Origin of the sequence: Actinoplanes sp. NPDC051861 (assembly GCF_040681145.1) — a bacterium.
GTDB lineage: Bacteria > Actinomycetota > Actinomycetes > Mycobacteriales > Micromonosporaceae > Actinoplanes.
In genome coordinates this window covers 56,577-171,919 of record NZ_JBFAYE010000005.1, presented here as the reverse complement: position 1 = coordinate 171,919, position 115,343 = coordinate 56,577, and the positions used below count along the sequence as shown (strand labels likewise).

Here is a 115,343-nt window from a genome sequence, read left to right as displayed (position 1 = left end):
ATGCCGAGTCCGGCCGATTCCGGAAGGAGCTGTGGGACGACATCGGGCGTCAGCCAGTCGCGCAGCCATGCGTACGCCTCGGCCCGGCGAGGATGTCCGGCCGGGACCCAGACCCCCACGTTGGCCGTTCCGCCCTTGTCGCCGGACCTGGCAAAGACCAGACGGCCCAAAGGCACATCAAATTCAAAACCTTCAGGGGTACGCGAGGAGCACGCGACTCGCGACACGTGTTCGGGCACCTCGGCGGTCACCGGTGGCGGCGCGATGTCCGCCGAGGTGCCGTCAGGGTGGACCACGGTGTGCGGCACCCGGTCCTGCGGCAGGTACTCGGCACGGTAGATCCCGAACGCGGCACCCGGTCCGGGCGGCGCGGTCACGTGGAAGCCCGGGTAGGACGCGAGAGCCAGTTCGACGGCGGCACCGGTGAACGCGCGGCCGACGACCGCCGGATCAGGGTCCTTGACGTGACAGCGGAGCACCGCCGAAGCCGCTGCCTCGGTGGCGGGGTCGGCACGGTCGGTCCGCGCCAGGTCCCACTCGATCCGCGCCGGTGGGTGCGGGCTGAGCGCCTGTGTCATCTGGTCGCGTACCCAAGATGCTTTTTCCTCGATGTCCAGGCCGGTCAGGACGAACTCGACGGCATTGCGCCACCCGCCGACGCTGTTGAGGGCGATCTTCGTCGTCGGGGGTGGGGCGACACCTCGCACGGAGGTGACCCGAACCCGATCGGGGCCGGCCTGCTCCAGCTCGACCGTGTCCAGGCGCGCCGTGACGTCCGGGTTGGCGTAGTGCGGGCCTGCCACCTCGTACACCAGCTGCGCGGTGACCGTGTCGACGGTGACCGCACCCCCGGTGCCGGGATGTTTGGTCACCACGGCGGTCCCGTCCGCGCTGAGCTCGACGAGCGGAAACCCCAGCGGCCGGGTGATGTCGACCGCCGCGAAGCCGGAGAAGTTGCCACCCGTGGCCTGCGTGCCGCACTCGAGAATGTGACCGGCGACGACGCCGGCGGCCAGGCGGTCGAAGTCCGTGCGCCCCCAGCCGAACTCCGCGATCGCCGGTCCCAGCGTCAGCGACGCGTCGGTGACGCGGCCGGTGACGACGATGTCGGCGCCGGCGTCGAGCGCTGCGGCGATCCCGAATGCTCCGAGGTAGGCGTTCGCGGTCAGCGCGTCCGGCCAGCCGTGCGCCGCAGCCGCACCGAGCAGGTCGTCGCCGTGCACGTGGGCGACGGCGACCTCGACGCCCTGCTCCTCCGCCAGGGCCCGGACGGCCCGCGCGAGCCCGGCCGGGTTGAGCCCACCCGCGTTGGTCACGATCCGTAGCCCGCGCTGCCGGGCCTGGGTGAGGCAGCCGGCGAGCTGCCGCAGGAACGTCTTCGCGTAGCCGAGCGACGGGTCCTTCTGACGGTCCCGGCCCAGGATGAGCATGGTCAGCTCGGCCAGGTAGTCCCCGGTCAGATAGTCCAGCTGCCCGCCCTCGATCATCTCGGCCATCGCCGAGAAACGGTCACCGTAGAAGCCCGAGCAGTTCCCGATGCGGATGGTGCGCATTGCCGTCACACTAGACTTTCTGACAAAGTAGTCAAGTAACGAAGGGGGTGTCCGGTGGGCCGAGCTCGAACGAACCCCGCGCCCACGGCACCGACCACCGCCAGGGGGCGCCGAACCCACGACGCGCTGATCGCCGCCGGCCGCGAGATCATCGAGGAGCACGGGTGGGCGGGGTTCACCCCCGAGGCCGTCACCCAGGCGGCCGGCGTGTCGTACGGGACCTTCTACACCTACTTCGAATCCAAGGACGACCTCCTCCGCAGGATCGTCCAGGCGGCCGCCGACGAGATGATCGCCGCGAGCCTGGTGCCGGACACCCTCGACGACCCGTATGCGCGCATCGTCGAGGCGAACCGCCGCTACCTGGCCGCCACCGGCCGGGCCGCGAAGGTGCTCCGCATGGTCGAGCACGGCGCCTACCTGGACGACAACCTCCGCCGCCTCCTCCTGGAGATCCGCGAGTTCTACGTCGGCCGCAGCGCCGAGGGCATCCGCCGACTCCAGACAGCCGGACTCGCCAACCCCGACCTCGACCCCCGCCTGACCGCCATCGCCCTGGGCGGCATGGTCGAACAGGTCGCCGTGGTCATCAACGAACTCCAAGAACCCCTCGACGTGGAAAAGATGATCGACCATCTCTCCCGCCTCTGGGCCTCAGCCATCGGCCTCCGGGTGCGCTGACCTCGGGAAGTATCAACAATGTACGTCCGTGAATATGTCGTCTCTCTAGCTTCCCTTCGTCTTGTCTCGACAGACGAAGGACGAGGGCATGGGGAGAAAACGGGGCGTGCTGGGCGCGGCCCTGGCGCTGGGCGTTCTGGTGGGTTCGGGCGTCTGGGTCGTGGAGTCGGCGCGGGATGTCGCCGCACCTGAGGTGCCGGGGGCGCCGGCGGCGGCGCCGGGCCTGCTGGATCGGGTGCGTGGGGCCGCCGAGGACCTGGTGGGTGCCGGGGGGACCGCGGTACGCGCGGAGGCGGTGGGTGCCGGGCTCTCGCTGAGTCAGCCGACGCCGGCCGGGAAGGTGTGGCCGAAGGCGAAGCGGGTGCGTGAGGTCGCGTCGAAGCGGTCGGCGAACGGCCGGGTGTTCCAGCTGTCGGACGGCCGGTTGCAGGCGGAGATCTCGGCCGCGCCGGTGAACTACCGGGACGGCCGGGGCCGGTGGCAGCCGATCGACACCCGGGTGCGCCCGAGCGAGCGGGCCGGTTATCCGCAGGGCAACGCCACCAACACCTTCACCAGTCTGTTCGGGGCGCGTGGTGTGCGGTTCGAGAAGGACGGCCGTGCGGTGGGGCTGGGGCTGCCCGGTGCCGGTGCCGCCCCGCGGGTGGACGGTTCGACGGTCACCTACCCGGGGGCGGCCGACGGCGCCGACGTGGTCTACGAGGTCACGCCCACCGAGCTGAAAGAGAAGATCGTACTGAAGCGGGCGCCGGCCGGTCCGGTGTCGTACACGTTCCCGCTGGACACGCGTGGGCTGACCGCGGTGGCGCAGCCGGACGGGTCGATCGCCTTCCGGAGCGCGGGCGGCGCGACCGTGCTGACCATGCCGGCGCCGTTCATGTACGACGGTGCGAACGCGACGAGCACGAAGGTGACGCAGAAGGTCGCCGGGAACTCGGTGACCGTCACCGCGGACGCGGCGTGGCTGGCGGACCCGGGCCGGAGGTATCCGGTCGTGGTGGACCCGACGATCCGGGTGCAGCCGGTCCCGGTCGACGCGCAGGACGTGATGATCTCCTCGGGCGCCGCGACGACCAACTTCGGCAACTCGTACGAGTTGCGGGTCGGCACGGACGCGACGGCGGCGTGGCGGTCGCTGCTGAAGTTCGACACGAGCATGGTGCCGGCGGGTACCGCGATCGACGACGCGCAGCTGCAGCTGTACTACGACTCGTCGTATCACGCGTACGGTTTCGACGTACCGATGGAGGCCCGCCGGATCACGACGGCCTGGTCGGAGTCGACGGCGACGTGGGCGAGCGCGAATGCCAACGTGACCGCCGAGCCGGTGGGCAACATCGTCACGGTCGACGACGGTGACAGCAACACGGCAGTCGTCGGCACGTGGACGAACTCCACCAACACGACCCTGACGCCGAAGGCGATCGGCGGGGATTACCGGGTCAACAACGACGCGACGACCGGGCACACCCACACCTGGGTGCCGACGATCACCGAGGCCGGGAACTACCTGGTCGAGGTGCACTACGTCGGGGAGGCCGACCGGGCCACGAACGCGCCGTACACGGTGTACTACAACGGCGGCTCGAAGGCGTACGCCATCGATCAGACCACCCCGGTGGCCGCCGGCGGCTGGAAGACGCTCGGCGTGCACCCGTTCGCGGCCGGGACCACCGGCCGGGTCGTGCTCGGCGACGTGGCGAGCAAGGCGGTGATCGCCGACGCGGTGCGGTTCACCAAGGCGAACACGGTGAAGGCGAACAGCAGGTCGAACGTGTGGTCGTCGTTCCCGGTCCGCAACGTCGTGCAGGAGTGGGTCAACGGCACCGCCAACCACGGTCTGATGATCAAGGCGGTCAACGAGGCCGACAAGGGCCGTGGTGGCGCGATCTTCCAGGCCGCGGAATACGCCTACAACAACGACCGCCGCGACGCGAACCTGCCGAAGCTGACCATCACGTACGGCAAGCCCGGCGTGACGGTGAACCCGCCGACCACGATCACGTCGACCGGCGCGCTGCTGGACTGGCCGGCCTACAGCGGGACGGACATCGCCGAGTACCAGGTGCACCGCAGCGCCTACCAGACGTGGACGCCGTCGGCGGCCACCCTGGTCGCGCCGGTCGCCAAGAGCGCGACGAGCTTCCAGGACACCACGGCCGCGCCGACCGCGGCGGCCGAGACCGACCCGATGAAGCGCAAGTTCTTCTACTACATGGTCGCGGTCAAGACCACCGACGGGAAGATCATCGCGGGTCCGACGGTGCCGGCGATGCTGCCCAAGGCCGGGCAGATCACCAAGATCTTCCGGACCGGCGGCACCGACACGACGCTCTCGCTGGCGCAGCGCACGGTCAACGTCAACAGCTACGCCGGTGACCCGTTCGTCTCGCCGGGCAACAACTCGAGCGTCTTCGGCGACACCCGCGGCCTGGTCCGGGTCCCGCTCTCCGGTATCCCGGCGAACGCCCAGGTCGTCGACGCTCAGCTGCGGATGTGGAACGTCGGCCTCTATCCGGGCACGGACACCGACGAGTACGTCGACGCGTACCGGCTGACCCGGGCGTTCGACCAGACGAAGGCGACCTGGGACACCAGCGACGGTGTCACCGCGTGGAGCGGCGGCGCCTACGACGCCACCGCGCTGTCGGCGAACAACACGTTCACCAACGACCCGAAGTGGATGGCCTGGAACGTCACGCCGGCCGCGAAGGCGTGGGTGGCCGACCCGGCCGTCAACCACGGCGTGCTGCTCAAGCAGCGCGACGAAGTCGGCCAGACGGCTCGGGCCATGCTGCTCGCCGCCGAGGCGTCCGAGCCGATGCTGCGGCCCACCGTCGAGGTCACCTACCTGGAGCAGACGCCGGAGTCGACCTACTACGTCCCGGACCTGCCCGAGGGTGCCCCGCCGGCGAGCACCTTCACCACGCCGGTGTCGCTGTCCAACCCGACCCCGGCCGCGTGGAAGGCAACCGACTGGCAGCTGTCGTACAAGTGGGCCCGCGCTGACGGCGCGCCGGTCTCCGGGGCGCAGGCGATCACCGCGCTGCCGGCCGACGTGCCCTCCGGCGGCACCGTCGACCTGACCGCCACGGTCACCACCCCGCCGTCGGCCACCGACGGCAACAAGAAGACCGACTACACGATCAGCTGGGAGCTGCGTAACAGGATCACCGGCCAGGCCCTGGCGCCGCTGGAGCAGAAGCTGGCTGTCGTCGAACCGACCTCCGACCAGCTCGGCCTGGAGAAGTTCTACTCGTACGCGGGCAAGAACACCGGCGCCGGCAGCACCCTGATGAACAACCTGTTCGCCGGTAACTCGGTCTGGTCGTACAACGCGTTCAGCAACCCGTCGCGGGGCATCGGCTCGTTCGTCCGGCTGTCGTACAACTCGCTGGACACCACCGACACGGTCGCCGGGTTCGGCTGGTCGCTGCAGGCGTCGTCGATGATGCGCCTCGGCTCGCCGCTGGACTTCCACCCGAACCCGAACCCGACCCGGGTCACCTTCACCGACGGTGACGGCACGAGCCACTGGTACACGCGGGACCCGGCCACCGGCACCTGGGTGTCGCCCAAGGGCGTGCATCTCTACCTGGAGAAGGTCACCACTCTCGACTGCAAGCCCAACACGCAGGAGCAGCGGGCCTGGCGGCTGACCCGTCCGGACCGTACGCAGTTCTACTACGACTGCGAGGGCTACCTGTCGAGCGTCGTCGACAACAACGGCAACGAGATGCTCTTCACGTACGAGGAGCGCAGGTCCAACAACAAGCCGACCAAGTTCCTGCGGTACGCGACCGACGCGGCCGGCCGGACGGCGCTGACCATCGACTACTACGCCAAGGGCGACGCGTACGACTACGTCGACGACGTCACCTGGACGCGCAAGTCGGCCACCGGCCTGACCAACCCGAAGATCATCGACCACGTCCGGCAGATCACCGACATCTCCGGCCGGAAGCTGACCTTCGCGTACACCGACAAGGGCCTGCTCGGTGAGCTGATCGACGGCGCCGGTTCGGCCAACGGCGCGCCGAAGACGTTCAAGTTCCGCTACGACATGACCCAGGGCAACAAGAACGTCAAGCTGGTCAAGGTCACCGACCCGCGCGGCAACGCCACCGACGTGCTCTACCACTACCCGTCGGCCGGTGACGACCCGCAGTGGCACTGGCGCACGAAGTCGTACACCGACCGGCTCAGTCACGCGACGCAGTTCGCCTACGCCGACCCGGACGCCGGCACCGACATCCGCACCACGGTCACCGACGCGGAGAACCGCGCCGCGGTCTACCTCATGGACGGCTACGGCCGGGCCCGGCAGACCACCAACGCCAAGAACCAGTCCATGACACTGACCTGGGACGACGACCACAACGTCACCCAGATGCGGGAGAACGACGGCGCGGTCTCGACCTGGGCCTACGACGCCAGGACCGGGTACCCGACCGAGATCAAGGATGCCGAGGCGGTCGCCCGCAACACGGCCGGGACGGTGCTGACCTACCAGTACCAGCTCAACGGCTACGTCGCCGACCTGACCTCGAAGACCAGTCCCGAGGGCCGCAGGTGGACCTTCGGCTACGAGACCGACGGCGACCTGTCCTGGGTGGTCGATCCGCTGGGCAACACCACCGCGGACCCGGAGGACTACAAGACCTCCTACACGTACGACGTGTGGGGCCAGCCGCTGACCACGACGGACGCCAACGGCAACATCACGACGAACAGCCGGTTCGACGCGAACGGCTACCCGCAGACCATGACGGACGCGGAGAACCGGTCCTCGACGTTCGTCTACGACGTACGCGGCCACGTTCTCAAGGTCACCGACGCGCTCAGCCACGACACCACCCAGACGTACGACACCTTCGGGCGCCCGCTGGAGCGGCGGACCGCCAAGGACCAGGCCGCCGGCACCTGGATCGTCACGCCCGCCCCGAAGTACGACGAGAACGACAACGTCTACGAGTCGTACAGCCCGACCGGCGCGGCGCTGACCGCGGTGTACGACAAGGCGGACCAGCTGCAGTACACGCTGGCCCCGCTCGACGCCGCCGGTGACCCGGAACGCCGGTCGTCCTACACCTACGACAAGGCCGGTCACCTGCTGACCGCCACCGAACCCAAGGGCAACCTGACCGCGACGGTGGGGGACTACACCACCACCAACACCTACAACGAGATCTACCAGCTCGTCAGCGTCACCAACGCTCAGGGCCAGAAGATCTCCTACGAGTACGACAGCGTCGGCAACGTCACCAAGGTGGTCGACCCGCGCAAGAACGCGACCGCCGACACCGCCGACTACACGACCGTGATGGAGTACGACAAGGCGCACCGGCTCACCCGCAGCATCGACGCCGCGGGAAAGTCGACCAGCCAGACGTACGACCGGGACGGTCTGGTCGTGGCGACGACCGACAAGCTCGGCGTCACCACCGAGGCGACCCTGGACGCGCGGGGCAAGCCGAGCCAGGTCAAGGTCCCGCACACGGGCGAGGCCGGCTCGGTCACCTACCGCGTCACGAAGTACGAGTACGACGAGGTCGGCAACCAGACCCGGGTGATCAGCCCGCGGGGTGTGGCCACGACCGACGACCCGGACGACTTCGCCACGGTCAAGGTCTACGACAAGCTCAACCGGGTCAGGGAGACCCGTACCGCGTACGACAGGGACGACGCCCGCTACAACAAGGCCGACGTCACCACGTACGAGTACGACGAGGTGGGGCGGCTCAAGACGCTGTCAGCGCCGCCGTCGGCCGGCGAGACGGTCCGCAACAACACCACGTACACGTACTTCGACAACGGCTGGACGAAGAGCAGCACCGACCCCTGGAACATCGTTGCCTCCTACGAGTACAACGATCTCGGCGCGCAGACCAGGCGGACGCTGACACCGGCCGGTGAGGACGCCGGCTCGTCGGCCAACCGGACGATGACCTGGTCGTACTACCCCGACGGCAAGCTCAAGGGCCGCTCGGACGACGGTGTGCCGGTCGGCAAGCAGGTGGTGCTGGTCGACAACTCGGACTTCAACAACACCGTCACCACCGGTTCCTGGACGACCGCGAACACGGCCGCCGGCAAGTACGGCATCGACTACGCGACCCGTCCCGCCGGAACCGGGACCAACGCCTTCACCTGGCAGCTCAACGTTCCGCAGGCCGGCACGTACGAGGTGCTGACCCGCTATCCCACGGTCAGCGGCGCGGCCACCGACGCGAAGTACTCGGTGAGCCACGGCGGGGGCAGCACGACACGCACGGTCAACCAGACCGCGGGCGGCGGCTCCTGGATCAGCCTCGGCTCCTACACCTTCACCGAGGGCAACAGCCACACGGTGTCGCTGTCGGACCAGGCCGCCGGCACGGTCGTCGCGGACGCCGTCAAGCTGGTCCGGAACAACACCGGCGAGGCGGACGACCAGAGGAAGGACTACACCTACCGGTACGACGCCAACGGCAACACGGCGACCGTCACCGACTCGTCGCCCGGTGCTCGGGTGGACAGCTACGCGGTGACCTACAACGGCCTCAACCAGGTCGAGAAGGTCACCGAGAGCAGGGCGGGCGCGACCCGCAACGTCACGTCGTTCACCTACAACGAGAACGGCGCCCCGCTGACCACGGCGCACGACAAGCAGCAGTCGGCCTACGAGTACGACCAGCGGGACCTGCTGTCGAAGGTCACCACCGGCGACAAGGTGTCCAGTTACACGTACACCGACCGTGGTGAGACGTTGCGCGAGACCAAGGGCAACGGCAACACCGTCGACTACTCGTACTACCTCGACGGTCTCGCCCGGTCCCAGGTCGAGAAGAAGGCGAACGGGACGCTCGTCTCCGAGCACACCCTGACGTACGACCTGAACGGCAACCGGGTCAGGGACGTCGCCAGGAAGATGCGGGGGGACGACAGGTCCGCCTACCTCTCCAGCACCACCGACAACGCGTACGACCCGCGGGACCGGCTGGTCACGGCCACCACCACCGGTGACGCGCCGGGCACCGAGTCCTACGTCCACGACGCGAACAACAACGTCATCAGCCAGACCGTCAAGAACGTCACGACGACCTTCAACTACGACCGGAACCGGCTGCTGACGGCGGAGACCGGCGGGGCGCGTTCGGCGTACAACTACGACCCGTTCGGCCGCCTGGACACCGTCACCGCCGGTGGCTCGGTGATCGAGCGCAACGTCTACGACGGTTTCGACCACGTGGTCGAGAAGCGCACGAAGAACGGTGCCGCCACGTCGGTCACGAAGTACACCTTCGACCCGCTGGACCGGACCACCACGAAGACGGCGGACGCCGGTGGCGCGAAGGAGAAGACCACCACGTTCAACTACCTGGGACTCTCCGCTCAGGTGCTCGACGAGGAGGTCGCCGGCAAGGTCGCCAAGTCCTACCAGTACTCACCGTGGGGGCAGCGGCTCTCTCAGGTGACCCACATGGACGACGGCAGCGAGGAGGACGCCTACTTCGGATACAACCCGCACACCGACGTCGAGCAGGTCACCGACGAGACCGGTGACGCCAAGGCCACGTACGGCTACACGGCGTACGGAAAGGACAACGAGGCCGAGTTCACCGGGATCGACAAGCCGGACGCGACGGACCCGACCAAGGAGCCGTACAACGCCTACCGCTTCAACGGGCAGCGCTGGGACCCGGCATCCGGCGACTACGACATGGGCTTCCGCGACTACAGCCCGGACCTGAACCGGTTCCTGTCCCGGGACAGCTACAACGGCGCCCTGTCGGACATGAACCTGGGCCTCGACCCGTGGAACGCCAACCGGTACGCCTTCGGCGGCGGCAACCCGGTCTCCAGCGTCGAGCTCGACGGGCACATCAGCTGGGGCGGCATCTGGGACGACCTCAAGGGCGCGGTCAAGGGGGTCACCAAGAGCGCGGTGAAGGGCCGGGGCAACCCCGCCATGACCATCTTCCGCCTCTTCTCCGACATCCTGCTGGACGCCGATCCCGCGGGTTCGCCCGCATCCGCCCACGAGCGGACGATCGGCGACAAGCCGAACTACGAGCTGGGCCTGTTCGTCACCCCGCAACGGGCGGTCGAGTGGAAGCCGGGTGACCTGAGCAAGCCCAAGACGCGCAGTGACTGCAAGGCGGGCGGGCAGAGCTTCGTCTACTACGAGCCGCTCGACGGCCAGGGCCGCGCGCGCGGAGCACAGGCCTGCCTCACCGCCGGCCAGTTCAACTACGTGGACCAGGAAGGCAACCTGCAGCTGGAGAACGGCCCCAGCTCCGGGATCATCGGCACGCCGGCTCCGTGGCCGCCGACCACGCCCGGTTTCGGAGACACGTTCCCCAAGGGCATGCAGCGGGGCATGCACCGTGGTCATCTGCTCGGCCGGCAACTCGGCGGCAGCGGCACCGACCTGCGGAACCTGGTGCCCATGTATCCGGTGCCGAACAGTCAGGTGATGGCCGGCGTCGAGAACAACATCGCCAACTACCTCAGGACCAATCCCGGGGACACCGTGTATTACACGTCGACACCGCATTACGTAGGGAACAATCCGATTCCGGATCGGATCGATATCATGGCCGTCACGGCCTCGGGGACGGTGCTTCACAACGCCCCGATCTGGAACACGCCATGACGGGGGCACCGATGAACTGGGTGGAACGAATCATGGAGGCGGTCGGCAGCCGCCGCGCCCCGGACGGCCCCGGGTGGGAGCAGGTGGAGGCGCAGCTGGGTGTCACGCTGCCGGCTGACTTCAAGGAGCTGAGCGCGCGCTTCGGGGACGGTGCGTTCTCGGACTACCTGAGTCTGCTGCAACCGGATGCCGGCAGCGTGACGCCGTTGTTGTCGATGTGGTCCGCGGCCCTCAGCCAGACGAGATCGGATGAGCTCTGGGCCCAGCGGTACACCCCCTACGCGGTCTACGACCCGGACACCGGGCGGGGGCTCATTCCGTGGGGATCCGACATCATCGAGGGCGGCTACTACTGGTTGGCGGACCGTTCGGTGCCCGCCGAGCAGTGGCCGGTGGTCGCGCAGAAGGAGGGCGAGGCGTGTCTGCGGTTCGACATGCCGGCGGCTGAGTTCGTCCACCGGATGCTCACCGATCCGGAGTTCAAGCCGTTCACCGTGGCCGATCCGCCGCGGCTGCCCTTCTGGGTCCCGCCGGACGCGCCGTACCCGCTCAGCGCCGCCGAGCGGGAGGCGCTGAGCAGCCCGAACCGGGCGGGCTGAGCCGTGACGACGGGTGGCTCAGAAATGAGCCACCCGTCAGTTCTCGACCACACCGATCACTGTGGTCAGCGACAGCGGGCCGTTGTGTGCGGAGTCGTTGGCCTGGGCCCGGTTGTCGCCGAGCAGGAAAACGTGTCCGGCCGGCACTGTGAGCAGGTCGAAGGCGGGCGGCGGCTCGCCCTTGTCGGCGAGGTACGGCTCGCTCAGAGCGGTGCCGTTGTGCAGCACCCGGCCCGTCGTGTCGCAGCAGCTGACGGTGTCGCCGGGCACCGCGATCACGCGGTAGATCCGGGGCGGATCGCCCGCCGAGCCGCCCCAGCTGTCCGGCGCCTCGAAGACCACCAGGTCGCCGGTATGCGGCTGGTACTCGCCAGGTTCGACCATCTTGGCCGTCACCACGTCGCCCACGGCGAGGGTGGGCTCCATCGCCACCGAGCTGATCCGGTAGTCGTTCCGATCGTCCGAGCCGCACGAGGCGGTGGCCAGCAGTGCCAGGGCGAGCACAGCCGTCAGAGAAGTCGTTCGCACGGGCCGATCGTCGCATTCCCGGCCGCCGATCGGAGGACCGTGACAGCGCAGCGTTCTGCCGCCATTTTCTGTTACTCGAAACGGCCGCCGAAACGGTTGATAATGCTCACTGCGCGATTACCGCCATTCGCGTTGATCTCTCCCGCCCGGCTCCCTAGCGTAAGGGCCGAACAAGGGGGAGATAGATGTCCATCGAGGTCCGTCTACTCGGGCCGGTGGAGTTACGGGGAGAGGACGGTCCGGGAGATCCGGGACCGGCCAGACGGCGCGCCGTGCTCGCGGCGCTGGCCCTGGAAGCCAACCGGCCGGTGACGCTGCACCGGCTCACCGAGCTGCTCTGGGCGGGGTCGCCGCCGGCGTCCGCGGTGGCGAACATTCGCAGTCACGTTGCGAAGCTGCGCCGTACGCTCGGTGGCCGGATCGTCTCCCGGCACGGCGCCTACCAGGTGAACCTGGCGCCGCACGAGCTGGACGTCACGGAATTCCGCCGCCTCGCCGGCCGGGGGCGCGACGCACTGGCTCGCGGCGAGTCCGGCCCGGCCGAATCGGACCTGGCGGACGCTCTGCGGCTGTGGCGCGGCCCCGCCGGGCACGGGATGCCGCGCGGTGCCGCCCTCGACGTGCTGCTTGCCGGGTTGGAGGTCGACCGCCTGCGCACCCTGGAGGACCTCGTCGACGCGCGGCTGCAGCGCGGGCACACCGGGGAACTGGTGACCGTGCTGCGCGAACATCTGGCCGCCCACCCCTTGCGGGAACGAGCCTGGGCGCAGCTGATGCTGGCCCTGTACCGGGCCGGCGACCTCGGTGCGGCGCTCGCCGCCTACCGGCAGGCGCAGGCCGTACTGCATGCCCAGCTCGGCATCGACCCGAGCAGCGAACTCGCCGCATTGCACGTGGCGATGCTGGAGCGGGCGCCCCGCCTCGACCTGCGCGCACGGCCACCGCGGCCGGTCGGCGGGCCGGCCGGCGCGGAGGTGCCCCGGGAACTGCCACCGGATCCGGTACTGCGCGGACGGTCGGCCGAACTCGCGGCGGTACTGGCGGCCGCGCAACCCAAGGCGGTCGGCCGGGTGGCCGCGGTGGTGGTGCACGGTCCGCCGGGCAGCGGCAAGACGGCCCTGGTCACGCGGGCCGGGCATCGGCTGGCGGACGCGTTCCCGGACGGGCAGATCTTCGCCGAAGCGGGGCCGGAGGTCTCCGCCACCGACCTGATCGCCCGCGTGCTCCGGGCGCTCGGGGTGCCGGCCGGTGAGGTGCCCGAGCGGGCCGACGAGCGGGTCGGCCGGTACCGGTCGCTGCTCGCCGCGCGCCGGGTGCTGATCGTCCTGGACGGCGCGGCCGGCAGCGAACAGGTGCGGCTCCTCATCCCGGCCGCGGCCGGCTCGGCGCTGCTGGTGACGAGCCGCGACCCGTTGCACATGCCCGAACGCGTGCGGCACGTCGCCCTGGGCGAGCGGCGGTCCGGGCCGTCACTCGAGGCCGGCATGTCGGCGTAGTACCCGGTGCGGCCCCGTCCAGCATCAGCTCAGCGATCCGGGTGGCCTACAGAACTCTCTCCTGCAGCATTGCATACGATATTCAGAAGCCAGTATGGTGAGGGCCTGAGTCGATCGCTGTGGAGTGGAGGCGGGATCGTCGTGGTCAGTCCTGGCACTTCGGTAACGGATCGGGTGCGAGCGCTGGTCGCGGCGCATCGCGGCGACCGCGGCGCGTTGATGCCGATCCTGCATCGCATTCAGGCCGAGTTCGGCTACGTCGGCCCCGACGTCGTGCCGGTGCTGGCGGCCGAGCTGAACATCTCCCGCGCCGACGTGCACGGCGTGATCACCTTCTACACCGACTTCCGGTCCGAGCCGGCCGGCGCGACCGTGCTGAAACTCTGCCGGGCCGAGGCGTGCCAGTCGGTCGGCGCGGAGGAACTGGTCGCCCACGCCGAGCAGGTCCTGGGGATCAAGATCGGTCAGACCACCCCGGACGGCTCGGTGACCCTGGATCAGGTGTTCTGCCTGGGCAACTGCGCGCTCGGCCCGGCCGGTCAGGTCGACGAGAGGGTGCGGGGCCGGCTCACCCCGGCCCGGCTGGACGCCCTCCTGGCGGACGGGGCGAGCCGATGACCGTCACGGTCTATGTGCCCCGGGACTCGGCCGCGTTGTCCCTCGGTGCCGACGAGGTCGCCGACGAGCTCCTGGAGGCAGCCGACCGCCCGATCCGGATCGTCCGCAACGGTTCGCACGGCATGCTCTGGCTGGAACCGCTGGTCGAGGTGGTCACCGAGCGCGGCAGGATCGGATACGGCCCGGTCGAGCCCGGGGCGGTCGGGGATCTCGTCGCGGCGGGGATGCTCGACGGCGCAGACCACGAGCTGTGCCAGGGTGTGGTGGCGGATCTGCCGTGGATGCGGGACCAGACCCGGCTCTGTTTCGCGCGGGTCGGGGTGACCGATCCGCTCTCACCCGAGGACTACGTCGCCCATGGCGGGCTGACCGGGCTGCGCCGGGCGTTGGACCTGCCCCGGGCCGACGTCGTCGCCGAGGTCACCGAGTCGGGACTGCGCGGCCGCGGTGGCGCGGGCTTCCCGGCCGGCATCAAGTGGAAGACCGTCGGGGACACCCCGGGCGCGCTGAAGTTCGTCTGCTGCAACGCCGACGAGGGTGACAGCGGCACGTTCGCGGACCGGATGCTCATGGAGGGCGACCCGTTCACGCTCATCGAGGGGATGACGATCGCGGCATGGGCGGTCGGCGCGACCGAGGGCTACATCTACATCCGCTCGGAGTACCCGGATGCCGTACGCACCGTGCGCGAGGCCATCGACGTGGCCCGCGGGCAGGGCTGGCTGGGCGACGACATCCTCGGCTCCGGGATGCGGTTCGACCTGTTCGTCCGGGTCGGCGCGGGCGCGTACATATGCGGTGAAGAGACCGCGATGCTGGAGAGCCTGGAAGGCAAGCGCGGCATGGTCCGCGCGAAACCCCCGATCCCGGCCATCACCGGCCTGTTCGGCAAGCCGACCGTGGTCAACAACGTGCTGACGCTGGCGTCGGTCCCGGCGATCCTGGCCGGCGGCGCGGCGGCGTATCAGGCGCTGGGCGTCGAGCGGTCGCGCGGCACCCAGGTGTTCCAGCTGGCCGGCAACGTCGCCCGCGGCGGCATCTTCGAGACCGCGTTCGGAATGACGCTGCACGAACTGGTCAACACCTACGGCGGGGGCACGCGCAGCGGCCGCCCGGTCCGCGCGGTGCAGGTCGGCGGGCCGCTCGGGGCCTACCTGCCGGCGACCGGCCTGGACGTGCCGATGGAGTACGAGGCGTTTGCCGCCGCCGGAGCGATGCTGGGCCACGGCGGCGTCGTGGTCTTCGACGACACCGTGGACATGGCCGCGATGGCGCGATTCGCGATGGAGTTCTGCGCCGAGGAGTCCTGCGGCAAGTGCACGCCCTGCCGCGTCGGCGCGGTGCGCGGCGTGGAAGTGATCGACAAGATCCGCGCGGGACAGGACCCGGACGGGAACCTCGCCCTGCTCGGTGATCTCTGCGAGCTGATGACCGAGGGGTCGCTGTGCGCGATGGGCGGACTGACTCCGATGCCCGTACGCAGCGCCCTGCTGCACTTCGCCGATGACTTCGGCCCGAACGGAGGAGGCCACCGATGAGCCTGCTGAAGGAACCCGACCTCGGCACTCCGGCCCGGCCCGGCCCGGCGACGGTGTCGCTCGAGGTCGACGGCCTGCCGGTGACCGTGCCCGAGGGCACCTCGGTGATGCGTGCGGCGGCATCGTGCGGGATCGACGTGCCGAAACTCTGCGCCACCGACAGCTTGGAAGCGTTCGGCTCGTGCCGGCTCTGTCTCGTGGAGATCGACGGCCGGCGGGGGACCCCGGCCTCCTGCACGACACCGGTCACCGACGGCATGCGGGTGAGCACCCAGTCGCCGAAGCTGGAGAAGCTGCGGCAGGGCGTGATGGAGCTGTACATCTCCGATCACCCGCTGGACTGCCTCACCTGTTCTGCCAACGGCGACTGCGAGCTGCAGGACATGTCCGGCACAGTCGGTCTGCGGCAGGTCCGTTACGGGTACGACGGCGCGAACCACCTCGACGAGAAGACCGACACCAGTAATCCGTATTTCGACTTCGACGCCTCCAAGTGCATCTCCTGCTCCCGGTGTGTACGGGCGTGCGGCGAGGTGCAGGGCACCTTCGCGCTGACCATCGAGGGGCGCGGGTTCGGCTCGAAGGTCTCGGCCGGCGGCACCGACTTCATGAGCTCGGAGTGCGTCTCCTGCGGCGCCTGCGTGCAGGCCTGCCCGACGGCGACGCTGCAGGAGAAGTCGGTGATCCAGCTCGGGATGCCGAGCCGCAGTGTGATCACCACCTGCGCGTACTGCGGGGTCGGCTGCTCGTTCAAGGCCGAGCTGCGCGGCGCCGAGCTCGTCCGGATGGTGCCCTACAAGGACGGCGGCGCCAACGAGGGCCACTCCTGCGTCAAGGGCCGGTTCGCCTTCGGTTACGCCACCCACCCGGACCGGGTGCTCACGCCGATGATCCGCCCGACCATCACCGACGAGTGGCAGCCGGTCGACTGGGACACGGCCATCGCCTACACGGCGGCCAGGCTGCGCGACATCCAGTCCCGGCACGGCGTCGCGTCGATCGGCGGCATCACCTCCTCGCGTACCACCAACGAGGAGGTCTACGTGGTGCAGAAGATGATCCGGGCCGCGTTCGGCAACAACAACGTCGACACCTGTGCCCGGGTCTGTCACTCGCCGACCGGGTACGGCCTGAAGCAGACCTTCGGCACCTCGGCCGGCACCCAGGACTTCCGCTCGGTCGCCAAGTCCGACGTGATCATGGTGATCGGCGCCAACCCGACCGACGGGCACCCGGTGTTCGCGTCCCGGATGAAGCGCCGGCTCCGCGAGGGCGCCAAACTGATCGTGGTCGACCCCCGCCGGATCGACCTGGTCCGGTCGCCGCACATCGAGGCGCAGCACCACCTGCAGCTCGCGCCCGGCACCAATGTGGCGGTGGTCAACGCGCTGGCCCACGTCGTGCTGACCGAGGGGCTGGTTGACCGGTCCTTCGTCGACGAGCGCTGCGAGGACTTCGACGACTGGGCCGCGTTCATCGCCCGGCCGGAGAACAGCCCGGAGGCGGTCGAGGAACTGACCGGTGTGCCGGCCGAGGAGGTGCGGCAGGCCGCGCGCCTCTTCGCCACCGGCGGCAACGCCGCGATCTACTACGGTCTCGGCGTCACCGAGCACAGCCAGGGCTCGACCATGGTGATGGGCATGGCGAACCTGGCCATGGCGACCGGCAACATCGGCCGCGAGGGCGTCGGGGTCAACCCGCTGCGCGGGCAGAACAACGTGCAGGGCTCCTGCGACATGGGTTCCTTCCCGCACGAACTGCCCGGTTACCGGCACGTCTCCGACGACGTGGTCCGCGGGGTGTTCGAGAACATGTGGGGGAGCACCCTGCAGGCCGAGCCCGGCCTGCGGATCCCCAACATGTTCGACGCCGCCGTCGAGGGCAGTTTCCGGGCGCTCTACGTGCAGGGCGAGGACATCGCGCAGTCCGACCCGAACATCAAGCACGTGCACGCCGCGCTGGCCGCGCTGGAGCTGGTCGTGGTCCAGGACCTGTTCCTCAACGAGACGGCCAAGTTCGCCCACGTGTTCCTGCCCGGCACGTCGTTCCTGGAGAAGGACGGCACGTTCACCAACGCCGAGCGGCGGATCAACCGGGTACGCCCGGTGATGGCGCCGAAGACCGGCAAGCACGAGTGGCAGATCGTCGCCGAGATCGCCGAGGCGATGGGCTACCCGATGCGGTACGACGACCCGAGCCAGATCATGGACGAGATCGCCGCGCTCACGCCGACGTTCGCCGGTGTCTCCTTCGACAAGCTCGACAAGCTCGGCAGCGTGCAGTGGCCCTGCAACGACGCCGCTCCGGAGGGCACGCCGATCATGCACATGGACGGTTTCGTCCGGGGCCGGGGCCGGTTCGTGCAGACGCCGTTCGTGCCGACCCGTGAGCGCAGCACCCGCAAGTACCCGCTCATCCTGACCACCGGCCGCATCCTCAGCCAGTACAACGTCGGCGCCCAGACCCGGCGGACCGCGAACGTGGCCTGGCACCCGGAGGACGTCCTGGAGATCCATCCGCACGACGCCGAGGACCGTGGCATCAGCAACGGCGACGAGGTCGTCCTGACCAGCCGGGTCGGCGCCACCACCCTGCGCGCGGTTCTCGCCGACCGGATGCCGGTCGGCGTCGTCTACACCACCTTCCACCACCCGGTGACCGGTGCCAACGTGGTCACCACGGAGAACTCCGACTGGGCGACCAACTGCCCGGAGTACAAGGTGACAGCCGTCCAGGTCGGTCTCAAGAGCCCGGCGATGGCGGGCTGAGCGATGTCGCCGCAGGTCCGGATGATCAACGACATCGCCGCCCAGTTCCGGCACCAGGCGCCGGACGCGGCGGCGGCGGCCATCGCGGAGCACATCCGGGCGTTCTGGGATCCACGGATGCGCGCCGAACTGGCACGGCGGGTCGAGGCCGAGCCGGAGGCCCTGGACCCGCTCGCCCTGGCCGCCGGCCGGCTCCTGACAACCATGTGAGAAGGAGGGCCCGTGCCCACACACCACCTCCGCTACGACGTGAACTGCTCGATCCTGTTCACCGAGCTACCCCTGCTGGAGCGGCCGGCGGCGGCGCGGGCGGCCGGTTTCGAGGCGGTCGAGTTCTGGTGGCCGTTCGACGAGGCGGTGCCGCCGGCGTCCGACGTGGACGCGTTCGTCGGGGCCGTCCGCGACGCCGGCGTGCAGCTCGTCGGCCTGAACTTCTTCGCCGGCGACATGCCCGGCGGCGACCGGGGAGTGGTGTCCTGGCCGGCGCGCTCGGCCGAGTTCCGCGACAACGTCGACCTGGTCGCGACGATCGGCGCCGCCACCGGATGCCGGTCCTTCAACGCCCTGTACGGCAACCGGATCGCCCACCTGTCCCGGGATGTGCAGGACGAGACGGCGGTGGCGAACCTGGCCTTCGCGGCGACGGCGATGGCGCGGATCGGTGGCGCGGTGCTGGTCGAGGCGGTGAGCGGGCCGCATCCGTACCAGTTGCGCACCGCGGCCGACGTCGTCTCCGTGCTGGACCGGGTGCGGGCCGAGCGCGGGGTGCGGAACCTGGCCTTCCTCGCCGACCTGTACCACCTGACCGTCAACGGCGACGACGTCGCCAAGGTCCTCGCGGACCACACCGACCGGATCGGGCACGTGCAGATCGCCGACGCGCCGGGCCGGCACGAACCGGGTTCCGGCGACATCGACCTCGACGGCTACCTCAGCCAGCTCGAACAGGCCGGCTACGGCGGCTGGGTCGGCCTGGAGTACGTCCCGAGCGGTCCGAGCGGGCTGAGCTTCGACTGGCTGCCCCGGGACCGCCGCGCCTGAGCCCGATCCGCACAACGAAGGGAACCGCTGACAATGACGACCGTGGGTTTCATCGGTCTGGGCATCATGGGCGGCCCGATGGCCGTCAACCTGGTCAAGGCCGGGTTCGACGTCATCGGATACGACGTCACCCCGGCTCGCGTGGCCCTGCTGGCCGAGACCGGTGGCCGGGCCGCCGGCGGCATCGCGGAGGCGGTGCGGAAGGCGGACATCGTCGTCACGATGGTCCGCGACTCGGCCGACGTCGAGGCGGTCGCGCTCGGCGAGCAGGGCATCCTGGCCAACGCCCGGCCGGGCCTGCTCTACGTCGACACCAGCAGCATCTCACCCAAGACGTCCCGGGACGTCGCCGAGGCGGCCGTGGCGCACGGGGTACGAGTACTGGACGCCCCGGTCAGCGGTGGAGAGGCCGGCGCGGTCGAGGGCAGTCTCTCGATCATGGTCGGCGGCGGCGCCGAGGACTTCGAGGCGGCGCGCCCGGTGCTGGAGGTGGTCGGCGCGACAGTGGTCCACGTCGGCCCGCACGGTGCCGGCCAGACGGTCAAGGCGGCCAATCAGCTCATCGTGGCCGGCACCATCGAGCTCGTCGCCGAGGCGATCGTCTTCCTCGAGGCCTACGGGGTGGACACCGAGGCGGCGGTCCGGGTGCTGGCCGGTGGCCTGGCCGGCAGTCGCATCCTGGACCGCAAGGCGGCCGGGATGCTGGCCCGGCGCTTCGAACCGGGTTTCCGGATCGACCTGCACCACAAGGACATGGGCATCGTCACCTCGGCGGCCCGGGAAGCCGGTGTGGTCATCCCGCTGGGGTCGGCGGTCGCGCAGTTGATCGCCGCGCTGAAGGCGCGGGGCGACGGCGGCCTCGACCACAGCGCCCTGCTGAAGCTGGTCGAGCAGCTCTCCGGCCGCTCAGCCACCCACGCCGGGTAGCGGCAGCAACTCGGTCGTGCCGCCGGTCCAGCCCGGCGGCACGACGGCGAGCGCGTCCGCCCCGGCGGCGCCCCACAGCGAGCCGGGCCGGTCGTGACCCACGGGCACGGCCGTCGACCCGGTCCGGGTCACCGGAACCAGCCGGGTGTCCCGCTCGTGCGGCGTCACCGGAAGCAGCCGGGTATCGCGCTCGTGCCGGGTCACCGGCCCGCTCACCGGCCCGCTCACCGGCCCGCTCACCGGCCCGCTCACCGGCCCGCTCACCGGCCCGCTCACCGGCCCGCTCACCGGCCCGCTCAGCGTGGCGGTCAGCACCGGCGGTTCGGCACGGCCGGCCAGACGGCCGGCCAGCGGGTACAGCAGGGTCAGCGCGGCGACCAGCGCCGCGAACGGATTACCGGGCAGGCCGACGACGAACCGGCCGTCCGGCAGCACCGCGAACAGCTGCGGATGGCCGGGCCGGCACGCGACGCCGCGGACCGGAACGCGCGCGGACAGGGTGCCGAGGGCCCCGCGCAGGTGGTCGGCGGCGCCGGCCGAAGTGGCACCGCAGACCACCAGCACGTCGGCGTCCGCGCGCCGCAGGGCGTCGACCAGGACGGCGGGCTCGTCGGTGACCCGGGTCTCCCAGACCGGCTCGGCCCCGGCCGCCCGGATCAGGCCGGGCAGCATCGGCCCGATGGCGTCGCGGACCTGCCCCGGCGCCGGGATCCCGCTGCGGCGCAGCTCGGCACCGGTGACCACGATCCCGGCGCGCGGACGGCGGTGCACTGTCAGCGTGTCGTGCCCGAGGCTGGCGGCCAGCCCGAGCACGACTGAGTTGACCACCGTGCCGGCCGCCAGCACCTCCTGGCCGGCCGGGCAGTCCTCGCCCTGCCGCCGGATGTGCCGGCCGGGAGCGATCTCACCGGTCACCGTGCCGCCCGTCCGGGTGGACCGCTCGTACGGCAGCACGGCATCGGCACCGGCCGGCACCACCGCGCCGGTGCCGATCTCCACCGCGTGCCCGGGGGCCAGCGGCGCGGGCGGCTCCGGGTCGCCGGCCATGATCCGCCCGGCGATCTCCCACGGGCCGTGGCCGGCCACGGCGAACCCGTCCATGGCGGCGGCGTCATAGGCCGGTAGCGGGGAGAGGGCGATCAGCGGTTTGGACAGCGCGGAGCCGGCCGCCTCGCTGAGCGGCACCTCGACCGCGGGAAGCGGGCGGCCGGCCTCGCGGGCGCATCGCCGGGCCTCGTGCCAGCCGGTGGCGCTCACCGGCCGGAGTCCCGCCCGGGCCACTCCTGGGCGAGTCTGGTCAGTTGCTCGGCGGCCTCGGCGGGGGTGGCGCCCCGGCCGACGACCACGCCCAGCAGGAAGGTGCCGAGCGGTGCGGCCGGCCGGGTGACCCCGTGCGCGACGTCGCGGGCGACGTCCAGGATCAGCCGCTGGTCGAGCACCGCCGGGTCGAGGCCGAGCTCGTCGATCGCCCGGCCGGTCCAGTCGTCCAGCACGCTCATACCCACTCCTCGTCATCGCCCGAACCTGGACAGTAACCCGTCGCATCGTGGAGAATATGCATCCTACATACTGTATACGATGGTCGGTCGGAGGTGCCAGATGACGGATTCCAGCAACGACACGACAGTACGCGAGGTCGGGGACTTCTACGGCCGTCGCTATCGGGTCGGTGAGAGCGACCGGGTCCTGCTGGGACGGTCGCGCGGGTGGATGGCCGGGCTGCCCTGTGCGGCGATGCTGGCGATCAGCCTCTTCCAGTACGGGTACGGCGCGGCCCTGCCGACCCTCGTCGAGGCGAACGGCTGGAGTGTGTGGCAGGCGTTCGGTGTGCTCGGGCTGTGGGTCGTCGCGCAGGCCGCCGGGTCGCCACTGGGAGGATGGCTCTACCAGCGGCAGCGAACGCGGCTGGCCGTACCCATGCTGATCGGTGCGGCCTGCTGCCTGATCGCCCTGGTCTCGCTGGCGCACAGCGACCAGATCCGCACCGTGCTGCTGGGGTATTCGGTGCTCGGCGGCCTCGGCGCCGGCCTGGTGTACATGACCTGCGTGGCCACCGTCACCGAGTGGTTTCCCGAGCGGATCGCCGGGCGGGTGGCGATGGTCGGTGCGGCGTTCGGCTACGGTGCGATCCCGTTCGTCGTGGTCGCCGGCTACGTCCTCAGCCCGGCGAACCGGACGGCGGTGCTGGACGCCGCCGCCGTGGTCGTCTTCGCCGTGGTGGCGACCTGCGGGCTGCTGATGCGCAAGCCGCCGAGGAACTGGTGGCCGGCCGAGATCGACCCGCAGCACTGGGCCATCTACCGGCGGCTCAACCGGAGCATCCCGCACAACCGTCCCGCCGTCCGGCCCTATCCGCCGCAGGCGGCGATGCGCAGCGGCATGCTGCCGATGATGTTCGTGGTCGTGGTGCTCGCCGCGGCGATGGCACTGTTCGACATCGCCTACCTCGCCGGCACGGCACACACCCGGGAGCTGGCGGCCTCGGTCCTGGTCGCGGCGATGAGCGCGCTGGCCGCCGGCAACGGGATCGGGCGAGCGGTGACCAGTTCGCTGTCCGACCGGATCGGCCGGCGCGGCACCCTGGGCCTGTCCCTGCTGGTCGGCGGGGCGGCCCAGTTCGGCCTGCTCGCGGCGGCGGCGAACGGCAATCATCCGGGCGCGCTGGTGTGCTTCGCCGCACTGGCCGGCGCCGGCGCCGGGGCGGGCTACTCGCTGCTGGTCAGCCTGGTCCGGGACTGGTTCGGCAACGACGCGACGGTGGCCAACTACGGGATCGTCTACAGCGGCAAGGCGGTCGGGGGAGTGGCCGGCATCGTGCTCGCCGGGCAGGTCGTGACCACCCCGGACTCCGTCGTGCCGTTCGTGGTCGCCGGCTGTCTCGGCCTGCTCGGCGCGGTGCTGACCCGCTGGATGCGCCAGCCCGGCCTGGCCCTGCGGCCGCTGTCGACGCTGCCGGTGGGCCGGATCTGATCAGGAGGGTGGTGGCGAGATGGGACGCGTGACGAGCCGGCGCCGCGTGGTGCGGATGGTCGACGGGGTGGCCGCGGAGCCGGTCGACACGCTCGCCGCGGAGGAACCGCTGGAGATCCGGGTCAACGGGAGATCCCTGGTGGTGACGATGCGCACGCCCGGCGACGACTTCGACCTGGTCGCCGGGTTCCTGGTCAGCGAGGGTGTGGTGCGCCGGGCGCCGGAGATCGCCGGCATCCGCTACTGCGCGGGCGCCACCGCGGACGGGGTCAACACCTACAACGTGGTCGACGTGGTCCTGGCCGCCGGGGTGGCGCCACCGGACCCGTCGCTGGAACGCAACTTCTACACCACCTCGTCCTGCGGGCTCTGCGGCAAGGCGAGCCTGGACGCGGTGCGTACGGTAGCGGCCTGGTCGGTGCGCGACGATCCGATCCGGCTGGACCCCGCGGTGGTCAGCTCCATGCCCGGGACGCTGCGCACCGCGCAGCGGGTCTTCGAGCGCACGGGCGGCCTGCACGCCGCGGGATTGTTCTCCGCCGACGGCCGCCTGCACTGTCTGCGCGAGGACGTCGGCCGGCACAACGCGGTCGACAAGGTCGTCGGCTGGGCGCTGCGGGACGGCCGGCTGCCGCTGCGCGACACCATCCTGATGGTCAGCGGGCGGGCCTCGTTCGAGCTGGTGCAGAAGGCGGTGATGGCCGGCATCCCGGCGCTCGCCGCGGTCTCCGCCCCGTCCTCGCTCGCCGCCGATCTGGCCGCCGACGCGGGTCTCACCCTCATCGGGTTCCTGCGCGGCGCGTCGATGAACGTGTACGCCGGCGCCCACCGCCTCGTGCGGCGGGACAGCGCCGGCCTCGCGGTCTGACGACAGCGCTCGCCGCGGTCCGGCGGTGCTTGCCGTGCGGTCCGGCGGTGCTTGCCGTGCGGTCCGGCGGTGTTTGCCGTGCGGTCTGGCAGCGGCGTTCGCGAGGTCCGGGCGGAGGCGGGCGGTCTCCGCCCGGACCGACGCTGACATCGGCGCGGCGCCCGCGCCGGCCCACCGGAGGGATGGTGGGCCGGCGCGGCGCCGGGCGCCGCCGGTCAGCGTGCCGGTAACGTCTCGCGCATCAGTGCGGCGGCCTCGGACGGCGTCCGGCCGACCCGGACCCCGGCCGCTTCCAGTGCCTCCTGCTTGGCCGCCGCGGTTCCGGACGATCCGGAGACGATCGCTCCGGCGTGCCCCATCGTCTTGCCCTCGGGCGCGGTGAAGCCGGCCACGTAACCGACCACCGGCTTGCTGATGTGCTGCCGGATGTAGTCCGCGGCGCGCTCCTCCGCGTCACCGCCGATCTCGCCGATCATCACGATCGCGTCGGTCTCGGGGTCGTCCTCGAACGCCTGCAGGCAGTCGATGTGGGTGGTGCCGATGATCGGGTCGCCGCCGATGCCGACACAGGTGGAGAAGCCGAGGTCGCGCAGCTCGTACATCATCTGGTAGGTCAGGGTTCCGCTCTTGCTGACCAGGCCGATCCGCCCGCGCTCGGTGATGTCGGCGGGGATGATGCCGGCGTTGGACTGACCGGGGCTGATCAGACCGGGGCAGTTCGGCCCGATGATCCGGGTGGCGTTGCCGGCGGCCTGGGCGTACGCCCAGAACGCCGCCGTGTCGTGTACCGGGATCCCCTCGGTCAGCACGACCGACAGGCTCAGCTCTGCGTCGATCGCCTCGATCACCGCGTTCTTGGCGAAGCGGGGCGGCACGAAGACGACCGAGGTGTCGGCGCCGGTTGCCTTGACCGCCTCGGCGGCGCTGTTGAAAACCGGGATGCCGTCGACCTCCTGCCCGCCCTTGCCGGGGGTGACCCCGGCGACGATGTTCGTCCCGGCGGCGACCATCCGCCGGGTGTGCCGGGTGCCCTCGGCTCCGGTGATGCCCTGGACCAGCACCCTGCTCTTGTCGGTGAGGAAGATTGCCATCGTCACGCCCCCTTGCCGGCGAGTTCGGCGGCGCGCCGCGCCGCACCGTCCATCGTGTCCGCGCTGATCACGCCGGGCAGCGCCGCCTCGGCGAGGATCTCGCGTCCCCGCGTGGCGTTGTTGCCGTCCAGCCGGACGACCACCGGTTTGTCGATCGTCTCGCCCGGACCGGTCAGCAGCCCGATCGCCTGGACGATGCCGTCGGCGACCGCGTCGCACGCGGTGATCCCGCCGAAGACGTTGACGAGGACGCTGCGCACCCCGGGGTCGCTCAGGATGATCTCCAGGCCGTCGGCCATCACCTGGGCCGAGGCGCCACCGCCGATGTCGAGGAAGTTCGCCGGTTTCACCCCGCCGAACTCCTCGCCCGCGTAGGCCACCACGTCCAGGGTGCTCATCACCAGACCGGCGCCGTTGCCGATGACACCGACCGAGCCGTCGAGTTTGACGTAGTTCAGGCCCTTCTCGGCCGCCCGCACCTCCAGCGGGTCGGTGGCGCTGATGTCGACGTACTGCGGGTGGCCGGGCTGGCGGTAACGGGCGTTGTCGTCCAGGGTCACCTTGCCGTCCAGCGCCCGCACGGTGCCGTCGGCCAGCTTGGCCAGTGGGTTGATCTCGACCAGGGTGGCGTCCTCGGCGCGGAACACGTTCCACACCCGGACCAGGACGGTGGCGACCAGGTCGCGTACGTCGTCCGGCAGGCCGGTGTCGGCAGCCAGCCGCAGCGCCTGCTCCCAGCCGAGCCCGGTGCCCGGATCCACCGGGAGCCGGGCCAGCGCACCCGGATTCTCGGCCGCCACCTGCTCGATGTCGACGCCTCCCTCCCGTGACGCGAGCGCGAGGAACGACCGGTGGGACCGGTCGAGCAGCAGCGACACGTAGTACTCCTCGACGATGTCGCTGGCCTCGGTGACCAGCACCCGGTGCACGGTGTGGCCCTTGATGTCCATGCCCAGGATCGCGGCTGCCACCTCGCGCGCGGTGTCCGGGCCGTCGGCCAGTCTGACCCCGCCGGCCTTGCCCCGGCCACCGGTCTTCACCTGGGCCTTGACCACGACGCGCCCGCCGATCTCGGCGGCGGCCGCGTAGGCCTCGTCGGGGGTGGTGGCGACGCGGCTGCGGCTGACCGGTACGCCGTGCTTGGCGAAGAGTTCCTGTGCCTGGTGCTCAAACAGATCCACCGGGCCTCCCTTCTGTTCGACCTTCGGTGGGTTGCTCCGGTCGCGGACGCCGCGACGGGAGTGGAATGAGGGATTTACGGAAGATCAGCCGATCCGCCGGGGCCCGGCGGAAAACGTTCCGCGACCCCCTAGACACCTGGCTGTTACATGCGCCACGATATTGCCTACCCCATACGGTATGCAATCCCGAAGCTAGCGGAGGGTCAGACCCCCCAGCCACTGGAGGTTCGCTCATGGGTAAGGCACTGGAGGGCGTTCGGGTCCTCGACATGACGCATGTTCAGTCCGGCCCCTCGTCCACGCAGCTGCTGGCGTGGCTGGGCGCGGACGTTATCAAGCTCGAGGCTCCGGGGCAGGGCGACATCACTCGTTCCCAGCTGCGGGACATCCCCGATGTGGACAGCCTCTACTTCACGATGCTGAACTCCAACAAGCGCAGCATCACCCTCAACATGAAGCACCCGCAGGGCAAGGAGGTCTTCACCAGGCTGGTGTCCGGTGTGGACATCCTGGTGGAGAACTTCGGTCCGGGTGTGGTCGAGCGCTTCGGCTTCCCGTGGGAGACGTTGCAGGAGATCAACCCCGGCCTGGTCTATGCGTCCATCAAGGGCTTCGGCCCCGGTCGCTACGCCGACTTCAAAGCGTACGAGGTCATCGCTCAGGCGATGGGCGGAGCGATGAGCACCACCGGCTTCGAGAACGGTCCCCCGACCGCGACCGGTGCCCAGATCGGCGACTCCGGAACCGGCATCCACCTGGTCGCCGGCATCCTGGCCGCGCTGTATCAGCGCACCCACACCGGCCGTGGCCAGCGGGTACAGGTCGCCATGCAGGACGCGGTGCTCAACCTGTGCCGGGTCAAGCTCCGCGACCAGCAGCGGCTGACCCACGGGCCGCTGAAGGAGTACCCCAACGAGAACTTCGGCGACGAGGTGCCGCGCTCCGGCAACGCCTCCGGTGGCGGCCAGCCCGGCTGGGCCGTGCGCTGCGCCCCGGGCGGGCCGAACGACTACATCTACGTGATCATCCAGCCGGTCGGGTGGAAGCCGATCTGCGAGCTGATCGGCAAGCCCGAGCTGGCCGACGACCCGGCCTGGAACACTCCGCAGGCCCGCCTGCACAAGCTCGACAAGGCGTTCGCGCTGATCGAGGAGTGGACCGAGCGGCACACCAAGCAGGAGGTCATGGAACAGCTCAACGCCCGCAACGTCCCGTGCGGGCCGGTGCTGTCCACCCGCGAGCTGATCGAGGACGAGACGCTGGCCGCGCTGGGTTCGGTGGTCGAGGTCGACCACCCCGAGCGAGGCCCGTTCAAGACGGTCGGCAACCCGATCAAGCTGTCCGACTCGCAGGTCGAGATCGAGCGTTCGCCGCTGCTCGGCGAGCACACCGAGCAGGTGCTCGGCGAACTCGGCTACACCGAGCAGGGAATCGGCGAGCTACGTGCCGCCGGCGCCGTCTGACGACTCCCATTCCAGCTTAGGAGATCAGGAAATGCCGAAGGACGACCGCGGCTACGACCGCGAAGCCGTGCGCCGGGTGCTCGAACGGGCCGGTGCCGAGGGACGGAGTTCGCTGACCGCTCCGGAGGGGCGGCTGGTGGTCGAGGCGTACGGGATCGGCACCCCCGGGGAGGGCCTGGCCGCCGGCGCCGACGAGGCGGTGGCGCTGGCCGAGAAGATCGGGCTGCCGGTGGTCCTGAAGATCGTCTCGCCGGACATCCTGCACAAGACCGAAGCCGGTGGCGTGCTGGTCGGGCTGGGATCGGCAGCGGAGGTCGCCGCCGGGTACGACACGATCATCGCGAACGCGAAGGCGTACCAGGCCGACGCGAAGATCGTCGGAGTGCAGGTGCAGCAGCAGCTCACCTCCGGGCACGAGGTCATCGTCGGCACGGTGACCGACCAGACGTTCGGCAAGGTCGTCGCGTTCGGCCTCGGCGGCGTCCTGGTCGAGGTGCTCAAGGACGTCACCTTCCGGCTCGCCCCGGCCGACACTCCGACCGCGCTGTCGATGATCGACGGCATCGCCTCGGCCGAGATCCTGCGGGGTGTACGCGGCGCCGAACCGGCCGACCGCGAGATCCTGGCCGACCTCATCGTCCGGCTCTCGGACCTGGTCACGGACTTCCCCGAGCTGGCCGAGGTCGACCTCAACCCGGTGCTGGCCACGTCGGCCTCGGCGACAGCCGTGGACGTCCGGATCCTGGTCGACCCGCGGGCGGCCGAGCGTCCGGAGCAGTTCACCGACGAGGAGATCCTGGCGAGCATGAACCGGATCATGCGGCCCGCCTCGATCGCCGTGATCGGAGCGTCGGCCGAGGCCGGCAAGATCGGCAACTCGGTGATGAAGAACCTGGTGAACGGCGGCTACCAGGGCGAGATCTACCCGATCAACCCGAAGGCTACCGAAATCCTGGACCGTAAGGCGTTCCGCAGCATCAGCGACGTGCCCGGCCCGGTCGACGTCGCGGTCTTCGCCATCCCGGCCAAGTTCGTCCCGCAGGCGCTGGAGGAGGTCGGCGCGAAGGGTGTGGCCGGTGCCATCATGATCCCGTCCGGCTTCGGCGAGACCGGCAACCACGAGCTGCAGGCCGAGGTGCTCGCGATCGCCCGCCGGCACGGCGTACGCATCCTCGGGCCCAACATCTACGGCTACTACTACACCCCGGAGAGCCTGTCCGCGACGTTCTGCACCCCGTACGACGTCAAGGGCGGAGTGGCGCTCTCCTCCCAAAGCGGCGGCATCGGGATGGCCATCCTCGGGTTCAGCCGGTCCGCCCGGATGGGCGTGTCCGCGATCGTCGGGGTGGGCAACAAGGCCGACATCGACGAGGACGACCTGCTGACGTTCTTCGAGAGCGACCCGAACACCCAGCTCATCGCCATGCACCTGGAGGACCTGAAGGACGGCCGGTCGTTCGCGCGGGCCGCCAAGCGGGTCTCGGCCACCAAACCGGTGCTGGTGCTCAAGGCCGGGCGCACCGACCAGGGCGCCAAGGCGGCCAGCTCGCACACCGGCGCGCTGGCCGGCAACGACAAGGTTTACGACGACATCCTGCGGCAGAGCGGCGTGATCCGTGCCCCCGGCCTCAACGACCTGCTGGAGTACGCCCGCGGCATCCCGCTGCTGCCCACCCCGCAGGGCGAGAACGTCGTCATCATCACCGGCGCCGGCGGCTCCGGGGTGCTGCTCTCCGACGCCTGCGTGGACAACCAGCTCACCCTGATGGAGATCCCGGACGACCTCGACGAGGCGTTCCGCAAGTTCATCCCGCCGTTCGGGGCCGCCGGCAACCCGATCGACATCACCGGCGGCGAACCGCCGTCGACCTACCGCAACACGATCGCGCTCGGCCTGTCCGACCCGCGCATCCACTCGCTGATCCTCGGCTACTGGCACACCATCGTCACCCCGCCGATGGTCTTCGCCGAACTCGTGGTGGACGTGGTCGAGGAGTTCCGGGCGAAGGGCGTCAACAAGCCCGTGGTCGCCTCGCTCGCCGGAGACGTCGAGGTCGAGGAGGCCAGCGAACACCTGTACCGGCACGGCATCGTCGCCTATCCGTACACCACTGAGAAGCCCGTCGCCGTGCTCGGCGCCAAGTATCGGTGGGCACGTTCCGCCGGCTTGCTCGGCGACCGGCCGGACGGCCGCTGAGTCGTGCGCAGTTCCATCACACCGGGCAGTTGGAGGGGCCAGTAACGGCACAGCGACCACTCCGCGGCCAGGGTCAAAGGACAGGAATCCCCAGGAGGTCCAGCGTGGACGCTTCGAGTTCCCCCTCGCCCATCGAACCGACGACAAGCACATCACCGACCACCGCAACCGCTACCGCCGCCATCGCCGACGATCGAGTATGGCGCGCCGGGCGGCTCGAACCGATGCCGATCAGGGAGCTGCCGAAGGCGCCGCCCTCGGTCCACCTGCTCGGCCCGACCGTGTTCCTCGTCGCACTCGGCGTGGGCATGGGCGAGTCGTACATGTGGCCCCGGCTCGTCCTGATCTTCGGCCCGGAGATCAGGTGGCTCTTCCTGATCGGCGTCACCCTCCAGGCGTTCGTCATGCTGGAGATGGCCCGTTACGCGATGGCGACCGGAGAGAGCATCTTCTTCGGCACCGCCCGGGTCTTCAAACCACTGATGTGGTTCTTCTTCAGCGTGGCGATCCTGGTCTACATCTGGCCCGGCCACCTCTCCACCGGAGCCGCCGCCTTCGAGGAGGTGACCGGCATACCCTGGAAGGTCACGGCCTGTGTCGGGCTGATCCTGGTCGGTGTGCTCTTCAGCCTGGCCAAGGTGATCTACCCCCTGCTGGAGAGCCTGCTCGGCGTGCTGATCGGCCTCCTCGTGGTCAGCACGTCGGTGGTCGCCTCGCTGGTCGGCCGGTGGGCCGACGTCACCTCGACCCTCGGCGGCATGTTCCACTTCGGCTATCTGCCGGACGAGGCGATGTCGGCGACCTGGTTCCCGGTCATCGTCGGGGCGATCGCCTTCGCCGGTCCGTCCGGCATGCAGCAGATGTGGTACACGCTGCACCTCCGTGACTCCGGTGCCGGCATGGGCGCGCATATCCCGAAGATCCGCGGTCTGCGGCACGCGGACGAGCAGGAGGCCATGCCGTCGCGGGGCTTCATGTTCGACACCGAGAACCCCGAGGAGATGAAGAAGTGGAAGGGCTGGCGACGGTGGGTCACCTTCGACGCCCTCCTGCTCTTCTGGGGCATCACCATGCTGGTCACCGTCTCCTTCACGGTGCTGGCGCAGACCGCGGTCCGGGTGAACCCGAACGTCGGCGACCTGATCCGGGACGGTGACCGGGAGGTCGCGCTGACCGCCATGGCGGACGCCTTCGCCTCGGCCGGCGCCCCGGTGCTGCACGGCGTGTTCCTCGGGTTCATCGCACTGATCGGGCTCAACGCCACGCTCGGGCTGTTCGACTCGTTCTCCCGTGGGCAGTCCGACATGACCTACCACTTCGTCCCCGGCGCGAAGCGGTTCAGCATGTCCAAGCTGTACGCCGGCTTCCTCTGGGGCGTCATCACGTTCGGCATCCTGATCCTGAACTTCGGCCCCGCCGACGGTCCGGGCGCGATCCTCGACGTGCTGGCTTTCCTGTCCACCTTCGCGATGGGCGCGTACTGCGTCGTGCTGCTGCTGGTGAACAACCGGATGCTGCCGAAACCGATCCGCCCCGGCATCGTGCAGAACGTGGTGATCGGCTTCGGCGCGGTGTTCTACCTGGGCATGCTGATCTACAGCCTGGCCAGGTTCGGCGTGGTCATCTAGTGCGAGGAGAAGCCGTGACCTACCAGCAGCTGCGTCACCTCGGCCAGCTCGCTCTGCCCGGCGCCGGCATCGGCGTGATCGGCGGGGCGGCGGCCCTCGGACTGGCTCTGATCGCGGGCCAGCCCGTGGACTGGGCGCTGGCCACCGGATTGGCGCTCGGACTCCCGCTGGCACTGCTCGGCGGCGGGTTCGGGCTGCTGCAGGCCGTCGGCGTCATCTCACCGGGGGTGTTCGCCCCGGCGGCGCTCTTCTGGCTCGTCGGGTTCCCCCTCGCCCGGTTGGCCCACGAGGTGCTGGCCGGCCTGCTCCTCACCGGCCGGCCCGCCCCGCCTCCGGACGTGCTCGGTTTCCTGGCCTACCAGGCGATCGTCAGCCTCGGCTTCGCGATCGGGTTCAGCTGGTTGTACGAGCGGGTGGCGCCGGGCTGGCTGCGCCGTATCCGGCCCGGCAACCCGCGGGCCGAGCGGTTGTACCAGTTCTACCTGCGGCATGCCGAGGCCCAGTGGGAGGCGAGAGAGAGCCGCCGGCGGGCCCGGGCCGCCGCCCGAGCAGCGGGCCGGCCGAACCTGTTCCGATCCAAGGGAGCGTCATGAATCTACCGCTCTGGGTATGGGCCGTGACGATCATCGGCTTCCTCGTGATGATCGCCTTCGACTTCTACCTGGTCGCCCGGAACCCCCGCGAACCGTCCTTCCGGGAGTGCGTCGGCTGGGTCAGTTTCTACGTGCTGGCGGCGATCGCCTTCGGGTTCCTGCTGATGGCGACGTACGGCGCCGGTTACGGTGGCCAGTTCTTCGCCGGTTGGCTCACCGAGTACTCGCTCAGCGTCGACAACCTGTTCGTCTTCATCATCATCATGAGCAGGTTCTCGGTGCCCGTGCGGTACCGGCAGAAGGTGCTGCTGATCGGCATCGTGCTGGCGCTGCTGATGCGGGGGATCTTCATCGCGGCGGGCGCCTCGGCGGTCGCGCGGTTCGACTGGCTGTTCTACATCTTCGGAGCGTTCCTGATCTACACCGCGGTCAAGCTGGTCGGCCCGCAACAGGAGGACGAGTTCTCGGAGAACTTCGCCCTCCGTGCGGCGAAGCGGATCCTGCCGACCACCGACTCGTACCAGGGTGCTTCGGTGCTGGTGCGGGTGGACGGCCGGCGGATGGTCACGCCGATGCTGATCGTCATGGTCGCCATCGGCACGACCGACCTGCTCTTCGCGCTCGACTCGATTCCGGCGATCTTCGGACTGACCCAGGAGCCGTACCTGGTCTTCGTCGCGAACACCTTCGCGCTGATGGGCCTGCGGCAGCTCTACTTCCTCCTGGGTGGACTGCTGGACCGGCTGATCTATCTCAGCAAGGGCCTGGCTTTCATCCTGGCCTTCATCGGCGTCAAGCTCGTGCTGGAGGCTTTGCACCACGACGGCGTCTCCTGGGCCCCGGCCGTGCCGATCACCGTCTCGCTCGGGGTCATCATCGGCACGTTGGTGATCACCACCGTGGCCAGCCTGATGAAGTCCCGGCGAGCCGAGCCCGCCGCCACGGACGTGGAGTCCGGAACCTCCGGCGCCCACGAGACCGTGACGGCGAACCGGGACTCGGTCTGACCAGGTTGTCAGGCCTTGATCAGGCCCTCGTCCGGGGCGGAGCCGCGAAGGAAGCGCGCGATCTCCTCGTCGCTCGGCCGGGCGGCCCGGCGCTGGTTCTCCAGCGCGGCCGCCAGGCCGAGCCCGAGGGAGCGGCCGTCGGCGGAGAAGCCGGACGGCAGGGCCAGCCGGTCGGTGAGTCGGGTCAGGGAACGTGAGAACTTCCGCCAGGTGGTCATGACAACATCACTCCTGCTTGTCGTTCTTCCCGGAAAACGACGCTTTCCGGGACCGTGCGCACCGGACCGGACACCGAGAGGTCCGGGACGGTGGTCCGGCAGGACACCCGGATGGGCCTGGTAGGGCCGGGCGCATCCGGGTCGCCGGATCTCTCGCCGTCACGCTTCATCGCATGGCGGCCGGAGGGGGTCGCCCGCGGCGGCTGTGCGGGGGTTTCCACGGTACGCCGCCGCACTCGTGGTCGGTGACGGGTGCCTGTTCGACACTTCGAGGATACAGGCTTCGGTATACAAAAAACGATCTAGTGATGAAAGCCACCGCCGCCCTCTAGACACCTCGCCGCGGCATGGGTCACGATTATTGCCTACCCCATACGGTATGCAATCTTGCGGGCGCAAGCATATCGTATACAGAAGCCGCGACCTTGATGGAGGGCTCGATCATGACCATCGCTTCACTCCGGGAGTCAGAAGCCGGCGACGCCGTCAACGCCACGCAGCTCACCGACGGCATCCATCTGGTCGTCGACGCGCTCAAGCTCAACGAGGTCGAGGCCGTCTACGGCGTTGTCGGCATCCCCATCACCGACCTGGCCCGCCTGGCGCAGGCGTCCGGCATCCGCTTCGTCGGCTTCCGGCACGAGAGCGCGGCCGGGCACGCGGCGGCGGCGGCCGGGTTCCTGACCGGCAAGCCGGGGATCTGCCTGACCGTCTCCGCCCCGGGATTCCTCAACGGCCTCGTGGCCCTGGCCAACGCCACCGTCAACTGCTTCCCGATGGTGCAGATCTCCGGGTCCAGCGAGCGGCACCTGGTCGACCTGCAGCGGGGCGACTACGAGGAGATGGACCAACTGGCGGCGGCGCGGCAGTTCGCCAAGGCGGCCTACCGTGTGCACCGGGCCGAGGACATCGGCCGTGGCATCGCCCGCGCGATCCGCACGGCCGTGTCGGGCCGGCCGGGCGGGGTCTACCTCGACATCCCGGCCGCTGTCCTGGGCGAGGTCATCGACGCCGACCTGGGTGCGGCGTCCCTGTGGCGGGTCGTCGACCCGGCGCCGCGACAGGTGCCCGATGCGGCGGCGCTCGACCGAGCCATCGAGCTGCTCGCCGGCGCCCAGCGGCCGCTCGTCGTGCTCGGCAAGGGCGCGGCCTACGCCCGTGCCGACGACGAGATCCGTCAGTTCGTCGAGCTCACCGGCGTGCCCTACCTGCCCATGTCGATGGCCAAGGGCCTGCTGCCCGACGACCACCCGCAGTCGGTGGCCAGCACCAGGTCGCTGGCCCTGCGCCGGGCCGACGTGGTGATGCTCGTCGGCGCCCGGCTGAACTGGCTGCTCGGGCACGGCGACGCGCCGCAGTGGAACTCCGGCGCCAAGTTCATCCAGGTGGACATCGCCAGCACCGAGCTGGACAGCAACCAGCCCATCGCCGCGCCGCTCGTCGGTGACGTCGGCTCGGTGATGCGGGCACTGCTCGAGCGGACCAAGCCCGGCCAGATCGCGGTGCCGGCCTCGTGGCGCGACGAACTCTCGGCCCGCTCCGCCGACAACGTCGCCAAGATGGCCAAGCGCCTCAAGGCCGCCGAGACCGCACACCCGATGAAGTTCCTCGGCGCACTGCAGGCCATCCGCGACGTCCTGCGGGAGAACCCGCGGGCATATGTGGTCAACGAGGGCGCCAACGCGCTCGACCTGGCCCGCAACACGATCGGGATGCAGGTGCCGCGGCACCGGCTGGACAGCGGGACCTGGGGCGTGATGGGCATCGGCCTGGGGTTCGCGATCGCCGCCGCGGTCGAGAGCGGTGACCCGGTCGTCGCCATCGAGGGCGACAGCGCGTTCGGGTTCAGCGGCATGGAGCTCGAGACGATCTGCCGTTACGGCCTGCCCATCGTCACGGTCGTGCTGAACAACAGCGGCGTCTACCGGGGCGACGCCGCGGCGTCGGCCGCCGGCGACCCGGCCCCGACCGCCCTGCGGGCCCAGCACGATCTGATGATCACCGCGTTCGGCGGCAAGGGCTATCGGGCAACGACGCCCGATGAGGTGACCACGGCCCTCCGCGAGGCACTGGCCCTGGGCAAGCCCGCGCTCATCGATTGCATCATCGACCCCGCCGACGGCACCGAGAGCGGCAACATCGCCCACCTCAACCCGAAGGGCATCACGGTCAAGTCCTGAGTGACGCGGCCACCGCGGCGGCAGACCCTGGGCGGCTCGTCCCGGTATCGGGACGAGCCGCCCTCGACCAGTGTTGGCAGAGGACGGAGGCCCGAACTCCATGTACACAGTGACCGATCCCGCGACGGGTGAACTGATCGAGAAGATCGAGAACGCCACCGAGGGCGAGATCCGGGACGCGATCGATCGCGTCCACAGCGGATACCTGTCGTGGCGCCGCCGCCCGCCGGCCGAGCGGGCCGAGATCGTGGCCCGCGCCGCAGGCCTGTTCGCCGAGCGCGCCGACGAACTGGCGGCGACGATGACCCAGGAGATGGGCAAGCGGATCAACGAGGGCCGCGGGGAGATCGGCGTGGTCGTCGACATCTTCCGGTACTACGCCGACAACGCGGCCGTGCTGCTGGCCGACGAGCCGATGAGCATCAGGGGCGGCGAGGCCGTCATCACCAAGAACCCGATCGGTCCACTCCTCGGGATCATGCCGTGGAACTTCCCCTGCTACCAGGTCGCCCGGTTCGTGGCGCCGAACCTGGTGCTCGGCAACGCGATCCTGCTCAAGCACGCCTCGATCTGTCCCCGCTCGGCGATCGCCATCGAGCGGATCCTGCACGACGCCGGGGTGCCCGAGGACGTCTACGTGAACATCTTCGCCTCCAGCGCGCAGATCCCGCAGATGCTCGCCGACCCCCGGATCCAGGGAGTCTCCCTGACCGGCAGCGAGCGAGCGGGCATCTCGGTGGCCGCCGAGGCCGGAAAGAACCTGAAGAAGGCGGTCCTGGAGCTCGGCGGTTCCGACCCGCTGATCGTGCTCGACACCGATGACATGGACCAGACGGTGCGGGCCACCGCCACCGCCCGGATGCGCAACTGCGGTCAGTCGTGCAACGCGCCGAAGCGGATGATCGTGCTCGGCGGCATCTACGACGAGTTCGTGGAACGGCTGACCAAGCACGTGGCCGAGACATACGTCCCGGGTGACCCCGGCGACCCGGCGACGAAGCTGCCGCCGCTGGCGTCGGTCGCGGCGGCCGACGAGGTGGCCGGTCAGGTCGAGAAGGCGGTCCGGCAGGGCGCGACACTGCGTACCGGTGGGCGCCGTGTCGACGGGCCCGGCGCCTATCTCGAGGCCGCCGTGCTCACCGACGTGACCCCGGACATGGACCTCTATTACGAGGAGGTCTTCGGGCCCGTCGTGCTGGTCTTCCGGGCCGAGACCGAGGAGGAGGCGATCGCCATCGCCAACGACTCGCCGTTCGGGCTCGGTGCCAGCGTCTGGGGCACGGATCCGGACCGGCTGCGCCGCGTCGCCGGGCAGATCGAGTCCGGCATGGTCTACCTCAACGGCGCCGGCGGGTCGCAGGCCGACCTGCCGTTCGGCGGCATCAAACGATCCGGGATCGGCCGGGAACTCGGCCCGGCCGGCATCGAGGAGTTCATGAACAAGAAGTCGATCCGTCTGTAGGCGGATCGCTGCGGCCGGGCCCCGAGGGCCCGGCCGGTCGTCAGCCGAGGGCGTCCTGCTCGCCGGCTTCCTTGCGGCGCTGATGGTACGACTCCCGCGTCCGCTCGGTGTGCCGGCGCATGATCTCACCGGCCCGCCGGGTGTTGCCATCGGCGATCACGTCGATCAGCGCCGCGTGCTCGTCCCACGCCTCCCGGCCGCGGGATCGGGCGATCGGCGAGTAATACCACCTCACCCGGCGGTCCACCATGGCGATCAGCTGGGCCAGGACCTTGTTGCCGGACATCTCGACCACGTGGGCGTGCAGGGTCGCGTTGGCCTCGACCAGGGCCACCTGGCTGTCCTCGCGGAGCGCCTGCTCGCCTGCTCGCTGCAGCTCCCGGAGCCGCTCGACCTGCTCCGGGGTGGCGTTCTTGGCGGCCAGCCGCGCGGACTCGGTCTCGAGCAGGGTCCGCGTGGCCAGGAGTTGGTCGGCCTCCTCCTCGGTGGGCACGTGCACGAAGGCGCCGAGGGCGGGTCGCAGGTCCACCCACCCCTCGTTGTGCAGCCGCTGCAGGGCCTCCCGGACGGGCTGCCGGCTCACGCCGAGGTGCGCGGCGAGCTCGTTCTCGACGAGGTGCTCGCCGGGCTGCAGCTCCCGATTGATGATCATCTCGCCGATGACGTCGTAGACCGCCTGGCGCAGAGGTGCGGGTCGCTCCAGCGGCTGACGCGCTGCCCTGGCCTCGCCGCGGGCGGCCCCGAGCGACCGTGTCCCGCCTCTCCGATCGGTCATGAACTACCTCCGCCTGCGAGAACCCGTTTGGGCTATAGCATACAGTCGGCGAGATGCAATGAGTGACGCGGCGCGGCAAGGGTGGACGGCTGACCCGCCCACCCCGCGCGATTTCGATGTCGATCAGCCGGAGATCGTGTCCCGATGTCCGATCTCCGGGGCCGGCTCGAACTCGTTGACCTTCGCGATCGAGAGGCCGTGCGCCGTGTTCGCCTCGCGCTCGATCATCACCTCGACAAGCACCGGCCGACTGGTGCGCCGCGCCTCCTTGGTCGCCCAGGCCAGCGCGTCGGCGATCTCGCCGGGTTCGAACACCCGGCGCCCGGAACAGCCGTACGCCTCCATGATCTTCACATTGTCGGAGCCGTACTGGTCATAGTGGATGTCGACCTCGTAGTTCATCTCATAGCCGATCTCGGCCTGCCGGATCAGTCCGAGATATTCGTTGTTCAACATGATCAGCACGAACGGGATGTCGTACTGCGCGGCAACGGCGAGTTCCTCGACCAGGAACTGGAACGAATAGTCGCCGACCACACCGACCACCTCGGCGTCGGGCCTGGCTGACTTGACCCCGATGGCCGCCGGTATCTCCCAGCCCAGCGGGCCGGCCTGACCGCAGACCTGGTAGTGCCGGGGCTTGAACACGTTCTGGAACTGCCCGGACCAGATCTGGTAGAGGCCGATGGCGGTGACGAAGTAGGTGTCCGGGCCGTAGAACTCGTTGATCTCCTTGAACACCCGGGGTGCCTTGATCGGGACGGTGTCGAAGTCGTCCCGGCGGCGCAGCGTCTCGCGCAGGTGGCGGACCCGCGCGATCCACTGGTCGCGAGCGCGCCACGCGTTGCGCCGCCGATAGGCGCGGAGCAGCGCCGCGAGGAACGGCCCGGCGTCCGACACCACGCCGAGGTCCGGGCCGAACACCTTGCCGAGCTGGGTCGGCTCGATGTCGACGTGGATGAACTTCCGGCCGTCACGGTAGGTCTCGAGGTCGCCGGTGTGCCGGTCGCCGAAGCGGGCGCCGACCGCGAGGACCAGGTCGGACTCCAGGAACGAGGCGTTGCCCCACCGCTGGGTGGTCTGGATGCCGGTCATCCCGGCGAACAGGTCGTGGTCCTCCGGCAGTGCGCCCTTACCCATCAGGGTCACCTGGACCGGTGTCTCCAGGGCCTCGGCGACCTCTCGCAGCAGGTCGGTGGCCCCGCCCATGATGACCCCGCCGCCGGCCAGGATCAGCGGGCGCTCGGCGGCCAGCAGCATGTCGAGGGCCCGCTCCACCCGCGGCGGGTGCGGCTCGACGCGGTGCACCGGCAGCGGCGCGTCGATCGAGGCGTCCCACTCGATCTCCTGGCGCGCGACGTCGATCGGCAGGTCGATCAGCACCGGACCGGGCCGGCCCGAGCGCGCGATCCGGAACGCCTCCCGGAAGATCCAGGGCGCCTGGGCGGCCTCCTTGACCTGCACCGCCCACTTCGTCACCGGCTTGGCGATCTCGACGATGTCCACCGCCTGGAACGCCTCCTGGTGCAGCTTGGCGGTGGGCGCCTGGCCGGTGATACAGATCATCGGGATCGAGTCGGCCAGCGCCGTGTACAAGCCGGTGATCATGTTGGTGCCGGCCGGTCCGGACGTGCCGATGGCTACGCCGACCCTTCCGTTGGTCCGGGCCCAGCCGTCGGCCATGTGGGTGGCGCCCTCCTCGTGGCGCACGATCAGGTGCCGTATCTCGCTGCGCCGCAGCGCGGCGTAGAGCGGAAGGATCGCGGCGCCCGGGCAGCCGAACGCGATGTCCACGCCCTCCGACGCGAGCACCGAGACGACCGCGTCCATGCAGGGAATCTTGGCCATGGATGTCAGACCTCCGAGTAGCGGTTAGGTGGTCGGGAGGGTGGGGAACCGCCGGGACATGCTCCGGGCCAGCAGGTCGGTGGCGGCATACACGGTCCGCAGCGTCGGAGCCGGGGCGCCGGTGATGTCGGCCATCTCCACCACGGCCGCCACCACGGCGTCGAGTTCCATCTCCTTGCCGGCCTCGAGGTCCTGCAGCATCGACGTCTTGTGGTGGCCGACCCGCTGAGCGCCGTCGAGCCGCCTCTCGATGGAGATCTCCGGCGTGCTCCCGACCCTGGCGGCGATGTCGAGCGTCTCCTCCATCATCAGCTCGACCAGCCGCCGGGTGCCCACGTGCTCGCAGATCTCGACCATGGTGGCCCGGGTGAGCGCGCTGATCGGGTTCAGCGACGCGTTGCCCATCAACTTGATCCAGATGTCGTCTCGCAGGCGCGGCTCGACCGGGCACTTCAGGCCGCCGGCGATCATCGCCTCGCTGAACCGGAGACACCGCTGCGACACGGTCCCGTCCGGCTCGCCGATGGAGAACCGGGTCCCCTCCAGGTGCTGGATCACCCCGGGGGACTTGATGACGGTCGCCGGGTACACCACGCAGCCGATCGCGCGTTCCGGTGCCATCACCGCCGAGGTCTCGCCGTTCGGGTCCACCGCCTCGATCCGCTGGTCCTCATACGGCCCTGGCAGCCGGTGGAAATACCACCAGGGGATGCCGTTCTGCCCGGCGACCAGGGCGGTGTCGTCGCCGAGCAGGGGAGCGAGCAGCGGACCGGCCGAGGCGTAGGAGTGGGCCTTGAGTCCGAGGAAGACGTAGTCCACCGGGCCGATCTCGGCCGGATCGTCGGTGGCGTGCGGATGGGCGGAGAAGTCACCGCGAGGACTGAGGACCCGCACCCCGTGCTGCCGCAGCGCGGCCAGGTGCGCCCCGCGGGCGACCAGATGGACGTCCACTCCGGACCGGCACAGCGCGGCGCCGACATAGGCGCCGATGGCGCCGGCTCCGAGCACGGCGACTCGCATGGGCTACCCCCTTATCGCACGCTAGCTGTATGCGTTATGGAGAGTACGGTATGCAATCCGTGAAACGCTGACAAGCCTGCGGCCGGGTCGGCGCTGACCCCGGCGCGTGCATGTGACGCCGGGAACAATGGTTGCCTGATACCCCCTGGGGGTATACCTTCTGCATCGGAGGTGGTCGACATGCGGTCGAGCGAGCACGAGGGGCACCGCGATAACGCGACAGGTCACGGTGGCCGCGAGGGGCACGCCGGGCATGGAGGGCACGCCGGGCACGACAAACACGCCGGGCACGATCCTGAGGCGTTCCGGCGGAAGTTCTGGCTGAGCCTCGCGCTGACGGTTCCGATCGTTCTGACCAGCGACATGATCATGGAGTGGTTCGGGTACAGCCTGGACTTCCCCGGGATCACGTGGGTCGGGCCGGTGCTGGGGACGGCGGTGTTCCTCTACGGTGGCCGGCCGTTCCTGGCCGGCGCGGTGAGCGAGGTCCGCGACCGGGCGCCGGGGATGATGCTGCTGATCTCGATGGCGATCACCGTGGCCTGGACGGCTTCGCTGGCGACCAGCCTCGGCTGGTTCGACCTGGACTTCTGGTGGGAGCTGGCGGCCCTCGTGACCATCATGCTGCTGGGCCACTGGCAGGAGATGAAGGCCATCGGCCAGGCGCAGGGTGCGCTCTCCGCGCTCGCGGCGCTGCTGCCCGACGACGCCGAGCGCCTGACGGCGGGCGGTGGGACGGAACGGGTTCCGGTTGCCGAGCTGGCGGTGGACGACACCGTGCTGGTGCGTTCGGGCGGCCGGGTGCCGGCCGACGGGCGGATCGTCGACGGATCGGCGGAGCTCGACGAGTCGATGATCACCGGGGAGTCCCGGCCGGTCGCCCGGAGCGTGGGAGACCGCGTGGTGGCCGGGACGGTCGCGACCGATTCGGCTCTCCGGGTCCGTGTCGACGCGGTGGGGGAGAACACCGCCCTGGCCGGGATCGGGCGGCTGGTCGCGCAGGCGCAGGCGGCCGGTGGGCGGGCGCAGGTGCTCGCCGACCGGTTCGCGGCGATGCTGTTCTACATCGCCACGGCGGCGGCGCTGGTGACCTTCCTGGTCTGGTGGGCGATCGGCGACCCGGACCAGGCCGTGGTGCGTACCGTGACGGTCCTGGTGATCGCGTGCCCGCACGCGCTCGGCCTGGCCATCCCGCTGGTGATCGCGCTCTCCACGGCGCTGTCGGCGAGGGCCGGCATCCTGGTCAAGGACCGGCTGGCCCTGGAGCGGATGCGCTCGGTCGACGCGGTGCTCTTCGACAAGACCGGCACTCTCACCAAGGGCGCGCACACGGTGACCGGTGTGGCCGCCGCCGACGGGCACCGCGAGGACGACGTTCTGCGGATCGCCGGCGCGGTCGAGGCCGACAGCGAACACCCGCTGGCCCGGGCGCTGACAGCGGCCGCTCACGAGCGTGGGCAGCATGCGGCCGCCGCCGGCTTCCGCTCACTGACCGGCCGCGGTGTGCAGGCCGTGGTCGGCAGCGACACCTACGCCGTCGGGGGCCCCGCGTTGCTGCGCGAGCTGGGCGCCACGGTGCCCGCCGGACTGGAGGAGACGGCCGGGCAGTGGTCGCGCCGGGGCGCCGCGGTGCTGCACCTGCTGCGCCTGGACGACGGCGGGAAGCCGAGCGTGATCGCGGCGTTCGCGCTGGAGGACGAGGTGCGGCCGGAGGCGCGGCAGGCGATCGAGCAGTTGCGCCGCGCCGGGATCCGCAAGATCGTGATGATCACCGGGGATGCCCGGCCGGTTGCCGAGGCGGTCGCCGCGGACCTGGGCTTCCGGCCGGGGGTGGACGAGGTGTTCGCCGAGGTGCTGCCCGCGGACAAGGACCGCGCGGTCGCCGAGTTGCAGGCCCGGGGACTGCGGGTGGCGATGGTCGGCGACGGCGTCAACGACGCGCCGGCGCTGGCGCGGGCCGACGTCGGCCTGGCGATCGGTGCGGGTACGGACGTGGCGATCGAGTCAGCGGGAGTCGTGCTCGCCTCCTCGGACCCGAGGGCCGTCACCGGTGTGATCCGCCTGTCGAAGGCGTCGTACCGCAAGATGGTCCAGAACCTGGCCTGGGCAGCGGGCTACAACGTGGTCGCCATCCCGCTCGCCGCCGGAGCGCTGGCCTGGGCCGGAGTCACGCTGAGCCCGGCCGTCGGCGCGGTCCTGATGAGCGCCTCGACCATCGTGGTCGCCCTCAACGCCCAGTTGCTGCGACGTGTCCGGCTGGCGCCGCGGGAGCAGTGAGAGCCGATCAGGGGACACCGACGGTGACCACGGTGTTGGTCAGGGTGCCGAGCGCGTCGGACGAGATCTCGATCGTGTCGCCCGGCTGTGTGGTGAAGTCCGCGTCCGGCACCACTCCGGTGCCGGTCAGCAGCACCACTCCGAGCGGGAAGCTCAGCCCGCGGAACAGCCACTCCGCCAGGTCCTCGAAGCTTCGGGCCATCGCCGACGTCGAGGTCGTTCCCGCGTACACCTCATGGTTTTCTCGCAGCACGCGCAGCGTGATCTCAAACGGACCTGGACCCACCGCCCAGCTCGGCACGATCGCGGGGCCGAGCGCGCAGGAACGGTCGTAGATCTTCGCCTGCGGCAGGTAAAGCGGGTTCTCGCCCTCGATCGCCCGGCTGCTCATGTCGTTGCCGAGGGTGTACCCGAAGATCTCTCCGGCAGCGTTGAGGACCAGGCCGACCTCGGCCTCGGGGACGTCCCAGCCGGAGTCGGCCCGGATGCCGACGGTGTCGCCGTGGCCGACGACGCGCCACGGGCTCGCTTTGAAGAAGATCTCCGGGCGGGCGCTGTCGTAGACCTGGTCATAAACGGACCCGTGCCCGGACTCCTCCTTGCGGCCCTCGCGGCTGCGGAGGTACGTCACGCCGGCCGCCCAGATCTCCTGGAGATCGACGGGCGGGAGAGCGGACGTGGGAGCGGGAGTGAAGGGGGCGGCATTTTCGATCATGGCCCGAGCCTGGTCGAGCGGGACGGTGAGCAGACCGGCGAGAGTGCCGCTGACCTCGGCCCATTTGTCGTCGTGACACACGGCCCAGCGCGAGGTGGTGCCCGCGGGCAGGTGGTGAAGGGAGATCGGCATCCTCGGCCATCCTAAGGTTTGTAACTGACGCCATTGCTGGAAAGGACTTTCGACATGGCCCGTGTGGTACCGGCGGTCAGCCGAGCGCTCGACATCCTCGAACTGTTCCTGGACCGCGCCGAGCTGTCCGCCCGCGAGGTGATCGAGCGACTCGACCTGCCCCGGACCACCGTCCATGAGCTGCTCGTCACGCTCGTGGACCGGTCATACCTGATCTCCGTCCCGGGCCAGCCGGTGCGGTATCGGCTCGGCATGCCCGTCTTCCAGCTCGGCGCGGCGTTCGCCGGCCGGCTCGACCTGGTCCGCGAGGCGCAGGGCGTCGCGCGGGAGGTCGCTGCCTCGTGTGACGAGGCGGTTCATGTGGCGGTGCTGGACGGCGCAGACGTCGTCTACCTCGTCAAGGTCGACAGTACGCACCCGGTCCGGATGGTGTCCGGTGTCGGGCTCAGACTGCCGGCACATTGCACGGCGGTCGGCAAGGTGCTGCTGGCGGGCCTCGACCGGGTCGTCCTGGACGCCCTGCTGAACCGGGGTGACCTGCCGGGCATGACACCGGCCAGCCTCACCGATCCGGATCGTCTGCGAGCCCATCTCGACCGGGTCCGGGTGGACGGCGTCGCGACGGACGTCGGCGAGTCCGACACCGCCATGCGCTGTGTGGGTGCGCCGGTCCGGGACCACACGGGTGCGGTCGTCGCCGGGATGAGCGTGTCGGCGCCGATCATCCGCTGGACACCGCAGGCGCAGGTCAAATGGCCCGAGCTGGTGCGGGACGGCGCCGACGCGCTCTCCGGCCGCCTGGGGTACCGCACGCGGCGCCGATAACCGGCCCGTTTCCAGAACATTGACACTCATCACAAAGTTCCTCTACCGTCGCGTCCACCCGAGACGATATACCGAACGATGTTCGAAATCTCGAACACCGGTGGGAGGCGAATGTCATGGAGGACAGCCCGTTGTGGTCCCGGCGCGGCTTTCTGGGAATGGGGGTGGGTGTGCTGGGCGCGGCCGGCCTGGCCGCGTGCGGTGACACCGCCGAGACGCCCGCCGGCGTGGTGCCGGAGGTCCCGAAGGAGCTGCTCGACGCCGCGGCGTCGCTGAAGGGCTCCTCGATGGGGATGCTGTCGCAGAAGCTGTACTCGACGGCGGCGAACGAGGCGCTCGACGCCTCGATCAAGAAGTTCGCCGACTCCACCGGGACGAAGATCGAGAACAGCCTGGTCCAGGCGGACGCCGGCGACGTGGTTGCCAAGATCCACGCCGAGGTCGAAGGTGGTGTGGCGCGCGACCTGGCGTTCATGACCGACTCGCGGTTCGTCGCGCAGTTCCAGGCGCTGGGCGACCTCGAGGACGTGACGGACGTCGTCGAGGCGCTGACGGCCAAGTACGGCGAACCCTGCGCGGAGGCCAAGAACTTCTGCGTCTTCGACGGCAAGTGGTACGCGATCCCGTACCACTTCATCGGGATCGGCTCGTTCCTGCGCAAGGACTGGATGCAGGAGAAGGGCATCGCTCCCAAGGACGTCTACACCTGGGAGGAACTGCGCGACCTCTGCCTGGAGATCTCCGATCCGGCCAAGCGCCGCTTCGGCTGGGGCATGACCGTGAACCGGTCCGGTGACGCGAACGGGCTGATCGAGGCGCTGATCAACTCGTACGGCGGTGCCATCGCCACCAACGACGGCAAGAAGGTCACGTTCAACTCGCCCGAGACGGTGCAGGCGGTGACGTTCCTGGGTGACGTCTACACGAACCCGAAGTACAAGTCGATGTTGCCGCCCGGCGTGGCCAGCTGGACCGACACCAGCAACAACGAGAACTGGCTGGCCGGCGTCCTCGGTTACACCCGCAACAGCTTCAGCGTCTACGCCGACTCCAAGACCAAGAAGAACCCGGTGTACGGGAACACGCACGTCTTCTCCGACTGCGTCGGGCCGGCGACTGACAAGTCCCTGCTGCTCGGCCAGTCCCAGGGCTTCACCATCTTCAAGGGTGCCAAGAACGCCGAGCTCGCCAAGCTCGTGGCGCAGTACCTCGTCACGGCGCCCGCTCTGGTCGGGGTGGCCAAGGAGGCGCCCGGCCTCGCACTGCCCGCGTGGGAGAAGGTCTGGGACGCCGACCCGTTCTTCGCGGGCGGCGACCCGGCGTTCCCGATGCTGCGCAACATGTCCCAGCAGCCGCTGCCGTTGAAGACCAAGAACGGTTTGTCGTTCCCGCAGAAGGCCAGCGCCGGGCAGCAGGCGGTGGTCGCGGCGTACGTCCTCACCGACATGATGCAGCAGGTCGTCCAGGGCGCGGCGCCCGCGCAGGCGGTGACGGCCGCACACGCGAAGATGGTGCAGATCTTCGCGCAGCAGGGGCTGCCGCAGTGAGCCCAGTCCGTTCCGCACCGGCTCCGGTGAAGAGGGTGTCCCCTCCACCGGGGCCGGGTTCCCTGACGCCGACCCAGCGGCGGTTCGGCCGTGACTGGCGGCTCGCGGCGGTCTTCCTGACGCCCACGGCCCTGCTGGTCGGCGCGCTCGTGCTGGTGCCGATCGTCCAGTCGATCATCACCAGCACCACGGAACGGCACGGGGCGGAGAGCGTCTTCGTCGGCCTGCGAAACTACGCCGCGCTCTGGGACGACGATCAGTTCCACACGGGCGTGGTCAACTCGTTCGTCTTCACCGCGTACGCCGAGATCTTCAAGGTCGTGCTCGGCCTCGCCGCAGCCCTCCTGCTGCACCACCGCCGCCGCGGCCGCGCCCTGCTGACCGGCCTGCTGCTGGTGCCGTGGGTGGTCCCGACAGTGGTGACGGCGTTCAGCTGGCGCGCGCTGCTCGACCCGATCTTCGGCAGCGTCAACACCCTGCTCACCGCGTCCGGGATCGGGCCGCTGCTGGCCTCCGTGCACCTGATCGACACCTGGCCGGCCGGCTGGCTGTCCGACCCGTCGCTGGCCATGCCGTCGGTGATCCTGGTCAACGTCTGGAAGGGCATCCCGTTCTTCACCGTCTGCTTCCTCGCGGGGCTCAAGGCCATCCCGGCCGACCAGTACGAGGCCGCCACCATCGACGGCGCCTCGCCGTGGCAGCGGTTCGTGCACGTGACGCTTCCCGGGCTGCGCCACGTGATGACCGTGACCGTGACGCTGTCGTCGATCTGGACGTTCAACAACTTCGACCTGATCTGGCTGCTGACCCAGGGCGGCCCCGGCGACGTGACAGCGCCGTACGTGCTGGTCGCCTACTCGAAGGCGATTCTGCAGCTGCAGTACGGCGCCGGCGCGGCGGTCACGCTCGTGATGCTGCCGATCATCGGCGTGCTGGTGTTCTTCCTGGTCCGCCTCCTACGTCAGGAGACCGGCAACGAGCAGCCACGATGGACCGGGCCGACGCGGCGGGCGCTGCCGTGGGCCGCCACCGCGCTGGTCACCGGCCTGCTGTTCTGGGCGTCACCGGAGATCTTCTGGAAGGCGGCCGTGATCCTGCTGGTCGCGTCGGTGGTCGTCCGGCTGATCCTGGCGATCCCGGTGCGCCGGGGCAGCCGCGCCTCGTCCGTGGGGTCCGGCGTCGCGCTGGCCGGCCTGCTGGCGTTCGTGCTGTTCCCGATGTACTGGATCGCCGTGACGGCCTTCAAGTCGGAGAGCCAGGTCGTCATGCGCGTCAGCGACCTGTGGCCGGCGCCGTGGACCCTGGAGCAGTTCGGCGGTCTGTTCACCAACCAGCCGTTCGGCCGCTGGTACCTCAACACGCTGATGGTGTCCGCCGCGTCCACCGTGATCGCGCTGATCTGCGCGGTCCTGGGCGGGTACGCACTGGCCCGCCTGCGGTTCCGCGGCGCTCAGGGCTTCACGGTCACGGTGCTCCTGACGTACGTGATGCCGGGCGCGCTGCTGTTCATCCCGCTGTACCAGCTGCTCATCAGCGTGCGGCTGACCGACTCGCTGTGGTCGCTGATGCTGACGTACCCGACTTTCACGCTTCCGTTCGCCACCTGGCTGCTGGCCGGGTACTTCGCGTCGATCCCGGCCGACCTCGAGGACGCCGCGCTGGTCGACGGCTGCACCCGCGTCCAGGCGTTCGGCCGGGTGCTGCTGCCCCTCGCCAAGCCGGGCGTGCTGGCGGTCGCGCTGTTCACCCTGACCAACGCGTGGAACGAGTTCCTCTTCGCCTTCGTGTTCGTCACGAAGGACGAGTACAAGACGCTCCCCGTGGGGATGCAGTCGATGATCGCCGGCGACGTCGTGCCGCAGGGACAGCTCGCCGCGGCGTCGCTGCTGGTCAGTATCCCTGTGGTGATCATGTACGCCTTCGGGCAGCGATTCCTGACCGAGGGGCTCACCGCCGGAGCGGTCAAAGGCTGAACTGGGGGGATCAGGGGGGTGCCTCCCTCACGTGGGGCGAGGGAGGCACTCCCCACTTAGGCCCTCTATCGGCGCGGGGCCCCGGCGGCGAGCAGCAGGTCCTGCTGCACGACGTGGTACGAGCCCTTCGGGTTCAGCTGCTCGTCGTAGAGCAGGGCAGCGCCCTCCTGCGGGTCGGAGAACCAGCCGGGCACCCACGAGTTGGCGTCGCCGATGCCCCACGGGGTGAACGAGATGCAGGCGCGGACGGCCAGGCAGGCCTTCATCGTCCGGGACCAGTAGCTCTCCTGGGCGTACGCCGCCAGCGGGTTGACCGGCACGTTCACGGCGTCCTCCTGGGTGAACGTGCGGACGTCCACCTCGGTCAGGGCGACCTTCTGGCCCAGGGCGGCGAAGCGCTGCAGGTTGTTCAGCAGGTCGGGGTAGCCGTACTGGGTGGAGAGGTGACCCTGGAAGCCGACGCCGTGGATCGGCACGCGCTGCGCCTTCAGCTCCTGCACCAGGGCGTACACGGCGTTGCTCTTGGGCCCGGTGAACTCCAGGTTGTAGTCGTTGTAGAACAGCAGGGCCTTGGGGTCGGCCTGGTGGGCCCAGCGGAACGCGTCAGCGATGTAGCCGATGCCGCCCCAGGCCTTGTACCAGATGGTCTGGCGGGGCTGCCCGTTGTCGTCGAAGGCCTCGTTGATCACGTCCCACTGCCAGATGTCGCCCTTGAAGTGGCGCGCCTGGTCGAAGATGTGCTTCTTGAGGACCGCCTTCACCTCGGCGTCCGGCAGCGTGGTGTTGTATCCGTCGCTGGACAGCCACGCGGGCAGCTGGTTGTGCCAGAGCAGCGTGTGGCCGCGGACGAGCTGCTTGTTCTTCTTGGCGAAGTCGACGAGCGCGTCGGCCTTCTCCCAGGTGTAGGTGCCGCGGACGGCCTCCACCTCCGCCCACTTCATCGCGTTCTCCGCGGTGACGCTGGAGAACTGGTCGGCGGCGATCTGCGTGTATTTCTCGTCGGTGCCGAGCAGGTCGGCGTTGATGGCCGTGCCGATGCGCAGGCCGATCGGTGCCGCGAGCGCGCGCAGCGAGTCGGCGGGGTAGGACGGGTGATGTGCGGGTCTGGCGGTGGCCGAGCCGGTGAACGCGAGCTGTCCACCCAGGAGCACCACGGCACTTGCGGTGGCGAGAGCGAGCAAAGGACGACGACGCACGGGAACTCCTTGCGTTGAGGACGACGAGGGGTTTCCGAAACTTTCGGATTGTTTCCGGAAGTAACGAGGGGAATCTATGCGCCGTCTCTCGGGCGGTCAAGTGCCCCCGCCGGGCCGCACGCCACCTTCCGGATCGGTGAAAACCGTTATGTCGGCCGATGATAAATGGTCGGAGGCGGAATTTGGGAGCGCTCCCGTAGGATGCTGAAAACGGCCGTCCGGTCAGGGAGAAAGCATGCGCGCATTCAAACCCGTCGTTATCGGAAGCGCGTTCCTGCTCGGGGCGGCGACGGTCGCCGTGGCGCTGCCGGCGTCCGCGGCCTCGGGCTGCTCGGTGAACTATGCGGTGTCGTCGCAGTGGCAGGGTGGGTTCGGTGCCAATGTGACGATGACGAATCTCGGCGATCCGATCAGCGCATGGACATTGACGTGGTCCTATGCAGCTGGTCAGCAGGTGACCCAGGCGTGGAACGCGACGGTCGCCCAGAGCGGGACGGCGGTCACCGCGAAAAACGTCAGCTACAACGGGGCTGTCGCGACCAACGCGAGCGTCTCGTTCGGGTTCAACGGGTCGTGGACCGGCAGCAACCCGGCACCCACCGGCTTCGCGGTCAACGGTGTCGTGTGCACCGGCGGCACAGTGCCGACGTCGTCGCCGACGTCGTCGCCGACGTCGTCGCCGACGTCGTCGCCGACCACGCAGCCGGGCACCACACCGGACATCACCGTGAACACGTCGACGAGGTATCAGACGGTCGACGGGTTCGGCGCCGCGCAGTCGATCTGGGGCAGCGCGTGGTCGGCGGCGGAGACGCAGACGCTGGTCGGGACGGGCTCCGGCCAGCTCGGCCTGTCCATCGTGCGTACCGGCGTCTCCCCGGTCGCCGGCGAGTGGGCCACCCACGTGAACTCGCTGAAGACCGCCAAGTCGTACGGGTCGGACGTGAAGATCCTCGCCTCGCCGTGGACGGCACCGGCGGCGTGGAAGACGAACAACAGCCGGACCAACGGCGGCAAGCTGAAGACCGACTACTACGACGACTATGCGAACCACCTGAACAGCTACGTGCAGTACATGCGCGGGCAGGGCGTGACGGTCGACGTCACCTCGGTGCAGAACGAGCCGGACTGGCACCCCGATTACGACTCGATGGACTGGAGCGGCACCGAACTGCGCGACTTCGTGCGCGCCCAGGGCGCGAAGGTGCAGAACACCAGGCTGATGGTCGCCGAGGCGGTGAACCTGAACTACGGCTACACCGATCCGACGCTCAACGACGCGACCGCGCGCGCCAACATCGGCTACATCGGCGGTCACCTCTACGGCACCGAGGCCGCCGGCCGGCTCAAGGCGTACCCGCTGGCCGATCAGTACGGCAAGCCGGTGTGGATGACCGAGTGGAACTTCCACGAGGCCGACGGGAGCGGCTCCAACATCTGGGGCAACCCGGGCAACCAGGCGGTCTGGGACGAGACGCTCGACGACATCATGCGTACGGTGCACCGCTCGATGGAGTCGAACTGGAGTGCCTACATCTGGTGGTACGGCAAGCGGTTCTACTCGTTCATCGGTGACGGTGAGGCGGCGTACGGCACCACAGCCGGCGCTCCGCTCAAGCGTGGGTACGCCTTCTCCCAGTACGCCAAGTACGTCCGTCCCGGTCACCAGCGCGTCGCGCTGACGAAGAGCTCGAAGGTCTCCCCGCTGGAGGTCACCGCCTACTCCGGCGGCGGCAAGCTCACCCTGGTGCTGCTCAACCGGTCCACCAGCGCCGTCAGCAACGCCGTGCTCCAGGCGCCGCAGAACATCGCCCGCGCCGAGCACTACGTCACCTCGATCAGCGCCAACGCGGCGAGTCAGCCCGCCACGGTCAACGGGAGCCAGGCCACTGTCAGCGTCCCGGCGCGCAGCATCTCGACGGTCGTGCTCACCCTCTGAGAGGCTCCGCGCCGGGACCGGGCGTCACGCGTACGGTTTGAAGGGGATGCCGGCCGGCTTGGCGGCGTTGAGCAGGTACTCGAACGAGCCGTCCTTGATCTTGATGGAGGCGGATCCGAAGTCGGCGGCCATCAGCCGGTCCCGCAGCGCGATGCTGGGCCAGCCGTTCCAGTCGACCAGCGGCGGGTAGCGCCAGTTGTGGTAGTGGTTCTCCGGCGGCTCGTCGTTGCTGTTGGCGAGCCGGAAGAAGTGGGTCGACAGGCCGTCCTTGTGGTAGACGATCTTGGGATGACTGCCGTCGAAGCGCACCTGCGACCGGGGATAGGTCTTCTGGGAGCTGTGCTGCGTGGTGGACACGTACTCGACCTGGTTGGACGCCTGGTTCACCCAGGAGATGACGTGTTCCCAGTCGTGCCGGTGGCCGCCGAGCCCGCTGCCGGCGACCGCCTGGTCCTTCTCGAAGTAACCGGCGTACACGATCGCGCACCAGCCGCTGTCGCACTTCGATCGGGCGTAGGTCTGTGAGTTGTCGAGGTCGGACTGGTCGCGGCAGCTGCCGTTGACCGCGCCGGTGGTCTTGAGGCCGCCGTTGAGCGTGCCGTCGGGACCGATGGCCGGGGTGGCGTAGCAGCCGTCGGTGTCGTAGTCGAAGGCGGGGGAGAAGGACTGCTCGTAACCACCCGCGTTCTGCGGGAGGTTACGGGGCGGATCGGCGAACGCCGGGCCGGCCCAGACCGCGAGCAGGAGCACGGTCAGACCGGAGGCGACGCCGACCCGGGCAACGGGACGGTTGCGAAACATGAGCGAGTTTCACAGTTTCCAGTGAAACCGGTCAATAGCTGCCTGGTTAATTTCCGGGGAGGGCGTCACCCGGGCGGACCAGACCGCATTGGTACGCGATGACGACGAGCTGCGCCCGGTCGCGGACGCCCAGCTTGGTCATCGTCCGGTTCACGTGCGTCTTCGCCGTCAGCGGCGACACGTGGAGCCGGCCCGCGATGTCGGTGTTCGACAGGCCGTGCGCGACGAGGACGAGCACCTCCCGCTCCCGCTCGGTGAGCCCGTCCAGCACCGGCGCCGGTGGAGCCTCCGGCCTGAGGTGGTCGAGGAACCGGCCGACGAGAGCTCGCGTGGCCCGCGGCGACAGCAGCGCCTCCCCGCCGGCCACCACCCGGATCGCGTGCAGCAGGTCCTCCGGCGCCACGCTCTTGCCGAGGAACCCGCTCGCACCGGCCTGCAGCGCCAGCACCACGTTGTCGTCGTTCTCGAACGTGGTCAGCACGAGCACGCGGACACCGGCCAGGTCGTCGTCCGCGCCGATCCGCCGGGTGGCCTCCAGACCGTCCATGTTCGGCATCCGGATGTCCATCAGCACCACGTCCGCGCACGTGGTCCGCGCCAGGCCCAGCGCCTCGCGGCCGTCCGCGGCCTCGGCGACCACCTCGAAGCCGGGCTCCGAGTCGATGATCATCCGGAAGCCGGCCCGGATCAGAGCCTGATCGTCGGCGAGCAGCACCCGGATGGTCACGCGGGCCGCAATCGGCCGGGCAGCACGGCGCCGAATCCACAGCCCGCGGCCGGTGCCGGGTAGCTCGCCGGCAGCACGGCCCGGACCCGGAAGTCCGGTCCATCGGCGCCCGCGGTGAGCGTGCCACCGGCCGAGACGGCGCGCTCGCGCATGCCGAGCAACCCGTACCCGGATCCCGGTCCGGGCGTGCCCACGGGCACCGCGTTGACCACCTCGATCTCGACCGTCGCGGGGGCGTGCCGCACGCTGAGCCGGGCCGCGCCGATGCCGTGCTTGTACGCGTTCGTCAGCGCCTCCTGCGCGATCCGGTAGGCGGCCAGATCGGCCACCGCCGGCAGTTCCCCCGGCTCGCCGTCCTGCTCGAACTGCACCGTGAACCCGGCGGTCGCCAGCCCCGCCAGCAGATCGGGCAGGCGCCGCAGGCCCGGGGCCGGCTCGATGTCGGCCGGCTCGTCGGCGCCGCGCAGGACACCCACCACGGACTGGATCTCGGCGAGCACGCTGTTCGACGCCTCCCGGATGTGGTGCAGCGCGGGCGCCACCTGGTCGGGCCGGCGATCGAGCAGGTGCGCGGCCGCACCGGCCTGGACGTTGATCACCGCGATGTGGTGCGCGACCACGTCGTGCAGCTCCCGCGCGATGCGCAGCCGCTCCTCGGCGACCCGCCGGCGCGCCTCCTGTTCGCGGCTCTGCTCGGCGCGGCGGGCGCGCTCCTCGACCTCCCGTACGTACGCCCGGTGCGACCGGGCGGCGTCGCCCACCGCGGCGGCCAGGAAGACCCAGGCGAAGATGCCGAGCACGTCGCCGCGGAACCAGACGTCCCGGTTGAGCACCACCACGGTCAGGTAGACGATCGACGAGGCGGCCACCGCGCATATCCAGCCGCGGCGCCGGTCGGTGTGCGCGGCGATCGAGTACGTGATGACGCCCAGGGCCACGATCAGGCCGGGGTTGTTGACCTCCTGCACCACGGCGGCGGCGGTGGCCGTGGTGGCGATCGCGAGCGAGAGCGTCGGCCGGCGGCGGCGGCCCATGACCGCCACGAACGCCACCACCGCGATCAGCACGTCCCAGCGGGTCGGCCGGTGGGTGGACTCCGGGAGCGCCGCCTTGAGCACCGCGGCGGCCAGCACCAGGGCGAGCACGAAGTCCACCAGCAGCGGGCGCTCGGCGATCACCCGCCAGCGCCCGAGAAGGTGGCCCTCGGTCGTGTTCATCACCGCCGAATCTACGCGGGCGCGCGACCCGGTGGCGTCGTCTCGTCGTGGTACCGACGGCACCGGCGGATACCGCAACCGTGGTACGCGACTGCCTACACCTGGACGACGACTTTCCGAGCGCGTTTCGCGACGGTGGAACGGTCCCTGAAACCGGCTGCTCGGGAGATCCGATGGCAACCTATCTGTACCGGCTCGGCCGGCTCAGCTTCCAGCGTCGGAAGCTGGTCCTCGCGATCTGGCTCGCGGTCCTGGGGCTGCTCGGCGTGGGCGCCGCGACGCTGTCCGGCCCGACCTCCAACGACTTCACCATTCCCGGCACCGAGGCGCAACAGGCCCAGGACCTGCTGGGCGAGCGCTTCGGCGCGTCACCGGCGGGCGGCGCCGAGGCCCGGGTGGTGTTCGCCGCGCCGCCCGGCGAGAAGCTCACCGACCCGGAGAACCGGGCCGCCGTCGGCGAGACCGTGACGGCTTTGAAGGCCGGGCCGCGGGTGGCCGAGGTGAGCGATCCGCTGAGCAGCACGATCAACGCCGAGGGCACGATCGCGTACGCGCGGGTCACGTTCAAGGTGCCGGCCCCCGAGGTGACCGAAGCCGACCGGGAGGGGCTGCTGGCGGCGGCGGAGACCGGCCGGGACACCGGGCTGACCGTGGAGGCCGGTGGCGACGCCCTGCAGAGCGAACCGGAGCAGGGTCTCAGCGAGGTGATCGGCTTCGGCGTCGCCGCCGTCGTCCTGACCATCACGTTCGGGTCGCTCATCGCCGCCGGGCTGCCGCTGCTCACCGCGTTCCTGGGGGTGGCCACCACGATGGCGGGCATCCAGCTCGCGTCCGGCTTCCTCGACCTGAGCAGCAGCACGTCGACGCTGGCGCTGATGCTCGGCATCGCGGTCAGCATCGACTACGCCTTGTTCATCGTGTCGCGATACCGGCACGAACTGGCCGTGGGCCGGACCGGCGCGGAGGCGGCCGGGCGCGCGGTCGGTACCGCCGGGTCGGCGGTCACGTTCGCCGGGCTCACCGTGCTCGTCGCGCTGACCGCGCTGGCGGTGGTGAACATCCCGGTGCTGACCGAGATGGGCCTGGCCGCGGCCGGTGCGGTGGCCGTGGCGGTGCTCATCGCGCTCACCCTGCTGCCGGCGCTGGTCGGATTCGCCGGCCGGCGGATCACCGGGCGCGGCGGGCAGACCCGCGACATCGAGGCGGACGGCGAGCGGCCGAATCTGAGCCTGCGGTGGGCCCGCGGCATCACCCGGCGGCCGGTGCTGACCGTGGTGACAGCGGTCGCGGCTCTGGGGCTGATCGCGCTGCCGGCGCTGGACCTGCGGCTCGGCCTGCCCGGCGACAACATGGCCGCGCCGGACACCACCCAGCGCAAGGCGTACGACCTGGTGACCGAGGGGTTCGGGGCCGGGTACAACGGCCCGCTGCTGGTCGTGGTGGACGCGGCCGCCAGCGCCGACCCGAAGGCGGCGGCGACCGCGGCGGCGGACACGATCACGGCGCTGCCCGGTGTGGTGTCGGTCAGTCCGCCGACGTTCAACCAGGCCGGGGACACCGCGATGCTGCAGGTGGTCCCGTCCGGCGCACCGGACAGCACCGAGACGACCGACCTCGTGCACGCGATCCGGGACGCCGATGAGGGGCTGCGGGCGAGCACCGGGGCGGACCTGTCGGTCACCGGCACCACAGCGGTCACGATCGACATCGCGGCGAAGATGGGTGACGCGCTTCTCCCGTACCTCAGTGTGATTGTGGTTTTGGCCTTTTTGCTCTTGACCGTGCTGTTCCGGTCGGTGCTGGTGCCGCTGAAGGCGATCGCCGGGTTCCTGCTGTCGGTGGTGGCGACGTTCGGCGCGGTGGTAGCGGTCTTCCAGTGGGGCTGGCTGGCCGATCTGTTCGGCGTGGACCAGACCGGCCCGATCGTCAGCCTGCTGCCGGTGATCCTGATCGGCATCGTGTTCGGCCTGGCGATGGACTACGAGGTCTTCCTGGTCAGCCGGATGCGCGAGGAGCATGTGCACGGCGCGCCGCCGACCCGTGCGGTGATCGTCGGCTACGCGCACAGCGCCCGGGTGGTCACCGCCGCCGCGATCATCATGATCAGCGTCTTCGCCGGCTTCGTCCTGGCACCCGATCCGCTGATCAAGTCGATCGGGTTCGCACTGGCCGCCGCGATCCTGCTCGACGCGTTCGTGGTCCGGATGACGATCGTGCCCGCGGTGATGGCGCTGCTCGGACGGCGGGCGTGGGCGATACCGCGATGGCTGGACCGGCTCCTGCCGAACGTGGACGTGGAGGGGGAGCGCCTGCGCGACGCTGTTCCGGACGAACTGCCGCCCATGCTGGAACCGGTCGGCGCCGGCCGATGACCGAACCGCTGCCCGCTCCGGTGCTGACCGGGGCGGGCAGCGGGGCTGTACAGTGCTTTTGATAAAGCGCTTCGGTCAGAGAGGCGGGACGTGACGGCGGGTCAGCGAGTCACCATCTACGAGGTCGCCGACCGCGCCCAGGTGAGTATCTCGACCGTCTCCAACGTTCTCAACAAGCCGGACCGGGTCAGCCCGGCGACCCGCGCGCGTGTCCTGGCGGCGGCCGACGAGCTGGGCTTCGTGCCGAAGGTCCAGGCGGTCAGCCTGGCCCGGCGCGGCACCGGGCGGATCGGCGTGATGGCGCCCTTCACCTCCTACGGGTCGTATCTTCGCCGGCTGTCCGGGCTGCTGCCGGCCGCGGCCGAGCTCGAGATCGACGTCGTGGTCTTCGATCACGAGTCGGCCGCGCTGGCCTCGTCGCCGGTGCTGGCAAGCATGCCCATCCACGGCCGGCTCGACGGGCTGATCGTGATGGGCCTTCGCATCGAGGACGCCATCGCGGGCCGTCTCCGGGAACGGAAGCTGCCGACGGTGGCCGTCGACGCGGACAGCGCCCTGTTCAGCCGGGTGGTCATCGACGACAACGACGGAGGGCGGCTGGCCGCCGGGCACCTGCGTGACCGCGGGCATCGCCACGTGGGATACCTGCTCGAGCGCCAGGTCTCCGACTACGAGTCCCAGGCGATCCGGCGGCTGTCCGGATTCCGGGAGGTCATCGGCGCCGCCGGCGGGGACGTCATCGTGGCCACCAGCGACAACTCCGTCGACGCCGCCCGGCGCGCGGCGGCGGACCTGCTCGACCGCCCGGACCGGCCGAGCGCCGTCATGGCGCACCACGACACGCTGGCCGTCGGGGTGCTGCTGGCCGCCCGTGACCGTGGTCTGCGGGTGCCCGATGATGTGGCCGTCATGGGTTTCGACGACGGGGAGACCGCGACGGCGGCGGACCTGACGACCGTGCGCCAGCCGTTCGAGGAGTCCGGGAGCGCCGCGCTGAACGTGCTGCTCGGCCACATCGACGGCACCGAACTGCGGTCCACCACGGTGCTCGACGTCAGCCTGGTCGAGCGCTCAACCACCTGAGACGCGAGGTCTCACAGCGCTCTGACCTGCTGCCGCTCTCGATAAAAGTGCTTTTATAGAATCTCTTGACATGCCTCGTGGCGATGAGGTTTCGTGCACGTGACTTCATTGCGCGCCCGGCGGTGATCTGCTCACCACCGGACGTTCTGCGATCCGGGAGGCCTGACATGGTTCACGGAGCCACCAACAGATCACTACTGACAGCGATCACCCTTGCCGCGCTTCTGGTCACCGGGGCGTGCAGCGCCCCCGGCAGCGACTCCGGTGCGACCGACACGAACACCAGCGCCGCCCCGGCCACGGCCGCGACCTGCGGCACCGGGCCGGTGAAGCTGAAGGGTTACTTCGAGACCGGCTTTCCCCTGCCCAAGGACCTGGCCACCGAGTTCACCAAGCAGTTCCCGAACGTCACGTGGGACATCCGCGAGGACCAGTTCGCCGTGATCACCCAGAACGCGCCGCGTGTGCTCGCCGACGACCCGCCGGACCTGATGCGCCTGCCGCAGGTCTCCGAGCTGGTCAAGGACGGCCTGCTGAAGAACCTGGACGGTTACGCGCAGGCTCAGGGCTGGACCGCCTGGCCGGCCTCCCAGCTCGAACAGATGCGGGTGGGCCCCAGCGGCGAGCGCGGCAACGGCCCGCTCTACGCCATGGGTCTCAACTTCAGCATGACCGGCGTCTTCTACAACAAGAAGCTCGCCGCGCAGATCGGCATGACCCAGCCGCCGGCCACTCTCGCCGAGTTCGACAGCCTCCTGCAGAAGGCCAAGGACGCCGGGCTCACCCCGATCAACCAGTTCAACGGCGGTGCCACCGGAGGTCTGGCGTTCCCGCTGCAGAACCTCATGGCCGCGTACGGCGACCCGGCCGCGATCAACGACTGGATCTTCCAGAAGCCCGGCGCCTCGATCGACACGCCGACGAACCTGCAGGCCACCCAGCACCTGGAGAAGTGGATCAAGGCGGGCTACCTCGCGCCGGACATCAACTCCCAGGACTACGCGACGATGATGAGCCGCTTCATCGGCGGGAAGAACCTGTTCATCTTCAACGGCGACTGGGAGTCCGGAAATCTGGACAAGCAGATGGCCGGTAACGCCGGGTTCTTCCTGATGCCGCCGTCGCAGGCCGGTGGGAAGCGCGCCGCCATGTCGGCACCGCTGACGTACGGGATCGGCAGCACGGCCAAGAACGCCGACTGCGCCGCGTTCTTCCTCAACTGGGTGGCCACGAATCAGCAGGCCCGCGACATCGCGGTGAAGGTGGGCGGCTCGCACCCGATGGGACCGGCGGACGCGTACATGCCGCCCGTCCAGGAGGGCAGCGTCACGGCGAGCACCCTGGCCGCCGGAGCGACCATCGGCCAGGACAACGGCGCGATGGACTTCATCGCCAACGCCACCGGCGCCATCTACGCCAAGAGCTGGACGCCGCAGCTGCAGAAGCTGGCGGCCGGGCAGCAGACACCGGACGCGCTGCTCAAGTCGGTGCAGAAGGACTACGAATCCCAGGTCAAGAACTGATGTCGGCACCGAGCACCGGGCGGCGCGCGCGGCGCGCGCGCCGCCCCGGGGCGGCCTGGCTCGGGTGGCTGTTCGCCGCGCCGGCGATCGTCATGTACGCGACGTTCGTCCTGCGCCCGCTGCTGCTGACCGTCCAGTACTCCCTGTACGACTGGAACGGCATCGGCGCCTCGACCTGGGTCGGCCTGGACAACTACCGGCGGCTGCTGACCGACTCGGAGCTGTTCGCCTCGATCCTGCACGCGTTCGAGCTGATCGTCTTCTTCAGCGGCGTCCCGGTGCTGCTCGGCCTGTTCGTGGCGGCCACCATCCGCACGATCGCACAGAGCCGGCTCGCGGTCGTCGCCCGTACCGTGCTCTTCCTGCCGCAGGTCATCCCGCTCGTCGCCGCCGGCATCATGTGGAGCTGGCTGCTCTCCTCGACCGGCCTGGCCAACGAGTTGCTCTCGGCCGTCGGGCTCGGCGACCTCACCCGCGCCTGGCTCGGCGACTTCGGCACGGCGCTGCCGGCGGTCGGCGTGATCGGGGCCTGGGTTCTCGTCGGCCTGTGCACCCTGCTGCTGCTCGCCGGTATGAGCAAGATCGACCCCGCCCTGTTCGAGGCGGCGCGCCTGGACGGCGCCGGCCCGATCCGCGAGTTCTTCTCCATCACCCTGCCCAGCCTGCGCCAGGAGATCGGCGTGTGCGTCACGGTGACCGTGATCGCCGCGCTGGCCAGCTTCGACATCGTCTACATCGCCACGCAGGGCGGACCCGGCAACTCCACGATGGTCCCGGGCCTGGAGATCTACTACCTCGCCTTCTCCGAGCGGGAGATCGGCATGGCCTCGGCCCTGGCGGTCGCCCTCGTCGTCCTCGTCCTGGCGTGTGTGCTCCCGGTCCAGCGCCTCACCCGGGACGGCTCCCGATGATCGTGAGAAGCCGCGAGAGCCTCGTCGGTCGCGCCCTGCTGGTGCTGCTCATGGCGATCACCGTGCTGCCGTTCGTCAGCCTCTTCGTCACCGCGCTGCACCCGGCGGGCACCTATCCTTCCGGGCTGTCCTGGCCGGAGGACCCGCAGTGGGGCAACTTCGCCGATGCCTTCGGCGCCGCGAACATGGGTGGCCTGCTGCTCTCCAGCGCCCTCATCGTGCTCGGCGTGGTCCCGGTGTCCCTGCTGTTCGGGACGATGGCCGGGTTCGCCTTCGGGCACCTGAGGATGCCCGGCCACCGCGCCGGATTCCTGATCTTCGTGCTGGGACTCACCCTGCCGTTCGAAGGGATCATCACGCCGCTCTACTACCAGATCCGCGACATGGGGCTGCTCAACACCCGCTGGGCGATCATCCTGCCGCTCATCGGGCTGTTCATGCCGTTCTCCGTGCTCTGGATGCGGGCGCACTTCGTCACCATGCCCGACGACCTCTCCGAGGCGGCCCGGGTCGACGGCGCCGGCACCTGGCCGCTGTTCTGGCGGATACACGTGCCGCTGGCGATGCCCGCGCTGTCGTCACTGGCGATCCTGCTGTTCCTCTGGACCTGGAACCAGTTCCTGCTGGCCATCGTGCTCGTCGACGATCCGGCCAAGCGGACGATGGCCGGTGCGCTCGGCGCGTTCCAGGGTCAATGGGGTACGGACATCCCGCTGCTGTGCGCCGGTGCGCTGCTCATCCTCGTGCCGACGCTGACCGTCTTCCTCATCTTCCAGCGCCGGTTCGTCGCGGCGCTGCTGCAAGGTTCGATCAAGGGCTGAGACATGAACGCACCACAGCTGATCGCGTACGCCGACCGGTTCGGCGGGACGCTGCGCGGACTCACCGAGCTCCTGCGCGGCCCGCTGCGGGACACCTTCGGCGGTGTCCACGTCCTGCCCTTCTTCCGGCCGTTCGACGGCGCGGACGCCGGATTCGACCCGGAGGACCACACCGAGCCGGATCCGCGGCTCGGCACCTGGGCCGACGTCGGCGACCTGACCCGCACGCACACCGTGATGACCGACGTCATCGTCAACCACATGTCCGTACGGTCCGCCGCCTTCCAGGACGTGCTGGCCCGAGGTGACGACTCGCCGCAGCGCGGGATGTTCCTGACCATGAGCTCGGTGTTCCCGGACGGCGCGACCGAGGACGAGCTGACCGCCGTCTACCGGCCCCGGCCGGGCCTGCCGTTCACCACGATGGTCCTCGGCGGGCGGCCGCGCCTGGTCTGGACGACCTTCAGCGCCGAGCAGGTCGACCTCGACGTCCAGCACCCGGCCACCTGGTCGTACCTGACCGGCATCATCGACCGGCTGACCGGCGCGGGCGTCACCCTGCTCCGCCTGGACGCCGTCGGGTACGTCGGGAAGCGGGCCGGCACCGACTGCTTCATGACCGACGAGACACGTGCCTTCACCGAGCGGCTGCGCGCGTACGCCCACCAGCGTGGGGCCCGCATCCTGGTGGAGGTCCACGGTCACTACCAGCAGCAGGTCGAGCTGGCGGCGGACGTCGACCTCGTCTACGACTTCGCCCTGCCTCCGCTGGTGCTGCACGCGCTGCACGCCCGGGACCCGAGGCCGCTGACCCGCTGGCTCGGCATCCGCCCGGCGAACGCGGTCACCGTACTGGACACCCACGACGGCATCGGCATCGTGGACGTCGGCGCGAGCCCGCTGCTGCCCGGAGTGCCCGGCCTGCTGGACGCCGGCCAGATCGACGCCCTGGTCGAGGCGATCCACGACGCCAGCGGCGGCACCAGCCGGCTCGCCACCGGCGCGGCCGCCAGCAACCTCGACCTCTATCAGGTCAACTGCACCTTCTACGACGCGCTCGGCGGCAACGACCGTGACTATCTGCTGGCCCGGCTCCTTCAGCTGTTCGTGCCCGGCATCCCGCAGATCTACTACGTCGGCCTGCTCGCCGGCCACAACGACGTCGAACTTCTGCGGCGCACCGGAACCGGACGAGACGTCAACCGCACCCACTACCGGCACACGGACATCGACGAGGCTCTCGCCCGGCCGGTGGTCCGCGCCCAGATGGCCGCCATCCGGCTGCGTGCCCATCACCCGGCCTTCCGGGGAGTCTTCGAGCACGACGGCGACGAGACGTCGATCGAGCTGCGCTGGCACCACGGCACGGCGCGAGCCGGGCTGCGCCTCGACCTGCGAGACCGGACCCACCGGATCACCGTCGAGAACGACGGGACGGTCCGCACCATCGACGACGTCCTGAATCTGCCTTCGGTCGACGGCGGGTGGACCGCATGACGGCGGTCAGCGCGTTCACCGACGACGAGCGGCGGCACTTCGTGAGGTATACCCGTACCCAGCGGTGGCCGCTGCTCCAGCGTTTCCCGATCACCGACGACGGGCACGACGGGCTGCTCGCCCAGATGCTGGCGAGCACGCCGGCCAAGATCCGGTCCCTGATCGACGCCATGCGTGACGAGACGCGCGCGGCGGCGGCCCGGATGCTGGCCGGACGCCACTACCGCGCCACCCTCGACGCCCTGCCGTTCGGGCCGGACGACCGGATCGTCGCCGTCGGCGACTCGATCACCGCCGACCGTCTGGGCTGGTTCGAGATCCTCGCCGAGTCGTTCCACCAGGCCGGCACACCCGCGGCCACCCTGGTCAATCTCGGGGTCAGCGGTGACACCACCGCGGACGTGCTGGAACGATTCGACCTGCTGGAGGCGGCCCGGCCCAGCCGGGTCCTGCTGATGATCGGCACCAACGACGCACGCGAGCACGGGCGCGAGGGCGGATACCGGATGGCGACACCCGGCGAGACCGAACGCAACCTTCGCGCGCTGATCGACCTGGTCACCAGCCAGCTCGGGGCCGCGATAACGGTCATCACACCGCCCGCCGTCGACCAGGAACGCATCGACAGCTACTTCCGGGACGTGCCCGTGCACTGGCGGGCCGCGGCGGTGGCCGAGGTCGCCGACGTGGTGCGCAAGACCGCGCCGGACGCGATCGACCTGCACGAGGCCACCCGGGAGATCGGCACGGCCGGCTTCCTGGAGCCCGACGGCGTCCATCCGACCTCGGCCGGCCACCAGTTCATCCTCGACCACGTGCTGGGCCACCTGCGCGCCTCCCGCTAGGTCACAGGTCCAGGACCAGGTCCGTCTCGGGCCGGGCGCAGCACACCAGCACCGAGCCGGGTGCCGGCGGTTCCAGCGGCGCCGGCTGGTGGTGGGCGCTTCCGGAGACGACCGGGGTGACGCAGGTGTGGCACACCCCGGTCCGGCAGGACCAGCGGGTGGGCACGTCGCAGGCCTCGGCGAGGGAGAGCACCGTGCCGTAGGAGCCGTCCCACGGCACGGTGAGCCCGCTCCGCAGGAACGTGACGAGGGGCCCGGTGCCGGCGGGCCCCTCGGGCCGGTGCGGTGCGACCGGGGAGGTGCCGGTGACGCCCGGGTTGATCGGCGGCAGCGTCCCGAACAGCTCACGGTGGATCCGGTGGGGGTCCAGGCCGATGCTCACCAGCGCTTCCCGCATGGCGCTCATGAAAAGATCAGGACCACAGAGGTACGCCGACGCGCGCTCTGCGATCCCCAGGCCGGCCAGGTCCTCCCCGGTGAGACGGCCAGCCCCGGAGTAGTGGATCTTCTCGTGGGCGTTCGGCAGCGTGGCCAGCAACCGGTGGGCCTCGGCGGCGAAGGCGTGCTCGGCCGGCGACCGGGTGGTGTGCACCCACCAGATCTCCCGCTTGCTCCCACCGGCGGCGAGCGCGTGCAGCATCGCCATCAGGGGCGTGGCCCCGATCCCGGCCGACAGCAGGACCACCGGGGCGTCGTCGTGCTCGTCCAGGACGAAGTCGCCGCGCGGGGCGGCGGCGTCCAGCGTCGCCCCGGCCTTCAGGGTGTGCAGGTAGGCGGCCGCGCCCTCGGGTGACTCGCGCTTGACGCTGATCCGGTAACCGGTCTCCGAGGGCGCGGCCGACAGTGAGTAGCTGCGGATCGGCGCCGGGTCACCGGGCACCCGGACGGCGAGGAACTGGCCGGGCTCCGGGCGCTTCAGCGGACCGTCGCCGCCGGCCTCCATGTCGCCGCCGGCCTCCATGTCGCCACCGGCCTCCGTGTCGTCGCCGGCCTCCAGATAGAGCGAGGTCACGGCCGGGGTCTCCGGCACGACCCGGGTGACCCGCAGCGGCCGGAACCCGGGCCATCCGCCGGCTCGCGCGCCGTCGGCCGTTCCGCTTTCCGCCGCCTGCAGCAGGTCACGGAACGAGGCCCGCCACCCCGGGCTGAGCGCGGGCAGGTCGGTCGCGGCGCGCAGCCGGTCGACGTCCCGGTCCGGCAGGTAGAGCAGCGCGTCGACGGCGGCGACGGTCAGGCGGTGCCGGCCGGTCCGCGTGCGGATGATCTCGTCGCCGGCCTCGACGTGGCCCTCGGTGATGACCCGGAGGTAGAAGCCGGGCCGTCCGTGGGCCACCAGCAGGGCGGGCATCTCGGGCACGCCCAGCCGCATGCCGAGCCGGAAGCAGGTGACCCGGGGCTGGGTGACCTCGAACTCGGCCTCGCCGACGCGGTAGCGGTCGCCGACGCAGACCTCGTCGTCGGGCAGGCCGTCGACGGTGAAGTTCTCGCCGAACTGCCCGTACTCGAGGTCGTCGCGGCCGAGGAACCGGCGCCAGTAGTCGTAGGAGTCGCGCTGGTAGACGAGCACGGCCCGGATCTCGCCACCGTGACCGGCGGTGTCGCCCTGCCCGTCGCCGTCGACGTTGAGCCGGCGCACCATGCGCGGGCCGGTGACCGGGCGCTTGACGATCCCGGTGTGGACGGTCCGGCCCTGCCAGGACACGTCCGCGGGCATCCCGACGTTGACCGACAGCAGACGGGGCATGGTCATCTCCTCAGTTGGTCGCGGCCGGCCGGTTGCGCTCGTAGTGCCGGCGGGCCTTCATGCGGTTGCCGCAGATGGCCATCGAGCACCAGCGGGCGTTGTTCGACCGGCTGTGGTCGACCAGGAACAGGTGGCACTCGGTGTTGGCGCACGGCCGCAGGCGTCCCGGGCTGGACCGGCGCAGCTCGTCCCAGGCGAGGACCGCCTGGGCCGCCGCCGACCGGCCGCCGGGCAGGTCGAGCACCCAGTCGACGCCGTCGGCGCCGGCGGTGGCCCGGGTGCGGACGCCGTCCAGGAACGGTGCCAGGGTGGCCGCCGTACCCGTGCCGCGCACCAGTTTCTGCAGCGTGTCGCGGGCCGCGACCAGCGCCCGCCACTCGTCGTCGCCGACCGGGCGGCCGTGGGCGGCGAGCCAGGCGTGACCGGCGCCGGCGTCGGCGAGGTCGTCGCGCGGTGACCCGTCGATGACGGGCGTGGTGTTGAGCAGATCCAGCAGCAGTGCCTCGTCGGATGTCGGCATGGCCGCCATTCTAACCACCAAACTCCGCTTGACAGGTTATGCGCGTCCATGTTCTTGTCTAACCACCCAAGCAAGCCATGGAGGTTAGTCATGACGGTTGTGCATCACCGCTACGCCGAGGTCCAGGGGCGGCGGCTGTTCTACCGGGAGGCCGGGCCGGCCGACGGCCCGGTGGTCGTGCTCCTGCACGGCTTCCCGACCAGCTCGTTCATGTTCCGCGACCTGATCCCGGCGCTGGCCGACCGCTACCGGGTGATCGCTCCCGACCATCTGGGCTACGGGTTCTCGGACGCCCCGCCGGCCACCGAGTTCGACTACACCTTCGACGCGCTGACCGGCCTCACCGCCGGGCTGCTCGACCAGCTCGGCGTGCGCCGCTTCGCGATGTATGTGCAGGACTACGGCGCCCCGATCGGCTGGCGGCTGGCGCTGGCCGACCCGTCGGCGGTCACCGCGATCATCACGCAGAACGGCAACGGGTACGACACCGGTTTCGTCCCCGGCTTCTGGAAGACCGTCTGGGACTACCACCGCGAGCAGACACCGGAGACCGAGGCCGCGATCCGTGGTGCCCTGACCCTCGACACGACGAGATGGCAGTACGTGGCCGGTGTGCCGGACGAGACTGTGGTCAGCCCGGACACCTGGCACCACGACTTCGCGCTGCTCTCCCGGCCGGGCAACGACGAGATCCAGCTGGCCCTGTTCCGCGACTACGCCACGAACCCGCCGCTCTACCCGGCCCTGCACGAGTACCTGCGTGAGCACCGCCCGCCGGTGCTCGCCGTGTGGGGCGCCAACGACCCGATCTTCGGCCCGGACGGCGCCCGCGCCTTCGCCACCGACGTGCCGGACGCCGAGATCCACCTGCTTGACGGCGGCCACTTCCTGCTGGAGAGCGCCGGCGCCGAGGTCGCCGCGCTGATCCGGGACTTCCTGGCCCGCGTCACCGTCACGGCCTGAGGAGCGGACATGGGACTGGCATGGCAGCAGGGCCCGCTGGCCACCAGGACGGTCGGGCACTTCCTGGTCGCGCAGCCGCTGCCGGAGCGGATGCTGTTCGCCGAACCGCTCCGCCGGCGGATGCGCGTGCGATACGCGGGGCAGTGGGTGGCCGACAGCGAGGACGTCGTGCTCCTGCACGAACCGGGGCGATATCCGGTCGCCTACTTCCCGAGCAGTGACGTCCTCGACGGCCACCTGGTCGCCGACGGCCGGGCCACCGAGCACCGCGAACTCGGCCGGACCGAGTGGTTCACGGCGCTCGCCGGTGACCGGGTGACCCCACGGGCGGCCTGGCAGCACACCGGGCTGCCGGAGCACGCGGCCGTGCTGCGTGACCGGGTCGCCTTCGCCTGGCGGGCGATGGACGCGTTCTACGAGGAGGACGAGCGGGTCGTCGGCCACGCCGCCGACATGTATCACCGAAACGACATCCGGCAGACCTCCCGTCACCTCGTCGTCCGGGCCGGTGACCGGGTCGTCGCCGAGACCCGGCGGCCGCTGGTGCTCTACGAGTCCGGGTTCGCCCCGCGGTGGTACGTGCCCCGCGAGGACGTCGACGAGTCGGCCCTCACCGCCGCCGACGGGCAGACCTTCTGCCCGTACAAGGGGCTGGCCAGCTACTACGACATCGGCGAGCACCGGCGTGCGGCCTGGTCCTACCTGTCGGCGTGGCCCGAGGTGGCCCGGGTCAGCGGCCACGTCTCGTTCGAGCCGGACATCGTCGACGTCCGCCTCGACGGGCGCAGGCTCGCCCTCGCCCCCGGCCAGAAGGTCCTGCCGCACGGCATCGATCGCGGGCTCGACCCCGCGGAACTGCACGACGAGAGAAACGAGAACTGACGTGCCCGCTTCACTGCGTGACCGTACGGTCCTGGTCGTCGGCCGGGGCAGCGGCATCGCCCGCGCCGTCACCCTGGCGGCCCGCGAGGCCGGCGCCCGCGTCGTCGTCGCCGGCCGTGACCGGGAGGTCCTGGCGGCGGCCTACGACGACCCCGGCGTCACCGCCGAGCGGGTCGACCTCACCGACGAGAGCAGCATCGCCGCGCTGGCCACCAGGCTCGGCACGGTCGACCACGTCGTCTCGACCGCGTCGGCGCGGGCCCGGGGGGCGGTGGCCGACCTCGACCACGACACCGTGCTGCGCTCGTTCGACGTCAAGGTCCTCGGCCCCGTCCTGCTCGCCAAGCACTTCGCGCCGCGGATGCCCGCCGACGGCTCGTTCGTCCTGTTCTCCGGCTCCTCCGCGCGCAAACCCACGATCGGCATGCTCGCCGTCGGCGCCACCAACGGCGCGGTCGACGTGGTGACCCGCGGCCTCGCCGTCGAGCTGGCACCGATCCGCGTCAACGCCGTCTCACCCGGCACCGTCGACACCGGCGCCTACGACGCCCTCGGCGACCGCGGCAAGGGCGAGCTGTTCGCCGCCCGCGAGGCGAGCAACCCGGCCGGCCGGATCGGCGCCCCGGGCGACGTGGCCGAGGCCGTGCTCTTTGCCCTGACCAGCACGTTCCTGACCGGCGTCTCGCTCGGCGTCGACGGCGGCGAACCCCTCGTCCGATAAGGAGACCCGTGAACTACACCATCGAGGTCGTCACCCTCGCCGTCCGCGACACCGGCCGGGCGCTCGACTTCTACACCCGGCTGGCCGGCTTCACCCTGGACGTCGACTACCACCCCGACGACCGGTACCGGGTCGTCCAGCTCACCCCACCCGGATCGGCCTGCTCGATCCAGTTCGGCACCGGCCTCACCGATGCCGCACCGGGCTCGGCGCGTGCCACCCACCTCGTCGTGACCGACATCGAGGCCGCACATCGCGAGCTGGGCGACCGCGGCCTGCCGGTCGGCCCGCTGCGGCGCAAGACCACCGTCGAGGACTGGCAGGGCGACCACTCACCCGGCACGGACCCGGGGCGCCGTGACTACGCGAGCTCGTTCACCTTCGCCGACCCGGACGGCAACACCTGGGTGGTCCAGGAACGCGGCCACTCCCGGTGAGCCTCGAAAGTTTCGGCCGCGCGAGCTCCGTTGAACAGGTAAGATTGTCAGACATCCGCATGTCTTGAGCCGAAAGTTGTTGATACCTTATATCGGTAAGCGTGCATGAATGGAGGTGTCATGGCCGGAGGAACCATGACACCGGGCCGGTCGGTCACCTCCAGGGTGCTCGCGATCCTCGACACCTTCGACGCGACACACGCGGAGCAGTCGCTGACCGAGATCGCCCGGCGGGTCGGCTTGCCGCTGGCCACGACCTATCGCCTGATCGGCGAGCTGGCCGCCTGGCGAGGACTGTGCCGCCGTCCCGACGGCAGATATGAGATCGGCATCCGCCTGTGGGAGGTCGGGCTGATCGCGCCGGTCCATCATCGGCTTCGTGAGGTGGCTCTGCCGTTCCTGCAGATGCTCTACGAGGCGACCCGGGAGAACGTGCACCTGGCCGTCCGCGACGGCGACGTCGCGCTGTACGTGGAGAAGCTCGCCGGGCACCGGTCGGTGCCGATCATCTCGCGCAGCGGAGGGCGGCTGCCGCTGCACGCCACGGGCGTCGGCAAGGCGCTGCTCGCACACGAGCCCGAGGCCTACCGCCGTGAGTATCTCGCGCGGCCCCTGCCGCGGTTCACCCGATTCACCATGGTCGAGCCCGGCCGGGTCGCCGCGGACCTGGACCGCACCGTCAAGCGCGGTTATGCGGTGACGGTGGAGGAGATGACACTCGGCAGTTGCTCGGTGGCCGCTCCGGTGCTGTCCCGATCCGGTCGGCCCGTCGCCGCCGTGGGGATCGTGGTGCACAGCGTCCGCGTCGAGCCGGAGCGGTTCGCACCCCTCATCCGGCTGGCGGCGGAGGGTGTCGCCGCGCGGCTCGACGCGAGCGGACTGGCCGGCCCGGGCGGTTCCCTGCAGGTCGCCCGGGCCGACGTGCTGCGCGAGACCTATCCCCAGTAGGCGAGTGCCTGCCTGCCGAGCGAGGCCTGGCCGGCGGTGTTGGCGTGGCAGCCGTCTGCCACCTCACCGCTGCGGAGGCGGAACTGACCGGAGTAGGTCACGTTCTGGCTGCTGTCCGCGGCTGCCTGCCGCGCGAGCGAGTCGGTCAGCGCCGGGCCGTTGGCGCCGGCGAGGGAGCACGACTGCCCGGAGTCGTAGAGCGGCTGGCCGGTGATGTAGACGGCGGCACCCGGAGCGGCGTGCTGGCGTGCGTTGGTGATGAGCCGTCTCACCTCGTCATAGGTGACGCCGTTCTGCGCGAAGATGCAGATCTGGACCCAGACCGCGGACGGCCTGCCGTACCGGGACGACTGCTGATCGAACTTCTGCCAGGCGCTGGAGTTCGTGTCGGTCCACGACTGGACGACCAGGCCGCCGGTGCCGTACGGCCCCCACATGCGCCTGCCGCCGACCGCGACGTAGCCCTGCGAGACGTTCTCCGCCATCGAGCAGCCGATGAAGCCCATCGAGTTCGGCGTGCCCGTGCCCGGGGGAACGCTGGGTGAGGCACTGGGCGAGGCGCTCGGTGACCCGCTGGCCGGAGGCGTGCCCGGCGTCGCCGTGCCGGTGCAGGTCACCCCGTTGAGCGCGAAGGTGGCCGGCGACGGATTGCTGCCGCTCCAGGAGCCGTTGAAGCCGAAACTGGCCGAGCCGTTCGCCGGCAGCGCCGCGTTCCACGACGCGTTGCCGGCGCTGACCTGTGACCCGGTCTGGGTGACCGTGGCGCCCCACGCCTGCGTCACCCGCTGCCCGGCACCGAACGCCCAGGTGAGCGTCCAGCCGGAGATCGGGTCGCCGAGGTTCGTCACGCTGACCGACGCGGTGAAACCGCCCTGCCAGCTGGACGTGACCCCGTAGGTGGCCCGGCAGCCGGTGGCGGCCGCTCGAGCGGTGACGGTGGCGGCGAGGATTCCGGCGCCCGACAGGGTCGCCACCACCAGGGCGGCGATCGCCGGACGTGTTCGCGACAAGCGCATGTTCCCTCCTTGGGGACGCGCCTCCACCACCGGGCGGGGAATGCCGGAGCCTTTCGAGCCGGTGAAGGCGCAGGTAGGTAACGGACGTCGATTCGCGATCGCGGTTTCACGATAGGAGCTCCGGGCCGGGGGTCAACGGATCTCTGTCGCCCAGTGAAAGCGCGTTCGATATCGTCGTGTTTCGATGGATGAACATGTGCTCGAAACTCATCCGGCCTGGCTGGCGCCCGGTGCGTTCCGCGCGCTCGGGCGCCGGCGTGTCCGGGTCTCCGGGGACGGCCCGCTGGCGGACACCGTGCGCGACGAGGTGGCCTGGGCCTGTGCGCGGTTCGGCGGTTCGGTCAGTGCCGACGGGCAGCCCGCTGACCTGGTCCTGGCGATCAGCGGCCGATCGGAGCAGGCGGACGACGGCTTTCTGCTGAGCCGCGACGGCGAGGTGACGACGGTGCTCGCGGACGGGCCGAGCGGGTTGCTCCACGGGTTGTTCGAGGTGGTTCGCCGGGGTGAGGCGGCCTTCGGCCCCGGTCCGGTCGCCGAGCGGCACGAGCCGGCGTGGCAGCGGCGCATGGCCGACCACTGGGACAACATCGACGTGCATCCGGTGATGGGCCAGGTCGAGCGGGGATACGCCGGTGGGTCGATCTTCTGGCGGGACGGCCGGCTGCGTGCCGACCTCTCCCGGGTGCGTGCCTACGCCCGGCTGCTGGCGGCCTGCGGGATCAACGCGATCGCGATCAACAACGTCAACGTCCACGCGACCGAGGCGCGCCTTCTGACCGAGCGGCGCGGCGAGGTCGCGGCGATCGCCGCCGCATTCCGGGGGTACGGCGTACGCGTCCACCTCTCGGTGAACTTCGCCGCACCGATGCTGCTCGGCGACCTCCCGACCGCCGACCCGCTCGACGAGACGGTACGCAGATGGTGGGCGCGCACCACGCAGCGGATGGTCGAGGTGGTGCCCGACTTCGGCGGCTACCTCGTGAAGGCCGACTCGGAGGGGCAGCCGGGCCCGTTCACGTACGGCCGCAGCCACACCGACGGCGCCAACATGCTCGCCGAGGCCCTCGCACCGTACGGCGCGGTGGTCCACTGGCGGGCGTTCGTCTACGACCACCGGCAGGACTGGCGCGACCGCCGTACCGACCGGGCGCGGGCCGCCCACGACCACTTCGCCCCGCTCGACGGCGGGTTCCGCGACAACGTGGTCCTCCAGGTCAAGCACGGCCCGATGGACTTCCAGATCCGGGAACCGTTCTCGCCGGTCCTCGCCGCCATGCCCGCCACCCGGCTGGCGGTGGAGGTCCAGGCCACCCAGGAGTACACCGGCCAGCAGAAACACGTCTGCTACCTGGCCCCGATGTGGAGCCGGGTCCTCGGCGAGGCCGGCCGGTGGGTGAGCGAACTGGCCGTGGTCGCCAATGTGGGCGACGACCCGTTCTGGACCGGCCATCCCCTCGCTCAGGCGAACCTCTACGCGGCCGGTCGCCTGGCCTGGAACCCGGGCGCGGACCCGGTCGCCGTCCTGGACGAGTGGATCGGCCTGACCTTCCCCGGCGCCACCGACGGGCTCCGGCGCACACTGCACGCCCTGATGGACGACTCGTGCCTGACGTACGAGCAGTACACCGCACCGCTGGGCGCCGGTTTCATGGTCCGGCCCGGCCATCACTACGGCCCTGACGTCGACGGCTACGAGTACACGCCGTGGGGCACGTACCACTTCGCCGATCGCGACGGAGTCGGTGTCGACCGCACCCGCGCGACCGGGACCGGGTTCACCGGCCAGTATCCGCGACCCTGGTCGGACCGCTACGAGTCCCCGGACACCTGCCCCGACGAGCTCCTGCTGTTCTTCCACCACGTGCCGTACGGTCACGTCCTGCACAGCGGCTCCACGGTGATCCAGCACATCTACGACACCCACTTCGCCGGTGCCGAGCGGGTCGCGGCGATGCGTGACGCGTGGCGGGAGACCACGGGGCTCCTCGACCCGGCGGTGCACGACCGCGTGACGGAGCTGCTCGGCGAGCAGGTGCGCAGCGCCGAGGAGTGGCGCGATCAGATCAATACGTACTTCTTCCGCAAATCCGGCGTCCCCGACCTCAAGGGCCGCCGGATCCACTGACGCGGATCACCAGTACGCCGTGGGGCGCGAGCGTCATCCGGCCGCCGGGCTCGGCGGGGTCGCCGGTGAGCAGGTCGGTGCCGGGGTGCACGACCGGCAGGGTGACAGCGTCGGGGCGGTGGTTGAGCACGAACAGCAGCCGGGACCCGTCCGGCGTGACCCGCACCGCCGTCTCCACGTCCGGGACGTCCGGATACGGCCCGAGCAACTCGTGCCGGTCCAGCACCTGCCGCACGACCCACGCGACACCGGCGGCGTCGAGTGCGGCACCGACGTACCAGCCGTGCCCGGCGCCGAAGTCGTTGCGGGTGACGGCGGCGGTACCGGCGTAGAAGTCGGAGCAGTACGTGCCGACGACCGTGGCGCCGTCGGGGACGACCAGCTCGAAGAGCAGGCGGGCCTCGACCGTCTCGCCGCCCAGCGCGACCGGGTTGAGGTAGGTGCCGTCACGGGCGTCGCACTCGTCGACGCGTACCCCCATGAGCCGGGCCAGCGGGCCCGGCACGTCGGCGAGAAAGGCGTTGTCGTCCTCGTCGACGCGGCCGGACAGGAACGTCGTGACCACCGAGCCGCCGCGCGCGGCGACCGCCTCCAGGCGGGCGGCGAGGTCGCCCTTGACCATGTGCAGCACCGGGGCCACCACCACGTCGTAACCGCTCAGGTCCGCGGTCACCGGCACCACGTCCAGGCCGGCGCCCGCGTCCCACAGGGCCCGGTGATAGGCGGTGACCACGTCCAGGTAGCGAACCAGTCGCGACGGGCCGTCCGAGATCTCCAGCGCCCACCAGCTGTCCCAGTCGAAGAGCAGGGCCACCCGCGCCGGGGTCCGCCCGCCCAGGGTGGCCGGTCCCACCCGCGACAGCTCCGCACCGAGAGCGGCGACCTCGCGGAACACCCGGGTGTCCGCGCGGCCGGAGTGCCCGATCACCGCGCCGTGGTACTTCTCGCTGGCGCCTCGGCCGGCCCGCATCTGGAAGAACAGCACCGCGTCGGCGCCGTGCGCGATCGCCTGCCAGCTCCACAGCCGCATCACGCCGGGCCGTTTGAGGGGGTTGACGTCACGGCACGCGGTCACGCTGGGTGTCTGCTCCATCAGCCAGAACGGCCGGCCGCCCTTGAGCCCGCGCATCAGGTCGTGGGCGAGCGCCATCCGGGCCGGCGAACGGTCGTCGGGCGGATAGTTGTCCCACGACACGAAGTCCAGATCCGAGGCCCACCGGTGATAGTCGATCGGCCGGTAGAGACCCATGAAGTTCGTGGTCACCGGCGTGCCCGGATCGGACTCGCGGATGGCGGCCTTCTCGTCGGAGAAGTTGGCGAGCATCGCGTCCGACATGAATCGCAGATAGTCGAGGGTGATGCCCTGGAACGCGGTGTGGTCGGGCCCGCGCCAGTGTTCGGTCAGCGCGGACGGTGCCTCGATCTCGTCCCAGTCGCTGAACGTGTGCGACCAGAACGTCGTGTACCAGGCGTCGTTCAGCGCCCGCAGGCTGCCGTACCGCGCGCGCAGCCAGGCCCGGAAGCCCTCCGTGCAGAGCGGGCAGTAGCAGGATCCGCCGTACTCGTTGCCGACATGCCAGGCGATCACCGCGGGATGACCGCCGTAGCGCCGCGCGAGGCGGCGGGCCATCTCGGACGACAGCCGCCGGAACACCGGTGAGCTGGGACAGGAGTTGTGCCGCTGGCCGTACCGGTGCTTGCGGCCCTCGAAGTCGGTGCGCGTCACCTCCGGGTGCGCCCGCGCGAGCCAGGCCGGGTGCGCGCCGGTGCCGGTGGCCAGGCAGATCCGCCTTCCCTCGGCGGCGGCACGGGCGACGATCCGGTCCAGGACGGTGAAGTCGTAGACATCCGGTGCGGGCTGGGTCAGCGCCCAGGTGAACACGCCCACCGTGAGGGTGTCGATGTGTGCCTCGCCGAACCTGCGGTGGTCCTGCTCCCACACCTCGTCCGGCCACTGCTCGGGGTTGTAGTCGCCGCCGTAGAGGATCTTCACCGGGTGTACTCCGTCCGGACCACGTCGATGAGCCGCCGGCTGCCGCCCAGCAGCGCCAGCACCAGCAGCGAACCGGCCAGCGCCAGGACGGCGTCCGAGAACGCCCAGGTCACGCCGAGCGCGACGACGATCAGACAGGCGTTGGCGACGGTCACCGAGGACGTGCGGACCAGGAGGTACGCGGCCAGCCGCGCGGCGTCACGGGTACGGAACTCGAACAGCGAGCAGATCACCAGCGCGTTCAGCATCCACAGCGTCGCACCCGCGCCGACCAGGACGAGAGGTCCCGCCCACCACCCGGGCAGGCCCGCCGCCCCGAGGTGGGTCAGGTTCACGCCGAGGACGGACATCCAGGCCAGCCACAGCCCCCAGACCCGGACCGCCGCGCCCGCGTTGAGCCGGTACCCCCGCAGGAACGCCGCCGCCGGCCGCAGGTCGGCGAGGTCGAGCCGGCGGTGGTGCAGCGCGAAGAGCGCGGCGGACAGGGCCGGGCCGGCCGGCAGCGCGCACACCGCGGCCAGGGGCAGGTTGCTCCAGTCCCGGTCCAGAAGCGTGAGCAGGCCCAGCGCCGGTCCGGCCGTCACCACCAGCAGCACCTCGACGACGAGCAGGTGGTGGACGAGGGCCGCGCCCCGTGCCAGCGGCCCGGTCCCGAACCGTTCACCGACCGCGCTGGTCATCGCGGTTCACCCGTGCTCCTTGCGATAGCGCTCGTGGGCCTTGTTGACCATGTCCATGTACCTGCCCGCGTTCTTCGCCTCCAGTTCCTTGACATAGGCGTCCCACTCGCTGAGCGGCCGCTGCCCGAGGGCGAACCTGAGCGTGTTCTGGAAGACGTGGTCCTTGAGCGCCGAGTCCCAGAGCGTGACCTGCTCGCGTTCCTCGGCCGACAGCGGCGCCGGCGGCGCGACCGGGCTGACCTGCCGCTTGTTCATCTCCGCCTGGAACGCGTTCTCCTCGTCGGAGAACTGGGAGTTGAGCATCTTCGTGCTGCCGCCGTACGCGAAGACGCCGTTGAGGAACCCATAGTCGACCTGGAGGTCCTTGGGCGCGTCCGGGTTCATGAAGCCCCACTTCACCCCCGGCGCGAGCTTGAAGGTGCCGTCCGCCACGCTGCCGTTGTACGTGGTGCCCTCGACGCCCCACTTGCTGAACATCAGGCCGTCGTCGGAGTACCAGAGCCAGTCGATGAACTGCATCATGGCCACGAAGTTCTTCGACTCCAGCGCGTTCTTGGAGATCATGATGCCGTTCTCCAGGAGGGTCTCGCTGGGCAGCACCGGGCCGGCGGGCCCGATCGGCAGGATCATCTTGGCCACCGTGGCGCCGGGCAGCTTGGCCACGTCCTTACGTGCCTCGTTCACCAGTGTCTGCGCGTTGCCGCTGATCACGAACGACTTGCCGGTGGCGAACTTCTGCCGGGCGACGTCGTCGGTCTGCGTGAAGCTCTCCGGGTCGACCAGGCCCTCGCTGACCAGCTTGTTGAGGTACTCGAGCATCTGCCGGTACGCCTCGGTCGACCCGGCGTACTCGAACCTGCTCGCGGCCGCGTTCCACTGCGCGGGCAGCCAGCCCCAGCCCGCCTTGGCGCCGAACCCGATGCCCAGCAGGTTGAGCAGGTTGTTGGCGCCCGGCAGCGGGGGAGTGCTCCACCGGTCGGAGAGCGGGTACTGATTCGGGTACGCCTTCTTCATCTCGCGCAGGACACCGGCGAGGTCGTCCCACGTCTGCGGCGCGGTGAGGCCGAGCTTGGCCATGACGTCGGTGCGCACCACCAGGGAGTAGTCCTGCCACGGCTCCTCGTGCAGGCCGGGCAGCAGGTAGAATTTGCCGTCCTCGGCCTTGTACTGGTCCAGGCTCGGCTGCAGGTTCCAGCGCGCGACCTTCTCGGTGAAGTGCGGCATGAGATCGACGTAGTCGCTGACCGGCAGGATCGCGCCGCCGGCGATGAACGCCTCCTCGTCCGGGTGGTACGTCTTCGGAATGATCATCGGCGCGTCGCCCGCGCTGACCACCACGCTGCGCTTCTGGTTGTAGTCGCTGCCCGGTACGGCCGTCCCCTCGAGCGTGACGTTGGTGCGCTTGGTCAGCTCGGCGAAGAACGGCCAGTCCGCCTTGTACGGGTAGTTCTGGTGGCTGAGCATCATGATCGAGAAGGTGACCGGTTCGGTCGCCTTGAACTGGTCGCCCACCTTGAAGGCGTCCATGGAGCCGGCCCGCTTGCCGTCGACACCCTCGCTCGAGGTGTCGTCGTCGCCGCAGCCGGTGAGCCCGGCGACGGCGGCCGCGCCGGCGGCGGCCAGCAGATGACGTCTGGTCAGCTGAGTCACGGGAGCGCTCCTAGCCTTTGACGGCGCCGAGCATGACGCCGGACACGAAGAATCTCTGGATGAACGGATAGACGAGCATGATCGGCAGCATCGTGAGGACGATGGTGACGGCCTGGATGTTCGCCGCGATCTGCAGCGCTGCCTCGCTGCTAGCGGTGTTGTCCGTGCCGGAGGTGGCTCCGGCGATCAGGTTGCGCAGGAAGACGGTGACCGGGAACAGTTCCTGCCGGTCCATGTAGAGGAACCCGGCGAACCACGAGTTCCAGAACGACACCGCGTAGAACAGCAGCATCGTGGCGAGCACGGCCTTGGACAGCGGCAGGACGATGCGCAGCAGCGTGCCGTACGTGCCCGTGCCGTCGACCGCGGCGGCCTCCTCGAGTTCGACCGGCAGGCTCTCGAAGAACGCCTTCATGACGAGCAGGTTGAACACGCTGATCGCGTTGGGCAGCACGATCGCCCAGAGCGTGTTGCGCAGGCCCAGCGCGCTGACCAGCACGTAGTTGGGGATCAGGCCGCCATTGAAGAACATCGTGAACACCGCCACCCCGACCAGCAGACCGCGGCCCTTGAGGTGGTGCTTGGACAGCACGTACGCGTACGAGGTGGTCAGCACGAGGGCGATGGCGGTGGCGACGACCGTGTAGACGACGGTGTTGCGGTAGTTCGTCCAGAACATCGCGTCGGACATGACCCGCTCGTACGTGGTGAGGTTGAACCCCTTCGGCCAGAAGGAGACCTGCCCGGACCGGATCTCGCTCTCGCCGCTGAACGAGCGGGCCACGATGGTGACGAACGGGAACAGGGTCACCGCGACGACGCAGGTCAGCAGACCGGCGTTGACCACCTGGAACGCCCGGTGACCACGGCTCGCGGCTACCACAGGCTCGTACCCGTCGTGCGGCGCGACAGGGTGTTGGCGCCCAGGACCAGCGCCAGCCCGATCAGCGATTCGAACAGGCCGATGGCGGCGGCGTAGCTGAAGCTGCCGGAGACGATGCCGACCCGGTAGAGGTAGGTGGAGATGACATCCGCCGTCGCGTAGGTCAGCGGGTTGTAGAGCAGCAGCACCTTCTCGAAACCGACGGCCATGAACGTGCCGATGTTGAGGATCAGCAGCGTGATCATCGTGGGGCGGATGCCGGGCAGGGTCACGTGCCACGTCTGCCGCCAGCGGTTCGCCCCGTCGACCCGCGCCTGGTCGTACAGGTCGGTGTCGATGGTGGTCAGTGCCGCCAGGTACAGGATCGTGCCCCAGCCGACGGTCTGCCACACCTCCGAGGAGACGTAGAGCGTGCGGAACCAGCCGGGCTCCTGGATGAACGCGATCGGATCCTGGCCGACCGCGCGCAGACCCTGGTTGATCACGCCGTCGAGCGAGACGGTCTGCAGGACGAGGCCGGCGATCACCACGATCGACAGGAAGTGCGGCAGGTACGACACGGTCTGCACGAAGCCCTTGAGCCAGCGGGTGCGTACCTCGTTGAGCAGCAGCGCCAGCATGATCGGCAGGGGGAAGCAGAACAGCAGCGTCAGCGCACCGATCGCCACGGTGTTCGTGAAGACCTGCCAGAAGGTCGGGTCGGTGAGGAACATCCGGACGTACCGCAGGCCGACCCACTGCTCGCCGAAGAGGTCGCCACCCGGCTGGTACCGCCGGAACGCGATGACGTTGCCGAGCATCGGCAGGTACCGGAAGACCACGAAGAACAGCAGCGGCAGCACCGCGAGCGAGTAGAGCTGCCAGTCCCGGCGCAGGGCCGAGGCCCAGGTCCGGCGTCGTGGCCGCAATGGGTCGGCACGCTCGGGTGGCCGGTCCGCGCCGGTCGCCCGGCCGGGGAGGACGTCCTGTCCGGATGTGATTCCCACGCAGACCTCACCCGTCCAGCGTCGAAAGTTTCATTGACGTACCGAAATGCCTCCCGGGAAACTAAAGTCTGTTACGAATCTATGTCAAGGCATGCGAGCAGGCAACTTTCACGACCATCGATGGTTGATTCGACCAGCGATGAGCCGCTATCGTTCGTGCCTACGCGGTTGGAGAACGCCGTAATTACCGGAAGCCGGTGCGTTCTTTCAGGCGCTCGCTGCCCGGCCGGGCCACGGCGCGAACGCGTTCGCCCCGGCGGGCAGCGTCGCGGCGAGATCGGGGCAGTGCCGGTGGATCATTCCGGTCATCGAGGTCGACGAGATCCAGTCCAGGCCGAACTGGGTGTAGATCTCCGGCCGGTAGTCGGCGGTGAGGAACCGGTCGCTCTGCAGGCGGCGCGACGCCATCAGGATGAACACCCGGAACGCGGTGTCGGAGAAGCCGAACCCGTCCGGCGGGGTCTCGGCGAACAGCCCGACCATGGTGTCCACCTCGTCGATGTCGCGGTACACCGCGCGCAGGCGCCGGACCGTCTCCGGGTCGCTGCTCAGGTCCTCCCACCGCTGGATCCGGGGCAGGTGCAGCGCGGCGCGGAAGTCGTTGTAGCGAGGCACGCCACGGCGGCGGGTGCGTACCAGGTCGACCACCGACAGGTCGATCAGCTCGCCTTCGCGCTCCAGGTTGAGCAGCGACCTCGGGTAGTTGTGCAGCGCGATGGCGCCGGGGTGCGCGGTGCCGAACGAGTACAGCACGTTGGTCAGGCCCAGGTCGCGCAGCACGTCGTCGGCCAGGTCGCCGCGCAGGTCCGGGAAGGCGGCGTCCCGCAGCGGGGCGCCGGTGGCCGCGTCGCGGAACGCGTACTCGTCCGGGATCAGCGGATGCATGCGGTAGACGGTGACGAAGTCCTCGGTGAGGGAGAACGGCGTGCCGTGGTGGTCGGGTGTCGTCGCCGGGATGCCGCGCAGCGCGTTGGCGTCGGTCAGCCACAGCCCGATCCTGCTGAGCAGGTCGTTCGCCGGTACGCCGTACCAGTTGACGTTCATCCCCCGGCGGAGCACCTCGGTGTTCAGGATGGCCGGCGTCCACTCGACGGTGTGGATCTTGGCGATCAGCGCGGACACGATGAGCCGCGCGGTCTGGTAGACCCGTTCGTCGCTCCAGTCCGGGTTACGCCCACGCAACTCGTCGCAGAGCAGGTTGTGCTCGCGGGCGAACAGGGTGTGCATGCTGCTGAGGCCGAGCCACCAGGCCTCGTTGAAACCGGTGATCTCGGCGCCGGCGACGTCCAGGGGCAGGTAGCCGTCCGGCGTCATCCGCAGTTTCGCACCGTCGCGCAGCCCGGCCGCCTTGGCGGAGTCGGTCCCGTACACCTCCGAGCCGTCCCACCAGTGCGACACGACATTGCCGAACAGCTCCTCGACGCCGTCCGCGCCGACGCCCCGGCTCGCGTTGCCGCCGATCCGCATCCACGGCTCCGCCGGGCCGCCCGGTGTGTTCACCCAGCCGGGCATGTCCGGCGGCAGCGGCACCTTGACGTCGGCGGTGCCGAGCGGGTGCCGGGCGTGCACCACCCAGTCGTGCACCTGGAACTGGATCCAGGCGGCGGCGAGGATGTTCAGCGAGGTCGCGGGCCGGAACGTGTCGCGGTGCAGCAGTTCGCGGCTGACCACGATCGGGTTCGGCTCGTCGACCAGGTCGGGCCGGTGCACGGCGGGCACGTTGCGCCCGAAGGCGGCGCCCACGGCACCCATCTCCGGCTCGGACAGGTCGTTCGAGCGGCCCTCGTGGGTCCGGAACTCCCGCTCCTCTCGGCCGGGCCCCACCGGCACCGGCCGTACGCGCGGCGGCGCCTCCCGCACCTCGGTGTCGATCAGATTCTCCCGGCGCAGCACGTCGCGCAGCGCGGCCAGATTCAGCAGCGCCAGTGAGGTGGGCAGCCGGTGCCAGGGGCGGAACCGGTTGACCACGCCGAAGACCGCCCGCATCGCGGCGCCCGCCACGTGGTTGCGCAGCGGCACGTCGGTCAGCCACCGCTGTCCGTCCCGGTGCGCCGCACTGGCGTCGTACGCGACCTTGCGCACCCGGTTGAGGTTGCCGAGCGGCCGGAACTCGTCGGTGGTGTTCCACGGGTTGAACCGCAGCGCGTGCACCGCCGGGTCGTCGGCCGCACCGGCGCGCAGGGTCAGCACCGCGATCGGCTCCGGCGGCGCGGCGGGCGAGCGCCAGTCCGCCGCCGCGTCCTCGATCGGCGTCGACCGCGGGTCACGGAACCGCTGCACGCACAACTCGAAGCTGACGTCGCCGCGGGAGAGGCGGCTCGCCAGCTCATGGCCCAGGAAGTCGGGGTCGCCGGCCGGCGGATCGCCCGCGGCCGGTGTTCCCGGAGCCGGCCGCAGCAGGTACTGCACCGCGGTGTCGCCCCAGGCGATCGGCACGCGGCTCCAGAACGTCTCGGTCGCCAGGCTCGGGACGCGGCGGCGGCCGGCCGTCAGGTTGCGCACGACGCGGACCGTCTCACCCGGGCCGAGCGCGAACACCAGCCGGACCAGTCCGGCGTGCCGGCGCCATCCGCCGCCCGCGGTGGCGACGGCGATCTCGGCGAACTGGCGGGCGTCGCGCGCGTGCGACACCGGCGCGCTGGTCATCAGCAGGTCGTGGTGCTCACCCGGGGAAACGGTGACGCGCAGCGCCGCGCCGCGCAGGTCGGCCTCGTGGTCGGAGAGGATCCGGCCCTCGGCGTTGCTGAAGCGCACCGCGGTGGGATGGACCGCACCGGGCTGCGCGAACCCGGCCCGCAGATCCGGCGCGATGTCGAGGAACCGCAGCTCGGCGTCGGCCGTGGCGAACAGGCCTTTCGCCTGGAAACCCGCGGTGACCGGGCCGCCGGCGGCCGCCCGGTTCCTCGCCTGCGTCTGCATGATCTTGACGGCCAGGCCCTCGAAGATCCGCCGCTCGGCCTGGGGTGAACCGCCCAGGTAGCTCTCCGTCCAGAGTGGCGCGCGGTTCGTCGTCCGGTCCTCGGTGGTCATCCGGCCCTCCCAAGCGGTAACCGAAGCCCTGCGGTAACCGCGGCCGATCCTGGCGCATCACTTACCCGAACGGGTGCTTCCTGTCGGTTTCCCGATCCGCGCGAACTCTCAGAATCCTCACAGCGCGCTGACCGTGCCGCCGGGTTTCGCGGGCGGTGCCACCTGTGACAGATTGATGCCGCGCGTCGGCCGGCCGGGGGAGGTCCGATACGACATGGCACTTCGTCGCGGGACAACAGCGTGCGTCATGGCGGTGCTCACCGCCGTGCTGCTGTGCGTGCAGGCGCCGGCAGCGAGCGCCGCGCCGGCCGCGTCGACCCGCTGTCTCCCCGGTGGTGTCAGCACCGCCGACCAGCTGATCGCGGAGGGTCTGCGCCCCTCGATGACCGGGCGGCGGCTCGGCCGGCTGATCAGCGGCCGCCACATCGCCTGCGCCCGCGCCATCGTCGATCAGGTCCTCCGGCGCGGGCTGGACCAGCGTGCCGCGGTTCTGGCGGTGACCACGGCGATCGCCGAGAGCACGTTGAACAACCACTCCGTCGCCACGGACCACGACAGCCTCGGCCTGTTCCAGCAGCGGCCGTCGCAGGGCTGGGGCCGGCCCGATCAGCTCGTCGATCCGCGCTACGCGACCGACGCGTTCCTCAACGCGATGCTGCGCAAGCACCCGCGCGGTGCCTGGCTGACCGGCGACATCGGCGCGATCTGCCAGCGCGTGCAGAATTCAGCCTTCCCCGGGGCGTACGCGCCGGAGGCACTGGATGCCCAGTTGATCGTCGCGACGCTGCTGCGCAGCGCCCCGGTGCCCGCCGGCCGGCGATCCGGGTCATCGCGCGCGACGGCGAGACCCGCCGCACCGGCGGGGCCGTTCCAGCGGATCCTCGCCGCCGTCGGCGCCGAGCTGGGCCCGCTGACCGGCCGGCACGACCTGGCGCTCGCCGACTGGAACCGTGACGGCCGGCCGGACCTGGTCGTCGTGACGGGCACCGGCACGGTCACCGGCAAGACCGAGATCCGCATCATGGACGGCGTGAGCAACTTCGCGGCCATGCTGCTCACGACCGCGACCGCGCTGGGTCCGACCGACGACCGCCATGCGTATTCGGTGGCCGACTGGAACGGGGACGGCTGGCTCGACCTCATCGTCGCGCAGGCCGGCCGGGTGACCGTCGTCGACGGGGCCAGCCGCTTCCAGCGTGTGCTGCTGGACACCGCCACGGCGCCGATCGCGACAGCCGGCCGGATGGCCGACTGGAACGGTGACGGCCGGCTCGACCTGGTGTCCGTGCAGACCGCTCGCACGTCGAGCCGGAAGGTCGAGGTCCGGGTGCTCGACGGCGCGTCGCTGTTCCAGCAGCCGCTGGGCAGCCTCCTCACCACCGCCGAGCCGGCCGCCGACGACGTCGAGTTCCGGCTCGCCGACTGGAACGCGGACCGGCGCCCTGACCTGGTCATCCTGGGGCGCTCGGGCGGCCGGACCACGATCCGGGTCCTGGACGCGGCGTCGCAGCTGCGGCGTTACCTGGTGAAGGCCACAACGGCGTATGACGCCGCCGACGAGCGCCACACCCTGATGATCGACGACGCCGACGGCGACCGGCGCCCGGACCTGGTCGCCGTGCAGAAGTTCGGCACACCGACGGGGCGCCCCGAGGTCACCACCTTCGCCGGTTAGCGCCCGCCCCCGCTGAGGAGGCGGGGGTCAGGACTCGGGCCGGCAGGCGGCGGCCAGCGCCGTCAGCTCGCGCATCAGGTTCTCGGTGCGCTCGGCGCCGAACACCGCGGCCACCTCCGCGTGGTGCTCGGCGGCGCGCTGGTTCAGCCGGGCGACCAGGTCACGGCCGAGGTCGGAGAGGTACACGGCGACCCTGCGACGGTCGGCGGTGTCCTGCCGCCGATAGACCGCGGCGCTGTCGACGAGGCGGTCGACGGCCTTGGTGAGGGTGGGGTGCGGCATCAGCACCGCCTCCGCCAGGTCGGTCATCGAGTGGCCGTGGCCGTCGCTGAGGGCCTGCAGGATGCGCCACTGCTCGATGCTGACGCCCTCGGCGGCCAGCCCGGCCGCGAACTGCCGGTTGATCTGGCGTTCGGTCTCGGTGAGCAGGTAGGACAGCTGTGCGCGCAGGCCCGTCTCGGTCAAGTCCGTCGCCCCCTTTTCCGTACGCCTGACAGCGAAGATACTCGGCGCATGCTCGATGACGTCGTGCTCGTCACCGATCCGCTGGAGGCGCGGCTGCTCGCGCCCGACCCGGCCGTGGCCGTGCGGATCGGCGTCGTCGTGCCGACGTCCGGGACTCTCGGGCTGCTCGCGCCGTCGGCGGTCAACTGCGCGGTGCTGGCCGCCGCGGAGCTGAACGCGGCGGGTGGCATCCTCGGCAAGCCGGTGGAGCTGACTCTGATCGACGGTGGGCGGGCGCCGGCCGCGGTGGCCGCCGAGGTGGCCGACCTGATCAGCGCGGACGCGCTGGCCGCGGTCGTGGGCACGCACGCCAGCGACGTGCGGCTGGCGCTGATGGGCGTGCTGGGCGGCCGCGTCCCGTACGTCTTCACCCCGCCCTACGAGGGCGGCGAGCGCACCCCCGGCGTCTTCCTGCTCGGCGAGACCCCGCAGCGTCAGCTGCGTCCCGCGCTGGACCGGCTGCTGGCCGCCCGCGCCCGGCGGTGGCTGCTGCTGGGCAACGACTACGTGTGGCCGCGCCGGGTGAACGAGGTGGCCCGCCGTCATCTGCGGCGGGCCGGCGCCGGCGTGGTGGGGGAGCGCTACGTGCCGCTGGGCGGCGCGGATGCGGCGGCGCTGGTGGACCAGGTGCTCGCCGCGCGGGTCGACGCGGTGCTGCTCACCCTGGTCGGCAGCGATCTGGTGGCGTTCAACCGGGTGTTCGCCGAGTCGGCGGGCGCGGGCCGGGTGGCGCGGGTCTGCGCGGCGCTGGAGGAGAACGGCCTGCTGGGCGCCGGTGGCGACGGCACCGGCGAGCTCTACGCGGCGATGGGCTACTTCGCCGGCCTCGCCACCGACACGGCGCTGGCCTTCGCGGAGCGCTACACCGCGCGGTTCGGCTCGGACGCCCCGGTGCTCAACGGGCACGGCGAGGGCACCTACGACGGGGTACGCCTGCTGGCCGCGCTCGCCGGGCGGGCCGGCTGCCTGGACGCGCCGGTCCTGGACGCGGTGGCCGAGGGCACCCGGGTGACCGGCGGCCGTGGCACGTTCGAGCTGCGTGATCGACATGCCGTGCAGCCGGTCTACGTGGCCCGCGCCGACGGCCTGGATTTCGAGGTCATCTACAGCGAGTAAAAGCTTTCTGCAGAAACCTTTTCTCTGGAAAGCTTTTGTTCTAGCGTCCCTCCATGGCCACCGACGACCTCGAAAAATACGGCTACCGCCAGGAGCTGAGCCGCTCCCTGACCTTCACCGACCTCCTGATCTACGGCCTGATCTTCATGGTCCCGATCGCTCCCTTCGGCATCTTCGGCAGTGTCTTCAACGGCTCCGGCGGCATGGTGGCGCTGGCGTACGTGATCGGCATGGTCGCCATGATGTTCACCGCGCTCTCGTACGCCCAGATGGTCCGCGCCTTCCCCATGGCCGGCTCGGTCTACAGCTACGCCGGCCGCGGCATCGCACCCCCGGTCGGCTTCCTGGCCGGCTGGGTGATCCTGCTCGACTACGTCCTGGTGCCCGGCCTGCTCTACCTGGTCGCCAGCGTCGCGATGCACTCGCTCGTGCCCGCCGTGCCGGTCTGGCTCTGGCTGATCGCCTTCGTCCTGCTCAACACCGTCGTCAACTATCTGGGCATCCAGATGACCGCGCGGGTCAACAAGTACATGCTCATCGCCGAGCTCATCATCCTGGTGATCTTCCTGGTGATCGGCATCGGCGCGCTCGCCTCCGGCAAGGGCCAGGGCTTCTCGTTCAGCCCGCTGTTCAACGCCGACACGTTCTCCTGGTCGGTCGTGTTCGGCGCGGTCTCCATCGCGGTGCTGTCGTTCCTGGGCTTCGACGGCATCTCGATGCTGGCCGAGGAGAGCCGGGAGGAGGCCCGCCAGATCGGCAAGGCCATGGTCGCGGCACTGCTGCTGGCCGGCGTGCTGTTCATCGTGCAGACGTGGGTGGCGGCGCTGCTCGTACCCGATGCTCCCGGCCTGCTCGCCAACGGCGACCCGGAGGGCACCGCCTTCTACGACGCCGCCCGCGCCGCCGGCGGTGGCTGGCTGGCCAGCCTGACCGCGCTCGCCACCGCGATCGCGTGGGGCTTCGCCAACTCGCTGGTGGCGCAGGCCGCGACGAGCCGCCTGCTCTACGCGATGGCCCGCGACCGCCAGATGCCCCGGTTCCTCGCCAAGATCAACGACAAGCACAAGGTGCCGGCGAACGCCACGCTGCTGGTCGCCGCGGTCTCGCTCGTGCTCGGCCTCTACATGGCCACCCGCGACGACGGCATCTCACTGCTGTCCACGCTGGTCAACTTCGGCGCGATGACCGCGTTCCTGGCACTGCACGTCGCCGTGGTGGTCCACTACGTGGTGCGCAACGGCAGCCGGGACTGGCTGCGGCACCTGCTGGTGCCGGTGATCGGCTTCCTGATCCTGCTCTACGTGGTGATCAACGCGAACATCGCCGCGCAGACGCTCGGCTTCCTCTGGCTGGGCATCGGCGTGATCGTGCTGATCACGTTCTACGTCACCGGCCGCCGTCCCGAGCTGGCCGGGCTGTCCCAGGAAGGGAGCAACCAGTGACCGAGGTGGTCACCTATCGGCCCGGCGCCGACGAGCTGGCCTACACGTTCGGCGGCCGTGAGCCGGTGCGCCGCGTCAAGCCCGGCACGGTCCTCGAGCTCTACACCGAGGACTGTTTCGGCGGCCGGGTGCGCACCGTCGACGACCTGCCGTCGCAGGTGTGCGAGTTCCCCTACCTCAACCCGGTCACCGGGCCGCTGCACATCGAGGGCGCCGAGCCGGGCGACACGCTCGCGGTGCACTTCGTGGAGATCAAGCCGGCTCGTGACTGGGCGGTGTCGTCGACGTTTCCGCACTTCGGGGCGCTGACGGGCACGCACACCACGGCCATGCTGCATGCGCCCCTCGACGAGGTGGTCTGGCTCTACGACGTCGATGTCGACGCGGGCATCGTGCGTTATCACGCCCGGCGGGGCGACTTCAGCGTCGAGCTTCCCCTCGACCCCATGCACGGTACGGCGGGAGTCGCCCCGGCCGCGTTCGAGAGCCGGATGACGATCGTCCCGGACGCGCACGGCGGCAACATGGACACGCCCGAGCTGCGGGCCGGGGTGACCGCGTACTTCGGGGTGAACGTGCCCGGTGCGCTGTTCGCCCTCGGTGACGGCCACTGCCGTCAGGGCGAGGGTGAGGTCTGCGGCACCGCCGTCGAGGCTGCCATGAACACGGTCGTGATCGTGGACGTGATCAAGGGGGCGGGCACGCCGACGCCGCGCTTCGAGACCGACGAGGCGCTGATGTCGGCGGGGTCGGCCCGGCCGCTCGAGGACGCGTACCGGATGAGCCAGCACGACCTGGTCACCTGGTCGGCCGGCCTGGTGGGTCTGGACCTCCTCGACGCCTACCAGCTGATCAGCCAGGCGGGGCAGGCTCCGGTCGGCAACGTCTGCGACCCGAACTACACGATGCTGGCCAAGGTCGCGAAGCGCCACCTGGGCGGGGTGGAGGCGTACGAGGGGGTGCACGGCCGTCTGCGCGGTGTCGCGCGGAACTACCTGGCCACCCGCTGAGGTCAGGCCGCGGCCAGCTGGTTGCGGCCGGACCGCTTGGCGACGTAGAGGTGGGCGTCGGCCCGGTCGTACAGCTCACGGCCGGGCTCGCCGGGGCGGCACGCGGCCAGGCCCATGCTGAGCGTGACCCGCAGACCCGGCACGATCGTGCTCCAGTCGCGGGCCTGGATGACCCGGCGGATGCGCTCGGCGATCTGCCGGGCCTCCTCCTCGCCGGTGCTGAGGAACAGGGCGAACTCGTCACCGCCGAAGCGGATCGCGACCTCGTTGTGCCGGCAGTGCGCGCGAAGCACCGCGGCGATCTCGCCGAGCACCCGGTCGCCGATGCCGTGCGAGTAGCGGTCGTTGATGTCCTTGAAGTGGTCGACGTCGATGAGCAGCAGCGAGCCGCCGGCCACCGCGGTGTTGATCCGGCGGTCGAACATCCGGCGGTTGCCCAGCCCGGTCAGCGCGTCCGAGGTGGCGGCCAGGTCGGCGGTGGTCCGCGCCGCCTCCAGCTCCACCCGGCGGTAGGCCTGCCGGAGCATCGTGCGCCGGTCCAGCCGCAGCTGCCAGAGCGCCTCGACGTGGCTGCGCAGGGACTCGAGCAGCGCCTGTGTCGTCTCGCCCGGGAACTCGTGCACCGCGGTGACTGCCAGCTCGTACTGGAAGAGCAGCCGCTGGGACCGCAGCACGGAGAGTTCCAGGGCGGCCCGGAACTCCCGGGCGGCGGCCCGCCACTGTCCGGTGGCCCGCAACGCGAGCCCGTGTGCGAGGTGCAGCAGTCGTGCCTCGTGGTGCTGACCCGCCGCGCGCATCTTCGACAGCAGCTCGCCGACGATGGCGAGCCCCTCCGCGATCCGGCCGGTCTTGGCGTGGCAGACCGCGAGCACGGCCGTGCCGAGCGGGGAGTCGATGCCCTGCTCGATCCAGAACTGCAGCACCGTCGTGCTCTTGTCGATGAGGCTCGCCGCCTCCTCGGTGCGGCCCACCTGCTCCAGCCGCAGCGCCCACTCCACCCAGAGCTCGGTCTGGGTCAGCTCGGCGGCGGACCGGTAGAGCTCGTCCGGGGACTCGAACGACTCCAGGGAACGGCGCATGGCGTCGTCGGCGAGCTCGAAGAGATCCGCACCGCGGGCCGCCTCGGCCAGCGACGCCATGGCGGAGAAGTACCGCAGGCCCTTGCGGGGCGCGACGTCCAGCAGGGCCAGCGCCCGCGCGACGTAGTGCAGGCCGTCGTCGATGCGGCCGAGGTGGATGAGAACCTCGGCGGTGTCCGCCAGGATCTTCGCGTCGGTGGCCTTCGGGCCGCCGAGCACGGACTGGTCGGCGATCAGGTCCTCGGCGATGCGCAGCGCCTCGTCGAGCCGGCCGAGGGCGCTCAGGGCGTACATCCGGCCCAGCCGGCTGACCCGGTGGGTGCGATGGTCGCCGAGCGTCAGCGTGATCGCCTCCGCCCTGTCGGCGGCGTGCAGCGTCTCCGTGTGATGCCCACGGATGGTCAGATCGTGCACGTGCAGCGCGAGGCCGGCATAGGGGCCGTACGGCGACACCAGCACCGGCAGGCGGTTCATCGGCACTCCCCGTTTCCCATGGCCCTATCGTCGGCCGGTCCGGGCCGGACGTGAGGTGTCCGGGGGCGGGGGTCATCATTACCGCATGGCTGTGATGGTGGAGATCCACATCCCGATGAGCGCCGAGGGCGAGTGGATCGACGACGTCGGTGATTTCATGATCGACCTGGAGGACGAGCTCGGCCTGGAGGAGTGGGACGACGGCGAGGCGTTCGGCGACCACTACATCTTCTTCATCGCCGGCGCGCGCGAGCGGACGCTGCTGGCCGCCGCGTCACGTGTGGCGACCCGCGAGGGCGTCCCGGCGGGCGCCTTCGCCATGGTGACCGACACCAACGCCCCCCAGTTCGGCCTGGGCCGCCGGGTGAACCTCCCGGTGCGCTGACCGGGAGGTTCGAAGCCGGGTCAGCCGATGTGGAACGAGTCGCCGTAGACCTTGAAGTCGAGCGGCGTGTTCAGGTCGAAGTTGCCGTTGTTCAGGAAGACGCGCTGGGCGGTGTCGATCCGGGTGACGTCCGAGTGGGCCTCCTCCTTCTTCATCTCGACCACGCGCTCGTCCAGGAACGCGTTGAGCCAGGCGCGCTCGTCGCCGCCCTGTGCCGGCGGCTTGGCCTTCGCCAGGGCCCGGCTGCGGATCGAGCGCATGCCCGAGTACCCGTGCACCACCGCGGCGTCGTAGTACGCGAACTGACCGAGGGCGCGTACGCCGTCGGTCTTGCCGTCGCGGACCGACGGGTTGAAGTAGACCCGGTCCCGCTCGGCCTCCTGCGCGGCCTGGAACACCGAGTCGGCCGCGGCGGTCCGCCAGTCCCGGGTGAAGTTCGGGTCGAGGCCGGCGTGCGAGGACGTGCCGTTCACGCTGCGCAGCGCCGGGAGGTACTTGGCCAGCACGTTCGACGGCTTGGTGGCGGTGTACGCCTCGACCAGCTCCAGCATGTCGCCGGTGCCCGAGCAGAAGCCGATGATGCCGGCGGTGTAGCCGCGGCCGTCGCCGATGTCCTCGATGTAGGAGAACTGCCCGCGCCAGTTCAGCGACGAGTTCTCCGCCGCCGAGACGATCTGCATGGCGACGTCCTTCTTCGCCGGGTCGTCCAGGTTCTTGCCGGTGGGGGACCCGGTGGGCGGCGTGGTGGGGGACGTGCCGCCGGGCAGGGTCCAGGTCTGGTTCGCCGTCGAGGCACACGTCCAGATCTGCAGCCGGGTGCCGTTGGCGGTGGAGGCCGAGGTGACGTCGAGACACTTGCCCGACCCGGTGTTGACCAGCGCGCCGTTGGAGAAGGTCCACTTCTGGGCGCCGGTGCCGTTGCAGTCGTACAGCTGGATCTTGGCGCCGTTCGCGGTCGAGGCCGCGGTGACGTCCAGGCATTTGCCCAGCGCTCGCAGCGTCTGGTCGGCGTTGCCCACGGTCCACTGCTGGGCGGCGCTGTTGTTGCAGTCGTAGAGCTGTACGGCGGTCCCGTTGGCGGTCGACGCGGCGGCGACGTCGATGCATTTGCCACCGAGGCCCTTGATCGGACCGGCCGTGGCGGCTCCGGCGGGAAGAAGTCCGTAAACCAGTGCTGCACCGGGGATGACCAGGCCTAACGTGGCGTAGGCGACTGTCCTGACGCGAATCATGGCGCTCCTGTCAGAGGGGATGGGGACGGACTCTACGACTGTTAAGTAGCTTTATCAATACTGGTCGATCAGAGTTCGTGGCCCTTGACGGAAGGCGACCGGGTGGCTCAGGATGAGCCAACTGTTAAACACTTTGCCTATCTGCTGGAGGTTCGATGGCGCGTCTGGCCGGCTCGTCCAAGCTGCTGCGCGCCATGAACGAGAGCGCCGCGCTGGAGCTTCTGCTGGACCCGGGCATGCTCACCCGGGCCGATCTGCGCAAGCTCACCGCGCTGTCCACCCCGACGATCTCCGAGGTGCTGCGCCGCCTGACCGAGGCCGGTCTGGTCGACGTCGTCGGGCACGCCAGCGGCCGGCCCGGGCCGAACGCCGAGATCTACGCGGCCAACCCGGACGCGGCCTACGCGGCCGCCGTCTCCGTCCGCGACGTCGGAACCAGCGGTACCCCCTCGGTCACGGCCGCGCTCTGCGACCTGACCGGCGAGGTCCGCGCCCGGTTCGAGTCCCGCGTCGACTTCCTAGCCACCGAGCCGGTCGCCGCCCTCGCCGGCGTGGTGGACCGGTTGCGCGAACAGGCCGGCGTCCCGGCCGAGCGGATCCGGCACGTGCAGCTCGGCGTGCCCGGTTCCTACGACCCGCGGACCGAGACGATCCGCCTCGTCGACGTTCCCGGCTTCGACCGCCCCGGCCTGGTGCCGGGCATCGCCGCCGAGCTCGGCGCGCACGTCGGGGTGGACAACGACGTCAACCTGGCCGCGGTGGCCGAGCGGCGCCGCGGCGCCGGCCGGGACGCGGAGAACTTCGCGCTGCTCTGGATCGGACAGGACGGCCTCGGTCTGGCCATCGACATCAACGGGACGCTGCTGCGCGGCACCCGTGGAGGTGCCGGCGAGATCGGGTACGTGCCGCTCTACTCACCCGACTCGCCGCACCGCAAGCTGGACCTGCAGGACCTCTTCGGCGGCGCCGCGATCATGGATCTGGCCCGCGACAACGGCATCAGCGGTGACACGCCCGCCGAGGTGGTCGCCGCCGCGGCGGCCGGTGCGGGCGAGTTCATCCCGACCCTGGCCGACCGGATCGTGGTCGGCCTGGCCGCGGTCATCGCGGTCCTCGACCCCTACCTCGTCGTACTCGCCGGCCCGATCGCCCAGGCCGGCGGCGACACCCTGCTCACCGCGGTGAACAGTGCCTTCCAGCGGGCCGCCCCGCTGGAGAGCTCGTTCGCCGTCACCACCATCGAAGACGACGCGGTGCTGCTCGGCGCGCTCGACGCCGGTCTCGCCGCGGTCCGGGAAGCCCTCATCACCGCTATCCGCGACAGCTGACTTTGTGAGAGGTCTCAAAGTGAACAAACGGATCCCCCATGCCCTTTTTGCCCTAGTTGGTGCTGGTCTGCTGGTTGCCGCCTGCACACCCGCGCCCAAAGAGAACAAGATCGCCGATCCCGGTACCGAGGTGTCCGGCACCGTCGAGCTGTGGCACTTCTTCACCGAGCGTGAGGCCGCCGCGATCGACACGGTGATCAAGGACTTCACCACGAGCCACCCGAACATCAAGGTGACGGTCAAGTCCGGTCAGGACGACTCCAAGGTCACCCAGGCGATCGGCGCCGGCAACGGCCCGGACGTCGGGCTCTCCTACTCCACCGACATCGTCGGCAAGTTCTGCTCGTCCGGCGCGTGGGTGGACCTCAAGCCGTACGTCGAGCGGGACAAGGTGGACCTGAACCAGCTCAACGCGACCACCCGGTCGTACACCGAGTTCGAGGGCAAGCGGTGCGCGATGCCGTTCCTCGCCGACGCGTACGGGATGTACTACAACAAGGACCTGTTCGCGAAGGCCGGGATCACCGAGCCTCCGAAGACACTGGACGAGCTCACCGCGTACGCCAAAAAACTCACCGTGCGCAACGCGGACGGCTCCCTGAAGACCGTCGGGTTTCTTCCGCTCTACGACTTCTACGAGAACTCGGCCGCGCATCTCGCCCCGGCCACCGGCGCCACCTGGCTCACCGCGGACGGCAAGAGCGCAGTCGGCACCGATCCCGGCTGGAAGACGCTGCTGACCTGGCAGAAGGACCTCGTCGACTGGTACGGCTACGACAACCTGACCAAGTTCAAGGCGAGCCTCGGCGACGAGTTCAGCGCCGACAACGCCTTCCAGAAGGGCCAGGTCGCGATCAACGTCGACGCCGAGTACCGGCTGGCGTTCCTCAAGGACCAGGCACCGAACCTGAAGTACGGCGTGGCGCCGCTCCCGACCACCGATCCGGCCCGCTACGGCGGCGGCTACGTCACCGGCAACATCGTGGGCATCTCCAAGAACGCCAAGAACCCCGAGGCGGCCTGGGAGCTGATCAAGTACCTGACCACGAACGACGACGCGGTCATCAAGCTCGCCGGTCTGCTGAAGAACGTGCCCACCACGACGAAGGCGATCGCCGACCCGGCGCTGAACGCGGACGCCGACTTCAAGGCGTTCATCGACATCTTCAACAACCCGAACTCGATGACCTCGCCGCCGTCCGCGTCCGGCCCGGCCTACCAGGAGACGTTCGGGCAGTTCCTGACCGGTTACCAGTCCGGCAAGGTGGCCGACCTGGACAAGGGTCTCGCCGAGGCGGACAAGCAGATCAACAGCGTCATGACGCTGGGCGGCTGAGCCGATGAACGGCGTTCGCCTCCGCCGGGGTGCGACCACTCTCTCCTTCGTGGCGCCCGCACTGATCGGCATCGCGGTCTTCTTCCTCTACCCCCTGATCTCGGCGGTCTACTTCTCCTTCACGAAGTTCGACCTGCTCTCCGTGCCGCAGTGGGTGGGCCTGGAGAACTACCGGCGGATGGCGGACGACCCGTTCCTGCTCCAGGCGGTCCGCAACACACTGTGGATGGTCGTGGTCTTCGTCCCGGTCCGCATCCTCGGCGCGATCGGCCTGTCGATGCTGCTCGTGCAGTTCAAACGGGGAGCCGGCGTCTACCGGACGATCTTCTACCTGCCCGCGCTGGTCCCGCCGGTGGCCGCCACCATCGCGTTCGTCTACCTGCTCAAACCGGGCACCGGCCCGGTGAACTCCTTTCTCGAGATGATCGGCGTCGACGGTCCGCTCTGGTTCAACTCGCCGGCCTGGGCCAAGCCGTCACTGGTCCTGCTCGGCCTCTGGGCCATCGGTGACCTGATGATCATTTTCCTGGCGGCGGTGCTGGGCGTCCCGGAGAGCCTCTACGAGGCCGCGTCGCTGGACGGCGCGAACGCCTGGCACCGATTCCGGTCGATCACGCTGCCGACGATCCAGCCGGTGGTGCTCTTCGCGGCCGTCACCGGCGTGATCTACACGTTGCAGTACTTCGACCAGGCGGCGGTGGCCGGCTCGATCGCCAGCGGGCAGGCCACCGTCGGCGCCGGGATCTCCCAGTCGTTCGGCTATCCGGAGGGCTCGACCTTCACCTATCCGCTGTGGCTCTACACGGTCGGGTTCCGGTACAGCGCGCTCGGTTATGCCAACGCGCTCGCGATCGTGCTGTTCGTGGTCGCGCTCGCGGTCACCCTGATCCTGCTGCGCCGCGCCAAGGCATTCTCCGGGGAGGAATCGTGACGGCAGTTCTGGAGCGGCCGGTCGAACAGCCAGTCTTCATCCCGAAAAAAAGGGACAAGAGCCTGAACTGGATCGCCAAGCACGCCATCGCCATCGCCATCGCGATCATGTTCGCCACCCCGGTCGTCTACCTCGTCCTTCTCTCCCTGATGACCAGCAACCAGGCCCTGACCAGCGACTACTGGCCGAACACCTGGCACCCCGAGAACTACCTGAAGGTCTTCCAGGCGACCCCACTACCGCACTATCTGCTCAACACGGTCCTCTATGCCGTGTCCGCCACAGTGCTCACGCTGGCGGCGAGCGTGCCCGCCGCGTACGCATTGGCGAAGTTGAAATTCCGCGGCCGCAACCTGATGTTCCTCGTCGTGATCTGCGTGATGATGTTGCCACCGCAGGTGGTGACGGTCCCGCTCTACCTGATGTGGGCCCGCTACGGCCTGACCGGATCGCTCGCCCCGCTGATCATCCCGGCGCTGTTCGGCGACGCGTTCTGCATCTTCCTGCTGCGGCAGTTCCTGCTGACCATCCCGAGCGAGTACCTCGACGCGGCCCGCGTGGACGGCTGCGGCGAATGGCGCACGCTGCTGCGGGTCGTGCTGCCGATGGCCCGGCCCGGCATCGCGGCGGCCGGCCTGTTCCAGTTCTTCTACTGCTGGAACGACTACTACGGCCCGCTGCTCTACACCAGCGAGAACGAGAGCTCGTGGACGCTCTCGCTCGGGCTGGCGTCGTTCCGCACCGTCCACCACGTCGACTGGAACCTGGTCACGGCGGCGACGGTGCTGACCATGGCACCACTGATCATCATCTTCTTCTTCGCCCAGCGCTCGTTCGTGCAGGGCATCACGCTGACGGGATTCAAAGGGTGAAAATCGCAGTCGTCGGGGGCGGATCGACCTACACGCCCGAGCTGGTCGACGGGTTCGCCCGGCTCGGCTCGACGGTCTCCGAGCTGGTGCTGATCGACCCGGCCGCCGAGCGGCTGGAGATCGTCGGGGCGTTCGCCGCCCGGATCTTCCAGCAGTACGGGCACCCGGGCAGGGTGGTGTGGACGACCGATCTGGACGCCGGGGTCACCGACGCCGACGCCGTCGTGATCCAGCTGCGGGTCGGTGGCCAGCAGGCACGGATCACCGACGAGACGTTCCCCCTCGACTGCGGCTGCGTCGGGCAGGAGACGACCGGCGCCGGCGGCCTGGCCAAGGCGCTGCGCACGGTGCCGGTCATCCTCGACGTCGCCGAGCGGATCCGGAAGCGGGCCAGGCCGGGAGCGTGGATCGTCGACTTCACGAACCCGGTAGGGATCGTCACCCGGGCACTGCTGGACGCCGGGCACCGGGCCGTCGGGCTGTGCAACGTGGCGATCGGCTTCCAGCGGCGCTTCGCCGGCTACCTGGGTGTCGACCCGTCCGCGGTGGTGCTCGACCACATCGGGCTCAATCATCTGACCTGGGAGCGGGCCGCCTACGTCGACGGCGTGGACCGGCTCCCGTCGCTGCTCGCGGGCCATCTGACCGAGATCGCCGACGAGGTCGACGTCCCGAGCGAGGTCATCACGATGCTCGGGAGCGTCCCGTCCTACTACCTGTCCTATTTCTACAAGCACGACGAGCACGTCCGGGAGTCGCTCGGCGCGGCCACCCGGGGCCAGCGGGTCGCCGAGATCGAGGCGCTGCTGCTCGACATGTACCGCGACGTCACCCTCACGACGAAGCCCGCACTTCTCGGCGAACGTGGCGGCGCCTACTACTCCGAGGCCGCGGTCGGTCTGCTCGCCTCTCTGTTCGGCCTCGACGACGACGCGGTCCACTCGGTCAACGTGCGCAACAACGGCACGCTCCCGTTTCTCCCGGCCGAGGCGGTCATCGAGGTCTCGGCCCGGGCGGGCCTCTCGGGCCCGGCACCGTTGCCGGTCACCCCACTGCCGCCCGATCTGGCCGCTTTGATCACCCATGTTTGGGGGTACGAGGAACTCGCGCTCGACGCCGCCCTTCGCGGCGGCCGTGACCGGGTCTACCGTGCTCTGCTCGCCCACCCGCTGATCGGCCAGCACGAACAAGCCGACGCGCTCGCCGGCAAACTCATCGCGTCCGGCCGCCCACACCTGGCGTGGGCTCGGTGAACGCGCTCTTCCTTGCGGCCGACGGCGGCAACTCGAAGACCGACGTGGTCCTCGGCGACGCGTCCGGCGAGGTGCTGGCCCGGGTCCGCGGCGGCACGTCCTCGCCGCACAACATCGGCCTGACCGGCACGATCGAGGTGCTCGGCGGCCTGATCGCGTCCGCCCGCGCCCGGGCCGGCCTGTCACCGGACACCGTGATCGACACCATCGCCGTCTACCTGGCCGGCGCCGACCTGCCGATCGAGGTGACCCGCCTGCACGAGGCGGTCTCGGCGCGGGGCTGGGCCACCCGTGCCCTGGTCGACAACGACTGCTTCGCCCTGCTGCGGGCCGGTACGTCATCGCCGGACGCGGTCACCGTCGTCTGCGGCGCGGGCACGAACTGCGTCGGCCGGGCCGCCGACGGCCGGACCGCGCGGTTCGTCGCCCTCGGCCCGATCTCCGGGGACTGGGGCGGCGGCCACGACCTCGCCGAGTACGCGCTGCGGAAGGCCGCCCGGGGCGAGGACGGGCGCGGGCGGCCCACCAAGCTGTCCGCCGCGGTCGCCGCCCACTTCGGCCTGCCCACCGTCGAGGAGGTGAGCATCGCGCTGCACCTCGGTGGCCTGTCCCGCGACCGCATCCCGGAGCTGACGCCACTGCTGTTCGAGGTGGCGGCGGACGGCGACGAGGTGGCGGCCGGGCTCGTAACCCGTCAGGCCGGGGAGATCCTGGCGCAGCACCGGGTGGCCGCCGGCCGGCTGAACCTGCTGACCGCACCGCACGCCGTGGTCCTCGGAGGCGGCGTCCTGCAGGCTCGCATCCCGCTGCTGCACGATCAGGTGGTCGCCGGGATCTCCGAGCAGGCGCCGCTGGCCGACGTCACGGTCCTGTCCACGCCGCCGGTCACCGGGGCCGCGCTGCTGGCCCTCGACACGCTGCACGCCGCCGGCGATGCGGAGCGGAGACTGCGTGCCGCTCTCGGGGGCGCGTCAGCCGCGTGAAGCCATGGCGTGAGCGCCGGTACCTACGCTGTCCGCGAATTCGACGGGTGACAGCGAAAGGTGCCGGCGATCTCCAGAACAAACTTGCTGCCCAGGCCGACGTTGGGCGAGATCCGGGAGCGGACGTACAAGGGCCGGGACGCGTGGTGGACGGTATGGCTCGTGGACCCGCTCGCCTCCCGGCTGGTGTGGCTGGTCGCGCCCTGGCCGCGGATCACTCCCAACCTGCTCACCCTGGTGGCCTTCGTCATCGGCTCGGTGGCGGCGGTCCTCTTCTGGCGGGGTGACACCACCGGGCTGATCGGCGGCGCGGTGCTGTTCCATCTGAGCTTCGTGCTGGACTGCATGGACGGCAAGGTGGCCCGCCTCAACGGCACCGGCTCGCTGTTCGGCACGTGGCTCGACTACATCCTCGACCGGCTGCGGGTGCTGGTCTGCGCGGTCGGGCTGTTCGGCGGGCAGTACCAGTCGACGGGCGAGATCGGGTATCTGCTCCTGGGCGGGGCGGTCATCTTCCTGGACCTGTTCCGATACCTGAACGCCCTGCAGATGAAGCGGGTCGCGAGTCAGATCCCGGTTCCGGTTCCGGTTCCGGTTCCGGCTCCTGCTCCGGCTCCTGCTCCTGCTCCGGCTCCTGCTTCGGCTTCGGCGAGTCTCGGTGGACCGGGGCGCCCGGCCGGGCTTCGTTCCCGGGCCCGCGCCGCCCTGCGCCGCCGCCGGATCCGCCCGCACGTCTTCAGTGGCATCGAGTTCATGATGTTCGTCTTCATCGTCGGCCCGCTCACCGGGCTCATCGTGGCGACCACCCTGGTGTCCGCGGTGCTGGTGTCCGGGTTCGAGCTGCTCCTGATCCACCGGCTGTGGGCGAGGACCCGGAGCGTCCACTCATGACCCCGGTGACCGGGATCGGTTTCGGCTACAAGATCGAGTGGATCGCGGCGCCCGCGCGCTCGTCATGATCAGGGACGCAGTTCCGGCGTGATCGGCATGTAAGCGGTCCTGCATAGCTTTCGCACGAGCCCGGCCGTCTCGGTCCGGACCGATGTGAAAGATCGGAGATCTTGCATGCGCCGATTGCTGAGCCGCGTGATGCGCGCGGCTGTGGTGGCCGTCGTGGCCGTCGGTGTGGTGGCCGGGCCCGTTTCCCTCGCCGGTGGGGCGCCGGCGAGGGAGGCACCCGGGACATTCACGACCGAGATCGGGGCGCTCAACACGCCGTCGGTGTCGCCGGGTGCCAGCGCCTGGAGCATGATCAACCAGACCGAGCCGGACCAGGAGTACTGGTCGTACGACCGGAACGAGGGCGCCAAGGTTGGTTACGAGCAGGACAGCATCGCGCCGAACAACCGGTACCGGTCGATGTTCTGGTTCGACCTCGCGTCGTTGCGTGGCAAGCAGATCCTCTCCGCCACGTTCAGCGCGACGCTGACGCACTCCTACTCATGCACGGCGTCCTACACCGATCTGTACGTGGTGGGCGGGTTCGGGCCGGACACGAACTGGAACAACCACAGCAACTCGTGGAACACCTTCATTACCGGCACCAACTCCGAGTCCTGCGACGACGCCCGGGTCCACAACGAGTGGGGCAACGCGAAGCTGGCCGAGGGGGTGGCCGGGTCGCTGGCAAGCGGCGGGATCGCGCTCGGGCTGCGGGCCAGCAACGAGGGGACCTACAACCACTGGAAGAAGTTCGACCCGGCGTCGGCCCGGCTGTCGATCACGTACAACTCGTACCCGGACATGCCGTCGGGGGCGACGGTGGACGGCAAGGCCTGTGCCACCGGGACGGGCCGCCCGTACATCAGCACCGCTTCGCCGGGGCTGAGCGCCAGGGTGAGCGACCCGGACGGCGGCATCCTGGACGCCTGGTACTTCTGGGGGAAGCTGGTCGGCGGCGTGGTGCAGCAGCCGTGGACCAACGTGCAGCAGCGTGACATCACGTCGGGTGGAAACACCACGACGACGCTGGCAGGCCTGGCGGACAACACGACGTACGCGTGGAACGTGACCTCGGGCGACCGGGTCACCGACAGCCCGACGACGCCGTGGTGCGAGTTCACCGTCGACACCAACAAGCCGAACAGGGCGCCGGTCGTCACCAGCGCCGACAGCGTGTATCCGCCGGGCGACGGCTACCACGGCGGGGTGGGGCGCAGCGGCCAGTTCCGGTTCGCGCCCAACGGGGTCTCCGATGACGGCGTCAACGACGTCGTGGGCTACTACTGGGGCTTGAGCGATCCGCCCACCGAGTACGTCGCCGCGAGTGCCCTCGGAGGAACGGCGCTGACCGGTGCGACACCCGAGAAGCGGGGGATCAACACGCTCCACGTGAAGTCCGTCGACCGTGCCGGCAACCTCTCGCCGATGGCTCGGTACGACTTCTCGGTGGCCCCGGGCATCCCGCCGGTCGGCCGCTGGAAACTCGACGAGACGTCAGGAACGGTCCTGGCCGACGCGTCCGGCAACAACCACCCGGCGACGCTGGCCGGAGGACAGCTGGGGCAGCGCAGCCGGGTCGGTGGTGCCGACCGGGCGGTGCGCTTCGACGGGACCTCCGCGCAGGCCACGGCGGCGGGGGCGGTGCCGCGGGTGGACAAGAGTTTCAGTGTCGGGGCATGGGTGCGGCTGGACCGCGCGGACAACTTCGCCACCGCGGTCGCGCAGGACGGTGTGAACGGCAGCACCTTCTACCTGCAGTACAACAAGGAGGCCGACCGGTGGGCGTTCGCGGTGCTGGAACACGACGCGGCCGGCGCGAGCTCGGTGCGGGCCGTCTCCGAGAAGCCCCCGCGCCTGGGCGTCTGGACCCACCTCGCCGGTACCTACGACGAGGCGACCCGGAAGCTGCGGCTCTACGTCAACGGCCAACTCGCTGCCACGACACCCCTGAACAGCGGCTGGGTACGCACAGCCGGCACGAAACCGCTGACGATCGGCCGTGCCATGTACAACGCCCAGCCGGTCGATTTCTGGCCGGGCGCGATCGACGACGTCCAGATCTGGGATCGCCGGATCTTCCAGGGTGAGCTCGCCCAGTACGTCGACCAGACCTCGCTTGCCGGCGAGTGGCTGTTCGACGAGGCCTCGGGCACCGCTGTCGCCGGAGACACGTCCGGGTTCAACCGGCCGGCGGCCATCAGCGGCTCGCCCGTCCGGACCACCGGACACCGCTCGGCCGGGCAGGCGTGGAGCCCCGGCTCGGCCGTCTCCTCGGCGGAGACGACGACACCGGCTCTGCTGACGGACCAGAGTTTCTCCGTGTCGGCCTGGGTCCGGCTGCCCGGTTCCACGTCCACCTCGACCGTCGTCGGCCAGGACGGCAGCCAGGTCAGCGGATTCTTCCTCCAGTACCTCAAAGAGACCGACAAGAACCCGCGGTGGGCGTTCTCGATGCCGTTCGCCGACGAGCCGAATCCGCCCGAGGAACGCGTGGGCAGGGCCTCGGCCGAGGTGAGGACCACCGCCGGTGAGTGGGTCCACCTGGTCGGTGTCCACGACGTGGGCAGGGCGCAGCTGCGGCTCTACGTCAACGGCGCGCACGTCGGCACCGGCTCGATGCCGGACGCCTGGTCGGCCGGCGGTCCGCTGACGATCGGCCGGGCCAAGTTCGGCAACCGGAACGTCGACAACGTCCGCGGCGACATCGACGACGTCCGCGTCTTCGTCGGTGTGCTCGAACCCGCCGACATCGTCAACCTCTACCTGTCCTGAGAGGACGGTCATGCGAAAACCGCTCAAGCGGGCGCTGCTTGCCCTGCTCTCCCTGAACCTGGTGGTTCAGATCGGCACGGCCGTCACCGCCGCCGCGGCTGCTCCGGCGCAGTACGTACCGTTGCAGCCGCAGAAGGACAGGATCGTTCCCGTTCAGGACGTGCCGGTGCTTCCGTACGCGCCGGATCCGGCCGCCGCCGCGGCGGCCCTCCGCCCGGCACCGCCGGTGTGGCCCGCTCCCGCCGAGGCCGAACTCACGGTATCCGCCAGTGCGGGAGCCCGTCTTGCCTCCCAGAAGACCTCCCTGGTCGGCACCCTGCCCGTCGCGGTCACAGCCGCCGGTGTCCGGAACGCCGGCGTGCCCGGCACGGTCCGGATGAATCTGCTGGACCGGCAAGGCAAGCCCGAGCTGCGGTTCCGGCTGTCCACCACCGAGGGCCCCGGCGCGGTCCGCGTCACCGTGGACTACCGCGCGTTCCGCAGCACGTTCGGCGGCGACTGGGCCCACCGGCTGCGCCTGGTCCGCCTGCCGGACTGCGCGCTGACCACGCCGAACCGCGCCGAGTGCGCCGGCACGGTCCTGCCGTCGGCCAACGACGGCAACCGGGTCGCGGCCGACCTGACCGCCGCGAGCGGTAAGGGTGCCCTGTACGCGCTGGCCGCGGGCACCTCCGGCAACACCGGCTCCTTCGCCCCGACCTCGCTGCAGGCATCCAGCACCTGGTCCTCGGGCGGTGGCTCCGGCGACTTCAACTGGTCGTACCCGATCCAGATCCCGCCGGCGGTGAACGGGCCGGTCCCGTCGGTGGCTCTCGGCTACTCCTCGCAGAGCATGGACGGCCGTATGGCGGCCAACAACAACCAGCCGTCCTGGGCCGGTGAGGGCTTCGACTACTCGCCCGGGTACATCGAGCGCCGCTACAAGGGCTGCGGCGACGACATGGGCAAGGACGCCCGTGGGCAGGACCCCACCAACAAGAACAACAAGACCAGCGACCTGTGCTGGGGGACCGCCAACGCGGTGATGTCGCTCAACGGCACCACCGTCGAGCTGATCCGCGACGACGCCACCGGCGCCTACCGCCCGCGCAACGAGGACGGTTCGAAGGTCGAGCTGCTCACCGGGGCGGACAACGGCGACGGCGACCGTGAGTACTGGAAGATCACCACCACCGACGGCACCCAGTACTGGTTCGGGCGCAACCAGCTGCCGGGCTGGGCGTCCGGCAAGCCGGTGACCAACTCGGTGTGGACGGTGCCGGTCTTCGGCAACCACCCGAACGAGCCCTGCGCCAAGAGCACCTTCGACGCGTCGTGGTGCCAGCAGGCCTGGCGGTGGAACCTCGACCACGTCGTCGACCCGCACGAGAACACCATGTCGTACTGGTACGGCACGGAGAAGAACGTCTACGCGCGGGCGAAGGACGTCACCAAGCTGACCGAGTACACCCGCGCCGGATACATCAGCCGGATCGACTACGGCACCCGGCTGGGTGAGGAACTCGGCACCACGCCCAGGATGCAGGTCAACTTCAAGACCGCCGACCGTTGCGTCACCAGTTCCTGCGGGCAGAAGAACGCGGCCAACTGGCCGGACGTGCCCTGGGACCTGTTGTGCACGACGTCGTGCCTGATCGCCGGGCCGACGTTCTGGACCACTCTGCGGCTGGCCGAGATCAGTACGGCGTCCGGCGGGACGACGGTCGACACCTGGCGGTTGCAGCACTCCTTCCCGGACCCCGGTGACTCCACCCGGGCCGGTCTGTGGCTGGAGAAGATCAGCCGGGTCGCGCCGGGCGGCACCACGCTCGATGTCACCTTCAGCGGCCAGCAACTCGTGAATCGGGCGGAGTCGCAGGACGACCAGGCCCCGCCGATGAACTGGTGGCGGGTCAAGACGATCCGTAACGAGAGCGGCGGCGAGGTCACGGTCTCGTACTCGGCGCCCGACTGTGTCAGCGGGCTTCAGCCCGACACCAACACGAAGCGGTGCTACCCGGTCAAGTGGACGAAGGAGGGAGACACCAAGCCCTTCCAGGACTGGTTCCACAAATATGTGATCAACGCGGTCACCGAGACCGATCACACCGGCGGCGCGCCCAAGGTCACCACGAACTACACGTACATCGGTGACCCGGCTTGGCACTACACCGACGACGACGGCCTGGTCACCAACGACGCCAAGACCTGGTCCAGCTGGCGCGGCTACCAGGCGGTGGAGGCCAGGCGCGGCGAGGATGCCGACCGCACCGCGGCGCGGACGGTCTTCTACCGGGGCATGGACGGCGACCGGACGTCCGGCGGGACGCGCTCGGCCAAGGTGACGACCTCCGACGGTGTCGAGGTGGTCGACGCGGCGGGCCTCGAGGGCAACGTCCGGGAGACGGTGTCGCTGAGCGGACCGGACGCGGGCGCCACGCCGATCAGCACCGAACGCTTCGACGTCGGCAGGATCGGCAACAGTACGGCGACCCGGGTCATCAACGGCACCACCGTCACCGCCAACTACGTGCGGACCACCACCATTACCCAGCGGGTCCTGCTCGACGGGGGCCGGGGCTTCCGGGCGACCGGCCGTACCACGGCCTACGACGGCTACGGCATGGCCACGCAGACCGAGGACCACGGTGTCGTCGGGGTGGACGGCGACGAGCAGTGCACGCGGACCTCGTACGCTCGCAACAACGACCGGTGGCTGCTCGGCCTCGTCTCCCGGGTCGAGACGACCGCCCTGCCGTGCGCCCGCCGGGCGGAATCCGCAGCCGACGTGATCGGCGACAGCCGCATCACGTTCGACGGCGCCGCCAGCTGGGCTGCCAACAACCCGACCAAGGGCGACGTCACCCGGATGGAGGCGATCTCGGGTTGGTCGTCCGGGGCGCCGACGTATGTCACCGTCGCGGAGGCCACCCATGACGTGCACGGCCGCACGCTGAAGGCCAAGGACGAACTGGGGCAGTGGTCGACGACTGCCTACGAACCGGCGGTCGGCGGTCCGGTCACCAGGATGACCACGACCAACGCGCTCGGTCACACCACCGTCAACGAGCTGAGCCCCACCAGGGGCCTGGCCGTCGGCACGACCGACCTGAACGGGCAGCGGACCGACCTGGAGTACGACGCCCTCGGGCGGCTCACCGGTGTGTGGCTGCCGGGCCGGGTGAAGGGCAAGTCCGAGGCGAACATCAAGTACGCCTACAAGATCGGGCGCGACGGGCCGGTCATGCTGACCAGCTCGACGCTCAACCCGGCCGGGAAGTACATCACCTCGTACACGCTGCAGGACAGCCTGATGCGGCCGCTGCAGACCCGGACGCCGTCACCCGGCAAGGATGGCGACGACATCGTCACCGACGTCTACTACGACTCGGCCGGGCGGGCGTACAAGACCAACGCGCCCTATCTGCCGACCGACGAGAACGCGCCGTCCGAGCTCAAGCGCCCGTCCGACGCCCAGGTGCCGTCGCAGACGACCACGCAGTTCGACAGCGCGGGCCGGGCGACCGTCTCGATTCTCAGCGCCTTCGGGGTGGAGAAGCAGCGGAGCACGACGGCGTACGGCGGTGACTGGGTCTCCGTCGACCCGCCGGCGGGCGGCACACCCACGCGGACGATCAGCGACGCGCGGGGCCGCACGGTCGAGGCACGCCAGTACAAGGGCGACGGGCCGAACGGCGAATTCGACAAGATCACGTTCGGGTACAACCGGCAAGGCCTGAACAGCGTCGTCACGGACGCGGCCGGCAACACGTGGTCGCAGTCCTACGACATCCGTGGACGGCTGATCACCTCGAACGACCCGGACAGCGGCCGGTCCACGACGACCTACAACGACAAGAACCAGGTCGCCACGGTCACCGACGCGCGCGGGAAGAGCATCGCCTACACCTATGACGAGCTCGGCCGGCGAACCAGCATGGTCGACGCCGCCGCTCCCCAGACCCGGATCGCCGAGTGGACGTACGACTCGCTGGCCAACGGCAAGGGCAAGGCCGTCGCGGCGACCCGGTACGTGAACGGCAAGGCCTACCGGACCGAGGTGACCGGGTACACGGCGCTCGGGCAGATCGCCGGCACCAAGGTGACGATCCCGGAGGGGCCTTTCGCGGGCAGTTACCCCTTCAACACGACGTACGCCCAGGACGGCAGCGTCTCCACGGTGAGCTACCCGGCGATGCACGGGCTGCCCGCCGAGACGGTCCAGTACAACTACACCGAAGACCTCGGCATGGCCACGTCGATGTACGGCAAGACGCTCAGCGGCACCAGATACGGCTACGTCGACGCGATGGCCTACACCGGGTACGGCGAGCCGGCCGTGCGCACCTACAGCCCGGAGGTCGGCGGGGGCCCGCTCGCCGACCAGCAGTTCACCTACGACGACAAGGACGGCACGCGGCGACTCACCGGAACGCAGGTGAAGACGCAGTCGTCGGTCGCGGCGCTGTCCAACATCAAGTACACGTACAACGCCGTCGGCAACGTCGAGAAGATCGTCGACAGCGCCGGGACGACTCCGGATGTCCAGTGCTTCCGCCACGACTACCTCAGCCGGCTGAAGGAGGCGTGGACACCGGCCACCGACAACTGCGGCACCAACCCGAGCGTGTCCGGGCTGGGCGGGCCGGCCAGGTACTGGGACAGCTACTCCTACGACGCCGTCGGCAACCGCACCGCGCGGGTGAAGCACAGCTCCACCGGCTCCACCGGCTCCACCGGCGACGAGACCACCACCTACACCTACCCGGCGGCCGGCTCGGCACGACCGCACGCGGCCACCGGCGTCACCGTCGGATCGAAGACCTACCAGTACGCGTACGACCAGGTCGGCAACACCGTCTCGGCGCCGAACGCGGCCGGCGGGCGAACCTTCACCTGGGATCTTGAAGGCAACCTCGCCACCAGCACCGACCCCTCCGGCACGACGAAGTATCTCTACGACGCCGACGGGAACCGGCTGATCCGTACCGACCCGTCCGGTGCGGCGACGCTGAACCTGCCCGGCGCGGAACTGCGGTCCACCGCCTCGGGCACGGTCAGCCACACCCGGTTCTACACCTTCCAGGGCGAGACGATCGCCCAGCGCACCACCGCCGGGCTCACCTGGCTGATGTCGGACCGGCAGGGCACCTCCACCCTGGCGATCAACGCGACCGGCAACCAGTCGGTCGTCCAGCGCCGGCAGAAGCCGTTCGGCGAGGCCCGCGGCGCCGCGGTGTCCTGGCCCAACCAGTTCGGATTCGTCGGCGGCACCGCCGACCCCACCGGCCTGGTCCATCTCGGCGCCCGCGAGTACGACCCCGAGGACGGCCGGTTCCTCAGCGTCGACCCGATCTTCAACGCCGCCGACCCGCAACAGTGGAACGGCTACTCCTACGCCAACAACAACCCGACCACCCTCAGCGACCCGTCCGGACTGTCACCCGTTTCGTGCCCGGACGGGGAATGCCGAGGGGGCGCGTACGGCAACAGCCCGGGTCCGGCGACCACCTACGAACCCACCAAGTCGAAGTTGGTAGTCAAAGGAACCGCCATGTGTTATGACGGTGAACCGCGCTGCTACCAGGCATGGGGCTCCAACCCGCACGCACCGAGGGTAACGGTCCAGCCGAAGCCGGTCCCGGAGGCGCCCAAGTGCGGCTCCTGGGACGTCATCTGCCACGGCAAGACAGCCGTCGCCGCCGCGGTGAACTGGGTCGACGACCACAAGGCGGAAATCCTCGGAGCGGCCGCCGGCATCGTCGCGGGCGCGGCGTGCGCGGGCGCCATCGGCTGGACAGGTGTCGGGGCGGTCGCCTGTGGGGCGCTGGCCGGGGCGGTCGGCAACATGGTCTCGTACTCCTTCGCGACCGTCGTCGAACAACGCGCGGACTTCAGCGTCGAAGGCCTGCTCAGCGCCGGCACATCCGGAGCGGTGATGGGCGCCGTAGCGGGAGGCGCCGGGGCGATCCTAGGCGCGGCCGCTGTCGGTGCGGGGGCTGCGATCGGTGCGGGTGTCGGGACCAGGGCGGCCGTCCAGGCAGCGTCCACCGCCGCGCGGCAGGAGGCTCGGGCCATCGCCGGCAGCGCGCCGGTCAGCACCAAAACGGTGTCGGCCGGTGCGCCGGCGGCGGCTCGCAACAGCGCACCCGTGTGCAGCAGTTTCGTCCCCGGCACGCTGGTCCTGCTCGCCGACGGCACTACGAAGCCGATCGAGGACATCGACATCGGCGATGAGGTGATCGCCACTGACCCGGGGACCGACACCACAGCGGCGAAGCCTGTTTCGCGGCTGATCTCGAGTGCGGGCCCGAAGGATCTGGTAGAGGTCACCGTCGACCTTGACGGTGCCGCTGGTGACGCCGAGGGCAGTGTGGTCTCCACGGCCAGACATCCGTTCTGGGTGCAGAGCCGGAACGCATGGGTCGACGCCGCCGACCTCGACGGTGGCGACACCGTGACCACGGCGACTGGAACCCGGCAGCGGGTCCTCGGGACGCGAATGTGGGCCGCTCGTTCAAGGGTGCACAACCTGACCGTTGCCGGACTCCATACCTACTATGTGCTGGCCGGCAACACGCCGGTCCTGGTGCACAACTGCACTCCTCTGATCAAGTCCGAGAGGGCTAAGCTCGGCAATCTGGTCGACTTCGCCGACGAGACGGCGGCTGACATGATCAGGCGCCGCGGCGGAGGAGCGAGCCAGGTCAATCAGCTGGGAAGCGATTACAAGACGATGACTCTGCGCGATCTGGCGCATGAGGCGGTCTTGGGAGACCGCGAGGCGGAGAAAGCGATCAAGATGGTCAAGCAGGCCGGAGGACAGAAGAAGGGCGGAAAGTGACGCTGCCATCCCTTGGCGAGGTCGCGGACACGTTCGGCGCCGTTCGGCAGATCCTTGTCGACGACACGAATCCGGCTCTGCTCTCGGCCCTTGTCCTTGTTTTCGAGCACGGCACGTTGGCCGTCGAGGCTGTTGCTGACGACGACACCGTCGAGGTGTCACTCCACAGTTCGCCGGAGAGCGTCGGCGAGGACGTTTCCGGGGAGCCTCCGTGGAGCCTGCTGGTGGGGGGAACGCCTTTGTGGCTGTGGTCGATGATCAACCAGCATGGATTTCGGGACGGTCTCCAGATCATGGCGAGGAGGGGCGGCGTGGATGTCGGCTTCCAGCTCATGGTGATCGCCGGCTCACTGAAGCCTTTTCTGGTGATCGAGCAGTGAGCACCGACTGGGTCGCCTGTTAGCCGCCAGAGCAAACCGGGTGGTGCCTTACGGCACCACCCGGTCTTGCGATCAGCGGTAGGGGTTGTCGCCCTTGGGCCAGCACGAGTCGCTCTCGTAGTCGAGCGGCTCGAGCCTCACCCGCTCCCAGATGCCCTTGATGTTGCTGTTGGCCCGCGCCGGCGAGTTCGGCTCGTCCGCGCGGGTGAGCACGTACTTGAAGTTGGAGACCGCTCGCAGGTACCCGTCGTAGCCCTGCCAGTCCGTCTGGAGGTCCTCCAGCACGAACCGTTCCCAGTTGCCCGCGACGCCCGAGTTGGCCGCCAGCGGGGACTGGTTCACGTCCGCCCGCGCGACGATGTACCGATTCGTCGCCTTGGAGACGATGCGGAAGGTGCCGTCGGGCAGGGTCTGCAGGTAGAACTTCTCCCACTGACCCTGGTAGTTCATGCTGTTCGCGGTGACCGGGGCGTTGGGCTGGTTGGCCCAGGCCACCCACCACTTCTGGGTCCACATCGCACGGATGTGGATGTCGCATCCGCCGACCCTGGAGACGTCGTCCGCGAGGGCGCTCGTCGCCGGCACCACCGCTCCGGTGATCGCCATCCCGAGCGCCGCGGCGGCCGTGAGGAACCTGCGTCTGAGTTTCAAGTGAATCCTTTCGGGCTTGCCTGGTTCCGGCCACGCCGACGGCGAGGCGTTCGAAGCGCAACGCCAGGGCGTGGCCCCTTCTGCCGGATCCACCGCTGGCCCTCGCTCGTGACGGCGGCCCGTGTGAATCGCAACCGCCGAATTCTGCGGATGGCCGCTTTCACCAGGCTTGCGCGCCGCTCACCCGCGCACTCGCAGCACCACCTTGCCGCCCGCGTGCCCGCTCTCGACCAGCTCGTGCGCGGCGCCGACCTCCTCCAGCGGGAACACCCGGCTCACGACCGGCCGCAGCACCCCCTCGGCCAGCCACGCCGCCAGCCGGCGGGTGCGGTCCCCGTGGTTGTGGATCAGGACGCCGTGGAAGGTCAGGTTCCGGTCGAGCACCGGGTCGAGATCCAGCAGCGGCGTGGCGATCGACGCGATCGACCCCCACGGCCGGATCCGCGCCACCACCTGGTTGACAAGTTCACCACCCACCAGATCCGCGACCGCGTCGACTTCGTCGACGGCCTGCGGGAACTCAGAGCTCGTGTAGTCGACGCAGGTTCGCGCGCCGAGGCCGTGCATCACTGAATGCGTGGCCGCACGCCCCACCGCCGTCACATCGAGCCCCGCGTGCGCGGCCAGTTGGACCAGGAGAAGTCCCACGCCGCCGCTGGCGCCGAGGACGAGCAGCCGGTTCCCGGCGGGGAGCGCGAGCCGGTCGAGGACCTCGGCCGCTGTCCCGGCCGCCAGGGGAGTCGCGGCGGCCTCGATGAACGACGTGCCGTCATCGATCGCTGCGGCCTCGCTTGCCGGGACGATCACCGACTCGGCGTATCCGCCGGCGCCGGACGGGAAGCCCGTCATCGCCATCACCCGGTCGCCGGCCGCGTGCTCCGTGACACCAGGCCCGACGGCGTCGACAACTCCCGCGACGTCGTATCCGAGGACGCAGGGCACCGCCAGCCCCGCCCAGGACCCGTCGGCCCGATTGCCGGCGTCGACGGGATTGACGCCCGCCGCGTGGACCGCTATTCGTACCGTTCCGGGGCCTGGCTCCGGTTCGGGAATCTCCTGCAATGCGAATCGGTCGACACCGCCGAATCCGCTCAGAATGACAGCGCGCATTCCCGGAATGATAGACGCGGAGGGCCGGAAGCGGATTGGGAGGCGCCTCCGGCCCCGGTTCGCGGCTGGGGGGAAAATCTGGTCGCCGAGCGAACAAGAGAATAATTACCGCCAATACCCCGGTTCGCAAAGCGGCTGGCGGGAAAGCCGCTCTTTTTGTCGCAGTGGACCCCGCTCCGGCGCTCGCCGACCCGTAACCGTCGGGTTACGCTTTCGGGGCAGTCCACGACAACACGAGGAGGCATCATGACGACGGCACCGAGCGGTCGCCTGATCCGTCACCCCGGCAGCGCCGACCTGATCCTGACGCGCCATTTCCGGGCCGAGGTCGGCGACGTCTGGGCGAGCGTCACCGAGCCGGAACGCACCGCGAGGTGGTTCGGGCCCTGGCAGGGCGAGGCGGCGCAGGGCCGCACCATCAAGGTCCAGATGGCGTACGACGAGGGCACGCCCTGGGTCGACATGCGCGTCGAGGCGTGCCGCGCGCCGCAGAGGCTGGTCCTGGCCACCGGCGAGAGTGACGGCAACTGGCTCATCGAGCTGCTGCTGGCCGACACGGACGGCCGGACCGAGCTGAGCCTGATCCACCACGGTGTTCCGATCGACGGTGTGCACGAGTTCGGCCCGGGCTGGGAGTTCTACCTGGACATGCTCGTCGCCTCGCGCGAGGGCGGCGACCCGCCGTCCTATGACGACTACTACGAGTCGATGAAGGGCTACTACGACGGCCTGGTCCGGGACCCGGCCTGAGGTCGCCGGCCGACTTTGGCGGGAACACCGCCAAAGTCGGCCGATCCGCCGTGCCCTTACGATGCAGACTGGGCAGGTCGGCTACGGGGAGGATCGGTACGAGATGCGCATCCGTCCCGGCTCGCTGGATGACGTCGCCGCGGTGCTCCGGCTGATGGACGGCGCCGTCGAGTGGCTGGTGTCCCAGGGGCGCACCGGCCAGTGGGGCACCGCACCGATGTCGGGTGACCCGGCGCGGATCGCCCGGTTCACCGCGATGGCCGAGCAGGGCGAGCTGCACATCGCGACGATCGGTGACGAGGTCGTCGGTGTCCTCGGGGTGGGCCCGGCGATGGAGTACGTGCCGGCCGCGGCCGAACCCGAGGTCTACGTGCGGCTGCTGGTCACCGACCGTGCCCGGAAGGGGTCCGAGATTGGCGCACGGCTGCTCGACCACGCCCGCGACATCGCCCGGGAACGGGGCGTCGTCCTGCTGCGGGTCGACTGCTACGCCGGGGCGGACGGCGCGCTCGTCCGCTATTACGAGCGGCAGGGATTCACCGCCGCCGAGACCTTTCAGGTCGGCGAATGGCCGGGTCAGATCCTGGCCGAGCGGCTCGATTCCCGCTAATTTTCAGAAATCTCCTGGAATGCTGTAAGAAACGGCTTTGTCCCGTCATTACCTGGTGAAGGAAAAATTTGACGGGAAGGGCCGAAACCCGGTGCCAGAACCCAGGCCGGACGACTATTTCACCGATCTGTATCAGAAGCATTACCCACAGGTGTATGCGTACGCCGTGACGCGCGCCGGCCGTCAGCTGGCCGATGAGGTCGTCGCCGAGTCGTTCCTCGTGGCGTGGCGGCGGCTGACCGAGTTGCCACCGGCGGCGCCGCTGCCCTGGCTGCTCGCCGTCGCCCGCAACGTGGTGAGCGAGCGGTTCCGTGCTGAGGAACGCCAACAGGCGGTCGCGGCCGAGATGCGTGCGTGGATCTCCGACGAGGCACTCATTGTGGACGACGTGGCCGACGGCGTGGCCGAACGGGCCGATGTGCTCACCGCGCTCGGCACGCTCTCCGACGACGATCGTGAGCTGCTGACCCTGGTGGCCTGGCACGGGCTGACACCACGGGAGGCGGGTCGGGTCCTCGGCTGTTCTCCCGCGGCCTATTACGTACGCCTGCATCGCGCTCGTCGTCATCTGGCGCAAGCCATCGTCGCCGTGGCCGCGGTGAGCGGCTCTTTTCCCGCCGATGCCCAGCCCACCGCGAAGGAAGCGAGCCGATGATCCGTCCCCACGATGTCCTCGACCTTCTCGCCCGCACCCGGCCCGCGCGCCTGGACCCACCGGGTCAGGGCGACCCCCGGTCCATCGCGGCCGGTCTGGTCCTCGGCGAACCCGGGCCCTTCCGCGTCCGGCACGCGCGGCGAACGGTGCTGATGTCGGCGGGAGGCGCTGCCGTGGCGGTGACCGCCGTCGCGGCCGGTGTCGCCGTCACCCGGCGAGGCCCGACGCCCGTCCCGCAGCCCACCTCCCTGCCCATGCTGCCGTCCCTGACCGCGAGCGGGGTGCTGCTCGCCGCCGCCGACCGCAACGCCGCGACCCCGGTGCCACGCGGCCGCTACCTGGTTCTCCGCACGGAGTCCGGCTTCGCCGCGAGCGTGAAGGCCGGCACCCGCGCGTACACGATGTTCGGCCGGACCCTCAGCGAGTACTGGGTGGCCCAGTCGGCCGAGGACCGGAGCTGGGCCATGTCGCAGTCGCTCGCGGCGGTGCCGGTCACCCCCGCCGACATGGCCGCGTGGCAGCGCGCCGGATCTCCGCCGGTCGTCAAGGCGATCCGGCCGAAGCCGGTCGAACTGGCGACGGTTGCGGGGAAGACAGAGGGCAGCGAGGCGCTGGTCGGGATCGGTGATCGCACGCTCACCATCGAGCAGCTCGGCGAGGTCCCCACCGAGCCGGCCGCCCTGCGCGCGTTGTTGCTGGCCGACCACCCTGGTGACGGCTCGGCCGTCGAACCCGACCAGTGGCTGTTCCATGCCGGCTCCCTGCTGCTGGGGACGCCCGTCAGCAACGCTGTCCGTGCAGCCGCGTTCCGCCTGCTCGCGGGCCTGCCCGGCGTGCGCTCACTGGGAGCCCTGCGCGACCTCGACGGGCGGACCGGTCAGGCGATCACCTTTCGCTCGGACAGCGCGGTGCGGGGCGTCTTCGAGTACCGCCTGTTCATCTCGCCGAAGTCCGGCCAGGCGGTGAGCCGGGAGGAACGCGCCATCCGTCCACGCGGCGACTGGTCGTGGCTACGTCCCGGCGCGATCGTCACCTACTCCCTGGTCCTGACGTCGACGGCAACCGACGAGAACCCGCCGCAGCCCGACGTTGTCGGCTGAACCCACGAGAGGACGAATCCTTGCGAAAGTATCTGCCGACCGCGGTTGCGGTTGTCCTGATATCCGGCCTCGGAGTGCCGGCGGCATCGGGAGTCGCGGCCGCAGCCCCGACACCCGCGCCGGCGGCCGGCCCGGGGACCGCTGTCACCCTGGTCACCGGCGACCGGGTGGAGCTGATCGGTGATCGGCCGGAGATCATTCCGGCTGCCGGGCGTGCCTCGATGCCGTTCCGGGTCAGCCGGGACAAGGGACGGCTGCGAGTGGTCCCGGGCGACGCCGCCGCGCTGATCGCGGCCGGTCGGCTGGACCCGCGTCTCTTCGACGTGACGGGCCTGCTGGAACAGCGCCAGGACGACGAGTCGCGGGCGGACGTGCCGCTGATCCTTCAGTACCGGGACGGTGCGCCGAGGACCGCCGTCGCCGGTGCGCGCACGGTCCGGCCGCTGGTCGCCGTCAACGGTGAGTCGGTGACGGTGGCGAAGAAGAACACACCGGACTGGTGGCGCGAGGTCACCGAGGTCGGCGCACTGGACAAGATCTGGCTCAACGGCCAGCGGCGGCTGACACTGGACCGCAGCGCGGCACAGATCGGCGCCCCGGCCGCGTGGCAGGCCGGCCTGACCGGTCGCGGCGTGCGGATCGCGGTCCTCGACACCGGCATCGACGCGGCCCATCCGGACCTGGCCGGCAAGGTGGCGACCGCCGCCAACTTCACCTCGGAACCGGCCGGGGACCAGTACGGGCACGGTACGCACGTCGCGTCGATCGCGGCCGGGGGTGCGGCGGCCGGCACCCGATACCGGGGGGTCGCGCCGGATGCGAGCCTGCTGGACGCCAAGATCTGCGACGCGACCGGGACGTGCTGGGAGGACGCCATCCTCGCCGGCATGCAGTGGGCCGCGGACCAGAAGGCCCAGGTCGCCAACCTCAGCGTCGGCGGCTGGGACAGTCCCGGTCTCGACCCGATGGAGCAGGCAGTGAACACACTGTCCGAGCAGTACGGGATGTTGTTCGTGGTCGCGGCCGGAAACGCCGGACCGTACGAGTCGACCGTCAACTCGCCCGGCAGCGCCGAGGCCGCGCTCGCCGTGGCCTCCGTGGACCGGGACGACGTGACTGCCAGGTCCTCCAGTCGGGGCCCGCGTATCGGCGACGGCGGGCTCAAACCCGACATCGCCGCGCCCGGTGTGGGCATCGTCGCCGCGCGGGCCGCCGGCACCGAGATCGGTGATGTCGTGGACGACCACCACGTCGCGGTGTCCGGCACCTCGATGGCCACCCCGCATGTGGCCGGTGCCGCCGCGCTGCTGCTCCAGCAGCATCCGTCATGGACGAACGAGCAGGTCAAGGCCACTCTCATGAGCTCGGCCCGGATCGTCGACGGTGCTGGTGTGTTCGACCAGGGCGCGGGCCGCGCTGACGTCGCCGCGGCGATCACCCAGTCCGTCACCGCTGCGCCGGCGAGCGTGGCGTTCGGCATCGCGCGCTGGCCGCACCAGGACGGCGCCGTGGTGGCCAAGACGGTGACCTACCGCAACACCGGATCGGCAGCCGTGTCGCTTGACCTCACGCTGCCCGGGTCCGGCCGGGTGTTCGCGGTGAGCCCGTCCCGGGTGGTGGTGCCGGCCGGTGGCGCCGCGCAGGTGAGGGTCACCGCCGCCACCGGGGACGCGCAGGTCCAACCGGGCCGGCACACGGCCCGGCTGGTCGCGACCGGTGCGGGCATGACGGTGTCTACACCAATGGCGGTCGAGAAGGAGGACGAGCGTTACGACGTCGAGATCACGCGCATCGGCCGCGGCGGCGGTGCGCCCGGGGAATACCTCACCTGGCTCGACCAGGTCGGCGGCGACTGTGGGGACATCGCGTTCTGCGGTGGTGTCACGTCCGGTTCCGAGTCGAAATCGACGCTGCGGATGCCGCCCGGGAAGTACACGCTGGCGGATTTCAGCACCCCCGAGGGGACAACAGGCCTGAACGTGATGATGCAGTTCGTGGTCGACGTCAGCCGCGACACAGCGCTGACGGTGGACGCGCGGCGGGCCGAGCCCGTCGAACTGACC

Annotated in this window: 86 protein-coding genes (2 of these 86 cut by a window edge); 57 read left to right on the top strand and 29 right to left on the bottom strand. The window is 70.1% G+C overall.

The window, feature by feature from the left end; all coding sequences use genetic code 11:
- Window positions 1–1,553: the 5' portion of an acyclic terpene utilization AtuA family protein gene (locus AB0M02_RS17630; RefSeq protein ID WP_364227886.1), read on the bottom strand. Its footprint begins 163 nt before the window's first position; the window shows 1,553 of its 1,716 coding nt (coding positions 1–1,553); the start codon lies at window positions 1,551–1,553; the stop codon falls past the left edge of the window.
- A 54-nt stretch (window positions 1,554–1,607) separates the two neighbouring features.
- Here AB0M02_RS17630 and AB0M02_RS17625 point away from each other — a divergent pair, with 54 nt between their 5' ends.
- The 3 genes from AB0M02_RS17625 to AB0M02_RS17615 all read left to right on the top strand — a co-directional run bounded on the left by AB0M02_RS17625 (window position 1,608) and on the right by AB0M02_RS17615 (window position 11,471).
- Window positions 1,608–2,234 (top strand): TetR/AcrR family transcriptional regulator, encoded by a 627-nt coding sequence (locus AB0M02_RS17625; protein WP_364227883.1) that lies wholly within the window; start codon window positions 1,608–1,610, stop codon window positions 2,232–2,234.
- A gap of 88 nt (window positions 2,235–2,322) precedes the next feature.
- Window positions 2,323–10,872: a DNRLRE domain-containing protein gene (locus AB0M02_RS17620; protein ID WP_364227881.1), complete on the top strand. Its 8,550-nt coding sequence runs from the start codon at window positions 2,323–2,325 to the stop codon at window positions 10,870–10,872.
- Between the two features lie 11 nt (window positions 10,873–10,883).
- On the top strand, window positions 10,884–11,471 hold the full coding sequence (locus AB0M02_RS17615) for an SMI1/KNR4 family protein (protein WP_364227879.1): 588 nt from the start codon (window positions 10,884–10,886) through the stop codon (window positions 11,469–11,471).
- 36 nt (window positions 11,472–11,507) lie between these two features.
- Here AB0M02_RS17615 and lepB read toward each other — a convergent pair whose 3' ends face one another.
- The gene (gene lepB, locus AB0M02_RS17610) at window positions 11,508–11,999 is read right to left on the bottom strand and encodes a signal peptidase I (RefSeq protein ID WP_364227876.1); all 492 of its coding nucleotides are present in this window, start codon (window positions 11,997–11,999) and stop codon (window positions 11,508–11,510) included.
- Window positions 12,000–12,184: 185 nt separating this feature from the next.
- Between lepB and AB0M02_RS17605 the strand changes: the two genes are divergently transcribed.
- The 7 genes from AB0M02_RS17605 to AB0M02_RS17575 all read left to right on the top strand — a co-directional run bounded on the left by AB0M02_RS17605 (window position 12,185) and on the right by AB0M02_RS17575 (window position 20,387).
- Window positions 12,185–13,495, top strand: coding sequence for an AfsR/SARP family transcriptional regulator (locus tag AB0M02_RS17605; RefSeq protein ID WP_364227873.1), 1,311 nt, complete (start codon window positions 12,185–12,187; stop codon window positions 13,493–13,495).
- A 174-nt stretch (window positions 13,496–13,669) separates the two neighbouring features.
- Window positions 13,670–14,113 (top strand): formate dehydrogenase subunit gamma, encoded by a 444-nt coding sequence (locus AB0M02_RS17600; protein WP_364227871.1) that lies wholly within the window; start codon window positions 13,670–13,672, stop codon window positions 14,111–14,113.
- Window positions 14,110–15,651, top strand: a complete 1,542-nt coding sequence (locus tag AB0M02_RS17595) for an NADH-ubiquinone oxidoreductase-F iron-sulfur binding region domain-containing protein (protein WP_364227868.1) — start codon at window positions 14,110–14,112, stop codon at window positions 15,649–15,651. Before AB0M02_RS17600 ends, AB0M02_RS17595 begins: the two co-directional genes overlap by 4 nt.
- On the top strand, window positions 15,648–18,419 hold the full coding sequence (gene fdhF / locus AB0M02_RS17590) for a formate dehydrogenase subunit alpha (RefSeq protein ID WP_364227865.1): 2,772 nt from the start codon (window positions 15,648–15,650) through the stop codon (window positions 18,417–18,419). The genes AB0M02_RS17595 and fdhF overlap by 4 nt, the downstream gene beginning before the upstream one ends.
- 3 nt (window positions 18,420–18,422) lie before the next feature.
- Window positions 18,423–18,629: a formate dehydrogenase subunit delta gene (locus tag AB0M02_RS17585; protein WP_364227862.1), complete on the top strand. Its 207-nt coding sequence runs from the start codon at window positions 18,423–18,425 to the stop codon at window positions 18,627–18,629.
- 12 nt (window positions 18,630–18,641) lie between these two features.
- On the top strand, window positions 18,642–19,460 hold the full coding sequence (locus AB0M02_RS17580; RefSeq protein ID WP_364227859.1) for a TIM barrel protein: 819 nt from the start codon (window positions 18,642–18,644) through the stop codon (window positions 19,458–19,460).
- A 27-nt stretch (window positions 19,461–19,487) separates the two neighbouring features.
- Window positions 19,488–20,387 carry a 2-hydroxy-3-oxopropionate reductase gene (locus AB0M02_RS17575; protein WP_364228280.1) on the top strand — a complete coding sequence of 300 codons (900 nt, stop codon included), beginning with the start codon at window positions 19,488–19,490 and terminating at the stop codon, window positions 20,385–20,387.
- Here AB0M02_RS17575 and AB0M02_RS17570 read toward each other — a convergent pair.
- Window positions 20,367–21,644: a molybdopterin molybdotransferase MoeA gene (locus AB0M02_RS17570; RefSeq protein ID WP_364227856.1), complete on the bottom strand. Its 1,278-nt coding sequence runs from the start codon at window positions 21,642–21,644 to the stop codon at window positions 20,367–20,369. The two genes, AB0M02_RS17575 and AB0M02_RS17570, sit on opposite strands and share 21 nt — an antisense overlap.
- Window positions 21,641–21,886, bottom strand: a complete 246-nt coding sequence (locus AB0M02_RS17565) for a DUF6457 domain-containing protein (protein ID WP_364227853.1) — start codon at window positions 21,884–21,886, stop codon at window positions 21,641–21,643. Before AB0M02_RS17565 ends, AB0M02_RS17570 begins: the two co-directional genes overlap by 4 nt.
- A 100-nt stretch (window positions 21,887–21,986) precedes the next feature.
- Between AB0M02_RS17565 and AB0M02_RS17560 the strand changes: the two genes are divergently transcribed.
- Together AB0M02_RS17560 and fdhD are read left to right on the top strand one after the other, a co-directional pair.
- Entirely contained in the window at window positions 21,987–23,357 is a 1,371-nt protein-coding gene (locus tag AB0M02_RS17560) for an MFS transporter (protein WP_364227850.1), read from the top strand.
- Window positions 23,358–23,376: 19 nt separating this feature from the next.
- Window positions 23,377–24,225, top strand: a complete 849-nt coding sequence (gene fdhD, locus AB0M02_RS17555) for a formate dehydrogenase accessory sulfurtransferase FdhD (RefSeq protein ID WP_364227847.1) — start codon at window positions 23,377–23,379, stop codon at window positions 24,223–24,225.
- Between the two features lie 215 nt (window positions 24,226–24,440).
- Here the strand turns inward: fdhD and sucD are convergent, their stop codons facing one another.
- Both sucD and sucC read right to left on the bottom strand, forming a co-directional pair.
- Window positions 24,441–25,316 carry a succinate--CoA ligase subunit alpha gene (gene sucD, locus AB0M02_RS17550; RefSeq protein ID WP_364227845.1) on the bottom strand — a complete coding sequence of 292 codons (876 nt, stop codon included), beginning with the start codon at window positions 25,314–25,316 and terminating at the stop codon, window positions 24,441–24,443.
- 2 nt (window positions 25,317–25,318) lie between these two features.
- Window positions 25,319–26,497, bottom strand: coding sequence for an ADP-forming succinate--CoA ligase subunit beta (sucC, locus tag AB0M02_RS17545; RefSeq protein WP_364227841.1), 1,179 nt, complete (start codon window positions 26,495–26,497; stop codon window positions 25,319–25,321).
- Between the two features lie 233 nt (window positions 26,498–26,730).
- On the opposite strand from sucC, the gene frc reads away from it, so the two are divergent.
- From frc to AB0M02_RS17520, 5 genes are all read left to right on the top strand, one after another.
- Window positions 26,731–27,960 carry a formyl-CoA transferase gene (frc, locus tag AB0M02_RS17540; protein ID WP_364227839.1) on the top strand — a complete coding sequence of 410 codons (1,230 nt, stop codon included), beginning with the start codon at window positions 26,731–26,733 and terminating at the stop codon, window positions 27,958–27,960.
- Window positions 27,961–27,991: 31 nt separating this feature from the next.
- Window positions 27,992–30,157, top strand: a complete 2,166-nt coding sequence (locus AB0M02_RS17535) for an acetate--CoA ligase family protein (protein ID WP_364227836.1) — start codon at window positions 27,992–27,994, stop codon at window positions 30,155–30,157.
- 224 nt (window positions 30,158–30,381) lie between these two features.
- The gene (locus tag AB0M02_RS17530) at window positions 30,382–31,785 is read left to right on the top strand and encodes an Nramp family divalent metal transporter (protein ID WP_364227833.1); all 1,404 of its coding nucleotides are present in this window, start codon (window positions 30,382–30,384) and stop codon (window positions 31,783–31,785) included.
- A 14-nt stretch (window positions 31,786–31,799) separates the two neighbouring features.
- The gene (locus AB0M02_RS17525; protein WP_364227830.1) at window positions 31,800–32,378 is read left to right on the top strand and encodes a hypothetical protein; all 579 of its coding nucleotides are present in this window, start codon (window positions 31,800–31,802) and stop codon (window positions 32,376–32,378) included.
- Window positions 32,375–33,385, top strand: coding sequence for a TerC family protein (locus AB0M02_RS17520; RefSeq protein WP_364227828.1), 1,011 nt, complete (start codon window positions 32,375–32,377; stop codon window positions 33,383–33,385). Before AB0M02_RS17525 ends, AB0M02_RS17520 begins: the two co-directional genes overlap by 4 nt.
- An 8-nt stretch (window positions 33,386–33,393) precedes the next feature.
- Here the strand turns inward: AB0M02_RS17520 and AB0M02_RS17515 are convergent, their stop codons facing one another.
- Complete coding sequence (locus tag AB0M02_RS17515; RefSeq protein ID WP_364227825.1) at window positions 33,394–33,603, bottom strand: hypothetical protein; 210 nt, start codon at window positions 33,601–33,603, stop codon at window positions 33,394–33,396.
- Window positions 33,604–34,046: 443 nt separating this feature from the next.
- On the opposite strand from AB0M02_RS17515, the gene oxc reads away from it, so the two are divergent.
- Window positions 34,047–35,783, top strand: a complete 1,737-nt coding sequence (gene oxc / locus AB0M02_RS17510; protein ID WP_364227822.1) for an oxalyl-CoA decarboxylase — start codon at window positions 34,047–34,049, stop codon at window positions 35,781–35,783.
- 100 nt (window positions 35,784–35,883) lie between these two features.
- Window positions 35,884–37,245, top strand: a complete 1,362-nt coding sequence (locus AB0M02_RS17505; protein ID WP_364227819.1) for an NAD-dependent succinate-semialdehyde dehydrogenase — start codon at window positions 35,884–35,886, stop codon at window positions 37,243–37,245.
- A gap of 40 nt (window positions 37,246–37,285) precedes the next feature.
- On the opposite strand, the gene AB0M02_RS17500 is transcribed toward AB0M02_RS17505, so the two are convergent.
- The 3 genes from AB0M02_RS17500 to AB0M02_RS17490 all read right to left on the bottom strand — a co-directional run bounded on the left by AB0M02_RS17500 (window position 37,286) and on the right by AB0M02_RS17490 (window position 40,888).
- Window positions 37,286–38,020 (bottom strand): GntR family transcriptional regulator, encoded by a 735-nt coding sequence (locus AB0M02_RS17500; protein ID WP_364227816.1) that lies wholly within the window; start codon window positions 38,018–38,020, stop codon window positions 37,286–37,288.
- A gap of 123 nt (window positions 38,021–38,143) precedes the next feature.
- Window positions 38,144–39,868 (bottom strand): glyoxylate carboligase, encoded by a 1,725-nt coding sequence (gene gcl / locus AB0M02_RS17495; protein ID WP_364227813.1) that lies wholly within the window; start codon window positions 39,866–39,868, stop codon window positions 38,144–38,146.
- Window positions 39,869–39,892: 24 nt separating this feature from the next.
- Window positions 39,893–40,888 (bottom strand): 2-dehydropantoate 2-reductase, encoded by a 996-nt coding sequence (locus AB0M02_RS17490; protein ID WP_364227810.1) that lies wholly within the window; start codon window positions 40,886–40,888, stop codon window positions 39,893–39,895.
- 180 nt (window positions 40,889–41,068) lie between these two features.
- On the opposite strand from AB0M02_RS17490, the gene AB0M02_RS17485 reads away from it, so the two are divergent.
- Window positions 41,069–43,165: a heavy metal translocating P-type ATPase gene (locus AB0M02_RS17485; protein WP_364227807.1), complete on the top strand. Its 2,097-nt coding sequence runs from the start codon at window positions 41,069–41,071 to the stop codon at window positions 43,163–43,165.
- Window positions 43,166–43,172: 7 nt separating this feature from the next.
- Here the strand turns inward: AB0M02_RS17485 and AB0M02_RS17480 are convergent, their stop codons facing one another.
- Entirely contained in the window at window positions 43,173–44,012 is an 840-nt protein-coding gene (locus tag AB0M02_RS17480) for a fumarylacetoacetate hydrolase family protein (RefSeq protein ID WP_364227804.1), read from the bottom strand.
- A 54-nt stretch (window positions 44,013–44,066) separates the two neighbouring features.
- On the opposite strand from AB0M02_RS17480, the gene AB0M02_RS17475 reads away from it, so the two are divergent.
- The 3 genes from AB0M02_RS17475 (at window position 44,067) to AB0M02_RS17465 (ending at window position 48,357) form a co-directional block, all read left to right on the top strand.
- Entirely contained in the window at window positions 44,067–44,837 is a 771-nt protein-coding gene (locus AB0M02_RS17475; protein WP_364227802.1) for an IclR family transcriptional regulator, read from the top strand.
- 116 nt (window positions 44,838–44,953) lie between these two features.
- Window positions 44,954–46,384, top strand: coding sequence for an extracellular solute-binding protein (locus tag AB0M02_RS17470; protein ID WP_364227799.1), 1,431 nt, complete (start codon window positions 44,954–44,956; stop codon window positions 46,382–46,384).
- 35 nt (window positions 46,385–46,419) lie between these two features.
- Complete coding sequence (locus AB0M02_RS17465) at window positions 46,420–48,357, top strand: ABC transporter permease subunit (RefSeq protein WP_364227796.1); 1,938 nt, start codon at window positions 46,420–46,422, stop codon at window positions 48,355–48,357.
- Window positions 48,358–48,422: 65 nt separating this feature from the next.
- On the opposite strand, the gene AB0M02_RS17460 is transcribed toward AB0M02_RS17465, so the two are convergent.
- The gene (locus tag AB0M02_RS17460; RefSeq protein ID WP_364227793.1) at window positions 48,423–49,553 is read right to left on the bottom strand and encodes an endo-1,4-beta-xylanase; all 1,131 of its coding nucleotides are present in this window, start codon (window positions 49,551–49,553) and stop codon (window positions 48,423–48,425) included.
- A 235-nt stretch (window positions 49,554–49,788) separates the two neighbouring features.
- Between AB0M02_RS17460 and AB0M02_RS17455 the strand changes: the two genes are divergently transcribed.
- Window positions 49,789–51,492: a cellulose binding domain-containing protein gene (locus AB0M02_RS17455; protein ID WP_364227790.1), complete on the top strand. Its 1,704-nt coding sequence runs from the start codon at window positions 49,789–49,791 to the stop codon at window positions 51,490–51,492.
- Window positions 51,493–51,516: 24 nt separating this feature from the next.
- Here AB0M02_RS17455 and AB0M02_RS17450 read toward each other — a convergent pair whose 3' ends face one another.
- The 3 genes from AB0M02_RS17450 to AB0M02_RS17440 are packed head-to-tail and all read right to left on the bottom strand — an operon-like array spanning window position 51,517 to window position 54,237.
- Window positions 51,517–52,293, bottom strand: a complete 777-nt coding sequence (locus tag AB0M02_RS17450) for an NPP1 family protein (RefSeq protein ID WP_364227787.1) — start codon at window positions 52,291–52,293, stop codon at window positions 51,517–51,519.
- A 46-nt stretch (window positions 52,294–52,339) separates the two neighbouring features.
- Window positions 52,340–53,020 carry a response regulator transcription factor gene (locus AB0M02_RS17445; RefSeq protein ID WP_364227784.1) on the bottom strand — a complete coding sequence of 227 codons (681 nt, stop codon included), beginning with the start codon at window positions 53,018–53,020 and terminating at the stop codon, window positions 52,340–52,342.
- Complete coding sequence (locus tag AB0M02_RS17440) at window positions 53,017–54,237, bottom strand: histidine kinase (RefSeq protein ID WP_364227781.1); 1,221 nt, start codon at window positions 54,235–54,237, stop codon at window positions 53,017–53,019. Before AB0M02_RS17440 ends, AB0M02_RS17445 begins: the two co-directional genes overlap by 4 nt.
- Window positions 54,238–54,410: 173 nt before the next feature.
- Here AB0M02_RS17440 and AB0M02_RS17435 point away from each other — a divergent pair, with 173 nt between their 5' ends.
- The 7 genes from AB0M02_RS17435 to AB0M02_RS17405 all read left to right on the top strand — a co-directional run bounded on the left by AB0M02_RS17435 (window position 54,411) and on the right by AB0M02_RS17405 (window position 63,289).
- Window positions 54,411–56,609, top strand: a complete 2,199-nt coding sequence (locus AB0M02_RS17435) for an MMPL family transporter (RefSeq protein ID WP_364227778.1) — start codon at window positions 54,411–54,413, stop codon at window positions 56,607–56,609.
- Between the two features lie 90 nt (window positions 56,610–56,699).
- Entirely contained in the window at window positions 56,700–57,692 is a 993-nt protein-coding gene (locus tag AB0M02_RS17430; protein WP_364227775.1) for a LacI family DNA-binding transcriptional regulator, read from the top strand.
- A gap of 167 nt (window positions 57,693–57,859) precedes the next feature.
- Window positions 57,860–59,215 carry an ABC transporter substrate-binding protein gene (locus AB0M02_RS17425; protein WP_364227772.1) on the top strand — a complete coding sequence of 452 codons (1,356 nt, stop codon included), beginning with the start codon at window positions 57,860–57,862 and terminating at the stop codon, window positions 59,213–59,215.
- On the top strand, window positions 59,215–60,126 hold the full coding sequence (locus AB0M02_RS17420) for a sugar ABC transporter permease (RefSeq protein WP_364227769.1): 912 nt from the start codon (window positions 59,215–59,217) through the stop codon (window positions 60,124–60,126). The genes AB0M02_RS17425 and AB0M02_RS17420 overlap by 1 nt, the downstream gene beginning before the upstream one ends.
- The gene (locus tag AB0M02_RS17415) at window positions 60,123–60,947 is read left to right on the top strand and encodes a carbohydrate ABC transporter permease (RefSeq protein ID WP_364227767.1); all 825 of its coding nucleotides are present in this window, start codon (window positions 60,123–60,125) and stop codon (window positions 60,945–60,947) included. Before AB0M02_RS17420 ends, AB0M02_RS17415 begins: the two co-directional genes overlap by 4 nt.
- A gap of 3 nt (window positions 60,948–60,950) precedes the next feature.
- Window positions 60,951–62,444: a sucrose phosphorylase gene (gtfA, locus tag AB0M02_RS17410; protein ID WP_364227766.1), complete on the top strand. Its 1,494-nt coding sequence runs from the start codon at window positions 60,951–60,953 to the stop codon at window positions 62,442–62,444.
- A complete protein-coding gene (locus AB0M02_RS17405) occupies window positions 62,441–63,289 on the top strand; it encodes a GDSL-type esterase/lipase family protein (protein WP_364227763.1) in 849 nt (282 codons plus the stop codon). The genes gtfA and AB0M02_RS17405 overlap by 4 nt, the downstream gene beginning before the upstream one ends.
- 1 nt (window position 63,290) lies before the next feature.
- On the opposite strand, the gene AB0M02_RS17400 is transcribed toward AB0M02_RS17405, so the two are convergent.
- Together AB0M02_RS17400 and AB0M02_RS17395 are read right to left on the bottom strand one after the other, a co-directional pair.
- Window positions 63,291–65,033 (bottom strand): MOSC domain-containing protein, encoded by a 1,743-nt coding sequence (locus tag AB0M02_RS17400; RefSeq protein WP_364227761.1) that lies wholly within the window; start codon window positions 65,031–65,033, stop codon window positions 63,291–63,293.
- 10 nt (window positions 65,034–65,043) lie between these two features.
- Window positions 65,044–65,553, bottom strand: a complete 510-nt coding sequence (locus AB0M02_RS17395; RefSeq protein ID WP_364227759.1) for a CGNR zinc finger domain-containing protein — start codon at window positions 65,551–65,553, stop codon at window positions 65,044–65,046.
- Between the two features lie 90 nt (window positions 65,554–65,643).
- Between AB0M02_RS17395 and AB0M02_RS17390 the strand changes: the two genes are divergently transcribed.
- The 5 genes from AB0M02_RS17390 (at window position 65,644) to AB0M02_RS17370 (ending at window position 69,504) form a co-directional block, all read left to right on the top strand.
- Complete coding sequence (locus tag AB0M02_RS17390) at window positions 65,644–66,516, top strand: alpha/beta fold hydrolase (protein ID WP_364227756.1); 873 nt, start codon at window positions 65,644–65,646, stop codon at window positions 66,514–66,516.
- Between the two features lie 9 nt (window positions 66,517–66,525).
- Window positions 66,526–67,398, top strand: coding sequence for a DUF427 domain-containing protein (locus AB0M02_RS17385; RefSeq protein ID WP_364227753.1), 873 nt, complete (start codon window positions 66,526–66,528; stop codon window positions 67,396–67,398).
- A 1-nt stretch (window position 67,399) separates the two neighbouring features.
- On the top strand, window positions 67,400–68,119 hold the full coding sequence (locus AB0M02_RS17380; RefSeq protein WP_364227750.1) for an SDR family oxidoreductase: 720 nt from the start codon (window positions 67,400–67,402) through the stop codon (window positions 68,117–68,119).
- 8 nt (window positions 68,120–68,127) lie between these two features.
- A complete protein-coding gene (locus tag AB0M02_RS17375; protein ID WP_364227748.1) occupies window positions 68,128–68,556 on the top strand; it encodes a VOC family protein in 429 nt (142 codons plus the stop codon).
- A 120-nt stretch (window positions 68,557–68,676) separates the two neighbouring features.
- On the top strand, window positions 68,677–69,504 hold the full coding sequence (locus AB0M02_RS17370) for an IclR family transcriptional regulator (protein WP_364227745.1): 828 nt from the start codon (window positions 68,677–68,679) through the stop codon (window positions 69,502–69,504).
- Here AB0M02_RS17370 and AB0M02_RS17365 read toward each other — a convergent pair.
- A complete protein-coding gene (locus tag AB0M02_RS17365; protein WP_364227742.1) occupies window positions 69,492–70,520 on the bottom strand; it encodes a cellulose-binding domain-containing protein in 1,029 nt (342 codons plus the stop codon). The two genes, AB0M02_RS17370 and AB0M02_RS17365, sit on opposite strands and share 13 nt — an antisense overlap.
- Window positions 70,521–70,704: 184 nt before the next feature.
- Between AB0M02_RS17365 and AB0M02_RS17360 the strand changes: the two genes are divergently transcribed.
- On the top strand, window positions 70,705–72,645 hold the full coding sequence (locus tag AB0M02_RS17360) for an alpha-glucuronidase (RefSeq protein ID WP_364227739.1): 1,941 nt from the start codon (window positions 70,705–70,707) through the stop codon (window positions 72,643–72,645).
- On the opposite strand, the gene AB0M02_RS17355 is transcribed toward AB0M02_RS17360, so the two are convergent.
- From AB0M02_RS17355 to AB0M02_RS17330, 6 genes are all read right to left on the bottom strand, one after another.
- Window positions 72,623–74,638, bottom strand: coding sequence for a beta-galactosidase (locus tag AB0M02_RS17355; protein WP_364227736.1), 2,016 nt, complete (start codon window positions 74,636–74,638; stop codon window positions 72,623–72,625). The genes AB0M02_RS17360 and AB0M02_RS17355 overlap by 23 nt on opposite strands.
- The gene (locus tag AB0M02_RS17350; RefSeq protein WP_364227733.1) at window positions 74,635–75,318 is read right to left on the bottom strand and encodes a hypothetical protein; all 684 of its coding nucleotides are present in this window, start codon (window positions 75,316–75,318) and stop codon (window positions 74,635–74,637) included. Before AB0M02_RS17350 ends, AB0M02_RS17355 begins: the two co-directional genes overlap by 4 nt.
- A 6-nt stretch (window positions 75,319–75,324) precedes the next feature.
- On the bottom strand, window positions 75,325–76,968 hold the full coding sequence (locus tag AB0M02_RS17345; protein WP_364227730.1) for an extracellular solute-binding protein: 1,644 nt from the start codon (window positions 76,966–76,968) through the stop codon (window positions 75,325–75,327).
- Between the two features lie 10 nt (window positions 76,969–76,978).
- Complete coding sequence (locus AB0M02_RS17340) at window positions 76,979–77,851, bottom strand: carbohydrate ABC transporter permease (RefSeq protein ID WP_364227727.1); 873 nt, start codon at window positions 77,849–77,851, stop codon at window positions 76,979–76,981.
- On the bottom strand, window positions 77,845–78,837 hold the full coding sequence (locus tag AB0M02_RS17335) for an ABC transporter permease subunit (protein ID WP_364227725.1): 993 nt from the start codon (window positions 78,835–78,837) through the stop codon (window positions 77,845–77,847). Before AB0M02_RS17335 ends, AB0M02_RS17340 begins: the two co-directional genes overlap by 7 nt.
- 207 nt (window positions 78,838–79,044) lie before the next feature.
- Window positions 79,045–81,867, bottom strand: coding sequence for a peroxidase family protein (locus AB0M02_RS17330; RefSeq protein ID WP_364227722.1), 2,823 nt, complete (start codon window positions 81,865–81,867; stop codon window positions 79,045–79,047).
- Window positions 81,868–82,081: 214 nt separating this feature from the next.
- Here AB0M02_RS17330 and AB0M02_RS17325 point away from each other — a divergent pair, with 214 nt between their 5' ends.
- Window positions 82,082–83,542, top strand: a complete 1,461-nt coding sequence (locus AB0M02_RS17325; protein WP_364227719.1) for a VCBS repeat-containing protein — start codon at window positions 82,082–82,084, stop codon at window positions 83,540–83,542.
- A gap of 27 nt (window positions 83,543–83,569) precedes the next feature.
- On the opposite strand, the gene AB0M02_RS17320 is transcribed toward AB0M02_RS17325, so the two are convergent.
- Window positions 83,570–84,007: a MarR family transcriptional regulator gene (locus AB0M02_RS17320; protein WP_364227717.1), complete on the bottom strand. Its 438-nt coding sequence runs from the start codon at window positions 84,005–84,007 to the stop codon at window positions 83,570–83,572.
- A 48-nt stretch (window positions 84,008–84,055) separates the two neighbouring features.
- Between AB0M02_RS17320 and AB0M02_RS17315 the strand changes: the two genes are divergently transcribed.
- From AB0M02_RS17315 to AB0M02_RS17305, 3 genes are read left to right on the top strand one after another with little or no spacing between them, the layout of a single operon-like run.
- The gene (locus tag AB0M02_RS17315; protein ID WP_364227714.1) at window positions 84,056–85,162 is read left to right on the top strand and encodes a substrate-binding domain-containing protein; all 1,107 of its coding nucleotides are present in this window, start codon (window positions 84,056–84,058) and stop codon (window positions 85,160–85,162) included.
- A 53-nt stretch (window positions 85,163–85,215) separates the two neighbouring features.
- On the top strand, window positions 85,216–86,604 hold the full coding sequence (locus tag AB0M02_RS17310; protein ID WP_364227711.1) for an APC family permease: 1,389 nt from the start codon (window positions 85,216–85,218) through the stop codon (window positions 86,602–86,604).
- A complete protein-coding gene (locus AB0M02_RS17305; protein ID WP_364227708.1) occupies window positions 86,601–87,614 on the top strand; it encodes an acetamidase/formamidase family protein in 1,014 nt (337 codons plus the stop codon). The genes AB0M02_RS17310 and AB0M02_RS17305 overlap by 4 nt, the downstream gene beginning before the upstream one ends.
- A gap of 2 nt (window positions 87,615–87,616) precedes the next feature.
- Here AB0M02_RS17305 and AB0M02_RS17300 read toward each other — a convergent pair whose 3' ends face one another.
- Window positions 87,617–89,167: a GGDEF domain-containing protein gene (locus tag AB0M02_RS17300; RefSeq protein ID WP_364227705.1), complete on the bottom strand. Its 1,551-nt coding sequence runs from the start codon at window positions 89,165–89,167 to the stop codon at window positions 87,617–87,619.
- 85 nt (window positions 89,168–89,252) lie between these two features.
- Between AB0M02_RS17300 and AB0M02_RS17295 the strand changes: the two genes are divergently transcribed.
- Complete coding sequence (locus tag AB0M02_RS17295; RefSeq protein WP_364227703.1) at window positions 89,253–89,552, top strand: hypothetical protein; 300 nt, start codon at window positions 89,253–89,255, stop codon at window positions 89,550–89,552.
- Between the two features lie 20 nt (window positions 89,553–89,572).
- On the opposite strand, the gene AB0M02_RS17290 is transcribed toward AB0M02_RS17295, so the two are convergent.
- On the bottom strand, window positions 89,573–90,784 hold the full coding sequence (locus AB0M02_RS17290; protein WP_364227702.1) for a chitosanase: 1,212 nt from the start codon (window positions 90,782–90,784) through the stop codon (window positions 89,573–89,575).
- Between the two features lie 155 nt (window positions 90,785–90,939).
- Here AB0M02_RS17290 and AB0M02_RS17285 point away from each other — a divergent pair, with 155 nt between their 5' ends.
- The 10 genes from AB0M02_RS17285 (at window position 90,940) to AB0M02_RS17240 (ending at window position 108,404) form a co-directional block, all read left to right on the top strand.
- On the top strand, window positions 90,940–92,112 hold the full coding sequence (locus tag AB0M02_RS17285; protein WP_364227699.1) for an ROK family transcriptional regulator: 1,173 nt from the start codon (window positions 90,940–90,942) through the stop codon (window positions 92,110–92,112).
- A 19-nt stretch (window positions 92,113–92,131) separates the two neighbouring features.
- Window positions 92,132–93,448, top strand: coding sequence for an ABC transporter substrate-binding protein (locus tag AB0M02_RS17280; RefSeq protein ID WP_364227696.1), 1,317 nt, complete (start codon window positions 92,132–92,134; stop codon window positions 93,446–93,448).
- A 4-nt stretch (window positions 93,449–93,452) separates the two neighbouring features.
- On the top strand, window positions 93,453–94,379 hold the full coding sequence (locus AB0M02_RS17275; RefSeq protein WP_364227693.1) for a sugar ABC transporter permease: 927 nt from the start codon (window positions 93,453–93,455) through the stop codon (window positions 94,377–94,379).
- Complete coding sequence (locus AB0M02_RS17270) at window positions 94,376–95,251, top strand: carbohydrate ABC transporter permease (protein WP_364227690.1); 876 nt, start codon at window positions 94,376–94,378, stop codon at window positions 95,249–95,251. The genes AB0M02_RS17275 and AB0M02_RS17270 overlap by 4 nt, the downstream gene beginning before the upstream one ends.
- Window positions 95,248–96,504 (top strand): 6-phospho-beta-glucosidase, encoded by a 1,257-nt coding sequence (locus AB0M02_RS17265; protein ID WP_364227687.1) that lies wholly within the window; start codon window positions 95,248–95,250, stop codon window positions 96,502–96,504. Before AB0M02_RS17270 ends, AB0M02_RS17265 begins: the two co-directional genes overlap by 4 nt.
- Window positions 96,501–97,487, top strand: coding sequence for a BadF/BadG/BcrA/BcrD ATPase family protein (locus AB0M02_RS17260; protein WP_364227685.1), 987 nt, complete (start codon window positions 96,501–96,503; stop codon window positions 97,485–97,487). The genes AB0M02_RS17265 and AB0M02_RS17260 overlap by 4 nt, the downstream gene beginning before the upstream one ends.
- Before the next feature lie 84 nt (window positions 97,488–97,571).
- Window positions 97,572–98,378 carry a CDP-alcohol phosphatidyltransferase family protein gene (locus AB0M02_RS17255; RefSeq protein WP_364227682.1) on the top strand — a complete coding sequence of 269 codons (807 nt, stop codon included), beginning with the start codon at window positions 97,572–97,574 and terminating at the stop codon, window positions 98,376–98,378.
- 174 nt (window positions 98,379–98,552) lie between these two features.
- A complete protein-coding gene (locus AB0M02_RS17250; protein ID WP_364227679.1) occupies window positions 98,553–101,201 on the top strand; it encodes a LamG domain-containing protein in 2,649 nt (882 codons plus the stop codon).
- Window positions 101,202–101,211: 10 nt separating this feature from the next.
- Complete coding sequence (locus AB0M02_RS17245; RefSeq protein ID WP_364227676.1) at window positions 101,212–108,024, top strand: polymorphic toxin-type HINT domain-containing protein; 6,813 nt, start codon at window positions 101,212–101,214, stop codon at window positions 108,022–108,024.
- Window positions 108,021–108,404, top strand: a complete 384-nt coding sequence (locus tag AB0M02_RS17240) for a DUF6334 family protein (RefSeq protein WP_364227673.1) — start codon at window positions 108,021–108,023, stop codon at window positions 108,402–108,404. The genes AB0M02_RS17245 and AB0M02_RS17240 overlap by 4 nt, the downstream gene beginning before the upstream one ends.
- A gap of 72 nt (window positions 108,405–108,476) precedes the next feature.
- On the opposite strand, the gene AB0M02_RS17235 is transcribed toward AB0M02_RS17240, so the two are convergent.
- Entirely contained in the window at window positions 108,477–109,055 is a 579-nt protein-coding gene (locus tag AB0M02_RS17235) for a hypothetical protein (RefSeq protein WP_364227670.1), read from the bottom strand.
- A gap of 180 nt (window positions 109,056–109,235) precedes the next feature.
- Window positions 109,236–110,165: an NADP-dependent oxidoreductase gene (locus tag AB0M02_RS17230; protein WP_364227668.1), complete on the bottom strand. Its 930-nt coding sequence runs from the start codon at window positions 110,163–110,165 to the stop codon at window positions 109,236–109,238.
- A 246-nt stretch (window positions 110,166–110,411) separates the two neighbouring features.
- Here AB0M02_RS17230 and AB0M02_RS17225 point away from each other — a divergent pair, with 246 nt between their 5' ends.
- From AB0M02_RS17225 to AB0M02_RS17205, 5 genes are all read left to right on the top strand, one after another.
- A complete protein-coding gene (locus tag AB0M02_RS17225; protein WP_364227666.1) occupies window positions 110,412–110,915 on the top strand; it encodes an SRPBCC family protein in 504 nt (167 codons plus the stop codon).
- Between the two features lie 61 nt (window positions 110,916–110,976).
- The gene (locus AB0M02_RS17220) at window positions 110,977–111,525 is read left to right on the top strand and encodes a GNAT family N-acetyltransferase (RefSeq protein WP_364227663.1); all 549 of its coding nucleotides are present in this window, start codon (window positions 110,977–110,979) and stop codon (window positions 111,523–111,525) included.
- Between the two features lie 91 nt (window positions 111,526–111,616).
- Entirely contained in the window at window positions 111,617–112,180 is a 564-nt protein-coding gene (locus AB0M02_RS17215; RefSeq protein ID WP_364227660.1) for a sigma-70 family RNA polymerase sigma factor, read from the top strand.
- Entirely contained in the window at window positions 112,177–113,280 is a 1,104-nt protein-coding gene (locus tag AB0M02_RS17210; protein ID WP_364227657.1) for a CU044_5270 family protein, read from the top strand. The genes AB0M02_RS17215 and AB0M02_RS17210 overlap by 4 nt, the downstream gene beginning before the upstream one ends.
- A 20-nt stretch (window positions 113,281–113,300) precedes the next feature.
- A protein-coding gene (locus AB0M02_RS17205; RefSeq protein WP_364227654.1) for a S8 family peptidase crosses the window boundary here: on the top strand, window positions 113,301–115,343 show its 5' portion. The gene runs 1,278 nt beyond the window's last position; only the first 2,043 of its 3,321 coding nucleotides appear in the window; the start codon lies at window positions 113,301–113,303; its stop codon lies beyond the right edge, outside the window.

What these genes read in the sequence shown, in the direction of transcription:
- fdhD (WP_364227847.1), top strand. Translation starts at nt 23,377, where the DNA reads ATGGGACGCGTGACGAGCCGGCGCCGCGTGGTGCGGATGGTCGACGGG.
- frc (WP_364227839.1), top strand. Translation starts at nt 26,731, where the DNA reads ATGGGTAAGGCACTGGAGGGCGTTCGGGTCCTCGACATGACGCATGTT.
- AB0M02_RS17370 (WP_364227745.1), top strand. Translation starts at nt 68,677, where the DNA reads ATGGCCGGAGGAACCATGACACCGGGCCGGTCGGTCACCTCCAGGGTG.
- fdhF (WP_364227865.1), top strand. Translation starts at nt 15,648, where the DNA reads ATGAGCCTGCTGAAGGAACCCGACCTCGGCACTCCGGCCCGGCCCGGC.
- oxc (WP_364227822.1), top strand. Translation starts at nt 34,047, where the DNA reads ATGACCATCGCTTCACTCCGGGAGTCAGAAGCCGGCGACGCCGTCAAC.
- AB0M02_RS17440 (WP_364227781.1), bottom strand. Translation starts at nt 54,237, where the DNA reads ATGAACACGACCGAGGGCCACCTTCTCGGGCGCTGGCGGGTGATCGCC.
- AB0M02_RS17485 (WP_364227807.1), top strand. Translation starts at nt 41,069, where the DNA reads ATGCGGTCGAGCGAGCACGAGGGGCACCGCGATAACGCGACAGGTCAC.
- gcl (WP_364227813.1), bottom strand. Translation starts at nt 39,868, where the DNA reads ATGGCCAAGATTCCCTGCATGGACGCGGTCGTCTCGGTGCTCGCGTCG.
- AB0M02_RS17505 (WP_364227819.1), top strand. Translation starts at nt 35,884, where the DNA reads ATGTACACAGTGACCGATCCCGCGACGGGTGAACTGATCGAGAAGATC.
- AB0M02_RS17480 (WP_364227804.1), bottom strand. Translation starts at nt 44,012, where the DNA reads ATGCCGATCTCCCTTCACCACCTGCCCGCGGGCACCACCTCGCGCTGG.
- AB0M02_RS17330 (WP_364227722.1), bottom strand. Translation starts at nt 81,867, where the DNA reads ATGACCACCGAGGACCGGACGACGAACCGCGCGCCACTCTGGACGGAG.
- AB0M02_RS17295 (WP_364227703.1), top strand. Translation starts at nt 89,253, where the DNA reads ATGGCTGTGATGGTGGAGATCCACATCCCGATGAGCGCCGAGGGCGAG.
- AB0M02_RS17290 (WP_364227702.1), bottom strand. Translation starts at nt 90,784, where the DNA reads ATGATTCGCGTCAGGACAGTCGCCTACGCCACGTTAGGCCTGGTCATC.
- AB0M02_RS17275 (WP_364227693.1), top strand. Translation starts at nt 93,453, where the DNA reads ATGAACGGCGTTCGCCTCCGCCGGGGTGCGACCACTCTCTCCTTCGTG.
- AB0M02_RS17385 (WP_364227753.1), top strand. Translation starts at nt 66,526, where the DNA reads ATGGGACTGGCATGGCAGCAGGGCCCGCTGGCCACCAGGACGGTCGGG.
- AB0M02_RS17455 (WP_364227790.1), top strand. Translation starts at nt 49,789, where the DNA reads ATGCGCGCATTCAAACCCGTCGTTATCGGAAGCGCGTTCCTGCTCGGG.
- AB0M02_RS17390 (WP_364227756.1), top strand. Translation starts at nt 65,644, where the DNA reads ATGACGGTTGTGCATCACCGCTACGCCGAGGTCCAGGGGCGGCGGCTG.
- AB0M02_RS17230 (WP_364227668.1), bottom strand. Translation starts at nt 110,165, where the DNA reads ATGCGCGCTGTCATTCTGAGCGGATTCGGCGGTGTCGACCGATTCGCA.
- AB0M02_RS17325 (WP_364227719.1), top strand. Translation starts at nt 82,082, where the DNA reads ATGGCACTTCGTCGCGGGACAACAGCGTGCGTCATGGCGGTGCTCACC.
- AB0M02_RS17225 (WP_364227666.1), top strand. Translation starts at nt 110,412, where the DNA reads ATGACGACGGCACCGAGCGGTCGCCTGATCCGTCACCCCGGCAGCGCC.
- AB0M02_RS17565 (WP_364227853.1), bottom strand. Translation starts at nt 21,886, where the DNA reads ATGAGCGTGCTGGACGACTGGACCGGCCGGGCGATCGACGAGCTCGGC.
- AB0M02_RS17560 (WP_364227850.1), top strand. Translation starts at nt 21,987, where the DNA reads ATGACGGATTCCAGCAACGACACGACAGTACGCGAGGTCGGGGACTTC.
- AB0M02_RS17490 (WP_364227810.1), bottom strand. Translation starts at nt 40,888, where the DNA reads ATGCGAGTCGCCGTGCTCGGAGCCGGCGCCATCGGCGCCTATGTCGGC.
- AB0M02_RS17365 (WP_364227742.1), bottom strand. Translation starts at nt 70,520, where the DNA reads ATGCGCTTGTCGCGAACACGTCCGGCGATCGCCGCCCTGGTGGTGGCG.
- AB0M02_RS17310 (WP_364227711.1), top strand. Translation starts at nt 85,216, where the DNA reads ATGGCCACCGACGACCTCGAAAAATACGGCTACCGCCAGGAGCTGAGC.
- AB0M02_RS17470 (WP_364227799.1), top strand. Translation starts at nt 44,954, where the DNA reads ATGGAGGACAGCCCGTTGTGGTCCCGGCGCGGCTTTCTGGGAATGGGG.
- AB0M02_RS17415 (WP_364227767.1), top strand. Translation starts at nt 60,123, where the DNA reads ATGATCGTGAGAAGCCGCGAGAGCCTCGTCGGTCGCGCCCTGCTGGTG.
- AB0M02_RS17315 (WP_364227714.1), top strand. Translation starts at nt 84,056, where the DNA reads ATGCTCGATGACGTCGTGCTCGTCACCGATCCGCTGGAGGCGCGGCTG.
- AB0M02_RS17435 (WP_364227778.1), top strand. Translation starts at nt 54,411, where the DNA reads ATGGCAACCTATCTGTACCGGCTCGGCCGGCTCAGCTTCCAGCGTCGG.
- AB0M02_RS17245 (WP_364227676.1), top strand. Translation starts at nt 101,212, where the DNA reads ATGCGAAAACCGCTCAAGCGGGCGCTGCTTGCCCTGCTCTCCCTGAAC.
- AB0M02_RS17425 (WP_364227772.1), top strand. Translation starts at nt 57,860, where the DNA reads ATGGTTCACGGAGCCACCAACAGATCACTACTGACAGCGATCACCCTT.
- AB0M02_RS17535 (WP_364227836.1), top strand. Translation starts at nt 27,992, where the DNA reads ATGCCGAAGGACGACCGCGGCTACGACCGCGAAGCCGTGCGCCGGGTG.
- AB0M02_RS17220 (WP_364227663.1), top strand. Translation starts at nt 110,977, where the DNA reads ATGCAGACTGGGCAGGTCGGCTACGGGGAGGATCGGTACGAGATGCGC.
- AB0M02_RS17250 (WP_364227679.1), top strand. Translation starts at nt 98,553, where the DNA reads ATGCGCCGATTGCTGAGCCGCGTGATGCGCGCGGCTGTGGTGGCCGTC.
- AB0M02_RS17530 (WP_364227833.1), top strand. Translation starts at nt 30,382, where the DNA reads ATGCCGATCAGGGAGCTGCCGAAGGCGCCGCCCTCGGTCCACCTGCTC.
- AB0M02_RS17405 (WP_364227763.1), top strand. Translation starts at nt 62,441, where the DNA reads ATGACGGCGGTCAGCGCGTTCACCGACGACGAGCGGCGGCACTTCGTG.
- gtfA (WP_364227766.1), top strand. Translation starts at nt 60,951, where the DNA reads ATGAACGCACCACAGCTGATCGCGTACGCCGACCGGTTCGGCGGGACG.
- AB0M02_RS17615 (WP_364227879.1), top strand. Translation starts at nt 10,884, where the DNA reads ATGAACTGGGTGGAACGAATCATGGAGGCGGTCGGCAGCCGCCGCGCC.
- AB0M02_RS17300 (WP_364227705.1), bottom strand. Translation starts at nt 89,167, where the DNA reads ATGAACCGCCTGCCGGTGCTGGTGTCGCCGTACGGCCCCTATGCCGGC.
- AB0M02_RS17620 (WP_364227881.1), top strand. Translation starts at nt 2,323, where the DNA reads ATGGGGAGAAAACGGGGCGTGCTGGGCGCGGCCCTGGCGCTGGGCGTT.
- AB0M02_RS17475 (WP_364227802.1), top strand. Translation starts at nt 44,067, where the DNA reads ATGGCCCGTGTGGTACCGGCGGTCAGCCGAGCGCTCGACATCCTCGAA.
- AB0M02_RS17395 (WP_364227759.1), bottom strand. Translation starts at nt 65,553, where the DNA reads ATGCCGACATCCGACGAGGCACTGCTGCTGGATCTGCTCAACACCACG.
- AB0M02_RS17400 (WP_364227761.1), bottom strand. Translation starts at nt 65,033, where the DNA reads ATGCCCCGTCTGCTGTCGGTCAACGTCGGGATGCCCGCGGACGTGTCC.
- AB0M02_RS17520 (WP_364227828.1), top strand. Translation starts at nt 32,375, where the DNA reads ATGAATCTACCGCTCTGGGTATGGGCCGTGACGATCATCGGCTTCCTC.
- AB0M02_RS17515 (WP_364227825.1), bottom strand. Translation starts at nt 33,603, where the DNA reads ATGACCACCTGGCGGAAGTTCTCACGTTCCCTGACCCGACTCACCGAC.
- sucD (WP_364227845.1), bottom strand. Translation starts at nt 25,316, where the DNA reads ATGGCAATCTTCCTCACCGACAAGAGCAGGGTGCTGGTCCAGGGCATC.
- AB0M02_RS17605 (WP_364227873.1), top strand. Translation starts at nt 12,185, where the DNA reads ATGTCCATCGAGGTCCGTCTACTCGGGCCGGTGGAGTTACGGGGAGAG.
- AB0M02_RS17585 (WP_364227862.1), top strand. Translation starts at nt 18,423, where the DNA reads ATGTCGCCGCAGGTCCGGATGATCAACGACATCGCCGCCCAGTTCCGG.
- AB0M02_RS17420 (WP_364227769.1), top strand. Translation starts at nt 59,215, where the DNA reads ATGTCGGCACCGAGCACCGGGCGGCGCGCGCGGCGCGCGCGCCGCCCC.
- AB0M02_RS17360 (WP_364227739.1), top strand. Translation starts at nt 70,705, where the DNA reads ATGGATGAACATGTGCTCGAAACTCATCCGGCCTGGCTGGCGCCCGGT.
- AB0M02_RS17450 (WP_364227787.1), bottom strand. Translation starts at nt 52,293, where the DNA reads ATGTTTCGCAACCGTCCCGTTGCCCGGGTCGGCGTCGCCTCCGGTCTG.
- AB0M02_RS17285 (WP_364227699.1), top strand. Translation starts at nt 90,940, where the DNA reads ATGGCGCGTCTGGCCGGCTCGTCCAAGCTGCTGCGCGCCATGAACGAG.
- AB0M02_RS17500 (WP_364227816.1), bottom strand. Translation starts at nt 38,020, where the DNA reads ATGACCGATCGGAGAGGCGGGACACGGTCGCTCGGGGCCGCCCGCGGC.
- AB0M02_RS17595 (WP_364227868.1), top strand. Translation starts at nt 14,110, where the DNA reads ATGACCGTCACGGTCTATGTGCCCCGGGACTCGGCCGCGTTGTCCCTC.
- AB0M02_RS17210 (WP_364227657.1), top strand. Translation starts at nt 112,177, where the DNA reads ATGATCCGTCCCCACGATGTCCTCGACCTTCTCGCCCGCACCCGGCCC.
- AB0M02_RS17350 (WP_364227733.1), bottom strand. Translation starts at nt 75,318, where the DNA reads ATGACCAGCGCGGTCGGTGAACGGTTCGGGACCGGGCCGCTGGCACGG.